We start from the raw sequence: 115343 nt of genomic DNA on the forward strand, positions 1-115343 counted from the left end.
CAGCTGCGGCACATAAATTTCATGGACCAAAAGGTGTGGGATTTGCTTTTATTAGAAAAAACTCTGGATTTTTAAAACCTTTAATCTTTGGAGGCGAACAGGAGCGTGGTTTGCGTGCCGGCACCGAGAGTGTGCATAATATTGTAGGTTTAGAGTGGGCTTTAAATCTCTGCATAGAAAATATTGAAAAGGAATATGACTATATAAAAGGTTTAAAACAGTATTTTATAGATGAAATTCGCTCGGCTATTCCTGGAGTTACATTTAATGGGCTGTCTGCAGATTTTGATAAAAGCACTTATACTATGGTTAATGTGCGTTTACCAATTACCACAAGCGGATTGGATATGTTGCTTTTTCAGCTAGATTTAAAAGGCATTGCCTGTTCTAAAGGGAGTGCTTGCCAGAGTGGAAGTAATAAAAAATCGCATGTGTTATCCGAAATTTTATCCGGGGACGCATTAGAAAAACCATCTTTACGGTTTTCTTTTAGCATTTTTAATACCAAAAAGGAAGTGGATTATGTAATTTCTGTATTGAAAGATTTTACTTGCATTTAAAACTTCTTTATTAAAACATCCTAATCATAGTATTCAATCGTTTAGATTGTTATAAAATGAAAGCGACAACCGAGGTTGCCGCTTTAAATGTTTTCACAACGGAATAATCCTTATTGTGAATTGATTTCAAATTGTATTGCGAATATAATAAAAATATTGCAATAATTTCTTACTTTTATAATTCAAACGCTTTTTTTTATTAAAAATATATTCAGTTGCCTCTTTGCAATTGAAATACACATGTAGTATGAGAAAAATATTAGGATTAGATTTAGGAACCAATTCAATTGGTTGGTCTGTAATTTTACAAGATTTAGAGAAACAAAAAGGAGAAATTATTGGAATTGGGTCTCGGATAATACCGATGAGTCAAGATATATTAGGCAAGTTTGATTCTGGAGTATCAATATCGCAAACGGCCGAAAGAACAAGCTATAGAGGCATTAGACGCCTATATCAAAGAGATAATTTACGAAGAGAGCGTTTACACAGAGTTTTAAATATTTTGGGTTTTCTTCCTCCTCATTATGCAGACAATATTGATTTTGAAAAACGATTAGGGCAATTTAAGGAAGGAACAGAACCTAAATTGGTGTACCGAAAAGATGAAACCGGGAAATATCATTTTATTTTTCAAGATTCTTTTTACGAAATGGTAGACGAGTTTAAGTCTTATGGAAAAGATGTAAAAATTCCATACGATTGGACTTTGTATTACTTACGGAAAAAAGGTCTATCAAAACCTTTAACCAAAGAAGAATTAGCTTGGATAATACTAAATTTTAATCAAAAAAGAGGATATTATCAACTACGAGGAGAAGAAATAGACGAAGAAAAAAATAAGCAATTTGTTCAGTTGAAAGTTAAAGACGTTATCGACTCTGGGGAAAATGTAAAAGGGAAAACACTCTATAATGTAGTTTTTGAAAATGGTTGGGAATATTCTAAGCAAATTGTAAAAACCGAAGATTGGATAGGTAGAACAAAAGAGTTTATCGTAACAACGTCAACCTTAAAAAATGGCGACATTAAAAGAACGTTTAAAGCCGTAGATTCTGAAAAAGATTGGCCTGCCATAAAAGCAAAAACAGAACAAGAAATAGCTAAATCGGGCAAAACAGTTGGCGAGTACATTTATGAGTCTTTGTTGAAAGATCCCACGCAAAAAATTAGAGGGAAGCTAGTAAAAACTATTGAACGAGAGTTTTATAGAAAAGAATTCGAAAAAATACTTTCCAAACAAATAGAATTACAACCAATACTATTTACTAGTACATTATATAAATCTTGTGTTGAAGAGTTGTACTCAAGAAACGAAGCTCATCAAAACAGTATAAAAGATAAAGGTTTTCAATATTTGTTTACAGAAGATATTATCTTTTATCAAAGACCTTTAAAAAGTCAAAAATCTAATATATCGGGGTGTCAATTAGAGTATAGAAGCTATAAAAAAGAAAATAAGGAAACAGGAAAAATTGAAGAAATAAAAGAGGCTGTAAAAGCGATTTCTAAATCACACCCTTTGTTTCAAGAGTTTAGAATTTGGCAATGGTTGCAAAACGTTAAAATTTACAATAAAGAAAAGATTGTTAATGGGAAGTTAGAAGATGTTACTTCTACGCTTTTAAAAACAGAAGAAGATTGGGTGAATTTATTTGATTTTCTACACGGTAAAAAAGAATTAGAGCAAAAGCAGTTTGTAGACTATTTTGTTAAAAAGAAATTAATTGATAAAAAAGAGAAAGACCACTATCGTTGGAACTATGTAGAGGATAAAAAATATCCTTTTGCAGAAACTAGAGCTCAATTTATAAGTCGATTAAGTAAAATAAAAGGAGTAGCAGATGTCGAAAACTTTCTATCTGAAAAAACACAGGTTGGCACTAGAAAAGATAGTCCATTTATGCCTAGAATAGAGCAATTATGGCATATTATTTATTCGGTTTCTGATATTAATGAATACAAATCGGCTATAGAAAAATTTGCAGTAAAACACAACTTAGACCAAGAATCTTTTGTAAGCAATTTTGCTAAATTCCCACCTTTTAAAAGTGATTATGGAAGCTATTCTAAAAAGGCGATTACTAAACTTTTGCCTGTGATGCGAATGGGTAAATATTGGAACGAATCTGATGTTTTAGATGAAATAAAAGAAAGGGCGAACTCCATTATGGAGCGAGTAAAAGTCTTAAGGCTTAAAGGGAATTATACGGATAGAGAATTTTCTGAAGTCCTTACGCAAATAAGTGATGATGATATTCAAAAACAATTGATAAAGAGTTTTGTGTCTTTTAAAGATAAAAATCCATTAAAAGGTTTAAATACATATCAAGCTACCTATTTGGTTTATGGAAGGCATTCGGAAGTAGGAGATATTCAGCATTGGAATAGTCCAGATGATATAGATAATTATTTAGAAAACTTTAAACAGCATTCTTTACGTAATCCTATTGTTGAGCAAGTTATTACCGAAACGCTGCGAGTAGTTAGAGATATTTGGAAATATTATGGGAATAGTGAAAAAGATTTTTTTAATGAAATCCATGTAGAACTTGGAAGAGAAATGAAAAACCCTGCGGGAAAAAGAGAGGAAATATCTAAAAGGAACACCGAAAATGAAAACACCAATCACCGCATAAAAGAAGTTTTAAAAGAGTTAATGAACGATGCCTCTATAGATGGGGATGTCCGTGATTATTCGCCTAGTCAACAAGATTTATTAAAAATTTATGAGGAAGGAGTCTATCAAAACCCAAAAGCTGATTTTTCAAAAGTAAGTGAAGATGAAATTCAAAAAATAAGAAGAAGTAACAACCCTACTTCAAAAGAAATTCAACGTTATCGACTTTGGTTAGAGCAAGGTTATATTTCCCCATATACAGGAAATCCAATAAGGTTAAGTGAGTTATTTACGCATAAATATCAAATAGAACATATAATTCCACAATCTCGTTATTTCGATAATTCTTTGAGTAACAAAGTAATTTGCGAAAGTGAAGTAAACGAAGACAAAAGCAATAAAACGGCATATGAGTATTTGGCAGAGAAAAAAGGTAGTGTTGTTGATGGACATAAACTATTAAGTATAGAGGAATATGAATCCCACGTAAACAAGTATTTTAAAAGCAATAAACAAAAACTCAAAAACCTACTGAGTGAAGATATTCCAGAAGGTTTTATCAATAGACAATTAAACGATAGCCGATACATTAGTAAACTTGTAAAAGGTTTATTGAGTAATATTGTAAGAGAAGATAATGAGCAAGAAGCGACTTCAAAAAACTTAATTCCGGTAACAGGGGTGGTTACATCAAAGCTAAAACGAGATTGGGGCTTAAACGATAAGTGGAATGAAATTATAAAGCCACGCTTTGAACGTTTAAATAAACTAACCAATTCTAATAACTTTGGTTTTTGGGACAACAAAATTAATGCCTTTAGAATTCAAGTACCCGATGAAATTAGCAAAGGGTTTAATAAAAAAAGAATAGACCACCGCCATCATGCTTTAGATGCTTTGGTTGTAGCTTGTACAACTAGAGAACATACCCATTATTTAAATGCCTTAAATAATGAAAAGAAAAACTATGGTTTACGTGATAAATTATTGATTAAAAATAAACAAGGAGATTATACCAAACATTTTTTAATGCCTTGGGATAATTTTGCTACAGAAACTAAAAACCAACTAGAAAAAATCGTTATTAGTTTCAAGCAGAATTTACGTGTTATCAATAAAGCTAACAATAAATTCTGGTCTTATAAAGATGAAAATGGTAACCTAAATCTAGATAAGAGAGGGAAACCTGTTAAAAAACTTCGTAAACAAACCAAAGGCGATAATTGGGCAATACGAAAGGCAATGCACAAAGAAACTGTTTCAGGGATTTATAACATAGACACCCCTAAAGGAAAAATAGCTACTGCTGTTAGAGTAGCTTTAACAGAAATTAAAAATGAAAAACATTTGGCAAAAATTACAGACGAGCGAATTAGAGAGGTGATTTTACCGAATCATTTAAAAAATTATTTAGATAAAGATGGAAAACCAAAATACGATGAAGCCTTTAATCAGGAAGGGATAGAAGATTTAAATAAAAATATAGTTGAACTGAATCTAGGAAAAAATCATCAACCAATTTATAAAATAAAAATATTTGAAGTAGGGAGTAAGTTTTCAATTTCTGAAGACTATAATTCGGCAAAAAACAAAAAATATGTAGAAGCAGCTAAAGGAACCAATCTTTTTTTTGCCGTTTATTGGGATGAGAAAAAACAAAAACGCAATTTTGAAACAGTGCCTTTAAATGAAGTAATTACCCATCAAAAGCAAGTAGCTTATTTACCGAAAACAGAACGCCTGCCTATTCAGCCTAATTTTAAAAAAGGAACATTTTTATTTACACTTTCTCCAAATGATTTAGTCTATGTTCCTACAAATGAAGAGTTGGATAATAAAGATGCTATTGATTTTAATAATTTGAGTAAGGAACAAATTAATCGAATTTATAAAATGGTAAGTTGCACTGGAGTAGAGTGTCATTTTGTTCCAAACAAAACGGCAAAAGAAATAAAGAAAAATGAAAATGGTACGAATAGCAAAAATGAAAGGATACAAGACTTTTACAATGGAGAGTGTATTTATGATATAAAAGAAAAGCCCGTTATGATTAAAGAAAGGTGTATCAAACTAAAAATAGATCGCTTAGGCAATATTTCAAAAGTATAAAAGATGATTAAAAGAACCATTTACATAGGCAATCCAACCCATCTTAAACTAAAACACCAACAAATGGTGGTGCAAGAACCCAAAGGAGAGGTAAAAGGTACGGTGCCTATAGAAGATGTGGCTTTGTTGGTATTAGATCATTATCAAATAACTATTAGCACACAACTCATCAATCAATTACAAGGAAATGGTGTGTGTATTGTTACTTGCGATACACATCATTTGCCTTTTGGAATTACTTTGCCTTTGTATGGACACACCGAACATTCTGAGCGCGTGAAGTACCAATTAGAAGCAAGCGAACCCTTAAAAAAACAATTATGGAAACAAACCATTCAACAAAAAATTAAGAACCAAGAAGCTTTGCTAAAACTCAATAACCGAGTTTATGAACCTATGGAGGAGTACAGAACCGCTACCAAAAGTGGCGACACTACCAATACCGAAGGCAAAGCAGCACAACATTATTGGAAACATTTGTTTCCAGAATTTCAGCGAAATCGTTTTGGAGAAGCTCCCAATGCCTTGTTAAATTTTGGCTATGCCATTTTACGAAGTATTGTGGCCAGAGCTTTGGTAAGTTCTGGATTGTTACCGGTATTAGGTTTATTTCATAAAAACAAGTATAATCCGTATTGTTTAGCCGATGATATTATGGAGCCTTATCGACCTTTTGTAGATAAAATGGTGGTAAATCATGTAAATAATTACGGAGATACAGACGAGTTAACCAAAGAAGTAAAAGCCTATTTATTAGGCATTGCTACCCAAGATGTTTGGATAGATGGACAACAAAGACCTTTGCTAGTAGCAGTTACTACTACAACAGCCTCTTTATACAAATGTTATACAGGAGAATTACGAACCATTAAATATCCTGAATTAGATTAACTATGTCACAAGACAGATTTAACGCTTATAGAATTATGTGGGTATTGGTGTTTTTTGATTTACCAACCGAAACCAAAGTAGAACGAAGATCGGCCAGTGTGTTTCGTAAGAATTTGATTAAAGATGGATTCGATATGTTTCAGTTTTCTATCTATTTACGGTGTTGCCCCAGTAGAGAAAATGCTAACGTACACATTAAACGTGTTAAAAATGCTTTGCCCAAACATGGTAAAATTGGAATTTTATGTGTTACGGATAAACAATTTGGAAACATGGAATTATTTCACGGTAAAAAACAGACCGATTTGCCTGGTACAACGCAACAATTAGAGCTCTTTTAAAGGCCTTCGAGCGGAGTAGAGAAGCAATTCTATATATAGTTAAATTATAAAAATGTAAGGAAGATTATATATTTAGAATACTATAAAAGAACGTAAAAATTATTTAACAATAAAGGTCATCGAGCGGAGTCGAGATGAGAAACATTTAATTATATAGAGTAAAATACAGGCGGAATAAATAAATGGTTCTCGACTCCGCTCGAACACCAAAACAAGATATTCCATTTCTTAAAAAAATAGCAGCTATTTATGTTTTCTGATGACACTCTTTTTTATAAAATAAAAAACACCTAACTATAAAGGTCATCGAGCGGAGTCGAGATGGGAAACACTTAATTATAATAGAGTAAAATACAGGGAGGAATAAATAAACGGTTCTCGACTTCGCTCGAACACCAAAACAAGATATTCCATCTCCTAAAAAAATAACGGCTATTTATGTTTTCTGATAACACACTTTTTTATAAAATACAAAACACTTAACAATAAAGGTCATCGAGCGGAGTCGAGATGGGAAACACTTAATTATATAGAGTAAAATACAGGGGAAAAAATAAATATATGGTTCTCGACTTCGCTCGAACACCAAAACATTAGAATAGGAAAATTCAAGTTTAAAACAGACGAAACCAACAAAAAAAATAATTTTTTAATTTCTAAAAAGGAATCCCCAAACCTTTATTTATCTAAAGTTTTGGGGATTGACCTTGTGAATCCTCACGTAAAAATACAATTTGAAATCAATTCACAACGGACTTATGGGCGCAAATTTATTTACTGGACTTGTGAATCCTCACGTAAAAATACAATTTGAAATCAATTCACAACAATCTAAAAACAAGGTGTAAACCTTAGTGTCTTGTGAATCCTCACGTAAAAATACAATTTGAAATCAATTCACAACTAAACTTGTGTACATCGCCAAAAAGCATTTCTTGTGAATCCTCACGTAAAAATACAATTTGAAATCAATTCACAACAAACCACTAATTGACTTGCCGCAGCAATTTCTTGTGAATCCTCACGTAAAAATACAATTTGAAATCAATTCACAACGCGAAGATGGCCAAAACATTAAACGGTTTGCTTGTGAATCCTCACGTAAAAATACAATTTGAAATCAATTCACAACGACGGAGTCAGTTATGAGGTTCAGTCGGGTACTTGTGAATCCTCACGTAAAAATACAATTTGAAATCAATTCACAACGTAACATCGCAACATAAAGCGTAAGTAATGCTTGTGAATCCTCACGTAAAAATACAATTTGAAATCAATTCACAACTCATTAATCTTCTAAACAATTCATCTGTTTCTTGTGAATCCTCACGTAAAAATACAATTTGAAATCAATTCACAACAGCTTCATACATGCTGTTATACCCAATACTCTTGTGAATCCTCACGTAAAAATACAATTTGAAATCAATTCACAACGAAATTATAGCCAAAATAGAAGACGAAGCTCTTGTGAATCCTCACGTAAAAATACAATTTGAAATCAATTCACAACAAGTTCAGAGGCACAAATGAAGATAGTGACCTTGTGAATCCTCACGTAAAAATACAATTTGAAATCAATTCACAACGTGTCTATCATCATTAGCTACAATTAGATACTTGTGAATCCTCACGTAAAAATACAATTTGAAATCAATTCACAACGGGCTTGTGGTGCAAGTACGCCTCCCTGTACTTGTGAATCCTCACGTAAAAATACAATTTGAAATCAATTCACAACTGTAAACAATGTTTTTCTAAACTCATAGACCTTGTGAATCCTCACGTAAAAATACAATTTGAAATCAATTCACAACTAGTATTTACGGCTTGCAGTTTGTTTCGCCCTTGTGAATCCTCACGTAAAAATACAATTTGAAATCAATTCACAACTGTGGATAGGGAATAGATTGTATGAGGTAACTTGTGAATCCTCACGTAAAAATACAATTTGAAATCAATTCACAACACGCGATAAGTAGCGGAAAAACAAAAACCACTTGTGAATCCTCACGTAAAAATACAATTTGAAATCAATTCACAACTGCTTTGATGAAGCAAATCCATTTCCCGTTCTTGTGAATCCTCACGTAAAAATACAATTTGAAATCAATTCACAACGCATCGTAAACGCGTTTAATAAAGTCGCTTCTTGTGAATCCTCACGTAAAAATACAATTTGAAATCAATTCACAACCAACGTACAGGACGGGCAAAGCCCAAGAAGCTTGTGAATCCTCACGTAAAAATACAATTTGAAATCAATTCACAACCATTAATCACATAGCGCGCGTATAAATAGGCTTGTGAATCCTCACGTAAAAATACAATTTGAAATCAATTCACAACCAGGTGCCACGGTTACTGCAGGCCATCCTGCTTGTGAATCCTCACGTAAAAATACAATTTGAAATCAATTCACAACACGCTTTGCTCGAGAGAAAATTTAATAAGGCTTGTGAATCCTCACGTAAAAATACAATTTGAAATCAATTCACAACAAGAAGTTAGAAATAACAGGAAGAAAGTTGCTTGTGAATCCTCACGTAAAAATACAATTTGAAATCAATTCACAACGTGATGATGGTTCGCCTTTAAAAAATATGACTTGTGAATCCTCACGTAAAAATACAATTTGAAATCAATTCACAACATAATGCCACAGGTTACACCCACCAAGATACTTGTGAATCCTCACGTAAAAATACAATTTGAAATCAATTCACAACAGAAAGTACAAGCGAGTTTTAAGCGTGTGGCTTGTGAATCCTCACGTAAAAATACAATTTGAAATCAATTCACAACGCTTCTGTGATGCTGTTATGCGTTCGTTTGCTTGTGAATCCTCACGTAAAAATACAATTTGAAATCAATTCACAACGCTGCCTAGTGAAGAGAGACAAGAAAGATACTTGTGAATCCTCACGTAAAAATACAATTTGAAATCAATTCACAACTAGTGTTTGCGCTGTTTAAAACGTCATTATCTTGTGAATCCTCACGTAAAAATACAATTTGAAATCAATTCACAACTATTGCGCTCAAACTTGTCTTTTTCTTCATCTTGTGAATCCTCACGTAAAAATACAATTTGAAATCAATTCACAACAAATCGTCCAACTGGCTTCACTAGCTATTTCTTGTGAATCCTCACGTAAAAATACAATTTGAAATCAATTCACAACGAGAATAGCGAGTTGCCTATGAATAGAGAACTTGTGAATCCTCACGTAAAAATACAATTTGAAATCAATTCACAACGGTGTGTAATTAAAATAATTCAGTAACTATCTTGTGAATCCTCACGTAAAAATACAATTTGAAATCAATTCACAACGTGTGTATTTAGCCATTTTGTCTGTAAAATCTTGTGAATCCTCACGTAAAAATACAATTTGAAATCAATTCACAACCAATTCTTTACTGTTTTTAATACGTGCTATCTTGTGAATCCTCACGTAAAAATACAATTTGAAATCAATTCACAACTGCGTTGCTACTCCCTCATTCTCCAAGAACTCTTGTGAATCCTCACGTAAAAATACAATTTGAAATCAATTCACAACGTTTATCTTCATTACTTTTCAAAATCCATTCTTGTGAATCCTCACGTAAAAATACAATTTGAAATCAATTCACAACGCAACACCTATTAATTGAGTTTGTTCAAGACTTGTGAATCCTCACGTAAAAATACAATTTGAAATCAATTCACAACACATAATGAGTTATCCTAAAAAAGTAAACGCTTGTGAATCCTCACGTAAAAATACAATTTGAAATCAATTCACAACAAAAAGCCTACACAATAACTAAAGAAGTTGCTTGTGAATCCTCACGTAAAAATACAATTTGAAATCAATTCACAACGGCGAAAAGGGTTGGGGGTTTTACGTGGATACTTGTGAATCCTCACGTAAAAATACAATTTGAAATCAATTCACAACTGTTAACGGCTTAGTTTCTTTGCAAATAGGCTTGTGAATCCTCACGTAAAAATACAATTTGAAATCAATTCACAACACAGACAATAAGCATGCTAAAATAGATGATCTTGTGAATCCTCACGTAAAAATACAATTTGAAATCAATTCACAACGAGTAACTGTTCCAATAGTTTGTAATTCTACTTGTGAATCCTCACGTAAAAATACAATTTGAAATCAATTCACAACGGTAACTCAGAAGTAACAAATACAGTATTACTTGTGAATCCTCACGTAAAAATACAATTTGAAATCAATTCACAACCTAACACGTTTACAATTCCTGCAAGTGATACTTGTGAATCCTCACGTAAAAATACAATTTGAAATCAATTCACAACAGATAGTTCAGGGAGGTACTAGTGCTGGCACTTGTGAATCCTCACGTAAAAATACAATTTGAAATCAATTCACAACTGCTGTCTAAGTCAATACTATCATTTACGCCTTGTGAATCCTCACGTAAAAATACAATTTGAAATCAATTCACAACTTACAGATAATCTGAGTCTCACTAATAGGACTTGTGAATCCTCACGTAAAAATACAATTTGAAATCAATTCACAACCCATGGACAAGTATTCACCCATTTTAAAGACTTGTGAATCCTCACGTAAAAATACAATTTGAAATCAATTCACAACTAAAAGAAGCAACATCCCTTGGTATTGATACTTGTGAATCCTCACGTAAAAATACAATTTGAAATATTCTTTTTAACATTATATTTCTTTAAACATAAATGGAATCGATTCATTGGGCGATTAAATAGAAAATTATTAAATAAGTTTTTTAAAATATTTTCATGTCTTAGTGTTCCTGAATATGGGGTTTTCTTTATATTTATCAGGTGTTGAATAACTGACACAATGTTTAAAAATAAAGGTTGTTTTTGTGCTTCATGAAATTGACAAGGCTAGTTATTGACATGTTGATCATAAAAATCGACTAATTATTGAAATAAAAATAGCGTTATGAAAATTGTTAAAAAATTGATTCTTGGGGGTGTTTTTATATTCTTTTTAGGATGTGATTATGAGATTGAAAAAGGTGTCATGAAAAGTGATTTATCAAAAGATGTAGAGCTTATTACAGACTTTGGAACAATTGTTTTTAGATTATCGAATGATACCCCTAAACACCGAAACAATTTTATTAAGTTAGTCAATCAAAAATCTTATGATAATGTGTCCTTTCATCGTGTTATAGAAAATTTTCTTATACAAACAGGAAATATGGATACAAAATATCCCGACCCTAAGCAAGAAAAAGATAGTTCTGAACAAGCTTATACCATAGATGCTGAAGTTAGGCCAAACTTATTTCATATGCGAGGTGCTATAAACGCAGCTCGAATGGGAGATGATTATAACCCTAATCGTTCTTCTAGTGGTACTCAGTTTACAATTATCCAAGGTAAACCATACAACGATAGTACTTTAGCTGTTGCCGAAAAACGTATTAATACTAACTTAGCATACCATAGAATTATTAATAAACCAGAGCACAAAACAGAATTTAATAAACTCTTTAAGTTGTCAAATAAAATGGAGGATATTGCTGTAGCAGAAGATGTTTTGGATAGTGAGGTTAAAAAAATAATGCTAGATTCTATTCAGAGATTAAAAAATAAATTTGACTCTCTGGCTAGGGTTGAACTTATTAAAATGAAGCATTATAGTTTTCCTGAAAAGCATCGTGAAATTTACAAAACATTAGGAGGTGCTGCTCATTTAGATCAAAACTATACCGTTTTTGGAATGGTTGTTAAAGGGATGAACATAGTGGATAGTATTGCTGCTGTAAAAACAAATAAACAAGACAAACCAATTAAGGATATTCGTATAATTTCGGCAAAAATGATTGAAAGAAAATGATATAATTAAAACATCTAAAAAAGAAACTTTAGTACTTAAACCATAATAAAATGTATAAATATACTGGGTATAGATATATAATTTTAAACCCCGTTATAATGCTTGTATTTTACTAAATATAGGATATAAAAAAAAAGACTAAAATAGTTATGCTAATTACAGAAAACAATATGCAAAAGGTGCTCTACAACCTTTTTGTTAAATATAAATTTACTAGCGAGAAGGCACATTTACTAGCTAATGTATTTACAGAAAGTACTTTAGCTGGCATAAGCTCGCACGGCATCAATCGCGTACCTCTTTTTATTGGATATATAGAAAAAGGAATTATTAGAATAGATTCTGAAGCAGAGCAAGTTGCTTCTTTTGGCAGCATAGAACGTTGGGATGGAAATCTAGGTCCGGGTATTGTAAATGCCACTAAATGTACCAACCGGGCTATAGAATTAGCAAAACAACACGGAATGGGTATGGTAGCATTGCGAAACACCAACCACTGGATGCGAGGAGGAACCTATGGACTGCAAGCTGCTAATGCTAATTGTATATCAATTCTTTTTACAAATACTAAACCTAATATGCCGCCTTGGGGTGGAAAAGATAGCCGAATAGGCAACAATCCCTTTGTTGTATCCATACCAAGAAAAAAAGGACACGTTGTATTGGATATGGCAATTTCGCAATTTTCGTTTGGTAAAATTAACGATTATAGATTAAAAGGCGAAAAGTTACCTTACCATGGGGGGTGGGACAACAACAATGAGCTCTCAAATGATCCGGATAAAATTTTATCGAAAGAACGTGGATTGCCCATTGGCTATTGGAAAGGTTCGGCGTTATCTATTGTTTTAGATATGCTCGCTACCTTATTGTCGGCTGGAAATTCTACCGCCAAAATAAGTGCTAACGACTTGGAAACAGGTATTTCACAGGTATATATTTGCATATACCCCGAAGTTTTTACCGATGAAGGATTGCAGCAAAAACTTATAGAAGAAATTATTGATTATACACATAATGTAGAATCTATAAATCCAGGAGATCAGGTATATTACCCAGGCGAAAGAAGTTCACAAACTAGAGCAAAACATTTAAAAGAAGGGGTTGCTGTTAATGAAAGTATTTGGAAAAAAATTATATTACTTTCTGAAAAATAAAACTATTGAATTACATTTAAAACAATACTTTACGTAACTGTGCTATCGCTATTGCGTAAGTATTAACCTTGTTTTCCTTGTCATTATTTAAAATGTATTTTTGAATTGTTGGTCATAATAAATCCGCATTATAGGTTAAAACTTTGGGATGCGGATGGTCTAAATTTATCAGTTAAATGTGTTTCTTTTTCTTTCATTTTGTCTAAATTAACAGAAAGGGGTATCTTATAAAATTAGGCGCTACATCTTTTTTCAATAATGATGTAACAATAATTTAAATGGAACTACAAATTATTAAAACACAAATTAAGAATGAAAAACATAACAAAAAGAAAAGCGTTAACCCTACTATCTGTAGGAATATTTATAATAGCTGCTTCTCAAGTGTTTTCTCATTATTTGCAATTAATCGATTTAACGAAAGGAACATTTACAGGAATTGGTATTGGCCTATTACTTACGGCCTTGGGGTTTGGGAGTTTTAAAAACATTCGTGGGTATAAATAATTTGCAATATAGGAAACTAAAAAAAATTATCACGAAAAAGAAGGTGGTTCGTTTTAGGCCTTAAAAGCCAAATTAGCTTTGTAAATAATTAGCATAAAATATAATTGTAAGCAGTGCTACTCATCTAGCTTAAAATGATAACATCTAATTCCAAGACTTAAAAGTTATTTACAGCAGTCTTTTTTATAAAACAACTCCCGTATTATCTCTCTACGACACAAAATATTGAGTACAAAAAAAGCTCCATTTTTATGGAGCTTCTCTTTTTAATATTTTAAAAGACCATTATACCAAGTCCAGAACTTCAAGTCTTTCTTTTGCAAGAATATATCTTGCATGAACATCATCAATTTGCTGTTGCGTTAATTTCTTACCAAAGGTACGAAGTCCTCCTACGGCATCATTATGATGAATTCCAAAAGCATACTTAAGATATTCGAGAAGCAACGGCTTAGCGTCCAGGTATGAAATGGAATTCATTGCCTGAGAAATTTTATTAGCCTTAGCCCATTCTCCTTTTGTTACGTACTCCTGCATAGTAACACTGGCTTTGGGGAAGATACAACCTACACCTGTAATTCCTCCAGATGCACCTGCAAGTCCTGCGTGTATAGTTACAGTATCTACACCTGCTAACACTTTTAAATCTTTGTTGGCTAACATCATTGTTTCAATTATTGAAACATCTATAGTCGATATTTTAAGAGCCGTTACATTTGGGAGTTTAGCAATTCTTAATAAAAGATCGGTAGAGAGTGCATGATATCCAGCTGCATCAGGATTATTATAAGGCATCATTGTTATTCCAGCACCTCTTGCAGTTGCTTCAGCTAGTTCATAATACGCATACATTTCTTCATCAGAAGGAAGCGCCTTAGTTTTTGGTGGCATTATCATGGCTGTATCTACTCCTACAGTCGCTAGTCCTTCAACAATTTTCACAAGCGCTTCTTTATTTTCTGCCGCAGCTCCACTAATCAATGGAACATTGTATTCTTTAGCAACTTCAGAAAGCGCTTTAAGTAAAGAAAGGCGCTGTTCAGAAGTTAGATAGCTATTCTCACCAAGAGTACCAGAACCCACAAGTCCGCCCATTTGGCTTCCCCCTTTTCCTTTAGCTTTTAAAATACCTGCAGCGTATTTTTGCGTGGCATCAAGATCAATTTCAATAGAGCCGGATTTTGACTCTTTCAGCCAGGTAAACACAGCTGGCATAACGGTATATCTCCAATCTAAATTATTTATTTCCATCATATTTTGTTTTATATAAAATTACGTTAATATGTTTTTTGTAAAATTATTGATACTATAAGAATCATATCGATATAATATTACTACAATATAATATTATACTATCCTTTTTACTGAAAACACATGTCCTATTGAGATATTTATTGTGTATCTATCTTTATTAGTTTAATTTTTCGGGTAAGCGCTTTACCTTTTAAAATTAGATTAATTATAATATAATATTAGACAATAAAAGATAGAATAAGCCACATACGAGGTAAATCTATATACAGAAGGTTTAATATAGATAATTTCCTAGATGTAAAAAAAGACTTTAAGAAGCGTATAAGGAAAAGAAAAAGCACAAAATAATTCGTCCTCTTAAAAACAAAAAACCCTTGAAAATCAAACGATTAACAAGGGTTTAAGTGAGCCCTGAAGGATTCGAACCTTCGACCGCCTCCTTAGAAGGGAGGTGCTCTATCCAGCTGAGCTAAGAGCCCGTAGTTTTTTCTACGAAAACATGTGTAAATGTATAAAAAGTATATAAAATAACACTAGTTATATATTATAGCAACCTTTTAAAATATAAGGTAACTTTATAATCTAAATTTACTATTTAAGAACGTATAAGTAATAGGTTTTACTTTATCGGCTGCAAATATATAACTGTTTTGAGTTTTAAACAACAAAAATCTCTTTTAATTTTAAATAAATTGTCTTTTTTTTATTCTCTGTATATCTTATCCTTTTTTTGAAATTCTCAACACTAATGACAACCTGTTGATTTACAGAATATCAAAACATCTGATATACATTTTTTCGAATTCAATTTTAGCATATCAATTGAGCTTAAGCCTTATCCATCTTGTTTATAAATTATATATACGAGTAAAAATTGCATTTAAATTAATTACCATACCCAATTACCGTGCATTAAGGTTGAAAAAATACCATCTTAATACGCTGCACAAAAATTCAAACATTGTGCTAAAGTCTAATTTTTATTTTTTTTGACATTTAATTAAGTACATAGGCTGGTTTTCATCTACTTCTACAATGTCAAAAAGTCCATATTTTTCAAACTCAATACTAACAGATTCTCGATTGTAGTAAAATATTTTTGCGCCATTATGAGTTTCGTAACGATCTTTACTTATCAACTTGCCTTGTCCATATTGAGGTGCACTTTTGGTTATAGCCGTAAAAACCATAAATCCATTTTTAGTTAATTGATTGTAGCAATCCTGTATTAACTTTCTTCTTGCTTCACGGTTTAGCAAATGGATAAGTGCATAGCAAAAAATTCCGTCATATGTTTTGTTATTAAAAGGCATGTTAGTTACAGAACCGTGAAACAACTTTATTTGGGATTTGTAGTGTTTTCTGGCTAATTCAATGGCTGTTTTAGAAACCTCTATTCCACTTACCGATATTCCATGCTCTATAAATGGTTTTGCATTTCGGCCATATCCAATTCCTGGGATTAGTATATGTTTTATTTTTTTTTGTTTGAATAAATTCAATGTGAGTTCGGCAGATTTTGCAGGGCTCATGCCCCACATTTCTTGCTTGTTACTAAATGCGGTTTCCCAAAATTCTGCCATATTATACACAAACTTTATCTTTTAGCAATTCACATGCGACCCCTTTGTTTTTAAGCTGCTTTGCAATAGCATAGATATCAATTAAATCGCCTTCTATTCTTAAAATAGAATGACCACAAGGGTAAGGCTTGTTAAACCCCTCCAAATCAAAATTAAATTTTAATTTTGGATATTCTATTTCCAAAACTTGTAAAACTTCTATTGATTGAACTTCGAATTTTACGTTAGTTATAAATACTTCTACCATATTAAAAATTTTCTTGGGTTAATTCATTATTTATCATTGCTCCTGTAATATTTCCTGCATATATTGCCTTAGCTATAGACCGCAGCCTAGAACTATTATCACCACAAGCATAAATGCCTTCTACTGTAGTTTTTTGCATAACATTTACTTCAATATGTCCGTTTTCTGTAAATTTACAACCCAATTCAATTGGTATCGTAGAGTTTTGTTCAAATGGAATAGCGCCATAGGCACATTCAAAATTTTCTGTACCACCATCTTTAAAAAGCATTTTTTCCATTTGTCCTTTTTTATGCTTAATTGCCACTATTTCTTTTTCAATAATTTGAATATTATGTTGCTTGAGTTTTTTAAGTTGTTCATCTTTAAAATCCTTTACTCCAGATGTGAGTATGGTTATTCTTTTTGTTAAATTACTTACCAAAGATGCTAGATGAAACGCGCTTTCTCCATTGGCTATAATGGCCGTTTTTTTGTTTCTTAATTCGTAACCATGACAGTATGGGCAGTGTACAACAGATATTCCCCAACATACTGAAAAACCTTTTATATTTGGCATTACATCTTTAACTCCAGATGCAAAGACCAATTTTTTTGCTAAAAAAACACGACCTGTTGAAGTTGAAATTTCAAACCCGTTTTTACTTCTCTTTCCTTTAACAGCAAGACCATTATAGAATTTAACACTATTATATTTAGCTATTTCACTTTTGGATTTTTCCGCTATTTCTCGAGGCGTGCTTCCATCTTGCGTAAGATAATTATGCGACTGTGGTGTTTGACGATTACAAGGTTTACCTGCGTCTAAAACCAATGTTTTTCTAAGTGACCGTCCTAAAGCCATTGCAGCCGAAAGTCCTGCATAGCTACCTCCTATTATAATTACTTCAAATTCTTTTGTATCCATTTTGTTTTTGTATCGGGGAAATAGCGATGATAATATTGGAAGCATAAACCCTAAAGCAGATATTCCAAATGGTTTAATTATTTCTTTTCGAGTTATCTCCATATTATTATTGCGATACTATCGCAATAATAATATTGTCAAAAATACAGTTTTTTTGTATTATTGCAACTAATTCGCATTAAAAAAATGAATAGAAGAAATACCCCAACAAAAGAAGCCATATTAGCCGTACTTTCAAATTCAAAAAAAGCATTAAGTCAAGATGCTGTAGAAAAGCAACTGAATATTAAAATAAATAGGGCTACTATTTATCGTGTTTTAAATAGATTTTGCGAAGACAAGTTAACTCATAAAATTGTTGGCGAAGATGGAAAACAATATTTTGCCATATGTAAACCCTGTAACAAATTATCGGAAACTATAACACATCATTTTCATTTTAGATGCTTATCCTGCGATACTATCGAATGTTTGCAAGTGCCGGTGGTATATGCCGTTCCAAATGGCTACGAGGTTAAAAATGCCAATTGTGTGCTAACTGGAATTTGTAAAAATTGTAAATAGTATTTTATCTTAATAGTTTATCTGTATGCTTCCCTTTTTAGAGTATTTTAGAATTTAGATAAATAGTTTTAATCTGGATGTTTTTTTAATGAAGACGTTAACTTTTTTATCCATATGTTATTTTATTTCAACAACTAATTAAGTGCCAATTAGGACGGTTTAATATTTTACTCTTCTAAATTCAGAAGGGCTCATTTTTTTAATTGTTTTAAATTGTCGATTGAAATTAGACATATTATTAAATCCTACTTTTTCAGCAATTTCTGTAATGGAAGTGTCTTTGTCTTCAAGCAGGTGTTTACAAGAATTTTCAATTCGTAATTCATTTAAAAATTGAAAGTATGTTTTATTGGTTCTTTTCTTAAAATACTTGCAGAATGCATTTTTTGTCATATTTGCAACTTCTGCAATGGTTTTCAAGGAGACCTCTTTTGAATAATTATTTATGGTGTATTCAAATATATTGCGCATTCTATTTCCTTCATTATCTGTGTACTTTTTATTAGAAATAAAGGAAGATAAGCCTTTGTGAGTAGATATTGCACATAATTTTAAAACCTCAAGTAGTATCAAAAATCTATCTAGCTTATCGGCATGTTCTAACCGAAAAAAACAATCTTTAATGGGGTTTAAATTGGATGTAACTTTAAAACCGTGTTTAGCCGATTTAAAAAAGGGGTCTAGTTTTTTTAGTTCTTCTAATTCAAAAAAATCTTTACCAAAAGAAGATTTTGTGAAAAATAAAGTAATCATTTTCGAACTATCAGAACGTGTTGTATCACTCTTAAAAAGATGTGGTATATTACTTCCTATAACTACAACATCATTCTTAGTGTAATAGTTTATAGAATCTCCAACAATTAATGCGCCCTCGCCTTCAACAATTAAACTAACTTGTATTTCTTCATGTTGATGTAGTTTGTCATAAAAAGCAACCTCTAAATCAACTTGATAGATTAAAGCATCTTGATTTGGTTTTGGTATTTTAAAAGGTAAAGCTCTCATAGTTTTTAATTATTCTCGTTAAATATACTTAAATAATACCCGATTGCAACACTTAAAACCTTAATATGGATAATATAGTATTGTATGTGGATAATTAGTCATTAATTTTTAGGATATGTTTTAGAGTAATTTTATACCATGAATAGCGTATAACACTGTAAGTGTGCATTGGGAGCGCTAGGTGCTAGTAGTAACAACACTGTTTACAGTACACAATGCGATTGGATTTAGATTTATTTAAATTAAACATTCAAGCTCAATTAGGTGCTGCTGTTCGAGGTATTCTATATGCGAAACTTTAAGAATTTAGTACGCTAAGTGAAGAAGAAGGACGTATTTTAACTAGAGAAATGGTTGCCTTTAATATACCTAATCTAAAGTATAGAGTATTTGTTTACTTATCGCTTAAAAATAAATTTTGGACAATGATTAATTTCGTTTTAGTCAACGTCCAAAATTTTATAAATATAAAACATCAGAAAAAAATGATAACAGGTAAAAATTACATTGGTAATACATTAAAAGCCACAGGAAGTAAACATGTAAAACAATTAACCTAAAGCTTAATACGGAAAATCCAATGCCATTTTATGAAGCCACTGATGATGAAATTGAGCAATTGGTATGGACGGCATTTAAAGGCAACACGGTGAACCATGCCAAGCATTATCGATTCTAGATTTACAGCTGTAGGAACAAATGCTACAAAACGTTGAGGCCGTCCTGTGAGTTACCAATGTTTCGCAATGAACGGTTACTGGAAGCCCTAAAACGATAAATTGTTTAAACAAAAGAAAAGAGTATGAATAAAACACTAAATTTTATAATTCCTGCAAATTATGTAGTGTGCGCAATTTTTATTTGTCTTTTTTTCAATTGCGATATTAAAAAAAATAATGACGACTCTAAAAATCTTCAGAACATTATTGAGAATTACCAGGCCCATACTGGGTACTCTGTTTCAGAATACCCTTTAGGTCTTTTTAATAAAGCATATTACAAAAACGAAGCTGAATTTGCACAAACTAAGTTGGATGAACTTTCTAAAATAGATGCATCAGGTTTAAGTGAAACAGCACTAATTTCGCTAAAACTTTTAAAGTTTGTACTTCAAGATAAAATTGATTTTTACAAGTTTGATTGTTATTTAAATCCTTTGCTTTCAGATTCTGGTTTTCATACTAGTTTAACCTATATGGTAAAACCACTTAACAATTATAAACAAGTAAAACTTTACCTAACAAAACTTAAAGCCATTCCTTATTTTGTCGATCAACATTTTGCCAATTTACGAGAAGGCTTAGAAAAAGGCGTATCACAATCTAGAGTTATTTTTAATGGTTATGAATCTTCTTATAACGATCATATTGTAGAAAATTACCAAGACAGTTTCTACTATGTACCGTTTAAAAATTTACCAAAAAATTTAACAAAAACCCAAAAAGATTCGGTTTTAACCGCGGCTAAAGATGCTATTAAAAATGTGGTTACGCCACAATTTAAAAGAATAAAATATTTTTTCGATACAGAATATCTTCCCAAAACAAGAACCAGTATAGGCGCTTTAAACTTACCTAACGGAAATGATTTCTATCAAAATAGAATTAATTTTTATACAACAAGCACAGCATATACAGCAGATGATATTCATCAAATAGGATTAAGTGAAGTGTCTCGAATAAAATCTGAAATGCAAAACATCATTAAAGATTTAAATTTTGAAGGAAGCTTTTCCGATTTTTTACAGTTTTTAAGAAACGATGAACAGTTTTATGTGAAAACTCCGAAAGCGTTGTTAACTATAGCACGAGATATAGCAAAACGAGCCGATGCTCAACTACCAAAATTTTTTAAAACCTTACCAAGAAAGCCTTATGGTGTTGCTCCAGTGCCAGATGCTATTGCCCCAAAATATACGGGAGGGCGTTACATTGGTACTTCAAAAGAGAGTACAGAGCCAGGTTATTATTGGGTTAACACTTATGATTTGGCAAGTAGGCCTTTATATACTCTACCTTCCTTAACAGTTCACGAAGCTGTTCCAGGGCATCATTTACAAGGAAGTTTAAATAATGAGTTGGGTGATAGTATTCCAACTTTTAGAAAAACACTATACCTGTCTGCATACGGTGAAGGTTGGGGGTTATATTCTGAATTTTTAGCTGATGAAATGGGAATGTATACAACGCCCTATGAACAATTTGGAAAATTAACTTACGAAATGTGGCGTGCTTGCCGTTTGGTAGTCGATACAGGAATACATGCTAAAGGATGGACTAGAGAACAAGCTGTAAATTATTTGCTATTAAATACAGCGCTATCAATACGCGAGGTAAATACTGAAACCGACCGTTATATTTCATGGCCTGGGCAAGCGTTATCTTATAAAATAGGAGAGTTGAAAATTAGAGAACTTCGTAATAAAGCAGAAAAAGAATTAGAACAAAAGTTTGATATAAGAACATTTCATGAAATTATTTTAGAACATGGAACAGTTACTTTATCAATTTTAGAAGATAGAATTAATAATTATATAGCACGTGTAAAGAATGAGTAGAAACACCTTTATTTGTATAGATGCGCATACCTGCGGAAATCCAGTTAGAGTTATAAAAGATGGCGGACCAGAGTTAATAGGGAAAACCATGAGCGAAAAGCGTCAGCACTTTTTAAAAGAATACGATTGGATTCGTAAAGGTTTAATGTTTGAACCTCGCGGACACGACATGATGAGTGGCAGCATTTTATATCCCCCACATAACCCAGACAATGATTTTTCTATATTGTTTATTGAAACCTCTGGTTGTTTACCCATGTGTGGTCATGGAACCATAGGTACAATAACTATAGCTATAGAAGAGGGTTTAATAACCCCAAAGATTCCAGGGAAAATTAAAATGGAAGCGCCAGCGGGCTTGGTAGAAATAGAATATCAACAAACAGGAAATAAGGTCGATTGGGTGCGTTTAACTAATGTAAAAAGTTACCTAGCAGCAGAAGGTTTAACCATTGATTGTCCCGAGTTAGGAGAACTAAGCTTTGATGTGTCATATGGTGGAAATTATTATGCTATTGTAGACCCTCAAAAAAACTTTACTGGTGTTCATGATTTTTCTGCTGGAAAAATTATACAATATTCTCAAATACTTCGTAAAAGAATCAATGATAAATATCCAAATATGTTTATTCATCCAGAAAATGATACAATAAGAGATGTTTCTCACATGCTTTGGACAGGAAAGCCGATTGATCCAACATCAACAGCTAGAAACGCTGTGTTTTATGGAGATAAGGCTATTGATAGAAGTCCTTGTGGAACAGGTACATCTGCCGTTATTGCGCAGCGTCATGCTAAAGGAACACTTAAAATAGGAGACGATTTTATACACGAGAGTTTTATAGGAAGTAAATTTATTGGTCGTATTGTAGAAGAAACAACAATAAATGGAAAACCCGCTATTGTACCTAGTATTCAAGGGTGGGCAAAAATATACGGTTATAACACTATAGTTATAGACGAGCAAGACGATCCTTATGCACACGGTTTTCAAGTTATTTAAAAAGTATATATATGATTTATTTAAGGTATTTAATATTTAGTTTTAGTTTAATTTATTTTTCTAGTTATTCTCAAAATATCACCATAGAAGATTATAATAGAGCGGTTAGTTATACTTCTAGTAATAGGTATAATAAAACGGTTTTTAATCTAAACACCCCAGTAAATTGGTTTGAAAATAATAAAGGGCTTTGGTTTATTGATTATTCAAAAGAAGGGAAAACTTACCAGATAATTAACTTCAAAGATTATAAAGTTACCACACTATTTAATCATAAAAAGTTAGCAGAGGCTTTATCAAAATTGTTAAAAAAAGACGTTGCTTTTAATAATCTTTCACTTTCAAATATAGAATTTGAATCTGAAAACAGGTTGTCTTTTAAAACTTTAGGAAACACATATATTTTTAATTTGATTTCATACGAACTTCAACTCAAGGATAAAGTTACGCAAGAAGCTAAAAACCAATTTGAAAGCCAATCGCCAAATGGTAAATGGATAGCCTATTCAAAAAACTACAATCTTTTTATAAAATCTACAGAAACAAATGAAGAACATCAATTAAGTTTTGATGGTAAAAAGCATTATGAATACGCAAGTTATTATGGGTGGTTTGACAAAATGGAAGGTGAAAATGGCGAACGACCAAAGCATTTTTCGGTAAATTGGTCTAAGGATTCTAAGTATGTAACGGCAAATATTATCGACTCTCAAAATGCAGAAAAAATGTATTTACTAGATTGGAGCAAAGATTCATTATACAAGCCTAAATTATTATCTTATTTTAGAGGCTCCCCAGGCGATACAACTATGGTGCGCGTAAAGCCTGTTTTTTATAATATTGAAACCAAGCAAGAAATAAAAACAAAACTACCAATAACTACTCATATTAATACGGTTTCAATAAGGTGGTCTAAAAAATCAGGACTATGTTATGCTAATTATAAAACCCGTGGTTTTAAAAACGAATTTATAAAAGAGATTAATTTAACCACCAATACAGAGCGAACTTTAGTACACGAAACCAGTAGTACAAGTATAGATAATTTTGAATATTCTATATTAGAAGACAAAGGCAAAATAATTTTCCTTTCTGAAAGAAGTGGATGGAGACAATTATATAGCTTAGATTTAAAAACCAATAAAACTAAGCCTTTAACTAACGGAAATTACCACATAAATAGTATCAGTTATCTCGATAAAGATAATGGGGTTATTTATTTTTTAGCATCCGGTAAATTTCCAGATGTAAACCCATATCATCAACAATTGTATAAAGTAACTTTTAAAGGCAAAGTAACATTACTAACCCCGGAAAAAGAGCATCATCAAGTAGCGTTTTCAAAAGATGGTAAATACTTTATCGATAATTATTCTACAGTTAAGATACCAACAAAAACGGTTTTAAGAGATTCAAAAAACGGAAAAATTTTAAGTAAATTAACACAAGCAGATGTTTCTCAAGTTGTATCAAAAGGATGGAAAGCGCCAGAAGTTTTTCAACTTACCGCTAAAGATGATAAAACTACTATTTATGGAGCCATTTGGAAACCATCAAATTTTGATGCTTCCAAATCTTATCCTATTATAGATGCTACTTACACCGGGCCCCATACCCAAAGGTTTCCAAAATCTTTTGATGTGGCATTTTACAATCAATCATTATCAGAACTTGGTTTTATTGTTATGCAAGTTGATGGATTAGGCACGTCGGGGCGTTCCAAAGCATTTCGAGAGCATTCATATAAAAATATGGGGGCAAACTTAGAAGACCATGTTTTAGCTATTAAGTATTTGGGGAAAAAGTTTAGTTGGATAGATACCGATAAGGTTGGGATTTTTGGACATTCGGCAGGCGGGTATGATACAGGACGCGCTATGGTTGCATTTCCAGATTTTTATAAAGTTGGGGTTGCCAGTTCTGGAGATCATGATTTTAGAATGGAAAAAGTATGGTGGCCAGAAATGTATATGGGGTGGCCCGTAGATAAAAGTTATCAAGAAGCTTCTAATATTACAAATGCCAAAAATTTAAAAGGAAAGTTATTGTTAGTTCATGGTGGTTTAGACGATAATGTAAACCCATCTGCCACCTTCAAATTTGCAGAAGCTTTAGTTAAAGCCGACAAAGAGTTTGATTTATTGATACTTCCTAGTCAACGTCACGGTTATACAGGCAAGCATCGTAATTATTTTATAAAAAAGCGATGGAATTATTTTGTTGAACATCTATTAGGGGCAAAACCTATATGGAATTTTAATTTCAATACTTATGAGTAAGCATACAATAGTTATAGGAGGAGGGATAATAGGATTATGCTCGGCATACTACCTTCATCAGGAGGGATATCAAGTTACTGTTATAGATAAATCTAACTTTTCAAGCGGGGCATCATATGTAAATGCAGGCTATATAACACCAAGTCATTTTATACCTTTGGCCGCTCCAGGAATGATTTCTAAAGGACTTAAATGGATGTTTAACCCAGCAAGCCCATTATATATAAAACCAAGATTCGATATTGACTTTATAAAATGGTCTTTAGCATTTAAAAAATCTGCAACAGCAGCAAAAGTTGAAAAAGCCATAAAGCCAATAAAAGATATAAACATATTAAGCAGAGAATTGTATAAGGATATAAACAATTCGGAAGACTTTAATTTTCATTTTGAAAAAAAAGGACTTTTAATGTGTTATAAGACCGATAAGGTAGGTGAAGAAGAATGGCAGGTGGGACAACGTGGTATAAAAGCGGGTTTAAACGTTGAAAACTTATCGCTAAAAGAAGTTGAAAAAATAGAGCCTAAGGCAAATTTAAATATTAAAGGAGCCATTTATTACCATTCTGATGCGCATATGACGCCTCAAGATTTTATGCAACAAATGCTTTTCTATTTAAAATCAAAGGGGGTAGCCATTTATTCAAATGAAGCCGTTTTGGACCTTTGTATAGCTAAAGATAAAATATCAAAAGTAATTACCGATAAGCAAGAATTAATTTGCGACGAGGTAGTTTTAGCCGCAGGAAGTTGGAGTCCGTTACTTACTAAAAAATTAGGGCTAAAAATACCAATACAAGCCGGTAAAGGGTATAGAATAAATGTAGAGCGCAAAACCAACATAACCATACCTGCAATTTTATGCGAATCTAAAGTAGCCGTAACACCAATGCAAGGGTTTACACGTTTTGCAGGTACTATGGAAATAGCAGGCATTAATCATGACATTAACCCTGTAAGAGTTAATGCCATTGCAAACGCCGCAAAATTATATTACAATAATCTTGAAATTAATACTGAAGAGAAATTAAAAGCAGATTGTGGTTTACGCCCATGTTCTCCAGATGGTATGCCGTATATAGGTAAATCGTCAAAATGTGCTAATTTAACTATAGCATCAGGACATGCTATGATGGGTTGGAGTTTAGGCCCTGCAACCGGAAAACTAGTTTCTGAAATTATTACAGGTAAAAAAACCAGTTTAGAGTTAGCTCCTTTTCATCCAGATCGCAGGTTTTAGTGTAAATAAAAAGAATAGATACCTAGATTTGATAAAAAATAATAATGAAGCCTTGAATTATAAGCTTCTTATAAAAGAGGAAAACCTATACAGGGGGTAGGTTATATTATCTAAAAGAAGTCGTGAACTATAACCTAAGTATTGTTTTTTTACATGGGGTATATACAAAAATATAAAGGTTACACTTTTTAAATTTAAATTAATACAAATAGATACAAATGAAAAAACGTTTTGTTATTGCATTACTTATGGTTGTTTTTGCTGTATATAACTCTGATAGTCAGGTTAAAAAGCAGTTGTTGTTGTTGTCAGATATTTACAACAATAAAGTTTACAGTAAAAAGGGGATTGGTACCGTTAGATGGATGAAGGATAATAATAGCTATTCTACCTTAGAAAAAAATAAAGACTTTGGCGGGAAGGATATTGTTAAATATAGTGCAAAGTCAGGTCAAAGAACAGTAATGGTTTCTGCATCACAATTACTACCTAGTAACATGAATAAACCACTAGAGGTTTCAGATTATCAGTGGTCAAACGATGATACAAAGTTGTTAATTTTTACGAATACTAAAAAAGTATGGAGGTATCATACGCGAGGCGATTATTGGGTACTTAACTTAAAAACGAATAAATTAAAGCAATTAGGAAAATCTTTACAAGAATCGACACTAATGTTTGCCAAATTTTCTCCTGATGGTTCCAAAGTAGGTTTCGTTAGTGAGTTGAATATTTTTGTTGAAGATTTGGAAACAAACAAACTGAAACAATTAACAAAAGATGGGGGCGGACATATAATTAATGGTACTTTTGATTGGGTATACGAGGAAGAGCTGTCTTGTAGAGATGGGTTTAGATGGAGTCCTGATGGTGAAAACATTGCTTATTGGCATTCTAATACCAAGGAAGTTGGTACTTTCTATATGATTAATAATATAGATTCTATATACTCAAAACCTATTCCAATGCCTTACCCAAAAGTAGGAACCGCACTTTCTTCGGTAAAAATTGGGGTGATATCTGTAAATAAAGGAGCGACCAGATGGTTTGACATTCCTGGCGATCCTAAAAACAACTATTTGGCGCGAATGGATTTTATTCCTAACTCAAATGAGGTTATGATTCAACAGTTAAATAGACAACAAAACACAAACAAAGTTTGGATAGGTGATATACACACCATGACTATTAAAAACATTCTTACAGAAAAAGATGATGCGTTTTTAAATATTCATGATAATATTCGTTGGTTAGATAAACAAAAATATTTCACATGGTCTAGCGAGCGCAATGGCTGGTTACATTTATATAAAGTATCGCGTGATGGTAAAGATATACAACCTATTACTAAAGGCGAATTTGATGTTATTAATATTAATAATATAGATGTTAAAGGCGGGTATGTATATTATATAGCTTCACCAGATAACTTTACTCAACGCTATCTTTACAGAAGCAGAATTGATGGAAAAGGAAAGGCAGAAAGAATGACACCACAGGCGTTTTCTGGTCAAAGTTCATATCAAATATCTAAGAATGCAAAATGGGGAATTCAAGTTTTTCAAAATTCAATAACTCCTCCTAAATATTATTTAATAAGCCTTCCAAATCATAAAGAAGTAAGAATGTTAGAAGGTAATGATGAATTAAAAAATAAATACGATTCCTTAGGGCTTAATCCAAAAGTTTTTTTTAAAGTTGATATAGGTGATGCCGTTTTAGATGCATGGATGATTAAACCCGTTGATTTTGATCCTAATAAAAAATACCCATTAATATTTTACGTTTATGGAGAACCTGCTGCAGCTAAAGTTCAAGACAACTGGGGACGCGAAAATTTATGGCATCAATATTTAGCCCAACAAGGGTATATTGTAGCTTGTGTTGATAATAGAGGAACTAAAACGCCTAGAGGTAGAAATTGGCGAAAATCAATATATGGAAAGATTGGTATTCTGGCCTCCGAAGATCAAAGTAAAGCAGCAACTAAAATATTGAAAACCTATAAATTTATTGACTCTGATAGTGTTGGTATTTGGGGTTGGAGTGGCGGAGGCTCTATGACCTTAAATATGATGTTTAGGTATCCTGAAATATACAAATCGGGGATTGCAGTCGCTTTTGTGTCAGACCAAAGATTATACGACGCAACTTATCAAGAACGGTATATGGATCTTTTAGAGAACAATGCAGAAGGATATTATAATGGGTCTCCTATTAATTTTTCGCAAAACTTAGAAGGTAACCTAATGTTAATTCATGGAACGGGAGATGATAATGTACACTACCAAAGTTTTGAAATGTTAGTAGACAAACTTATAAAGGAAAATAAAACTTTTGATATGATGTCCTATCCTATGAGGTCTCATTCCATTAGAGAAAGAGCTAATACCTCTTACCATTTACGAAAAACGATGGAAAATTTTTGGAAAGAACATCTTCCTACAACAAACTAATAAGGATATGTCTATATTAAATAGTTTGGAAAATAAATAGGCTTAACATAACCTTATAATCTAAGAGGTAGTAATATTAAATTGCTACCTCTTTTTTGTATAACATGTTTTTAGCTTGTGTTCCTGTTAAAAGCAAACATATTCCTATCTAGTTATATGTTTTTTTAGTTTAAAAAAATCAGGTTTATGTGGTTCAACATAGAGTATGATTTTTGTATTAAAGTAGGCTTAGCAGTTGCTTTCAAACTCTTTAAAACCTTCGTGAGTTATTATGTAAATTATAGGTTGTTTTTTAATGAAAAATTAACATAAAAAAGCAAAAATAGTTAAAGAAAATATTAAAAATGGAACCGCTTTTTTAATTAAAAAAAAACACAAAAAGTCAAGGGGCGTAAAATATCCATAAAAATACAATAGTTTTCAGGTTAATAGGATAATATAATACAGGATATGATTAATTAATCATTAACTTTTAAATACAAATCCTATTAATTTTATCTTATTCAAATTTAAATAATTGTTAATAAAAGTGAGTGTTTTTATATTAATTCCCTTTTGGTTGGTGAAATTGTTGAAAAAAACACATTAAAAAAGGCGCTCTTGTAAATATACTATATAAGTATAAACTTAAGACTTCATAATTTACTATGCTAAAATTAAAAATATGAGGCAATAATTTTTAAAAATAAATTCTTAAAATAAAAACTAAAACTTTATGAAATTAAAAACGATCCAACTATCAACATTAAATCACATAAGTAAGATTAAATATCTTATTTATTTATGTGTTCTTATTACTCCTATATGGGGGTATAGTTTTTCCTCTAAAAGCATCAATATTGAAGCAAAGTCCTTAAATAGTCAAGACATTGTTATTACAGGTAAAGTTACAGATGTTAATGGCCAGCCAATTCCTGGTGTAAATATTATAGAAAAAAACACATCCAATGGCGTTTATACAGATTTTGACGGTAATTACAGTATATCTGTAAATAAAGAAGGGATTTTAGTTTTTTCGTTTATAGGGTTTGAATCTCAGGAAATAGCATTTACAGATTCAAATAGAATCGATGTTGTATTAGTGGAAGATTCGCAACAATTGGATCAGGTTATTGTAACTGCACTTGGAGAGAAAAGATCGGTAAAATCGCTAGGTTATGCGGCTACTAATATTAAAGGCGAAAGTATTACGGAAACAGCACAGAATAATGTAATAAATTCATTGATAGGTAAAGTTGCAGGTTTAGATATAAGCAATACAAGTGGCGGTGTAGGCTCATCTTCACGAATTATTTTAAGAGGGGTAAAAACGATAGGAGGCGATAGTGATCAGCCTTTATTTGTCGTAGATGGCGTACCTGTAAGCAACAGTATAAGGTCTAACGGTCGTGTTGATTATGGAAATGGAATTAGCGACATTAACCCAGATGATATTGCAGAAATAACCGTACTAAAATCTGCAGCAGCAGCAGCTCTATATGGATCGTCTGGTGCAAATGGAGTTATTGTTATAACCACTAAAAATGGAGGAAATGGTAAAAATTTGGGGGTTCAAGTTAATAGTAGTATTGCTTTAAGTACCCCGTTGCGGTTAATTGATTATCAAAATGAATACGGAACAGGAACTGTTGGAAATGAATATAACTATTTTGATGGCGTTAATAACTCAGCTGGATGGGGAAACGCATTTGGAGTTCAACCTACTGCATTACAATGGAATAGCCCTGTAGATGAGAATGGCGATTTAGTTCCGTTAGACTATAAAGCATACCCGGATAATGGAAGAGATTTTTATGATACAGGGGTTACACGAGATAATAGTATTTCTATTGGCAAAAGTGAAAAAGATAAATATAATTTCAAATTGTCGTTAAGAAATATAGATGAAAAAGGTATGATACCAACCACAAGGCTTAAAAGAAATTTTATAACCTTTAACGCGGGTGCGTATATTACTAAGAAATTTAAAGTAAATGCCAGTTTAAACTATTCTAATATTGATAGCCCTAATAGAGCTACAACTCAAAATTTTTCGGATAACCCAATAAAAATGGCTCTTATAATACCACGCCATGTTGATGTAAATGCGCTTAGAAATTATAAAGAACTTTTAGCTAATGGGGTGCCTTTACCTTTTGAGATTACCGGAGATAATCCTGAGGTTATTGCTCCAGGCTGGGATGCTATTAGTGGCGACTTTTTTCCTAATCCTTTTTTTACTTTGGATAATAACAAAAACATATATAGTAATGATAGAATGTTTTCAGTACTTAATTTAACCTATAATATTACAGATTGGTTGAGTATTGATTCTAGAGTAAGCAAAGAATTTATAGGCGAAAAGAAAGAGAAAAAAACAAACGAAGGGGTGCGTCTTTGGAATGGATCCCAATATAGTTATAAAGGTTCTTATTTTAGAGATCAATATACAAGAAACAATACATTTGCTAATGTACTTTTAAAAGGGCATAATAAAATTGGTAGTTTTGGTATTGGAGGACTTATAGGGGTTGAAACTAAAGAGTTTATTTTAGACGGATCAAATCAACGGGCCGATGAGTTAGAACTTCCTAATCTTTTTCATATCAACAATGCTGTTGGAGAACCTCGACTAAATCAATATCATAATCATACCAAAACAAATAGTGCTTTTGGGCAATTAGACATAGATTATAAAAAACAAATTTATCTTACTTTAACGGGTAGAAATGACTGGAATAGTACACTACCAAAATCTAATAGATCGTTCTTTTACCCTTCAGCTTCTCTAAGTTTAATAGTAAGCGATATGGTTAAACTGCCTACTGCTTTTTCATATTTTAAGTTAAGAGGTAATGTTGGACGTGTGGGTATCGGTACTGGCGCATATCAAGTAGAGCAATCTCTGTTGGCGCTTAAAAGATTAACAGGTGTATTTGAAGCCTCTGTTGCAAACGGAATTAATAATCCAACTTTAAAACCTACAAGAACAACAACTTACGAAATTGGGGCAGACATAAGATTATTTCAAAGTAGGTTAAATTTTGATATTGCGGCCTATATAGGTAAATCTGAAGATCAAATTCAAAGAGTGCAATTACCAGCATCATCAGGGTACTCTTCAAGAATTATAAACGCTGGAGATATTGAAAATAAAGGAATAGAAATCGCTATTAACACAACAAATATTGAAGGTAAAGATTTTAGTTGGGAGTCCTCAATTACATATTCTAAGAATATTAATAAAGTTTTATCCTTAGCCCCAGGTTTAGACGAGCTATTAATTGCTAGTAGATATTCGCAAATTAGAAGTGTTGCTAGAGCGGGAGAACCTTATGGCCAGTTAATGGGTTATGGATATAAAAGAGATTTAGAAGGTAATATTGTTCATAGCAATGGATATGCCGTAAAAACAGATGAACAAATAGTTTTAGGAAATGTTACACCAGACTGGTTAGGCGGTTTTTCTAATACGTTTAAATATAAAGGTTTAACCCTTACAGCTCAAATTAATGCTAGAATTGGTGGAGATATGTTTTCATTAACTAACCAATGGGCAGCAAGACGCGGATTAAGTAAAAGTACATTAAGCCCTAATAGAAGTGGCTCTATAGTTGCAGATGGCGTTATAGATCAAGGAAATGGCGTTTATGTAGCCAATAATGTTTCTGTACCATACCAAAATTATATTGAAAACCTTAATAGCTACGGTTTTCATGAGCCCGTAATATACGACGCTTCTTATGTAAAATTAAGATCGCTTCAACTGTATTACACCTTACCTAAAAAGATTGTTAATCAATTACCTTTTCAAAGTATTAGGTTTGGTGTTATAGGAAGTAATTTAGCAATTTTATATAGTAAAGCACCTAATTTTGATCCAGAAGGCGCTAGTTCAGCAAGAAATTCAGATCTTGGATTTGACGAATTCAATATGCCAACAGCTAAGACCTATACCTTTAAAGTGTCACTTAATTTTTAATACGCATACCATGAAGAACATAATTATAAAAATAACTTCAATATTTTTAATTTTTTCAATTATTATTTTCACAGGATGTGAAGATAATTTTGATGAAATAAACACAAACCCTTCTGAATTTACAGAAGTACCAACTCATTTTTTCTTGCCAGGATCTATCTTAACTATAGCAAATGCTGAAAATCATTATTATGATGGGTATCTTTATCCGTCTACATGGATTCAATATACTACACAAGGACAATCAAGAGATGCCACTTCATATAATTATCAAGATGTTCGATCTCGAATTTGGAGCACCATTTATCAAGGCCCTTTAGTCGATTTAGATCGTATTGTTGTATTGGCAGATCAAGAAAATAATTTACCATTAAAGGCGGTTGCTATGACTTTAAAAGCCTACTCTTATACTTTATTAGTAAATACTTTTGGAGATTTACCTTATGCAGAGTTTAATAAAGTAGATCAAGGAATTAACCAACCTATTTACGATTTGCAATCAGAAATATTTAATAATATTTTAGAAAACTTAAGAGAAGTTGATACGTTATTAGAAGGGGTTTCTGCTATTGATATACCACTAGAATATGACTTAATTTATAATGGCGACGCATTAAAATGGCGAAAGTTTGCAAATAGTTTAAGGTTTAGATTGTTAATCCAATTGTCTGAAATAAGGGATGTATCCTCAGAGTTATCTTCAATTGCTCCAGTATTTGAAAATGCATCTGATAATGCGATGTATCAGTTTTCAGGGGTTAACGTTGGCGATATTTACCCTCCAAGCAGTGCTTTAGGACCAGATGCCACAGAAGGACAAGTACACAGAATGGCAGCTCCTTTAATTAGTAGAATGAATCAAACTAATGACCCAAGAAGATCATTATATGCCGTTGCTAATGATGACGGTCAATACCTAGGAGCATATACCTATGAAACCTTTGGGCTAAATAATAATTACTCTAAAATAAACCCACAATTTTTTGATAGAAACGGTACGGCAACCTTTATGGATTATTCTGAATTGTTATTTTTAAAAGCAGAAGCAGTCGCAAGAAACTTAATCGTTGGAGATGAAGTTGATATTTTAAAAGAAGCCATTATATCGCATATGCAAGAATTAGGAATTTCTCAATCAGAAATAGATCAATACACTAATAATATTGTTAGTAACGGAACAAATTTAGAAGAAATTTATACAGAAAAATGGGTAAGCATGTTTGGGAGAGGATTACAAGCTTGGATAGATTATAAAAGAACTGAAATTCCAACTTTAATACCAAATCCCGATGGGCTAATTAATGAAATTCCTAAAAGATTTACCTATCCCTTGATTGAACAATCCACCAATAGCATAAATAAAAATCAAGCTATTGATAGGCTTGAAAAGGGAGATGTACTAGACTCATCATTAATATGGACAAAATAACAAATAAAACTATGAAAAAAATTGAAAATTATATTTTACTAGCCATAATGATTATTTTTTCATCATGTTCTAATGAAGAAAGATCATTTACACCAAACGAAAAAGCAGGTTTTGAAATTTCTTATTCATCAGATGAAGACCTTTTAACTTTTACAAGAAATCTTGAAGACGAAAGTGTAGATCTAGATGTCAATATTAAAGGCGAATGGTTTGTTGATTCTGGGAACTTTTCTGGACGAGTAATTCTAGTGAAATCCTTGTTAAATAGTAAGTTTGAAAAGATTGAAAGTGTGTTTGAAGACTCTGAACTTATTTTAAATGATACTATAGAATTTAGTATTGAAACGGAAGAAGAATTGTTTAAAGGGCTTTCCGTAAGTATAAATGAAATTGAAATAGGTTCTAAATTTAGATATGAAGCTATTGGAATTACACCCGAATCTGATACTATTGTAGTTAATACATCACATACCTTTGAAGCAAAATATAATGAATTTTGCGACAGACCAGTTTTAGAGTTAGGAACTTGGATTGCCACCAACACTAAAAGCAATTACTCTAAAGAAGTTACTTTATATTGGGATGAAAGCAGAGGTGCATATGCTTTTACTGATTTTGGTCTAGATTGGAGTAAATGGAATGATTATTGGTATGGCGTATTATTCAACTTTGCTTGTCCTCCTGTAGAAGGCGACCCTGTAGAATTTGATTTCTTAGGAGACGGTGTTACAACTCAGGACACCTATGAAATGCTAGATGATAATGGCGTTTTAAAAACAAGAAGATTAAGGTTAATGCCTTATATTTATAAGGAAGGCTCTCCTAAAGGATATTATGATAGTGAAACACAAGAAATTGTATTTAAAGATATTAATGTTACCGATGATTGGTGGAATTCGGATAAACATGATTTGATAAGTATGGTTTTTAAGAAAAAAAACGGTAATGAACCAGAGCCTAAAACACCTCCATTTTCTGGAACGGTTCATTTAAATTCTGATATTATAAAATCGTCAGATCCTACAACATTTCAAAGTATTAGTTATACTGGACGTGGAGAGCGTAGAATGTTTGATAGAAGATCTACTTGGGTTGATTTAAACGCATTTTTATTTAATGTAGCCTATAGTGATGGATTAAACGTTGAAGTACAAGTTAACCCTGAATTTGAAACTCAAGAAGAAGCTAAAATTTTCGCTGAGAAATATGCGGTAGCGATTGGAAGAATACCAAAAGCATTAAGAACAGGCGTACAAACGGTTTGGATTCATAAAGGAGATTATTCGTTTGGGGGTGGAAATAATAATATATTAATTCACGCAGGAAGAGCAGATAGATATGATGGAGAAGGTAAGCTAGAAGAAACTTTGGTACATGAGGGAACACATGCCTCTATAGATTCAGATTATAAGCAAGACCCAGAATGGTTAGCAAGTCAGCAGGCCGATGGTAATTTTATTTCTACTTATGCTAGAGATAATCCCACGACTGAAGATTTGGCAGAGAGCCTTTTAATGTGGATAGCTGTTACCTATAGAGCAGATAGAGTGCCACAAGATTTAATAGACACTATTAATGAGACCATGCCAAATCGTATTAATTTTTTCGATAATTTGAATTTAGATATGGAGTTATTGAAGTAATATTATTACTTAAAATTTTCATTCATTAAAAATATCATGTTTTCAATACGTTAGTACACAAAATTTATAAAATAAATTTTGGTGATAACTTATTAGGAAAGTAATTAATTGTCAATCTATCTTCTTTTAAAGTATATTTAGTGCATTGGTAACTATAGCACACTTTTAGTTAATGATAGATACAGTTTTTTGGAAACGCTTGAGGTAACTTAAAAAAAACATTTAAGTTATCGCCAAGTGTTTTTTTTTATGGTGTAGTCATAGAGAATAGCTTTAACTAACAGTATTTAAATACTTCAAGCGTTTTTCACTAGTATAAGCTTTCCTTTTGTTAAAAAAATACCATCTCACATATAAATTCAATGCCATTTAGAATGTCTAATTTTGATGGAGTTGCAGTGTTAGAAATATTACTGTTTAAAACTAAAAAGAAAAATACTTCCAAGGTATTTAGCTTCTTGTTTAAGAAGTAATACTAAGAGGTTTCGCTCAATTTTTTAAGAGGAAGTTGTAATTGTGTATTAGTATTAGTGCATTAAAATTAAGACACCGCAGTATTAAATTATTAGAACTTTTTAAACTAAAGAAACGACGTTCTTTTAATTTAAGCAACAATTACTTTACTTTAACTTAATAATTGCCATAAACTGAAAATGTAAATTGTGCTCATGAATTCTAATAGGATAAGTGAGCCCACTCCAGAGCTTTGGAGTAGAATAAAAAAATCCGACCAAACGGCCTTTAATCACCTTTACCTCTTGTATTGGAAACAGTTAATAAAAAAGGCCTATAACATTGTTAGAGAGGAAAAAGCTGCTCAAGATGTTGTTCAGGAAGTTTTTATAGATCTTTGGGAACGGCGAGAACATTTGGTTGTTAATAACTTTGCAGCGTTTATTAACACAGCTGTAAAATACAAATCGCTGTCCTATTTAAAAAGTAAAAATTTAAAGGTTGTTCATATAGAAGTACTTAGTAAACTTCCAGAATTGTATTATGAGGTCGATAACCAGGCCAATGAATTGAAAGCAGAGGTAGATCAAGCTGTACGTCAATTACCCGATGGTTGTCGAAATATTTTTGAACTTAGCAGAGAAAAGCAACTTTCAAATCAAGAAATTGCAGACAGATTGAAGATTTCTAAAAGAACGGTTGAAACCCAAATTAGCAAGGCATTAAAATTTTTACGTAAAGAAGTGCTTACCATATTTTAAACTAAACTTTACCATGGTGTAAAGAATATTAATATAAGGTTAAATCCATAGGTTTTAAAAATTTTGCGTACGTGTACTGTATTAAAATAGATACTTACTATTAAAGATAGTGCGTAAAATGACGAAAGCAAAATTTTATATTATTCTAGAAAAATATCTTAAAGGTGTTGCCAATAAAAATGAAGCAAACATTATAGAAACGTTTTATTCTGCATTACAGAATGAAAAATCAGCTAATTTTGAGTGGTTAGATAAAGAAGGAAATACCATAAAGCATACCCTCAAGAAACAAATTGATAAAAGTATAAATCAAGAAAAAAAACGTTTTAATACTAGATTAATATATAAGGTTGCCGCTAGCATTGTTTTGTTATTATCGGTAGCTTTAACTTATGTGGCAGTAAGTACAACAGCTAAGCCCAATGTTATTTATACAGAAATATCAACACACGACGGGATTAGAAAAAAAATTGAACTCCCGGACGGTACTTTAATAGAAATTAACATTAATAGTACACTAAAATATCCTAAAACTTTCGGTACTACAAAAGAGCGTAAAGTCTTTTTAAACGGCGAAGCTTTTTTTAACGTTTCCAAAAATAAAGCCAAACCATTTGTGGTTATGGCAAATGGGTTAACAACCAAAGTTCTTGGCACACAATTTAATGTAAATAGTAACCCGAATAGTGTAAATGTGTATTTAGTTGAAGGCAGTGTAGAGGTAGCCACAAATGAAGAAAAGCAAATTTTAAAGCCAAAACAAAAAGCGGTTTATATCCCTACAGAAAAAGGTATAGGGATAACAACACCCAACCAATATAAGGAGTTAGCATGGCGAGCCAATACTTTTAATTTTAATAATGAAACCTTAGGAGAAGTAACAAAATTATTAGAAAAACGATTTAATGTTACTATTCAATTTTCTAATGGGCATATTAGGGAAAAACGACTATCTGCCCATTTCGAAAATCAAAATTTAAAAACCATTTTAATGTCTCTAACAAAGGGAGGCAACCTTAACTTTAAAATAAATAATAAAACTAAAAAAATATTGATATATGAATAAATAGAATAAAAAAAAGGAAGTGCGCTAACACTTCCTCGGACCGTAATACCCTAAATAATATGTACGCTAATACACATTTTAAAAAGAAAATTTTATCAAATCCAAAGTAAAATTATGAAAAAAAAATCACTTAATTTTAAATTATTAATGAGAATATCTACCCTTCTTATTACCGTAATGCTTAGTATAACCAATTTGTTCGCAGTGAATAAGGTTAATGCTCAAAGATTAGAAGCATACGAGATTAAGCTTACCGAATCGACATATACACTACGAAGTGTAATTGATTTAATAGAACAAACTACCAACTTTAGTTTTATTGTTTATGAGAAAGAAATTGATATGTCTAGTATATATGTACCATATCAGCAAGATCAGTCCTTGTTAAGTCTTTTAGAAAACCTTTCCAAAAAGGAAAATCTTAAATTTTATAGAGTAAATAACTTAATTAGTGTTACTAAATCTAAAGATAATGGAAAAGAAATAGAAGCATCTGTTATAGATTTATTTACCATTACAGGAGTGGTTAAAGATAAGGATGGTATTCCGCTGCCTGGAGCTACCGTACTTAATAAAACAAGTAAAAAAGGAACCGTTACTAATTTTGACGGTGAGTATAAAATAGAAGCAACCCAGGGAGATGTTTTAAATTTTTCATTTATTGGCTATGCCACTCAAGAACTCACGGTGGGAGATGCAGAAGTTATTAATGTTTCCATGGCTTTAGAATCTTCAGAACTTGATGAAGTTGTTATTATTGGTTATGGAGAACAACAAAAAAGAGACCTTACAGGTGCCGTTAGTTTTATTACAGAGCGCGATATACCTAATGATCCTGTTCAATCTCCAGAAAAATTACTAAAAGGACGTGTCCCTGGAGTTTATATTTCGCAAAATTCAGGTCAACCAGGCTCTGCTACCACCATTCGTGTTAGGGGAGGAACTTCAATAAATGCTGGAAATAATCCCTTGTTTATTGTAGATGGAGTTCCTATGGATATATCGACCTCCGGATCTACTTCGGGTATAGCTCAAGGGAGTCCCTTAAACCCTATGGCTAGTATTCGACCAGAGAATATTAGTTCAATGACGGTTTTAAAAGATGCATCAGCAACAGCTATTTATGGATCTAGAGGGGCAAACGGGGTTATTATTATTACCACTAAAACGGGAAAAAAAGGAAAACCTACCGTAGCTTTAAATACACATTTTGGAGTGCAACAGATTCGAAAAAAGCTAGCATTGCTTAATGCGTCTCAATTTGCACGAATTAAGAATGAAGCCTATCTATTAGATGGTGAAGAAGCTCCATATACAGAGACCGAAATAGCAGGTTTAGGTGAAGGTACAGATTGGCAAGATGAAGTTTACCGTAGCGCAATGATAAAAAATTATAATCTTTCATTTTCGGGAGGTGATGATAAAACAAAGTATTACATCTCTGGAGGTTTTGCAGAGCAGGAAGGGATCATTATCAATTCAGATCTTAAAAACATTAATTTTAGAGCAAATATAAATTCAGAAATTAGTGATAAATTTAGAATAGGAAATACACTGTCTTTAAATAGAATTAATACAAATATTATTCGTTCAAGTACAGGAACGTCGGGGTCTGATGCTGGTATTGTAAATGGGGCTATTAAAATGGATCCTATTTTAACTATTTATAATCCAGACGGAAGCTATGTTCGTAGAAGTGATGCCGATACACCAAACCCTGTGGCTACGGCTTTAGAATTAACCAATCAAGTTGAAACCTCTAGAATAATTGATAATTTCTTTGGAGAATATGATCTTACTGAAAGTTTAACTTTTAAATCTACTTTAGGTATAAACTATTTAAATAATCAAGAAAATTACTTTAAACCAAATACCGTTTTTATTGCAGGGAACGAAATTAACCAAGCGGCTATTGGTGTTTTAAAAAGAGAACATTGGGTTAATAGTAACACGCTTACATATGCTAATGAATTTGGTGAAAACTTAAATCATAGCCTTAATTTAGTTGGAGGGTTTTCATTGGAAGGTAACCGTTCGGAATTATTACGAGCTGGGGCTTCTAATTTTCCAAATAATGTATTACGAGAGTTCGATTTGTCTTCAGGAACAGTATTTAGTGCACCTCAAACCCATAAAGAATCTTCAAAGCTTATTTCCTATTTAGCCAGAGCAAATTACGGATATAAAAACACGTATTTGTTTACGGTTTCTGCTCGTTATGATGGTTCTTCTAAATTCGGAAAAGGTAATAAGTATGGTTTTTTTCCATCGGCTGCTTTAGCATGGAGAGTGTCTAATGAAGATTTCATGACCAAGCAAGATGTAATAAGCGATATGAAATTAAGAGCGAGTTTTGGAGTAACAGGAAATCAAGAAATTGGAAACTACCAATCACTAAGTTTACTTTCTACGGTTAATGTGGTTGCTGGAGATCAAGGAAAAACAGGTATTTATCCAGCCAATATTGGTAACCCCGATTTAAAATGGGAAACAACAAATCAATTAGATTTTGGTCTGGAAATGAGCTTATGGGATGGGTTACTAGCGGTTAATGCCGATTATTATAGAAAAACAACCAAAGATTTACTTTTAAGTGTGCCTGTGCCATGGACAACAGGTTTTGCAGATGCATTGGTGAATTTAGGTAAAATGCAAAATGAAGGGTTTGAAATAGCAGTAAATAGCAAGTCCTTTGAATTAGGTAAAACAAAATTAAATTTTGGTATAAACTTATCAAAAAATAAAAATGAGATTTTAGATTTAGGTGGTACTAATCAATTTTTTGTCGAGGGATCTGCAATAATTGTTAAAGAAGGATTGCCACTAGGGTCTTTTTATGGCTATGTGTTTGATGGTATTTTACAAGATGAGGCAGATATAGCTAATTCATCTCAAACAACTTCTTTACCAGGAGACGAGCGTTATGTTGATATAAATAATGACGGCACAATAGATGCTGATGATAGAAAAGTGATTGGCAATGCACAACCAGATTTAATTGGTGGTTTTTCTGCTAATGTAAGTTATAACAACTTATCACTTTCTACAAATTTCAATTATGTTATTGGTAATGATATTTATAATAAAGATAGACAAGATTTAGAGCGTGCTGATGGCGCAAGAAATAATAGTACAAAAGTTCTTGATCGTTGGACACCTACAAACCCTAGTAACTATATTCCCGCAACAGGAGGGGTAAGTAGTTTTTCAAACAAATATTTAGAAGATGGATCGTATTTACGATTACAAGATGTCACATTAGCCTACCAGCTTCCTGTAAATATTTTAGAAAAATTAAATCTAAAAAACTTAACACTTTCGTTAAGCGCTCAAAACTTAATTACTATTACAAATTATAGCGGTTATGATCCTGAGGTTAGTGTAAATGGACAGTCTAGTCTTTCTCAAGGTATAGATCAAGGGGTGTATCCAACAGCAAAAACCTATACATTAGGACTGCAACTTGGATTTTAAATTAAAAAAATATAAAAATAATATCAACGATAATAATTTAATAAAATATTCAAAAGATGAAAATTAATAATTCAATACTATGGATGCTTTCATTGAGTCTCCTGTTGTGTTTTTCCTGTGAGGATTTATTAGAAGAGAACCCAGAAAGTTTTATTGGAGCAGATCAGTTTTTTAAAACTGAAGAAGACGCTTTATCTGCAGTTTATGCCATGTATTCAGATTTAACCGATGACCATAGTCGTAATATGTATATCCTTAATTCATATACTACAGATGAAGGAACAGGATCTCCTGGAAGTATAAATGCTTTAGAACAATATACTTTTGATAGCACCCAAGGAACCGTAGCCGATTTTTGGAAAGATCATTACAAATTAATTAGTAATGCTAATGTAATTCTTGAAGAAATTGGAAGTATTGATATGGACGACACCTTAAAAAATAGTTTTTTAGGTGAAGCGCGATTTATGCGAGCATTAGCCTATTTCCGTTTAGTTCAATTTTTTGGAGATATACCTTTGGTGTTATCTGCCACAAAATCTATTGAAGGTATTAATGTCGAGCGATCTTCAGCAAGTAGCATATATGATCAAATTATAGTAGACTTGAGTTTTGCAGAGCAGAATCTATTATCTCAAGATAAAACAGAAATTGGTAGACCTTCTAATATTGCGGCAACTGGTTTATTGGCTAAAGTTTATCTTACCATGGAAAATTGGGAGTTATCTGCTAAAAAATCTAAAGAAGTTATCGATTCAGGACTATTTGGACTAATGGATAATTTTTCCGAAGTATTTAAGCCAGAAACACAGGTTAATAAAGAGAACATCTTTGTTCTTAATTTTAAGTCTGGTTTGCCAGGCGATCAGCAGTTTGAATTAAAATACTATTTACCAAGAGATTTACCAGGAGCTAGAGGTTTAAGTCGTTATCATCCTACAGAACATATTTATAATAGTTTTGATGACCAGGATTCTAGAAAAGACTGGACATTTTTTACGTCTTATACGTATCAAGGGGAAACCTACACTTTTACTCCGCACTGGCATAAATTTATGGATTATGCGACTTTAAGTAATACCGATGATAATGATACAGATGTACCCTTATTACGTTATGCCGACATATTGTTAATTTATGCAGAAGCTTTAAACGAAAGTAATGGTCCCGTAGATCAGGCTTATGAAGCTGTAAATTTAGTTAGGCGTCGTGCATACCAGGTTACAGATGCTTCTTATGATTTGAAAGGACTTTCTAAAGAAAGTTTTAGAGCCGCTGTTTGGAAGGAAAGAAAATTAGAGTTTGCTGGCGAATGGCATCGGTGGTTCGATTTAAAACGCACTAACCGATTACTTTCTATAAAATCTGAAATGTTAGGTAGAACGGTACCAGAACGGTACCAGTTTTTACCAATTCCTCAACGAGAAAGAGATGCAAATCCTAATTTAGGTCAGAATTTAGATTATTAAAGAGAGGGAGACTATATCAATGGTTTACAAAATTTCGGTTTTGTAAACCATTGATGTTTTTAATTAAAAAAAAGCAAAATGAAACATTTAAATAAGATCTATTTTTTTTTAATAATATCTTTTTTGTTCACTAAAGCGTTTTCACAAACGCCTAAAGTGTATAAAAATCCAATTTATGACGACAATTGGTCTAAACCAACCGTGCACCCAAGTCATATAATGTTAAATCTAGGAGAGAATCCTGCAAATACTATGAGTGTAACTTGGCGAACCGATGGTTCGGTCAAAAATGCATACGCAGAAATAGCAAAAGCTACGGCGGCTCCTAAATTTTGGAGAACCTCTACTAGGTATCATGCTTTAACAGAAGCGCTAGATGCCAGTAAAATAGAACTCATTAATTATAAAATAAATTATCATTCGGTTACTTTTAAAAATTTAGATCCTGATACAACCTATGGTTATAGGGTAGGTGATGGGGCGCATTGGAGTGAATGGATTCAATTCAAAACAGCAAAAACCTCAGCTGGTAAGTTTACTTTTTTGTATATGGGTGATGTGCAAAATAATATTCTTGAATTATGGTCTAGAGTTGTTCGAGAAGGCTTTAAAAAAGCACCTAACGCAAGGTTTATAGTCTATGCTGGTGATATGGTAGAAACTGGTCAGAACGACAAGCAATGGCACGAATGGTTTAAAGCGGGAGACTGGATACATAGTATGGTACCTGCTTTTCCTGTACCTGGTAATCATGAGTATAAAACAGATAAAAAGAAGGAGAGAAAATTAGCCATACAGTGGAAACATCAATTTACTTTACCAGAAAACGGACCTGATGGTGTTAAAGAAAGTGCCTATTATTCCGATTATCAAAATGTTCGTATTATCGGGCTTAATTCTATGGAAAAGCAGAAAGAACAGGCCATTTGGTTAGAAGAGGTTTTAAAATATAACCCTAATAAATGGACGGTTATTACATTTCATTATCCCATATATTCCTCTTCTGCCGGTAGAGATAATAAAAGGTGGAGAGACTTACTAAAGCCAATTTTTGATAAGTATAAAGTGGATTTGGTTTTACAGGGGCATGATCATACATATGCACGAGGTGGTGAAAATAATATGACTACTGGGGTGTCTAAAACAGATAAAAAAACGGGTACCGTTTATGTGGTATCAGTAAGTGGAGGCAAAATGTATAACCATAAACCCAATTGGGATAATTATGAGGCTAACCGGAGTAGATTGGGAGAAAACACTCAATTATTTCAAACCATAACTGTTGATGGTGATAAACTTGCTTTTGAGTCATATACCCCACTTGGTGAACTCTATGATGCCTTTGTTCTTGTAAAAAATGATGATGGCCCTAACAGTATTATCGATATGAGTGATCGTGCTGTTCAAGAAAGGTACCATAGCAATACCATTTCATATTATGATAAGTTACCACGAGATATTGAACATGAGATTTTAAAACAAAATCCAGGATTTTTAATCGATCAAGTACGGTTATATGAGAATAAAGAAAAAGCTGTTTTGTATAATGTAAGATTAAGAAAAAAAGAGGAGGTTATAAATCTTGTATTGGATAAAACAGGAAACGTGTTGGAAAAAAAGTAATGTATCACTTTATAAAAGTAATGCACTAAAATACCTTACTATACATTGAATACGGCGGTCTATGTAGCTTTAGATCGTCGTATTTTTTTTGTTTTTTTTATAACTATTACAAATTAATATTTTGCCATCCTGCTAGCCTCTTACTTAAAATAAAGCAACATTATACTTAGAGTCTAAATTATTAATTTTTAATGAACAATGGATACGCCGTTTTTTTATGTAAAATTTTAGTCCACAAAGTTGGCTTAGAAATAAAAAAAGTAAAATCCAAATAGCAACTCTTTGATAATTTGTTATAAAATTTTTCTCTTGGAACTCCTTCGCTTAAAAGGAAATTATTGAACAACTTTTTTTGTTATATTTTATTCCTTTACATTATTAAACCGCCGAATTTTCTGTATATTTATATTATGTGGTGGGCAATAAGTAAAAGGTATTAAAATAATAAAATTATAACCTTTATGAAACCCATAAAGGTTATAATTTTATTGTAGCTAAGTTTTCAGCTGTTCAATGTTTTAATGCATTTTCAGTTTAAAAAAATATGGGAATTAATACTGCTGTAAGTGCTAGAATAAGGATGATAGAGTTAAAAAATTATGACTCAATATATACGTGAAAAAACACGTAATCGCTCTGCTATTGTTATTTTGTTTTTAGGAACAGCACAGCGTTTAAAAAAAGAAGCCTATTTATATGCCAAAAAGAAAACAAGTAGAATATGCTACCAACATTAAATAAACTATGGGATTATTAAATAAAATATTAGGAAACGCTAGTGAGGTTTCCGTAGAAAAACTAACCGAGAAATACGGTCGATTGTTAACAAGTACGGAGCAAGTTGAACTCGGTTTTAAACTGTTTAGAGATGTGTTTATGTTTACCAATAAACGTTTAATTTTAATAGACGTGCAAGGAATAACAGGAAGTAAAGTAGAGTACAAGTCCATGCCCTATAAAAGCATTTCAAGGTTTTCTTTAGAAACCTCTGGAACTTTCGACTTAGATGCTGAACTTAAAATTTGGATCTCTAGTGAAAACGTACCTTCCGTTAGTAAAAAGTTTAATAAAAGTATTAATGTGTACGAAGTGCAGAAATATTTGGCTGAAAAAGTGATGTAGCCATTTATTGTAATAAACAGATTTTAAACCTACATTTAAAGTTCTAAAATAACATTTATTTAATGGCTAAAAAAGCAACCACAAAAAAAACAAAATCTATAGAAGAAACCCTTTGGGATTCGGCAAATAAACTGCGCGGAACCGTAGAATCTTCAGAATACAAACACGTCGTTTTAGGCTTAATATTCTTAAAATTTGCTAGTGATAAATTCCAGAAACGTCGTCAAGAACTCATAGACGATGGCAAAGAAAAGTTTATCGACATGGTAGAATTCTACGCGCAAAACAACGTGTTCTATTTAACCGAAGAATCCCGTTGGAGCTACATCATCGCCAATGCCAAACAAGACGATATTGCACTAAAAATAGATACGGCTTTATACACCGTAGAAAAAAACAACCCATCGCTTAAAGGTGCTTTACCAGACAACTACTTTTCACGCCTAAATATGGACGTGAGTAAACTAGCCGCTTTACTAGACACCATAAACAACATAGACACGCTAAAAGACCAACAACAAGATATTGTTGGTAGAGTGTACGAGTACTTTTTAAGCAAGTTTGCGATTGCAGAAGGTAAAGGAAAAGGCGAATTCTACACCCCAAAAAGTATCGTCAACCTTATTGCAGAGTTAATAGAACCTTACAAAGGTAAAATTTACGATCCTGCTTGTGGTTCTGGTGGTATGTTTGTGCAGTCTATGAAATTTATAGACAGCCACAATGGTAACAAAAAAGACGTGTCTATTTATGGGCAAGAATACACAGCAACTACGTATAAGTTAGCAAAAATGAATCTTGCCATACGTGGTATATCTGCTAATTTAGGCGATGTGCCAGCAGATACCTTTGGTAAAGACCAACACCCAGATTTAAAGGCAGATTACATTATGGCAAACCCACCATTTAACCAAAAGGATTGGAGAGCCACAGACGAGTTATTAGACGACCCACGTTGGCGAGGTTACGAGGTACCACAAACAGGAAACGCCAATTATGGTTGGATACTTAATATGGTCTCTAAACTCTCAGACAACGGAGTTGCAGGTTTTATACTAGCCAATGGCGCATTATCTGGTGGAGGAACTGAATATGAGATACGTAAAAAACTCATTGAAAATAAATTAGTAGAAGCTATTTTGGTATTGCCTCAAAATATGTTTTATACAACTAATATTTCTGTAACCATTTGGATTTTAAATAATAATAAAAAAGAGAGACAGGTTAACATTAATAATATTGAAAAGAAATATAGAAACAGAGAAGATGAAATTTTGTTTTTTGATTTGAGAGAAACAGGAGTTCCATTTGAAAAGAAATTTATTCAATTTAGTGCTGATAATATTCAAAATATTGCTGAAACGTTGCACACTTGGCAACAAGACTCAGGAACTTACAAAAACATTCCAGAATTCTGCTATGCTGCCACACTTGAAGAAGTACGTAAAAAAGACTACTCTTTAGTACCAAGTAAATATATAGAGTTTGTAAACAGAGACGAAAACATCAATTTTGAGGAGAAGATGAAAACCTTACAAACCGAATTTGCAGCACTTCTAAAAGAAGAAGCACAGTCTAAAACCGAATTACTAAACGTGTTTAAAAACTTAGGCTATGAAATCGAATTATAGAAAAATAGGCGATTTCATACAGTTAGTTGATGAACGAAATAAAGAGTTAAAAGTTACAAAGCTTTTAGGTTTAAGTATTTCTAAACAGTTTATTCCTTCTGTAGCAAATACAATAGGAACGAATATGAAGAACTACAAAATTATTCGTAAAAATCAATTTGCGTGCAGCACAATGCAAGTGCGTAGAGATAAAAAAATGCCAGTTGCTTTATTACAAGATTTTGACGAAGCAATTATTTCACAAGCCTATCCTGTTTTTGAGGTTGTGGATGAAACCATTCTGAATCCAGAGTATTTAATGATGTGGTTTTCACGTTCAGAATTTGATAGACACGCTTGTTTTTTAGCTGTTGGTGGAGTAAGAGGTAGTTTAGAATGGGAAGACTTTTTAGAAATGCCTATTCCTGTGCCATCCATAGAAAAACAACGCGAAATAGTTAAAGAATACAACACCATTGTAAACCGTATTAAACTTAACGAAACGCTAAACCAAAAACTAGAAGACACTGCACAAGCCTTGTATAAACATTGGTTTGTAGATTTCGAGTTTCCAATTACAAAGGAAAGTTGTCCTGAACTTGTTTCAGGATCACCTGAATTGGAAGGTAAACTTTATAAATCTTCTGGTGGTAAAATGGTTTATAATGAGGAGTTGGATGCTGAGATTCCTTTGGGTTGGGAAGCTAAACCTATTAATTATTTTAGCAAAATAGGTTCGAGTAAAAGAGTTTTTCAATCAGAATATAAAGAAAAAGGTATTCCATTCTATAGAGGCAAAGAAATTAGCATAAAAAAATCAGGGAAACCTATTGAAGATATTCTATATATAAGTGAAGAAAGATATTTAGAACTTAAAGAGAAATATGGTAAACCAATTAAAGGTGATATTTTGTTAACAGCGGTAGGAACAATTGGTTCTAGTTATTTAGTTGAAATAGAAGAGTTCTACTTTAAAGATGGAAATGTAATTTGGTTTAAGAATTTTAAAGAAGATTTTTATAACAATTTTATTTATGCATTTATGCAGAGCGAAAATTTTAATGAAGTTATTGATAATATTACTATTGGTTCGACTCAAAGTGCGATAACAATGAATGCTCTAGGTAATCAAGTAATTATAAAGCCATCAGAAAAAGTTATTAAGGATTTTAGTGAGTTATATGGTAAAATTCATAAAAGCATTTCAATAAAAAATAAGTTGAATTTAGAACTATATTCATTAAAAGGGCTACTTCTTTCCAAAATGTCAAAAGTAGAAAGAGATTGCCAATTAGTGAAATAATTGATAGCATCATGAAAAAAAATAAATACATTGTTCCTAAAGGTTATAAAGGAATAAGTAATAATATAGTACTTGAGTTTAATACTCAATTGGCGGTAATTACTGGATTGAATGGTTGTGGTAAATCAACAATGTTAAAATATCTCTATGAAAATTATCCTGATAGGAGTAAATGCTTTATTAAGACTCCGCAAACGTTAGATTTATACAATAACGAAAGAAGAAGAATTACTACTTATCGAGGTGGCGTAAAATATACAGATGACGTTTCTTTTGATAATGTTATGGAAGCTGTCGAGTCTGTAGGTTTAAGAAGAAGAGGACGAATAGAATTTCCTTTTTTAGATAAAACAGATTTCTATTCATCTTTATTCGATAAAAATTCTATTGCTTATAAAGAAGGTTATAATTATTTAGAATCAATTGCAAAATTGTTATCAGATTATCAATTTGATGATTTAGACAATATAAAGCGAGAATTAGGTATTGTAACTGAAATAGAGGTTAACGAACATATTATATGGGAGTTAAATCAAAATAAAAGTGAAAACCAAAATAAGTATGGTATAACTAGAGGGAGAACAGTATTTCAAAAGTATTTAGACTTTAAATTATCAGAAGAACTAAAACGAGAACTTGATGAGAAAAAGAAAAATGCACATGAGCATTTAAAACTTCATTTAAGAAAAAGATCAAAAATTAATAGTGAACATGCGCTTAAACAATATGTTTATGAATTGATAACTCGAGAGTTTCGTTCTATCGAGTCAATAGTTCATAAAATGTCCAATAAAATTTATCAAGACTTTAAATCAAAAAGCTCAAGAATTAGAACTAAAAAATTATGGGAAAAGATAAATGAAGAGCTTAATAAGTATAATACAAACGGTTATTTTAAGTATAAATTAGTAAGACCTCAAATTTATGATTCAAATTATGAAATAGCCTTTAAGCGTTTTGATAATACTTCTAACACGCATATATATTTTGATTCGCTCTCAAGTGGTGAAAAAATAATATTTGAACTAATATGCTACTACTTTGCAGCTAAAGAATCTAAGTTTGAAATGATTATGCTTGATGAGTTTGATGCCAATCTTAATCCACAATTAGCAGAAAGATATATTAACGTAATTAAAGAACAATTTAAAAATATAAAAGTTGTATTAACCACACATTCACCATCAACTGTTGTTGAGGTTGAACCTAATGAACTTTTTGAATTAACCGATTCTCGTGAATTAAAGTGTGCAAATAATGAAGATGGTAAAAAGAACATTCTACAACGTCTTGCACCTAAATTTGTTTACCATGGCGAATTTGGAATATTAGAAGATGTTTTTAATAAAAAGTATGAAAAAGTTATTTTTCTTGAAGGAAAAGGAGATGTTTTAAATTTTGAGAAATGGGTTAAAAATAAAAATTATAAATTCATCAACTCTCATGGTTCTGGTAACATGAATAATCTAATTAGCGTTTTTAAAGCGATTCCTTTCTTTAGGTCTTTAGCAAAAGAAAAAAAAATAATTTTTCTTTATGATTTTGATAAAGAAGGTTTTGATAAGTTATCTGAAACATTGCCAAAATCATCAAATAGTCAAGATGTTTATAACTCAATAGGTGATAAAAAACCATATGTGAATAAGATTGTTCACGATTTAGAAATATATGTTTCTCACTTAATTCCTCCACCGAATCACTCTTGGGACATTAAAGATGAGTATCGCCATCAAGAATTAAAAAGAGAAGGAGAAAAAGGATTGAAAAGACAACTTGAAAAATTAAATCAGATATAAAAAAAACACGCTATAATCAATGTCAAAATACTCCGTACACCAACAACCTGTAGAAACCTTATTAAGTTGGATAAAATCTGGCGAAATAGCCATACCAGAAATACAACGTCCTTTTGTTTGGAAAAGCGCAAAAGTTAGAGATTTAATAGATTCTTTATATCAAGGTTTTCCTGTTGGTTATATTATTACTTGGCGTAACCCAGATGTAAAACTTAAAAACGGAGAATTATCGGCTGGCAAAAAAGTATTAATAGATGGACAACAGCGTATTACAGCTTTAACTGCTGCGGTAGTTGGGCAACGGGTGTTAAATAAAAACTATAAAGAGATTAATAGCTGCTAAAATTAGAACTTATTACGAGCAATTGTAGGTGTCAAGTTTTTTGCGCAAAAAACTTGACAATTATAACAGGTTTTGTAAATTTGTAACATGAGTATTACAGCACAAATAACAGATGAAATTAAAAACATACCCATTGGTAAAACATTTGGGTATAAAGACCTTAATGTATCTTCTAAAAAAATAACCACTGCAGCAAAAGTAATAGAGCGATTAATAAAAAAAGGCGTCATAAAAAAAATAGCTAAAGGCACTTTTTACAAACCAGAAAAAACTGTTTTTGGAGAATTAAAACCAAGTGAAAACGAAATAATTAAACCTTATTTGTTTGAAAAAGGAAAACGTATAGCTTATATAACCGCAGAATTATTATACAACCAACTAGGTTTAACAACGCAAATACCCGCAACTATAAAAATTGCCTCTTTAAAAAGAATATATATTAATAAAGGAGCTATAAAAGCAAAACCAGTTAAAAGTTATGTAGAAGTAACTGATGAAAATTTTTACATACTTGGCTTACTTGATGCCATTAAAGATTTTAAAAAAATCCCAGATTTAGACACGAATAATGCTTTAAAAAGGTTGGGCTATCTCATTGAAAATTTAGAAATAAAACAGTTAGATTTATTAATGAAATTAGCGTTAAAATATCCACCAAGAGCAAGAGCATTATTAGGAGCAATAGCTCAAAACTTAGAGATTAATTTAGATTTAACTATATTAAAAAATAGTTTAAATCCTTTGTCTGAATATAAATTAGGGATTTCAAAAAAAGAATTACCTACAAGCACCAATTGGAATATCGTATGAGGTTACATCAAAATGAAGAATTATTTAGACAAGCCATTATATCTACTTCTCAAAAAATTGGAATAGCAGAAATATATATAGAAAAGGATTATTGGGTATGTTATGCGTTGCATCTTATTTATAATAGCGCAATAAAAGATGCCGTTATTTTTAAAGGTGGTACAGCATTGTCTAAATGCAATCAATTAATAGAACGTTTTTCTGAAGATATAGATTTAGTGGTATTGCGTAAGGACGGAGAATCTGGAAACCAACTTAAAAACAAATTAAAGAAAATAACTAATGCAGTAGGAAAACCGTTTAAAGAGGAATATGTTGAAGGTGTTACTAATAAAATGGGTATGATACGTAAAGTAGCATATAATTACCCCAAAGCATTTAAAGGCGATTTTGGACAAGTAAGAGATCAAATAATAATTGAAGCCACTTGGTTAGGTAATTTTGAACCTTACACTACAAAAAAAACAGCAACATATATACACGATATGATGTTGGCTTCGAACCAAGAAATACTAGTGCAAAAATATAATTTGATGCCTTTTGAATTACTTGTATTAGATGCAAGAAGAACTTTATGCGAAAAAATAATGAGTTTAGTACGTTTTTCGCATACAGAAACTGCAATTGTAGATTTAAACAATAAAATTAGACATCTTTATGATATTCATCAATTATTAAAGAACGACGAGATTAAAACTTTTTTTGAATCTGAAAAATTTTATGAAATGCTTCTTAAAGTTGCACAAGACGATGTACAAAGTTTTAGAAACAATAATACATGGTTAAATCACCATCCAAAAGAGGCTATACTATTTAAAGCACCTAAAGATACTTGGAGTAAATTAGAAAACACGTATGTAAATAGTTTTAGCAATTTAGTATATGGTGAATTGCCTAATGAAAATGAGGTGTTAAAGACAATACAAACCGTATCTGCAAGATTAGAAGGTGTAACATGGAGTATAAAAGTATAAGGTAATGAGCAAATTCACAGAAGCACAACTAGAAAACGTTTTTATAGAGTTATTGGGTAATGAAGGTATACCGCATGTACTTGGTAATACCATTACAAGAAAACCAGAAGAGGTGCTTATTAAAGCAGATATTAAAAACTACCTGCAAAACCAATATAAAAAAGAGCATATTACAGATGCCGAAATTAATTCGGTTATCCGTAAGCTAGAAGTCTTTAGTGCTTCCGATTTGTACGAGTCTAACAAACAAATCATGAAATTGGTATGTAATGGTTTTCAGTTAGAGCGCGAAGACCGTTCTAAAAAAGACTTATATATTCATCTTATAGATTATTCAGAATTAGATAATAACACTTATAAAATAGTAAACCAATTAGAAATTTACGGTTACGAAAAACGTATTCCAGATGGTATTTTATACATCAATGGTTTACCTTTAGTGGTCTTTGAATTTAAAACAGCAATAAGAGAGAATGTTACAATACATAATGCATATACTCAAATAACTACACGTTATAAAAAAGATATACCAGAATTATTTAAATACAATGCCTTTTGCGTGATTAGTGATGGTGTGAACAGTAAAATGGGTTCGTTTTTTTCTAACTATGAGTTTTATTATGCATGGCGTAAAGTTTTAGGTTTAGACAAGGAAGTAGATGGTATAAATAGTATGTACACCATGATACAAGGTTTGTTTAATAAAAACAGACTGCGCGAGGTAATCCACAACTTTATATACTTTCCAGATTCTAACAAACACGAGTTAAAAATTGTGTGTCGTTATCCGCAATATTATGCAGCTACAAAATTATTAGAGAACATAAAACTGCATCAAAAGCCAAAAGGCGATGGTAAAGGTGGAACCTATTTTGGAGCCACAGGTTGTGGTAAAAGTTATACCATGTTATTTTTGTCTAGACTGCTTATGCGTAGTCCGTATTTTAAAAGTCCTACCTTAATCATTATTACAGATCGTACAGATTTAGACGACCAGTTATCAGGGCAATTTACAAATGCTAAAGAATATGTTGGCGATAATAATATTATTAGAGTACAAAGCAGAAGCAAATTAAAAGAATTGCTTCAAAACCGTAAAAGTGGTGGCGTATTTTTAACAACCATACACAAATTTACAGAACACTTAGATGTACTAACAGATAGAACAAATGTTATTTGCATTTCAGACGAAGCACATAGAAGTCAAATAAATTTAGATCAAAAAATAAAGGTTACAGAATATGGTGTAGAAAAAACCTATGGTTTTGCTAAATACCTACATGATTCATTACCAAATGCAACGTATGTTGGTTTTACGGGGACACCAATTGATGCCACGTTAAGTGTATTTGGAGATATTATAGATTCTTACACCATGACAGAGTCTGAGAAAGATGATATTACAGTAAGAATTGTATATGAAGGTCGTGCAGCAAAGGTAGTTTTAGAAAACAAGAAGCTTTACGAAATAGAAGAATATTACAGAATGTGCGCAGAAGAAGGCGCTAATGATTATCAAATAGAAGAAAGTAAAAAGGCTTCGGCTAATATGAATGCTATTATAGGCGATCCAGACCGATTAAAAGCCGTAGCGGAAGATTTTGTAAAACATTATGAAACCAGAATAACAGAAGGCGCAACCCTAAAAGGGAAAGCCTTGTTTGTGTGTAGCTCTAGACCCATAGCATTTCATTTATACAAAGAAATTATTGCTTTACGTCCAGAATGGGCAGAAGTAAAAGCTTTTGAAGAGGGTTCAATTTTAACAGAAAAAGAAAAGAAGGAAATCAAACCTATGGAGCGCATTAAAATGATAATGACGCGTGGTAAAGACGACCCAAAGGAGATGTACGATTTATTGGGAACAAAAGACGATAGAAAAGAATTAGATAGACAATTTAAAAGCGAAAAGTCTAACTTTAAAATTGCTATTGTAGTAGATATGTGGTTAACAGGTTTTGATGTGCCTTTTTTAGATACCATGTATATAGACAAACCCATACAGCAACACAATTTAATACAAACCATTTCTAGAGTAAATAGAAAATATAAAACCAAATCCAAAGGCTTAGTGGTGGATTATATAGGCTTTAAAAAACAAATGAATTTAGCCTTAAAACAGTATTCTGCGGTCGATGGGCAAAACTTTGAAGATATTGAAACCTCTATTATTGTTGTCAAAGATCAATTAGATTTATTGGAAAAACTATTTCATAAATTTGATGCCTCCGATTATTTTTCAAGAGAAGGTAGTAAACAATTAGAGTGCTTAAATCAAGGTGCGGAGTTTGTACAGCGTACTAAGAACATAGAAACGCGTTTTATGAATATTGTAAAACGCTTAAAAGCGGCTTATGATATATGTTGCGGAGCAGAAGCCTTTACAGAAATTCAAAAAGATTATATTCATTTTTATTTAGCGATACGTTCCATAGTATTTAAGCTTACTAAAGGCAACGCTCCAGATACGGCACAAATGAATGCGAGAGTTCGAGAGCTCATTAAAGAAGCTTTGCAGAGTGATGGTGTGGAGGAAATTTTTAAGCTAGGAGAAGATACTCAAAATGAAATAGATATTTTTGATGATGCGTATTTGGCAAAAATTGAAAAAATAAAATTACCAAATACTAAAATAAAACTCTTGCAACAGCTATTGCTAAAAGCGATTGATGAATTAAAGAAAACCAACAAAATGCAAGGGATTGATTTCTCTAAAAAATTTAAAAGTATCGTCGATAAATATAACGAGCGAAGTGAACCAGATATTTTACAAAGTAACGTTTTAGAAGATTTTACAGATGAAATTATTGACTTATATCATGAAATGAGAAAAGAAAAAGATTCTTTTCAAGGTATGGGCATCGATTTTGAGGAAAAGGCATTCTATGATATATTAAAAGCGATTGCGCATAAATATGATTTTGATTATCCAGAGGAAAAATTAATTCATTTAGCTAAAGAAGTTAAGAAAGTAGTTGATGATAAAGCCAAATATACCGATTGGAATCAAAGAGACGATATTAAAGCAGAATTAAAAGTAGATTTGATTATTCTTCTAGCAGAAAACGATTATCCGCCTATTACTAAAGATGAAGTTTTTAAAGAAATTTTTGAGCAAGCAGAAAATTTTAAGAAAAATAATTTATAGTTATTCTACAAAGCAAAAAAAGAATAAACCACCTCCCCAGTATCTATATCAAAATAGGGTAGCGCACCATTATGTCGTTGTTGGAGATTGGTAATTTTATGATAGCGATTGAGAAGCTGGTTTTTTAGGTTTTCCAAAATCCCTTTAGTTGCGGGGCGGTGTTCGGATAAAATAAGACCTAAGTTATAACCAAACAAAAAAGCCAAGAACAAAATTCTTGACTTTCTCTGGTTTTACTTGTAGCGAGAGCGGGGCACGATCCCGCGACCTCCGAGTTATGAATCCGACGCTCTAACCAGCTGAGCTACCTCGCCATGTGCATTTCTGCGGGTGCAAAGATAGAAACATAATTAGATTACACAAATAATAGTTGCGAAAAATATTATTAAATTTTCTGTGGTACTTCTTAATTAATGTATATATTGTGAACATAAAGTTTAAATTATAATATGGACGAGAAAATTAAATATACTATAGAATTTCCTATACAGGCATCACCACAATTGCTATACCAGTATGTATCAACACCTTCAGGGTTGTCAGAGTGGTTTGCCGATAATGTAAATTCAAGAGGCGAGTTGTTTACTTTTATTTGGGATGGTAGCGAAGAACAGGCAAAATTATTAAACAAAAAAAGCGGTGAACGTATTAAATTTAGATGGTTGGAAGATGAAGAAGAAGGCGATCCATACTTTTTTGAAATAAGAATTCAAGTTGATGAGATAACAAAAGATGTTTCTTTAATGGTTACCGATTTTGCAGAAGAAGATGAAGTTGATGAAGCTAAAATGCTATGGAGCAATCAAATTTCAAGTTTAAAGCAAGTATTAGGCTCAGCATAATAAAATAAAGTATAATTTCAATTATATTTGTTCCCGTTTTCACATTAAAAGAAAACGGGATTTTTTATGGTAAATTTTAACGGAAATATTTTAGAAAAAAATGCGCTATTATCTATTAATAATAGGGGGTTTTCATACGGCGATGCTTTATTTGAAACAATAAAAGTATCTTATGGCAAACTACTGTTTTGGGAAGATCATTACTTTAGGCTTATGGCTTCTATGCGAATTATGCGTATGGAAATTCCCATGAACTTTACCATGGAGTTTTTAGAAGCACAAATATTAGAAACTTTAAAATCTAATCATTTAACAGGGACCTCTTCGCGCGTCAAATTAACGGTGTTTAGAAATGAAGGTGGCTTATATTTACCAGAAATCAATACTGTTAGTTTTTTAATAACGACTAAGGCTTTGGATACCGATTTTTATATTGTGAATGATGATTTTTACGAGGTCGATTTGTTTAAAGATTACTATGTGTCGCCAAGTTTATTATCTACCTTAAAAACAAATAATAAAGCCTTAAATGTAGTTGGTAGTATCTATGCCAAAGAAAATAAATTGGATAATTGTTTTGTTTTAAATACCGATAAGCAGGTGGTAGAAGCTTTAAACGGAAATGTTTTTCTTGTAAAAGGACAGGTTATAAAAACACCTCCAATTAGTAATGGTTGTTTAAAAGGCGTGATGAGAAAGCAAATTATAGAACAGGCTAAAAGTTTATCAGATTATGAACTTGTAGAAGCGCCAATTTCTCCTTTTGAATTACAAAAAGCCGATGAGATTTTTATTACAAACGTTATTGTTGGCATGCAATCGGTAACGAAATACAGAAAAAAAGTATTTACTTCCGAAGTGGCTAAACTTTTAATTCAGAAATTAAATATTAAAATAAGACTGGGATCAAACTAATTAATTATAACTGGGGTGTTCGGGAGCATTAGACCAAATGCTGTATTCGCCACCAAACTCTAACATTTTTTCTTTCCAAAAATACTTATAGCTTTTTTCGATAACATCTTTTTTGTAGATATTCTCGGTAACTACCCAGGAATTAGCTTTTAGTTCGCTGGCTAATTGGTTGCTGTCCCAACCAGAATAGCCTAAAAAGAATTTTATATCGTTTTCATTAACGGTATTATTAGCAATTAATTCGGCTACTTTATTAAAATCGCCACCCCAATAAATCCCTAAAGATATTTCTATACTGTTGGGGATTAAATGCGGAATTTTATGTATAAAATAGAGGTTGTCTTGTTCAACAGGACCTCCGTTATAGACTCTAAAGTTAGCTTCAACTTCTGGTATTAAGTCGTTTATGGTATATTCTAAAGGTTTGTTTAGTATAAAACCAATAGAACCTTCAATAGAATGATCTGCTAATAAAACAATGGAACGGTTAAATGAAACATCACCAATAATAGCAGGTTCAGCAATTAATAAATCACCTTTTTTTGGTTGCGTAGTTACCATATATATAGGATTTAGTAATTAAATCTAATATTAATTTATTAAAAAAGCAAGTCTTTAAGGAATATATAAAAAAAATGCCTTCAAAAATTGAAGGCATTTAATATGTGTTATGGAGTAACTAATTAGTTTACTGCATTTGATAAATCTGCTCCAGCTTTAAACTTTACAACATTTTTAGCTTTTATTTTGATAGTTTCACCTGTTTGTGGGTTTCTTCCATCTCTAGCCGCTCTTTTAGAAACTGACCAAGATCCAAAACCTACTAAAGAAACTCTGTTACCTTTTTGTAAAGCACCTTCAATTTCAATAATAGCGCATTCTAAAGCTTTTTTAGCAGCTGCTTTAGTAATTCCTGCGTGTTCTGCCATAGCATCGATTAAATCTGTTTTGTTCATAATATAAATTTTAATTATTAATAAATGGATTAAACGTTTTTGTTAATACCTATACAAATTTATACGGATTATGCAATAAAGCAAGCAATAGCGAGGGAAATCCATAATTTTGTTGATAACTTCCTACATTTGTTAATAAAGCTTAGTGAATTTACCAAATTTTTAATTTCATTAGTAATTGCAGGGCTTTACAGCATTTTTGCATCGCTTTTAAATTGATAGCCATTTAAAAGTGATTTTACATCCATAGTGCGCTTGCCTGGGAGTTTAATATCATCAATTATAATGTAACCTTTATTTACAGCTACTTTTAATTCTTTTTTAGTTGAAATAATACTTCCAATGGTATCTTTATGGTCTGTAATTTCCTTTTTTGCACTATAAATTTTTATATCTAAAGTATCTTCGCCATTAATTAAAGTGCACCAAGCGGCAGGATATGGGCTTAATCCGCGTATTTTATTATGGATAGCATTAATAGGAGCTGTCCAATCTATTTTACAATTATCTTTGTTTAGTTTGTAAGCCGTTTTTATATCGGCTGTTTCTTGTTGTGGTATCGTGGTAACATTTCCGTTTTCAATAAGTTTTACCGTTTTTAAAACTAAAGTGCTTCCTAAGTGCATTAATTTATCATGCAGGCTTCCAACGTTTTCTTCGGGGTCGATCGCTAGCTCTTCTTGAAGAATCATGGCGCCAGTATCTATTTTTTCATCAATAAAGAAGGTTGAAACGCCTGTTTTTGTTTCACCATTTATAATAGCCCAATTAATAGGAGCTGCTCCACGGTAGTTTGGTAGTAGCGAGGCATGTAAATTAAAGGTGCCAAATTCGGGCATTTGCCAAACTACTTTTGGTAGCATTCTAAAGGCAACTACAATTTGAAGATTGGCGTTTAAGGCTTTTAATTCTTCTAAAAAGGCTTCATCTTTTAAATTCGTAGGTTGCAAAATATGTAAACCAACCGATTTAGCGTATTGTTTTACGGCGCTTTCATTTAGTTTTCTGCCGCGTCCCGCTGGTTTATCGGGAGCAGTAATAACGCCAACAATGTCTTGTTTGTTTTCTACTAATGTTTTTAAAATGGTCACGGCAAAATCTGGCGTTCCCATAAATACTATTTTTAAATCTTTCATTTTAATGTTTTTTGTATTTAGCCACGAATTCACGAATAAATTAGTCTCGTTTTGTTTTACTAATGTTTTTAGACTACAGTCTGAAAAATTAAATCTGGACGAGGGTTTATCCTTTAATTATTTATAAATGACTCAATTTATAGGTGTTCTTTGCTGTTATCGTTATTATTTGATGTTCTAAAAGTAATTTTAAAACCTGTTTTATGTTTTCTTCGGAAGTATGTAATACTGTTGAAATTTGTCTGGAAGATTGATCGCCAGTTTCTAAAAGCTCAATCACTTGGTTTTGAGTCGTTTTAATATCTGTTGATGATACTTTTGTTTTTTTAGTATTAGTGCAAACCGAACAAATACCACAAGGGCTAATGTCGGTTTCACCAAAATAGGCAAGGAGCTGCATACTTTTGCAAACCGTATCGTTTTTAACATAATTAAGCATGGCTTTTACTTGCTGTTGCTTTAAATTGTTTTGCTGTTCTATAATGTTAGCAATTCGGTTTATGGTTTTGTCGTCTTCTCGGGGTTGAATAAAAGTAACTTCCGCATCGGTTTCTGCAAGTTTTAAGGTGATAATGCCATCGTGCTCCAGTTGTTTTAAGGCGTTCACTATTTTTGTTTCGTTTATAGCCGATTTTTCGGCAATTTTGGCCAGTGCAATTTTTGTAACCTGCTCGAAAGCGCCACCGTACATACGTAAAATAGATTTTACAATAATGCTATATTCCGTATGCGTGTCTAAATAATTAAACAGCGCTGCATTGGGGATTATAAATTGTACGGTAACTTTGTTTTTAAATTGTTTAGAAAGCGTGATAATACTGTTTCTATCTAAAATTAATAAGGCATTATAGCAAGAACTCGGACTGAATTTATAGGTTTTGCAAAAGGTGTTAAAATCGAATTCAAACGATAAATATTCCCCTTCGCCGTAAGGGACTTGGAAATAATTGCATAATTTTCGGTATACCTGTTTTACAAAATCGACACTGGCTAACGCCCCTAAAAATTGTTTTTTAACGCGGTTTTCGTCATTTTCATTTTTCAAAATTACAGCAAAAGCTTTATCGCCATTTCTACCAACGCGCCCAGCTTCCTGAAAATAGCTCTCAATACTTTCGGGTAAACTAATATGGATTACTGTTTTTACATCGGGTTTATCAATGCCCATTCCAAAGGCATTTGTGGCTACCATTACTTGTTTTTGATTATTTATCCAGGCCTCCATGTTTTTATCCTTTTCATTATTGTGCAAACCGCCATGGTAAAAGGTTGCCGATATGTTTTTAGATTCTAAAAAAGCACTTAACTCTAAAGTGAGTTTTCTATTTCTAACATAAATAATAGAGGACTGTTTATATTTTTTTAGGATAGTTTCAATCCGGTAATATTTATCGGTTTCATTAAAAACTAAATAACCTAAATTGGGTCTTAAAAAGGATTGTTTAAATATTTTAGGATTAATAAAATCCAGTTGTTTTACAATGTCTTGAATAACTTCTGGTTTTGCCGATGCCGTTAAAGCAATAGCGTTTACGGTAGGTTGCAACCGTCTTAAAATGGCTATGTTGTTATAGGCTGGTCTAAAATCGCTTCCCCATTGCGAAATACAGTGGGCTTCATCAATGGCAATTAAATTCACATCCATTAACCGAATGCGATCTTGCACAAGATCTTGCTGTAAACGTTCGGGCGAAAGGTAAAGAAATTTATAATTTCCGTATACACAATTATCCAAAAGCGTATCCAATTCCTTATATGAAATGCCACTGGTAAGTGCCATAGCTTTAATCCCTTTGTTGTTTAAGGATTGTACTTGGTCTTTCATGAGGGCGATAAGCGGAGAAACTACAATGCAAATCCCTTTTTTTGCCAAGGCTGGAATTTGAAAACACAACGATTTTCCGCCGCCAGTTGGTAAAAGAGCAAAGGTATCCTCACCCGCTAAAACCGAGTTGATAATGGCTTCTTGGTTTGGACGAAATTCGGTGAATTTCCAATAGCGCTCCAGTATATTAATTGGGTGTTCCATTAAGGACAATTACATGTTTAAGCTGTTTAAAATAAAATCGGTTCTATGTTCTGCGGAACCAAAAGGAACATCAATTAAATTATAATCGTATTTTTCGTAAGTTTCAACCAAGTGATCGTGAATTTTTAAAGCTTCATCAAAACTTTCGTATCGCTCATTGTCAATGGTGTAAATGGCTTCCCAAGGTTTTAAAATAAAAACGGTATGATATTTAGAGTTGTTGCAGGTTTCAATAAAATCTTTAGGACAATCGTCTCCAATAAAATCCATATAGGCTAAAACATCGGGTAGGCCACGATCGAAAAAAACAGTTTCACCTTTAAATAATTCAGCCTCAATAAATTGTTTTTTTCTTCCTTTTAATAATAACTCGCTAAATAATAATGGATTGGTTAAAAATAACTGATCGATACCTTCTTTTTTGGCATCTAAAATTACTTGTCTCGAAATTTCTTCTAAACAGGTATGACCTCTTTTTATTAATTCGTTAATTATTGTTGATTTTCCAGTTCCTGGACCGCCTGTAATAACAATCTTTTTAGTGTTCAATGCTGCTTTATTTTTTGTAAAAATCGGAATTTATAATCTATAAAAAAAATGGAAACTAAACTGTATATTTGTGAACTAATAAATATATAATGAGTACAACTCCAAATTCAGAAGAATTTTACGCGAAATTAAAAGAGCAACTATATAAAACCGATGTTTGGCCAGCAGAGTATTTGTATAAATTTATAGTGCTTTCAGATTCAAAAAAGATAGCGAAATTAGAAGCTATTTTTAACGGTATGGGCGCTGTAATAGAAACTAAAGAGTCTGCAAAAGGTAAATATACTAGTGTGTCTATTAGTGTTTCTATGAAAAAACCCGAAGCTGTAATTGAAAAATATAAAGAAGTAGCCAATAAAATTGAAGGGGTAATTAGCCTATAAATGAGAGGTTTTTTTAATTTTATTTAAAACCTTATTAGAAAATAGTTAATAATAGTATTTCAATTTTGTGTTATACCATGAAGCTTCTAATATTAATAGTCGTGCTATTCAAAATTTTTTGTATTTTGCGGCATGCATAACAACTACATGCAAAAAAACATTAATTCTACACCATTATTTTGACAAACGATTTAGAATACAACACAGAGCGTGAGCATTTAATCATTCCAGAGTACGGAAGACATATGCAGAAAATGATTAATTACGCTAAAACTAGAGAAACAAAAGAAGAACGAAATAAATTAGCGAACGGTATTATTGCTGTAATGGGGAATATGCAACCGCATTTGCGCGATGTTCCCGATTTTAAACATAAACTTTGGGATCAGCTTTTTATAATGTCTAATTTTGAATTAGATGCCGATTCTCCTTACGAAATTCCTACGAAAGAAATTTACGAAGAGCGTCCAGAACCATTAAAATATCCTCAAAATTTTCCAAAATATCGTTTCTACGGAAACAATATTAAAACCATGATAGATGTAGCAAATACTTGGGAAGAAGGCGACTTAAAAGAAGCTTTGCTCCACACAATCGCTAATCATATGAAAAAGTGTTTTTTAAATTGGAATAAAGACACCGTGGAAGACGCTGTTATTTATGGACATTTGTACGAATTGTCGAAAGGGAAAATAGATCTTAGAAATTCTAAAGAAGATTTAACAGATTCTAGTAGTTTGTTGCGTACTAAATCTAAATTTGCAAACAATAATAAAAAAGGTGGGGCTAAGAAGAATAATTCAAACAACCGCCAAAGAAAACGTTACTAATTTTTACGCATGGGAACATTTAAAATTGAAGGTGGGCATCAATTAAAAGGAAGTATCCAGCCTCAAGGAGCAAAAAACGAAGCTTTACAAATTTTATGTGCCGTTCTACTGACTCCAGAATTGGTAACCATTAATAATATTCCTGATATTATAGATGTTAACAAGCTGATAAATTTGTTGAAAAAACTTGGAGTAAAGGTTGAAAATATTGGCAAAGGAAGTTATACATTTCAAGCTGATGCTCTCGATTTAGAATATTTAGAATCTGATGCTTTTAAAATAGATGGTCGCGGTTTGCGTGGGTCTATCATGATAGTAGGACCTTTATTAGCGCGTTTTGGTAAAGGATATATTCCAAAACCAGGTGGCGATAAAATTGGTCGTCGTCGATTAGATACTCATTTTGAAGGTTTAATTAATTTAGGCGCTAAATTTAGATACAGTAAAGAAGACCAGTTTTATGGTGTTGAAGCCCAATATTTAACGGGAACTTATATGTTGCTCGAAGAAGCTTCGGTTACCGGAACCGCAAACATTGTTATGGCAGCGGTTTTAGCACGAGGCACAACAACTATTTATAACGCCGCTTGCGAACCTTATTTGCAACAGTTGTGTAAAATGCTGAATAGAATGGGCGCTAAAATTAGCGGTGTGGGTTCTAATATGTTAATTATTGAAGGGGTTGAAACTTTAGGTGGAACAGAACATCGTATGCTTCCAGATATGATTGAAATAGGGAGCTGGATTGGTCTTGCCGCGATGACTAAAAGTGAATTAACTATTACTAACGTGAGTTGGAACGATTTGGGGCTAATACCAAATGTGTTTAGAAAATTAGGAATTACTGTAGAAAAACAAGGCGATGATATTCATATCCCGGCACATGTTAATGGTTATGAAATTCAAAGTTATATCGATGGATCTATTTTAACCATTTCCGATGCACCATGGCCTGGTTTTACTCCAGATTTATTAAGCATTATTCTAGTGGTGGCTACACAAGCTAGAGGTAGTGTTTTAGTCCATCAAAAAATGTTCGAAAGTCGTTTGTTTTTCGTCGATAAATTGATTGATATGGGAGCCAAAATTATTCTTTGTGATCCGCACAGAGCAACCGTTATTGGTCACGATTTTAAATCCACCTTAAAAGCAACAACCATGACATCGCCAGATATTCGTGCGGGTGTATCATTGCTTATTGCTGCACTTTCTGCAAAAGGCACATCAACCATTCAGAATATTGAGCAAATAGATAGAGGATACGAAAATATAGACGAACGTTTACGTGCCATTGGTGCTAAAATAGAGCGGGTAGAATAGTTCTATTTAGGGTTTTCAAAATTAATTTTTCCTAATATAGAATCACTTTGTTGGTGGCGTATGAGTTTTTTCAAAAGGCTTTTTAAAAAAGAAATTCCGATACAATCTAATGCCGATTTCTGGAATTGGTTCGTAAAAAACGAGAAGTTATTCTTTAAAGTTATTAAAGAAGGTGGGGATGTTAGTGCTTTATTTTTTAGTGAATTATCAAAAAAGTTAGATGCTTTAAAAACGGAATATTGGTTTTTAGCTGGTATGTATGACGAGGCTACAGCCGAGCTTATTTTAACGGCCGATGGCGATTTGAAAAATATTGTTTTTATTGAAGATTTAGTAAAAGCAGCGCCCCAAATTAAAGGTTGGAGAATTACGGCTTTAAAGCCTGAATCTGGTTTCGAAAATAAGGGAATAGAAATAGCCGACTATAAATTTAGTAAAGATACACTTCGTTTTTATTCTAACAATTTGGTCGATTTCCCTGATGAAATTGATATTACAATAACACATCCAGATTTAAATAAAGATAATGTGGTGGATATCACTAATGGGGTGTATCTTTTTTTAGATAATGCCTTAGGTGAGCTTAATTCGGTTTCTATTATAGATAGTTTAAATGTTATTAATACTAATCAAGCTAAAAAACCTTTAGTTCCAATTGAAAAATTAAAAGATTTTTTAATTTGGCGTGAGAAAGAATTTATTGAAAAATATGACCGTTTGCGTCATTCTACTGAAAATGATAGTTATTCGGCCTTTGAGGCGACTACAGAATCGGGTTTGCCGCTTTTAGCTGTTGTAAATACCGATTTGTTACAGTGGGACAGTAAAGCGTCGCATCCTTGGGTAGTGGTTCTTGAAATGGAATATAAAGGCATAAGTAATAATGGTATGCCGGATGAGGAAACTTATACGTTATTGACGATTATTGAAAATGAAATTTTACAGGAATTAAAAGCCTCTAAAGGCTATTTGAATATTGGCAGACAAACAGCAGAGAACGTTCGGGAAATTTATTTCGCTTGTTCAGATTTTAGAAAGCCGTCCAAAGTGTTGTATTATATTCAAACAAAATATGCCGATAAATTAAAGGTTAGTTTCGATATTTATAAAGATAAGTATTGGCAATCTTTCGATAGATTTTTACCGAGGTAATAGGTTTTCTGTTCTTTTGATACTAAAAAAATATAGCTATGATGAAATTGTTTACTTTACTGTTTTTAATCGTGTTAGTAGGGTGTAAGCAACCTGAAAATAAGCAAGACATAAAGCAGGTTGATACTATGGTTAAAACGGCTGTTTTGCAAATTCCAAAACTCGATTTAGAGCAGGCTAATAAATTAGCGGCATTGCCTCTACATTGTATAAATACGGAGTATCCAAATAAGTTGTCACAGACCTTGGGTGGTGATGAGGATTTGAAAAATCCAGCAACTTTGCATCCTGCGTTTTATGGTTGTTTCGATTGGCATTCGGCTGTACATGGTCATTGGAGTTTAGTGAGTTTGCTTAAAAATAATCCTGAGATTAATAATTATAAAGAATTAAAAAATAGATTGTTGCAAAACTTATCTAAAGTGAATATTGAAGGTGAAGTCGCGTATTTTTTAGGACGGCATAACGCATCTTTCGAGCGGACTTACGGCTGGGCTTGGTTGTTGAAGTTAGCTGAAGAGTTACATACTTGGGATGATGAAACGGCTAAGGTGTTAGAAGAAAACCTGCAACCATTAACCGATTTGATTGTTAAAAAATATATAGAATACCTTCCAAAATTAAACTATCCAACCCGTGTTGGAACACATAGTAATACCGCTTTTGGAATGTCGTTTGCTTACGATTATGCAGTGGCTGTGAATCATGAAACATTTAAATCTGCCATTGAAACACGTGCTAAATATTTCTTTTTAAACGATGAAAATTGCCCGATGTCTTGGGAGCCTGGCGGATCCGATTTCTTATCACCTTGTTTAGAAGAAGCCGCTTTAATGAAACGATTATTGCCTACTGAAACATTTAAACCGTGGTTAGAAGCCTTTTTGCCACAGTTTAAAAACAAAGACTTTAGCTTAGAAACCGGAAAAGTATCTGATAGAACCGATGGGCATTTGGTGCATTTAGATGGTTTAAATTTTTCTAGAGCTTGGAGTTTAAATAAAATTGCAGAAGGTTTGCCAGAATACGCGCATCTTAGGCCGGTTGCTATACAGCATTTAAATTATTCTTTACCTAGTATTTTTAGTGATAGTTACGAGGGAGGGCATTGGTTAGGTTCGTTCGCTATTTATGCTTTAAATTCCTTTTAAGAATTAATTCAAATTCGCTAACTTGCCTTGATGGAAATTAAAACAGTAGACATTAATGTAGATGTGGGCGAGGGGATTGGCAACGAGGCTTTGCTGTTGCCTTACATATCTTCGTGCAATATTGCTTGTGGCGGGCATGCAGGTAATGTTGATACTATGCGAACTGTTGTTCGGTTAGCGAAAATACATCAGGTTAAAATTGGTGCGCATCCATCCTTTCCAGATAAAGAAAATTTCGGTCGCACGGTTTTAGATATCTCTTGTGTGGCTTTGTTTGAGTCTATAAAGCATCAAATTAAAGATTTAATTGGAGTTTTAGAGCAGGAACACGCAGGGCTGCATCATGTAAAATTGCATGGCGCACTTTATAATTTGGCGGCTACGGATAGAAAGACAGCGAACGTGGTTATTGAGGTGTTAAAATGTTTAATGTTACGGGTTAAACTATATGTGCCGTACGGTTCTGTGCTGGCGGATTTGGCGCTTCAAAATCAAATTAAGGTGACTTATGAGGCTTTTGCAGATCGGAATTATAATAACGATTTAACATTGGTTTCACGACAAGAAAAGCAGGCTTTAATCCATGAAAGTGATGCCGTATTTAATCATGTATTTAGAATGATTTCGAAACAAAAAGTAAAGACGATTCAAGGGGCAGAAATTGATATTTTAGCCAGCACGTTTTGTCTTCATGGTGATCATCCAAATGTGGTAAATTTGATTCAGGGTTTAAAAGAAAAATTAGAACTTCATAATATTCAAATCAGTTAGTTTTAATGGGGTTTAAATTACGATATAAATCTATGGGTTTGCATGCTGTTTTAGTGGAATGGCCGGCGAAAATCAGTCAAGATATATTAAAAGATGTCTTGCTTTTAAAGGAGAAATTAGAAAATTTTTATACTAAAGAATTAGTTTATGTAAGTTCTTCATATAATTCATTATTAGTTAATTATGGTTTTTTAGAAATTAATTTTATTGATGAAATTGCTGTTATAGATAAAATCTATGTTTCCCAAAAAACGACTATTCCGAGAAAAGGCAGGATTTGGAAAATTCCTGTGTGTTATGATGATTGTTTTGCCTTGGATTTAGACGCTATTTCTTCTGAAAAAAACATGACTAAAAAGGAGATTATTTCACGGCATTCTCAACAAATATACACGGTTTATTTTATCGGTTTTTTACCAGGGTTTTTATATTTAGGAGGCATGGATAAATTGCTAATTACACCTCGAAAACAAACGCCAAGATTAGAGGTTGAAAAAGGTGCGGTAGCTATTGGAGGACATCAAACCGGCGTGTATCCAAATGCGAGTCCTGGTGGTTGGAATATTATTGGAAATTCGCCCATTAACTTTTTTGATGTTTCAAAAGAAATGCCATGTTTTGCTAAAGCAGGCGATCAAATTCAGTTTTATCCAATTTCGCTAAAAGCACATGGAGATATTAAAATTTTAGCAGATGCAGGTGTTTATCATATAAAAAACGAAGCGATAGATGATTAAGGTTTTAAAAGCGGGATTTTATTCTACTATTCAAGATTTAGGGCGCATTGGGGTGCAGCAGTTTGGAGTGCCGTATTCTGGAGTTATGGATCGTAAAGCGGCTAGTTTTGCAAATGCTTTGGTTGGAAATAATGAAGGTGAAGCGGTTTTAGAAATGACTATGATGGGAGCACAACTTGAGTTTAAAACGCCAACTTGTATTGCTATTTCTGGGGCGCATATGTCACCTATGCTCAATGGTATTCTAATTGAAAACAATCATGTTGTTCGGGTTGAAATGGGTGATGTGCTTCGTTTTGGGAAACTGCTAAGTGGTTTTAGGTGTTATTTGGCCGTTTCAGGTGGTTTTAAGACCGAAACAGTTATGGGGAGTAAAAGTATGTATCCAAACATTACAAAAGCAAACAAGGTGGTTAAAAATGATATTATTAAAATAGAACCGACTAATCGTTTAAATGAAGGGAAGCATGCTAAGATTCGGTTTAATGGTGCGTACATAACCTCAAACGTATTAGAAGTTTTTGAAGGACCGGAATTTGAATACCTTTCTATAAATCAACGGGACGAGTTGTTTTCAGCTTTATTTACTATTTCAAATAACAGTAATAGAATGGGGTATCAGTTGGTTGAAACTATTCAAAATGATTTAAAACCTATAATTACAGGGCCTGTTATTCCGGGAACTGTCCAGTTAACACCTTCTGGTAAGCTTATTGTTTTAATGCGTGATTGTCAAACCACTGGGGGGTATCCAAGGGTGTTGCAACTAAGTGAGGCCTCGATTAATGTGTTGTCTCAAAAATTTACAGGCCAGTCTGTGTTTTTTCAGTTGAAATCTATGATATCGGTGTAATAAAAAAGCAACACAATGCGCTAAAGGCGTTTTGTGTTGCTTTTTTGTTGCTAGATTTTTTTAGGTTTAGAATTTCTCGTTTACAAGTTCTCCTTCATTTCTAAAAACTAATTCGTCATTAAAAGCATCTAGTAAAATAATACTATCTGTTGTTACGGTTCCTGCTAGAATTTCTTTACTCAAAGCATTTAGAACTTCTTTTTGTATCACACGTTTTACAGGTCTTGCGCCGTATTCTGGGTTATAACCTTTGTCTGCCAAATAAGTAACCGCTTCTGGTGTTGCATCAAAGGTAATCCCTTGTTGTGCTATCATTTTAGTGATATTTTTTATTTGTAAACCAACAATAGATACAATATTTTCCTTGCTTAAAGGCGTAAACATTACGGTATCGTCAATACGGTTTAAAAACTCAGGACGCACGGTTTGTTTCAGTAAAGCTAATACGTCTACTTTTGCGGCTTCAATAGCAGAATCGATGTCTTTTGTAGCTTCAAAACGCTCTTGAATAATATGGCTACCCATGTTGGACGTCATAATAATGATCGTGTTTTTAAAGTCGGCTGTTCTTCCTTTGTTATCAGTTAAGTGGCCTTCATCTAAAACTTGTAGCAAAATATTAAAGGTATCTGGGTGTGCTTTTTCAATTTCGTCTAAAAGGACTACAGAATACGGTTTACGTCTTACAGCTTCAGTTAATTGTCCACCTTCATCATAACCAACGTATCCCGGAGGCGCTCCAACCAAACGGCTTACCGCATGACGTTCTTGGTATTCGCTCATGTCTATTCGGGTTAAAGCGTTTTCATCATCAAATAAATACTCGGCTAAAGCTTTAGCTAATTCCGTTTTACCAACACCAGTTGTTCCTAAAAACAAGAAGGTTCCAATGGGTTTTTGCGGGTTTTGTAATCCAGCACGACTACGGCGCACGGCATCACTAACGGCTTCAATAGCTTCTTCTTGGCCAACCACACGTTTATGTAATTCATTTTCGAGACGTAATAGTTTTTCGCGTTCGCTTTGTAGCATTTTAGTTACTGGAATTCCGGTCCATTTTGCAACCACTTCAGCAACATCATCATAAGTTACTTCTTCTTTAATTAGTGAAGTTTCCGATTTTTCGTCCAATTGTTTTTGGAAGGCTTCAAGTTGTTCTTGGGCTTCTTTTATTTTTCCGTAACGTAATTCAGCTACTTTACCATAATCGCCTTCGCGCTCTGCTTTTTCGGCTTCTATTTTGAAGTTTTCAATAGCTTGTTTGGTGTTTTGGACATTATCAACAACTTCTTTTTCACTTTTCCATTTAGCGTTAAGTTCGTTTCTATTTTCTTTAATATTAGCTAAATCGGAACGTAAAGATTTCAATTTTACTTCATCGTTTTCGCGTTTAATAGCTTCAATTTCAATTTCCAGTTGCATGATTTTACGATCTAAAACATCGAGTTCTTCGGGTTTAGAGTTGATTTCCATGCGAAGTTTAGAAGCGGCCTCGTCCATTAAATCGATGGCTTTATCTGGTAGAAAACGATTGGTAATGTATCGTGTTGAAAGTTCTACGGCACCAATAATAGCTTCGTCTTTAATACGTACTTTGTGGTGTGTTTCATACTTTTCTTTAATACCACGAAGTATTGAAATGGTGCTTTCGGTATCGGGTTCGTTAACTTGTACTTTTTGAAAACGACGTTCGAGTGCTTTATCTTTTTCGAAGTATTTTTGATACTCGTCTAAAGTAGTGGCACCAATAGCGCGCAACTCACCACGAGCTAAAGCTGGTTTTAATATGTTTGCAGCATCCATAGCGCCTTGTCCGCCACCAGCACCAACTAAGGTGTGGATTTCATCTATAAACAGTACAATATCGCCATCACTGGTGGTTACTTCTTTAATAACGGCTTTAAGTCGTTCTTCAAATTCGCCTTTATATTTTGCGCCAGCGATAAGTGCACCCATGTCTAGTGCGAAAATTTGTTTGTTTTTTAGGTTTTCCGGAATATCGCCATCTACAATACGGTGTGCTAAACCTTCGGCAATGGCGGTTTTACCAGTTCCGGGTTCACCAATTAAAATGGGGTTGTTTTTGGTACGACGCGATAAAATTTGTAGAATTCTACGAATTTCTTCATCACGACCAATTACAGGATCTAATTTACCGTCTTTGGCTAATTGGTTTAGGTTTTTAGCGTATTTGTTTAAAGAATTATAGGTGTCTTCCTGACTTTGCGAAGTCACGTTTTCGCCTTGACGTAATTCTTCAATAGCGGCTTTTAAGCCTTTTTCACTAACCCCTTGATCTTTTAGCATTTGTGCTATTTTACTGTTCGATTTAAAAACAGCTAGGATAAGGTGCTCGATAGAAACGTAGTCGTCTTTTAGTTTTTTTGCTAATATAGAAGCTTCGTTTAAGGTTTTTCCGGCTTCGCGAGACAACATAAGTTCGCTCCCTGATACTTTTGGAAAGCTTTCAATTTGTTTATCTAAAGCTATTTTTAGTATTGAAATATTGATGTTTAATTTTTTTAGGATAAATGGAAGTACGTTTTCGTCTACTTCAAAAATGCCTTTAAAAATATGTTCGTTTTCTATTTGTTGTTGGCCTAAACCTTGCGCAATTTGCTGCGCTTGTTGAATGGCCTCTTGCGATTTAATAGTATAATTGTTTAGGTTCATCTTATTGTGTTTTTTTAGTTTCCGTTATACTGAAAATTCTATTAATGTTCTATTTTTGAATAGGCTATTTCAAAATCCCTACCATGTTGTTTTATAGGACAAAATGACGGTTTAGCGATGTTTATTCGTGACTTTTTGTCGGTTTGTAAGGTTTTGATGTAGAGGTCGACTTATTTGTGATAAGTTATATTTTTAAGTGTAATAAAAGTACTTAAATTTGAAACCAATACCTGAAAAAGTTTCGGGTTTAACACGAATTTGGCGGATATGTGCGTTAGGGATTGAGCGGCCTGTTTGAGCTCCCCGACGGTAGGAGGGAGCGAGTAGCGAAAGCCCGACCCTTGTGGTAACGCCCAAATAATAGATTGGAAAAAAGAAATGGGATTATTTAATAAAATTTTTGGTGCTTCGGGAGAGGCAAAGGAGGAAAAAGTATTGCCTTGGATTCCTTTGAATGCTGTACAACAATTGGATTTAATTAAGGAAAAGTCGAGTAGTAAAACTCAAATTATATTTAAACATTCTACGCGCTGCGGCATTAGTAGTATGGTGATGAAGCAGTTTGTAAGTGCTTACGATTTTACAGAGAAAGAGGCGGATTTATATTATTTAGATTTGCTTAATTTTCGTGAGGTTTCTAACGAGGTAGGGTATAAATTTCAAGTGATGCACCAATCGCCACAGCTTTTGGTTATTAAAAATGGGGGCGTGGTTGCGCATGCTAGTCATGGGGCTATTAACGATATAGATTTGAGTACATTTGTGCTTTAAAAAGCGGTTTGATTTAGCTTAGCAGTAAAGACCATATAAATGAAAGTAACCATTGATAAATTTGTATTATCTATTATATGCGTTATTATAATAGCTTATTTTTTTCCGGAATGGGGCATTGCAAGCAGCAAAATTCCTATCGATACTATTAGTGCGATAGGGATTTCGCTTATATTCTTTTTTTATGGTCTTAAATTGAATCCTACGCAGTTAAAAGCAGGTTTAAAAAACTGGAAGTTGCATCTTTTGGTTCAGGCTTCTACGTTTTTAATGTTTCCGTTGTTGGTTTTACTGTTGCGTCCGTTTATTCAAAATGAGGCCCAGGAAACCATTTGGTTGGCCTTCTTTTTTTTAGCGGCTTTACCATCTACGGTATCTTCGTCTGTTGTGATGGTGTCTATAGCCAAAGGCAATATTCCTGCGGCTATTTTTAACGCTAGTATTTCTGGTATTATTGGTATTGCTATTACGCCGCTTTGGATGGGTTTATTTGTGAATGATGCCCAAACAGATTTCGATTTTACAGCCATATATTTAAAACTGATTGTTCAAATAATTTTACCCGTTATTTTGGGGCTTTTGCTGCAACGTTTTTTAGGGGCATTTGTACACAAGCACAGTAGCAAGCTGACTTTGTTTGATAAATCTATAATTTTGCTGATTATTTATAAGAGTTTTTCGGAGTCTTTTGATAGTGGTATGTTTAGTTCTGTTTCCTTTTTAGATTTGCTTTTGCTTTTTGCTGGTGTTTTTGTACTTTTTGTTGTGACTTTTTTATTGACGGGTTTTATAGGAGAAAAAATGAAATTTAATAAAGAAGATCAAATTACAGCGCAATTTTGTGGTACAAAAAAGTCGTTAGTTCATGGTACTGTTTTTTCTAAAATATTGTTTGGAAATATGACTTCTATTGGAATTATATTGTTACCGCTTGTGTTGTTTCATGCGTTGCAGTTATTAATTATTAGCAGCGTGGCATCTAAATGGGCGAAGCGAGATGGTATTAATTAAATTTTTATTTGAGTTTATCAAGTGCTATTAATTTGTGCTGAAAGATTTCCATGGGCTAATGAAAAAAATAATTGGTCTGACATTGATTTTTAATAAAAAAATGAGCTATAAACTTGGAGTTTATAGCTCAAAATATTTACCAGAAAGTTAGGTTTTGGTGCAAATTTTTGGGGTTTAAAAATAGATTAATCCAACGCGGAAATCCATGGCGCTTTAACTCCCCATTCTACATTTGGTTTAGCTGCCGTTTCTATTTCTAAAGATCCACCGTTTATAAGTTCTTTGTGAGTGAGCCAATTTCGGTTTATTTTCTTTCCATTTAATATGACAGATTTAACGTAAAAATGATCTTTATGGTAATTTTTCACATTAATATTTAGAATTTTATGGTTTGGAAAATTAATGGAAACCGATTTAAAAATTGGAGCTGTTAAGTAATAAATTGGAGATCCCACATTGGCAGGAGAAATCCCTAAACTACGCATAACGAACCAGGAAGACATGGTACCCGAGTCGTCATCCATAGTGCGTAAATAAGCTCTAGGTTTATTATTGTATATTTTTCCTATAAATGGATCGACACCTTTACTGTTGTTATTAAAATAGTTTTGTACCACGGTATCTAACATGATGTTTCTATATAATTTTTGAGACTTCCATGGTTGTTTAGAAGCATTGTACATACCGGGCACCTGTAAATCTGGTTGATTGGCATGATTATAACTGTTGCTGTTAAAAAAATAATCTAACTGGTTAGTAAAAGCAATTTCGCCTCCAGTTAATTCTTTTAGCCCCTTTACATCAAAAGGAACAAACCAACGATATTGCAATATGGTGCCTTGGTATAACCCTCTGGCTTGCATAACATCGACATCATTTTTAGCAAGATTGGCGAAATCTTTTTTCCAATAGGTTTTGTAGTTTAAAGCTTTGTTTTTGTGTTGTTTACTTAAAACAGAATCGCCAATAGCCTGCATTAACCCGCTTATGGCCCAATGGTCATACGATGATTCGAGGGCTTTATCTGGTGAACGATAAACAAGCTTATCGGCTTCGGCAAGTAAAGCCTCTTTTATAGATTTTAAATTGAATGTATACCCTTTGTTGTAGGCATCTAATAACACTACCGCGGCATGTTCTGTTCTTACCGTTGGAGAAGGCTCGTGCATTGTGCCCCAGTTATTTTTACCATATTTGTATAGGTTTGCAATAGATTTTGTGATATTGGAAAACTCATTTGAATAAAATAAAGATAACATAGGAAGTTGTTCTCGGTAATTATCCCAAATGGCCCAACCATTATATATGTTATGGTTTGATTTTTGGATAGATCCGTCTATTGCGGCGTAAGTGCCGTCCTTTTCAGAAATTAAATATGGTGCTTGTAAACCACGGTACAAAAGCGAATAAAATAAGGCTGTTCTGTCTGCTTCGCCTGTAACTTTTATGGTATTTAAAAGAGAAGACCATTCTGTTTCTGTTTCTGTTTTTAAAGTTTCAATAGAAATAGATTCTAATTTTTCTTTAGCATATTGAGTATTTACTGAAGAAAAACCTAAACGAACTTGTATATCAGCATTTAGGGTTTTTCGTTCTGCCTTAATAATATGGTCTGCCGTTTGTTGTAAAGATTTTATGTTTTCTAGCTTTAAAGCATAGTAAATTCTGTATACACCACTACCGCATGTTGTTTTAGTGTCTATCCAACCGGTAATCAGGTTTTCAAGTATAGTGTGTTCTTCGGCTACAAACTGGTTGTTAAAAGCAAAGGATAAATCTATTTTTAAACCACTTTGTGTTTCAGGGAAACTGTAACTTTGTATTCCGAAATTATGTTTAACACTCATTTGGGCTTTAATTCCGTTTTTAAAAGCTACCGAATAAAAGCCGGGTTTTGCCTGTTCTTTTTCTTTTAAAAGCATTGTTTTGTTTTCATGACTTAAATAGGGTGAAATTAATATATTTCCGCCGCTACCACCACAGCCAACACCTTCAATTCGGGTGGTAGTAAAACCTATAAATTCTTTTGCGTAATATTCGTAACCAGCATGAATATGTGGTGTGGTTTGTGGCCCCATACTCATCATGTTAAAAGGAGAAGATGCCGAGGGCGACATTTGGCCGTGATCTCCAGAGGTTCCTAAAAAAACATTAACAAGTGCTGTAGGATTTTTATCTTGGTTTGCTTGAGCTTTACAAAGTTTAATGCTAATTAAACACATTAAAAATAGAATAAAGTTTTGTTTCATAATAAGTGGTTTATGGATCTAAAGGGTCTAGTGGATTTTGGTGAAGCGATTCTATTCTGGGTTGGTATTCTACAGTAGTAGAATTTGTTCTTTTTAAAATGAATGCAGGAATATAGCCTAGTTCCTTTTTGCAACGATTAATAAAACGATCATCTCCAACATAATCGCTATGTCCGTTGTTTGTTACAACAAGTCCTAATTTATCGAAAGGCATATCGCTATTAACTATAAGTCTTACAGCATTGCGCAGGTTGGTTGTGGTATGTCGAGCATGTGGATCTATCAGTATTCTGTTTTCTGGAATATGGTATCGATTTATTAATTCTTTTTTCATTTCTATAGCTTCAGCAAAAGGAGCTCTAAATGGGTGTGCATGGCCTCCAGAAACAATAATAATAGGCGCGTTCTTTTTTTGAAACTCAATAACTCCTAATTGTAGATTTAATTTACCTAGGGCGGTTAAAACATCTTTATTGTTTTCTGGGCCGTTACCTAAAATTAAAATGTTTGAATAGAGATAATCATCAAAATTAATTTGAGTTATAGCCGCAATGGTTTTTTTATTTTCTCTGGTAATTAGCGGTTCGTATCTTGCAGCTTCATCGCGATGATTCATGTATAATAGGGCTAATGTATAATCTAATGAAGGTTGAAAAAACAGCTGTGTTGGAGCTTCTTTTTTATGCATAAGCATATCGCTCCACATAAATATAGCGCCTTTATAATCTTTTTCGTTTACATTATAGGATACCGAGTCTATAGTATGATAACGGCCTTTTTCGCCGAGGCCATACACCGAGAGAGCTTGATTGATTGCTTTGGCGCAAAGTTCCCATGTGGCGGTAATATATTCTGCGTTTTCTAAAGATTTAAAATTTTCATAATTTCCAGAAGGGCGTAAGTTTTTGCTAATTAATTCTTTTAATGCTTTATTAGAATTCGCAGCTTTACTAAGTATGGACGAAACAGTTTTAATGTCTTTGTCTGAAAATTTATAGGCTTCGATTAACGGTTTTATTTCAAGATTTTTATGTTTTAAATTAGCCGTTATACTTTCTTTTTTATTTTTGAAAATATGTTCAAGTTTTTCATTTTCTTCTAAAAAAGATACCAAGCTAGGAGTATTTTGAATAGCCGTAAAAAGATAAAAATTTTTATCTTGAACTTTAGAACTCGATATAGAAGCTTTAAAGTGCGGGTTAAAGTTTGTTGTGTTTTGAGCGGTAATTGTGTTTATAAAACCGATAGCAAACACAAGTAAATAGAGGTTTTTCATTGTGTATATATATAATCAAGGAAGCTCTTTCGAGCTTCCTTGATTTATTATTAATAATTATTTTGTGTTACGGTGTTTTCGGGTACACCATCAATATAGCGTTGTGGTATAGGCCAATATTCATTTTTGCCTTCAGTGAAAACGGCATTTGTTAAATGACTTCTTTTTGTTTTTTCAATCAACAAATAATTGTCTATCACTTCTTTGGCAATGCCCCAACGCACTAAATTGAAAAATCGATGACCTTCCATGGCCAATTCTAGGCGGGTTTCTAAATATACAGCTGCCCTTGCTGCTTCAGGGTCTGTCCAAGTTTGGTTATAAGTAGAAATTTTATAATTGGCGGCATCCGATGTACCATCTAAACTTTTTACAGGTTTAGAGTTTATAGCACGTTGACGAATTTTATTTACCAAGGTTCTGGCTGCTTCTAGATTGCCTAACTCCATTTCTGCTTCAGCTTTCCATAAAATAACTTCTGCATATCTAATAATATAGTAATTAAGAGCATTTACATAAGGCCAAGTACTAACATAAAAGGAGGAATTAGCCGAAACAATACGTTTTTTAGGGCCATAAGGACCGTAGGTGGCTAAATCTCGTGCCCAATTTTCTTCATATATTATCCCTAAATCTTTGTAAGGAATATTGGGGCGGCCCACAGTAATATCTAGTCTTGGATCTACAAAATCATTAATCTTTACGTCAATGTTTTCATTTAAAGGCAATCCCGCGTCTGATGTTTTAAAGGCATTAATTAAATTTTGTGAGGGTCTGTGAAATCCATATTGAGGATAAAATGGACCACCAGGTGCGGTTAATCGATCTCCAATGCTTCCGTTATAATTATTCGGTTGTCCATCGTTTATGGAATGTTGAACGGCAAATATAATTTCTTTGTTATTGTCGTTTTCAGGAAGAAATATTTGTTCAAAATCGTCCATTAAGTCATAATTACTAGACATAACCTCGGAAGTCGCTTCAATAACATTGTTCCATTGGCCTTGAAATAAATAGCATTTAGCTAAATAAGCTTTTGCAGCTATTTTGGTTGGTCTTCCTAGTTCTTCTTGGGTATTTGGTAGGCCATTATAAGCGTTTTGGAAATTAGCTTCAATTTTATCCCATAATTCATCAGAGGTGAATTCTGTATTCGATCTCGCATAATCTGCAACGGTTTCTGCCGTTTCATCTATATAAGGAATTCTATTATATATTTTTTTTAATTCAAAATAATAATGACCTCTTAAAAAAGAAAGTTCAGCTAACCGTTTCGTTTTTAATGTGGCATCAAAATCTTCCGAAGCGTTTAGTAAACGTATGGCTTCATTGGATCTTTTAACCCCTTCGTATAAGGCAGACCACTTGCGTTCTACATCAATAATAGTTGGATTTGTGGCATAAATTTCCATTTGGTGAATGTTATTTTGGTCACCTGTACCACCGCCACCTTTATAGCAATCATCGGATACGACATCGCCAAAACTCCAGTTAGAATCTGGTGAATTATAAGCATTACTAGCATTGTCAAACTGACCATTAAGCACGCTATAAGCCGAAATAATAGCACGTTCTATATTTTCAGGTTTTAAAATTTCCGAGGGGTCTACTTCGCCATAGGTTGTTTCTTCTAAAAAATCTTTAGAACAAGAGACGCATTGAATAGCTACACAAATTAGTAGTATGTATTTAATTTTATTTATAAGTTTCATAATGTTTTTTTAAAATTTTAGATTAAGACCTAATGTAAATGTGCGGGATGGTGGATAAATTCCACGATCTACGCCGATGTCTAAATTTCTATTATCCGATGAATAATTTTGTAAACCAATTTGAGGGTTCATACCACTATAATTAGTCATGGTGAACACATTGGTAGATTGCGCATAGATTCTAAGTTTTTTATCCTTCATAAAAGAAGGGTTAAGGGTGTAGCCTATTTGTAACATGTTTAATTTTAAATAAGACCCATTTTCAACATAAAAAGAGGAAGGTCTAATGTTGTTGTTGGGGTCATCTAAAGACAATCTAGGAATAGAGGAGTTTGCGTTTTCTGGTGTCCACGCATTTAAAAGATCGGCATTTTTATTATATGCGGCTTGATTGAAAAAATGGGTTTTGTATTTTGTTAAATTATACAAATCATTTCCAAAACTACCGTTGAAAAACAGACCTAAATCGATGTTTTTGTAGTTGAAATTAAAATTCATTCCTAATAATACATCGGGGTGTGGCGAGCCAATAAATGTTCTATCTTCATCGTCTAGGGTGCCGTTTTTATCAACATCAATAAATTTGATGTCGCCGGGCTGAGCGTTTGGTTGTAAACCATAAGCTGCAATTTCTTGGGTGGTTTGGAATAAACCATCGGCTTTATAGCCATAGAAAGAACCTATAGGTTGGCCAATGGCACTTCTAGAAACTTCTTGATCGAAATTAACCGAGTGAAGCGACGAGCTTGGGATGCCCAAAAAAGGCACGTTATCTAAGGTTGTTAGTTCATTTTTATAAGTGGTGAAGTTTAATCCAACAGCGTAGCCAAAATTATTGATTTGATTATTGTAATTGAGGTTAAGCTCAAAACCTTTATTTTCCATTTCTCCATCATTAATCCATTGTCCATCGTTGGTTCCTCCATAGGAAAGCGGTATAATGTTGTAGATTAAAATGTCATCAGTTTTTTTTGTGTAATATTCTGCCGATAGTTCTAATTTATCATTCCAAAAGCCTAAGTCGACACCAATGGTGGTTCCTGTTGTGGTTTCCCATTTTAAGTCGGGATTGGATACACGTGTTTGGGTTAGTCCGGTACTCACGGTGTTTTGGTTGCCTCCAATGGCATAATCGGAGTTAGAGTTATTGTTAGTATAACTATCTACGGTAGAGTAGGATGGTAATTGTTGGTTACCTGTTTGGCCCCAACTTGCTCGTATTAAGAAGGATGAAAAGGTATCCCCTAGGTCTATAAAATCTTCTCTATCTATACGCCAACCAGCAGAAAATGCAGGGAATGTTCCATAATTGTTATTGGCTAAGCGTGACGTTCCATCGCGTCTTACGGTTGCTGTAAACAGGTATTTTTCGTCGAAATTATATCTAATTTGAGTAAAATAAGAGCTTAAAGCCCATTCGCTCGCATCTCCAGAATTTAATTGGTTTTCGGTACCATTATTTAAATATCTAAAATTTTCATCTTCATATAAGAAATTTTGTCTCGATGCTCCAAAGCCTTCAGAATAATAGGTAATAGATTCTTGGCCTAAAAGAAGGTTAATACTATTTAAACCTAATTTTTTAGAATAATTTAAGGTGTTTGTCCAAATTAATTGGTAGTTAAAACTATTACTTGTACTTAGGGAGTTGGTGTTGTTTTGTGCTAAAATCTCATCATAAACAGGAGAGAAATTTCTAGAATTATTACTTTGATAATCTATGCCTAAAGAGGTTTTTGCGCTAAAATCGCCTAATTTAACACTAGAAAATATGTTTCCAATGGCTTGTATACTTTTATTAACATCGTCTTTATTTCTATCCAGTTCCCCTAGTGGGTTTTGAAGATCGTTAATAGGGTTACCTGCAAAATTTCCGTTAATATCTTTTGCAGGAATTATTGATGAAAATTGTAAGGCATTATAAACAATACTTCCTAAAGCAGAATTTGTACCTACGGAAACGCGTTCCTTGTATGATGCTGTAAAGTTTTCTCCAATAGTTAAGAAATCGGTAACCTGATAGCTTGAGTTTAAACGTGCCGTATAACGTTCGTATCCGGTGTTTTTTATAATACCATCTTGGTTAAAGTATCCCATACCAAAAGATTGTTGTGATTTTGTATCGCCTTTAGACATGGTTAAGTTATAGGATTGTACAGGAGCGACTTGCATAATTTCTTTAATCCAATTAACATTGGCGCTAGGAATTGTTTTTTCTGCATTTAGAAATTCTGGAATTACAGCATTATTGGGGTTATTGCCATAAATATCGCTACTTGGTATTTTGCCATCGTTAATTGATGCTTGCCAAAGTAAATCGCCATATTGTTGTGCGTTTAACGTTTTAGGAAGATTAAAAGCGGCTTGTAAACCATTATAGATATCTAATGTGGTTTCAAAGTTACCTGTTGTGCTTCCTTTTTTTGTGGTTATTACAACAACACCATTGGCAGCACGCGAACCATAGATTGAAGACGATGCGGCATCTTTTAAAACTTGTATGGTTTCAATGTTAGTAGGGTTAATACCATCGAGTCCGTTGGAAACAGGAACGCCATCTACTATAACTAAAGGGTCGTTATTATTAATAGTACTAAAGCCTCTTACTCTAATTGATGTGCCTCCTCCAGGGCTGTTATCACTCATAATTTGAATACCGGGAAGGCGTCCTTCAAGCATTTCGGCAACATTGGCCACGGGTTTAGTATTGATTTCCGCGGGAGAAACAGATGCTACAGATGCTGTAACATTTTTACGGTTTTCGGCGGTGTATCCAACAATAAGTACTTCGCTTAGTAAAGAGGTATCAGGTTTTAATTGAATATTGATTTGTTTTTTGTTTCCTATTAGTAGCTCTTGTGTTTCATATCCAACATAAGATATAATTATGGTAGAGTTAGGGCTATTTAAAGATATAGAAAATAAACCATCAAAATCTGTTGTAACCCCGTTGGGCGTTCCTTTTTCTACAATACTAGCGCCAGGTAAAGGCACGTTGTTTTCATCGGATATTTTACCCTGTAGTGTTTGTTTTTGGGTGCTAATGTTTTTCTTGTTTAGGTGTGTTTTGGTGTGTTTTTGCTTTACCAAATACACCAAACGATCTTTAAAATTAAACGTTACATTTGTACCTCTAAAAATCTGTTTTAAAACAGATGATATGTTTTCGTTGTTTACTTTTAGTGATATTAATCTTTTAAGGTCAACATCTTTTAATTTGTAGATAAAACGAAATTCGGAGCTGTTTTCTACTTCGTCTATAAATTCACTTATAGAAACGTTTTCAAGGTTTAAAGAAATTTTTGTGCGTTGTGCATAGGATTCCTTGGCTTGTAGTGTAAATAATGTAAATAAAAATAATAAGGTAGTTAGTTTCATTTTTAAATCGAATTTCCCAAAGCAATGATTGGGTCTTCTTTTTGTTTTAGTAAGTGTTTTTTTCATACTTTTGTAGTCTTAATCTGTGGTTATTTTTTGTGTAATCACTGCTTTATAATCGGGAAATGCTCGTAACATTTTCCGATTTTTTATGGGTTTTAGCAGTAAATTGTTGCTGAAATTTTTAATTAGTTATTGTTTTTCAATTCATAGGCATATTTAATTAGTAATAATTATGTTGTTATTTTCTAAAATGGAATAATTAAGGCCGTAATTTTCTTTTAAACTTTCTAAAATCACATCTATGGGTTCGTTTCCAAAACTGGCGTTTAAAATTGTTTTAGAAAGACTACTATTTTTATTTTCAATATCTATATTGTAATAGCGTTCTAGTTTTTTTAGGATGTTTTCAAAAGACATATTTCTAAAAACGAGTTCTCCGTAAATCCAAGAGGTGTAAATATCTGTTTTTACGGTTTTAGTTTTAATGTTATTATTTAACCTATTGAAGCGAGCTTGATATCCTGGTTTTAAAATTGTTTTTTTGGTAGATTGTTTAGCATCTTCATATAAAGCCACCGAGCCTTCTACTAAAACAATTTCAGAAACGGTATCTTCGGGATAGGCTTGAACATTAAATTCGGTACCTAAAACTTTCACATTAAGTTTGTCTGCATTTACAATAAATGGGTGCATACTATCTTTAGCAACTTTAAAATAAGCTTCTCCGGTAATGAAAACTTGCCTGTCTAAGCCGTTTATAAATTTAACGGGGTATTTTATAGACGTGCCAGCATTTAAAAAAGCTGTGGTTCCGTCTGATAGTTCAATCTCAAATCTTTTACCGTACGGAACCGTAAGGGTGTTATAAATAAGATTGGTAATCGTGTTTTGCTTTTTGTAAACCAACCGTTTTCCTTTTTGGGTGCCAAGTATATGCCCCTGTTGGTTTACAAAGGTGTTTGTTTTTTTATGCTCGTCAATAACTTGTATAGATCCATCTTCCAGCTCAAGTGTTATGGCGTTTTTTGGAGGCGTTATTTTTAGGTCTTTATTCTCTTGTAAATACAAATAGCTTACTACCATAAAACCAATAAAAACAGCTGCAAAAGATTTTATGTTTAAATAATAAGCTTGTTTCTTTTTTTTACTTTCGTGGGTTTTTATTGTATATCGTATTCTTTGTAAAAGGTCTATTTTTATCTGCTCTTCTTCGGTAACCGACCAGGTGTTTATTAAATCTTTAAATTGCGCTTTATCGCAAAAAGAGAAGAGTATGTTTTTTTCCCTTTCAGTGCATTCACCTTCCTCGTGTTTTTTAGCTAATTTTAAAAATTCGTCTTTAGTCATAATATGGTTTTACAACAGAAAGACGCAGAATAGCTCTAGTTCTCACATAGAAAAAAATAAAAAATGAGGTTTTTAACTTATAGATAACATTGCGGAAACAAAGCCGTAAACTATCGAAAAAAATAAAAGGTAACTAGCCAAACCAAAGACCTATTAATAGCTGTTTTTAGGTGCTTTAGAGCCAGGTATAATTGATTTTCTACAGTTCTTTGCGAAATTTTAAAATAATTAGCTATTTCTAAGTTTGTATAGTGCTGGAAACGACTCATATAAAAAATGTCTCTACATCTATTAGGGAGTGCTTTGGTTGCATGTTCTATAATATATTTTAAATCGCTACTATTTGTAGTTTGGTCTATTTCTGGAGCAAAGGTTAGTGAGGTAATTATGGTATCATCTAGTTCTGTAAACTGTACTTTTCTTAATAAGGAGATCGATCTGTTTTTTGCCGAAACAAACAAGTAGTTTTCAAAAGAGGAGATGTTTAAAGTCTCTCTTTTAATCCAAATATTGGTAAATATTTCGTGAACAACATCTTCAGCGAGTCCTTTATCATTCAAAATATTTAAAGTGTACGAAAAAAGTCTTTTCCAATAGATATGATAAAGTTGGTTAAAAGCTAACTCATTTCCGTTTTTAATCAATATTAATAGTTGCGTATCGTCGAGCTCACTTAACTTCACTTTATTAGAATTTTTTCGAAAATTAGCAAAAGCAATTGGGGCAATTTAAGTTTGTTGGTTAAGTAATTATTAATTTTAATTTATGTTGGTTAAATTTTTATTTAATAAGAAAGAATAAGTTGTAAATAGAATACCCAGAAAAGGAAAGTTGTTTCGCGCTTAAGAGGCCATAGATTTAGTTGAAAAGGCCCCATTGATTTTATTGGTACTTTTTAATGAATTTTGATAATTGCAATGAGTATTGTCGTTTTTTGCGTATTTAAAAAAAGCATTTTCACCTTAAAATCATCGTTATTATCATAGCCATAAAAAAACAACATGATTTTTTTGTTATAACAAATTAAGGGTATCGATTTTTATATTATCTATTCTAATAATTCTCTAGGAGTTTTTTAATTTGTAGTTCATTTAATTTTAAAAAAAAACTATGAAACCAACTGAATTTAGTAGAAGAGATTTGTTAAAAAAAGGAGGACTTTCTTTATTTTCACTAGCATTAATGCCAAATGATATTTGGAGTGCTAATGTTAAAAAAGCACAAAAAAGTAACCGTTCTTTTTTGTATAATTCTAGTAGTACTTTTAATGAGTTTACGCCACCTATATTACATGAAATTGAAGATAACCTAATAATTTTAAGGGCTAATGAAAATCCTTATGGACCACCACCAGAAGCAGCTAAAGCTTTTCAGGAAAAAGTGTTCTCAGGAAATAGATACGCTTGGAAAACTTTAAAAGAACTCGAAGCTAAAATTGTGAAGAATGAAGGGGTAACGCCCGACCAAATTTTAATGGGACCAGGCTCTTCAGATTTATTGGAAAAAATTGCTATGGTGTTTTTTAATGAAGGTGGTAATGTTGTTAGTGCCGATCCTAGTTACATGTCTCTTATAATTGTGGCTAAATCTGTAGGAGGTGAATGGAAATCATACAAATTATTGGACGATTCTCAGCACGATTTGGATGCCATGGAAGCTGGAATAGATGAGAATACAAAACTTGTTTATATCTGTAACCCAAATAACCCAACGGGGTCAATTACTGATGCAAAAAAATTAAAAGCATTTTGCCGTAGAGTTTCAAAAAAGGTACCTGTTTTTGTGGATGAAGCCTATATAGAACTTTCAAAAAATGGATTGAAAGATTCTATGAATACTTTGGTTGCAGAAGGAGAAAATGTTATTGTTGCTCGTACATTTTCTAAAATCCATGGTATGGCGGGTTTGCGTATAGGATATGTTATTGGTAAAAAAGAAACTTTAGATCGAATTAATAAAATTACTCGAGGTGGAATGGGTATTACAGGGCCCACTATAGCTGCCGCTTCTGCAAGTATAGATAATGAAGCTTTTTTAGTGGACTGCAAAGCAAAAATTACGGAAGCTAGAAATTATACTTTAAAATATTTAAAATCTAAGAATTTCTCATATTTACCTTCTGAAACCAATTTTATTATTTTTGAAATCCCTATGGATGGAGAACTATTTTTAGAAAAAATGTATGATAAAAAGGTTGCTGTAAGAGCCTTTAAGTTTTGGGATAAAAATTGGTGTAGAGTAAGTATTGGAACTCTAGATGAAATGGCAGTTTTTACTAATGCTATAAGCGAAATCTTTGCCTAAACCATGGAAAATTTTTTAAATAAACCTATTTCTTTTCTTCTTTTTGTGGCAATTGGGCTGCTTTTAAGAAAGAAAATATCGGCAGGTGATGAGACCAATGGATTAAAAAGTTTAATTCTTTCCATAATTTTACCTGCAACCATATTTATAGCACTTTTAAAGATAAAAATAGATAGTAACCTCATTCTTTTTCCTGCTTTAGCTCTTGGTTTAAATTTATTACTTTTAGCTTTGTCACCTTTGTTATTACTTATTATAGGCATAGATGAAAACTCGCCATCTGGAAGAAGCGCGAAACTTTTAATTCCTTCTTTAGCACCAGGTTTGTCTTGTTTTCCATTTATCTTAGAATTTTTAGGAGATACCGCTTTAGCCAATGCGGCAATGGCCGATTTAGGTAATAAATTCTTTGTGCTATTTTTATTGTATTTATTGGCCGTAAAGTGGCATTATAAAAAAGCAAACACCACTAAAATGCCTTTAAAATCTAGGTTAAAATCTCTCTTGCTAACGCTACTTTATGAGCCTGTTAACCTTTTTATTTTTGTAGCGCTTATTTTAGTCTCATTTAATATCTCTTTAGATAGTCTTCCTAGTTTTTTGGGTAGTACCTTGTCTCGTTTAAGCGCAATAATGACGCCATTAGTTTTAATTTTTATTGGGTTAGCGGTAAAACTAAAAAAGAAGCAATTTTTCGAAATATTTTCATTACTCATTCTTAGAGCAGCTTTTACACTTTTACTTGTTTCTATTGTTGTTTTTTCTTTTGATTTAGTGGTTAAAAATGATATTCTTGTTCTCATTGCTTTTTCTTTAAGTGCATGTAGTTTTTGGCCTTACGCTCATATTTCTGGAATAGATTTTAAAGAAAGAAAGCGAGAAGAGCAGGATAAAACGTTTAATGCTAATTTTGCAATATCGATATTGGCCTTATCATTACCTATATCTGTTTTACTAGTTTTAGGAATTCTAACCGCAAATACCGTATTTGTTTCTGTGCCTAACTTATTATCTTTAAGTTTAGTTTTGTTTTCTATTGGTATAATTTATCCTGTTATTTTAAAACTTAGAAAGAGTTCGTTCGTTTTGAAAAAAAAACAGGTTTTAGAGTAAAACATAAATCAATAACAGGTTTTTTTTAAATATTGAAGTCATGAATTATTTATTTTCCAGTTGTTTTAGATTTATACAAAGTGACATGGTATTTTTATAAATGCAGATCAATTTATATGAATATTAATTGTAAATGTAAAAACGTAAAACTTCTATGAATAAAACATGATTATGAAGTGGAATCGAAAATAAACCTAGAGCTATAACTTAATTTTTCCCATATACCGTTGGTAAAGATATTTTGAATATTACAGCTAATAACCTTATAATTATTACTACAACACCTGATATTATGAACACCCAATTATTTGGAATAGGAAATATGTTTAAAACAAAAAAGGTAATGCCTCCTAAAATACAAGCTGTAGCATAAATTTCTTCTCTAAAAATTATGGGAATTTCATTGCATAAAATATCTCGTATAACACCTCCAAAACTTGCTGTTATAGTGCCTAGAGCAATGCAAATAATAGGGTGTAAACCAAGGTTTACACCTTTTTGTATACCGATAAGGGTGTAAAGACTAATACCAATAGTATCGAACAAAAATAAAGAGGAGCGTAAGAAATTTATTTTAGATCGAAAAATAATAGCAGTTACAGCAGTTGCTAAAATAACGTAACTATAGGTAATATCTAGCATCCAGGTTACAGGTGTATTGCCAATGAGTAAATCGCGAAGGGTACCACCACCAACAGCGGTAACAAAAGCAATAATTAAAATGCCAAAGAGATCCATTTTTTTGTCAATGGCAATTAATACGCCAGAAATGGAAAAGGCAATAACCCCCAATATATCGATAATGTATAACATGTTTTCTGTCTTTAATTTAAGCCTAGATTGCGTTAGGGATTGAATGGCTTGTTTGAAATCCTTTTTGTTTTGTTAAAAACATAAAGATTGAGTAATGAAAGCCCGACCCTTGTGGTAACGCCAAAAAAGGTTTGCAAAATTAATCTATTTTATAATTTTAATGCCTTTTGATTGCGATATTTTTACTTTTGAAAGTATAATGGGCTTACATGTTTTGGGTGTAATAATTGTAATCTTTCATAATAACATCAATAAACTCGATGTCGGTTTTTTGAATCACTTCTTTAATACCAACCACTTCAACAAGTTTTTCGCGCAGTTTAATTAAGGTGCGGTAATCTTTCGATTTTTTTGCAGTGGTGAAGGTTTCTTTTATAATGCGGGCATCGTTATCCGATAGTTTTATAACGTTTGGGTAAGTGGGTTTGTAATCGGTATTTAAATTTTCTAAAATGGTATGGCTAATATTGATATTATTTTTTAATGAAATTACCGAAGTTCCCGCGGTAATATCACCCAATCTTTGGTTTTTGTTACTGGTAATTATTGCTATTAATGCCACGGCACCACTAAGCATATTGAGATCGACAATGCGAAAAAACCATCGGATTAAAAAATCGGACAAAGAAGCTTGGTAACCATCAATTTTAACTACTTTTATTTTTAAAATACGCTTGCCTGGCGTTTGTCCGTCAAGTATAGTTTCAAAAATGAGCGTGTATAAAATTACGGGCAAATAGCAGGTTACGTAAATGGCGCCTTTGGACCAATTATCCATATCCTGAATTAAAAATGGAATATCGAATAGGTTGAAAAGCAGTTGATACACCACAATAATGTAAGCGATTTTTATAATCCAATCGATACCATAAGCCAAAATACGTTCACCAACACTTGCTGCGGTGAAATTAATATTGACATTTTGTGTCGTATTTATTTGTAACTCTACCATGAATTGTTTTAATTTGATTGTACATGAGAGAAGTAGCTTTTATTAAACAAAACAAAGAAAAATGGCTGGATTTTGAAAAAGCTATTTTTGGAAAAACTTTAAAAAATCCGGACGAACTGGCTTCTCTTTATATTCATTTGGTAAACGACTTATCTTACGCTCAAACCTATTATCCCAAAAGTAAAACAATTCTTTATTTAAACAACTTAGCGGCCAAAGCTTTTCAGAAAATTTATAAAACAAAACGCGAAGACACCAATAGATTCGTGCAATTCTGGAAGGTGGAAGTGCCTTTAATTGTTTACCAAAATAGGCGTTATGTGCTTTATGCTTTCGCTATTTTTTTAACTTTTGTGGGTATTGGCGCCTTATCGGCTGCTTTCGATGATTCTTTTGTGCGTCTTATTTTAGGCGATCATTACGTGAATATGACCCTTGAAAATATTGAAAAAGGCGATCCCGTAGCTGTGTATAAAAGTGGTAGTAATTGGGGTAGTTTTATCGGTATTACGCTTAATAACCTTTACGTTGGGGTTTTATCTTTTATCTACGGCGTTTTCGGCGGTATTGGTACCGGATACATTTTGCTTAAAAACGGCATTATGCTTGGGGCTTTTCAGTTTATGTTTCAAAAACATGGCGTCCTTTGGGAGAGCGTTCGTGGAATTTGGATTCACGGTGCCATGGAAATTTTTGCTATTGTTATCGAAGGTGCTGCTGGTTTAATTTTAGGGGCAAGTATTTTGTTTCCTAAAACTTATTCACGAGTTTCAAGTTTTAAAATGGGCATGAAGGATGGCGTTAAAATTTTAATTAGCACCTTTCCGTTTACTATTTGTGCTGGGTTTTTAGAAGGTTTTATTACTCGCTATTCTAATATTATGCCCAACTGGTTATCGGTGGGTATTATTTTAATAACTCTAAGTATCATTTCATTTTACTATTTAGTATACCCATTTATTTTGAATAAAAAATTTAAAAAAGCACATGGAATTATATAAGTCACGAGGTTTTAGTGCCTTTTTTCAAGATACTTTCGCCTTTATTAAAGAAAACGGAAAACACTTTTTTAGAGAGTATTTTATTGTTAACGGCATCTTTTTATTGGTTTTGGCGGTTTTAGGATATTTTTTCACCAAATTTTATTCGGAGTTTATTTTTGGTGGTGTTTTAAATAATAAAAGTACCTCGGTTTTCGATGATTATATTAATGATAATTTAGTCTTGTTTTTAGCCATGTTTGTTGTGTTTATGCTTGTGGCTTTGGTTGCGGGTGTGGTATCCTATGCATTTCCTTTTATTTATTTAAAGCTTTACAGTCATAAAGGTGGAACCCATTTTGAAACCCGCGATATTTTAAATAGCTATAAAGAAAATGTGGGTAAATTAGTTACCTATATTTTGTGTTTCATGGCCATTGCCATCCCCATGCTTATTGTATTTTTAATTGGTGCTTTTATATTAGCGATAACTATTGTTGGAATTATGGCGCTTCCGTTGTTAGGTGGTGCGTTTATGCTTTTTTATGGTATGACTTTAATGGAATATCTGGAAGGTAAAAAAAGTGTTTGGGACTGTTTTTCTTATGCTTTCGATCTAATAAAATTAAAGTTTTGGGCTGCAGTAGGTAGTGTGGGGATGTTTTATTTTATCGTTTATATTATTCAGAATATTATTTCAATTATTCCCTATGTTTTCGGGATGGCAAGTGTATTTACTACCGTTCAAGAAGGCAGTTCTAATAGTGATGATCTTGGTTCTACTATGACCATTGTTATGCTTTTTGTGTTCTTTTTAACCTTTTTTACAGGCACCGTTTTGGGGAATGTGGTACAACTGAACCAAGGCATCGTTTTTTATAGCTTGAAAGAAGAAAAGGAAAACATAAAGACTAAAAGTGTAATAGATCAAATAGGTTCGGGTGAATAGAAAACAGTATCTACATATCGTGTTTTTATGCTTCGGATTATTAATGTTTTCCGGAACGGTTTTGGCTAAAAACCTCCCAACTTTGGTAACCGTTTTGGTGGAACAGGATACCTTGCAAATAGATACCACTTCCGTAGAAAAGCGACATTTCGAAAACTTAAAAGGTATCTATACCGGTGAAGAATTTGTGTACGATAGAACCGTAGAAAGCTCTGGATGGTGGACCCGATTTAAACTTTGGTTAAGCGCGTTTTTACAGAAATTTTTCGAAATGAAAGGGGAGGGGCAATCTTCAGAATTAACAGATCTAGTGCTTAAAATTGGTGCTGTTGTTATTTTTCTATTGGTGATATTCTTTGTTTTTAAAGCCGTAATGAATAGCGAAGGAAAATGGGTTTTTGGAAAAGGATCTGATAAAAACATCTTTCCGGTTAATGATATTGAAGCTAATATTCATGTTACAGATTTTAAAGCCCTTATCGCTTCCGCGGAAGCAGAACAGCAATACAGATTAGCCATTAGGTATTATTATTTGTGGCTTTTAAAGGATTTAACTCATGCCGAAATTATTGAATATGATGTTGAAAAAACTAACAGCGATTATCAAAATGAAATTACTTCCAAATCTATAAAAGACCAGTTTTCATACACCTCGTATTTATATAATTATATATGGTATGGCGAGTTTGATGTAAACGAAATCGAGTTTATTAAAGCAAAAGAAGCTTTTATTCAATTTTTAAAATCGATAAAAGCATGAATAGAGCAGTAAAAGTATATTTGGTTCTGCTCGTCTTTATCTTTGTGGGCGCCGCGGTTATCGAGTTTTCGAGAGAAAAACCTATCAACTGGAATCGGACGTTTAATGAAAAAGATAAAATTCCGTACGGTACGTTTATTTTATACAATCAGCTTAAAACCTTATTTCCAAAACGTACAGTAAAGACTATTAAAAACACACCTTACGAGTATTTTAATGCACTTTATAATTTAGAAGATAGCACGTATAATACTACCGGAACGTATATGCTTGTTGATAATTATGCAGGCTTAGATGATGTGTCTGCTCAGGAATTATTAGACTTTGTAGCGCATGGAAACGAGGTGTTTATGTCCTCTCATTTTCCATCAAAAAGCATTCAAGATTCTTTAGGTATTGAAGTCGATAGCGATTATACTTTTAAAGGCAACGCCAGTTTTAGTTTTTCAAATCCGCGTTTTCAAAACGATTCTATTACTATAGAAAAAGGATTGGATAATTATTATTTTAAAACCTTAGACTCTGTATCGACCACGGTTTTAGGCTATCAAAAACTCGATTCGGTGCAACGTATTAATTATGTAAAAGTGAAACATGGTGCGGGTCAATTTTACTTGCATTTACAACCCGTTGTGTTTACCAATTATCATTTGCTTAAAAACGATAATAAAAAATATGCCGAAGCGGCTTTGAGTTATGTTTCAAATGATACTATTCATTTCGATTCGGCAAATAAAATTGGGAGCGATTTAGGGAGTTCGCCATTGCGTTTTATTCTTAAAACACCGGCGTTGCGCTGGGCTTGGTACTTGGCTATTTTTACACTTATTTGTTTTATGATTTTTAATGCCAAACGCCGGCAACGCATTGTAAAATCGATAAAAGCTAACGAGAATACCACGGTAGCTTTTACAAAAACTATTGGTAATTTGTATTACGAAACCAAAGAACACGATACTATTATTGATAAAAAAATCACCTACTTTTTAGAATATTTAAGGCGAGAGTATTTATTAGATACACAGATTTTGGATGATAAATTTATTAAAAATTTAAGTCTGAAATCCAACAAAAAACAAGAGAGTATAAAACGATTAATTAATTTAATTTTACAATTGAAAGCCAAACGCCATTTGGAAGAGGCCGATTTGTTACGATTAAACAAAGCTATTGAAGCTTTTTATAATAAATAATTATGGACGAAAATAGTACGCCAAACCAAAATCATTTAGATTTAGAAAACGAGCAGCAAAACTCTGAAAACATGCTTTCGGAGAATGACGTTGCAGCTGAAACGAATTTAAATTTTAAAAATCGTATCGATTTAAGCGAACTCCAACAAGGGATTATGCTTATTAAAAACGAAATTAGTAAAGTGATTGTGGGGCAAAAAGGGATGATAGATATGCTTATTGCATCCATTCTCGCCAATGGCCACTCACTAATTGAAGGTGTTCCCGGAGTGGCAAAAACCATTTCAGCTAAATTGTTAGCCAAATCTTTAGATATTGGATTTAGCCGTATTCAGTTTACGCCCGATTTAATGCCGAGTGATATTTTAGGAACTTCGGTTTTCGATATGAAATCTTCGGAATTTCAATTTAAAAAAGGCCCCATTTTTTCAAATATGATTTTAATTGATGAAATAAATCGTGCCCCAGCAAAAACACAGGCCGCTTTGTTTGAAGTGATGGAAGAACGCCAAATTACTATTGACGGGCATACTTATAAAATGGATTTACCATTTATTGTTTTAGCCACGCAAAATCCTGTAGAGCAAGAAGGGACGTATCGTTTGCCCGAAGCTCAATTAGATCGTTTTTTGTTTAAAATTGATATTGATTATCCTAATTTAGATGAAGAAATTGAAATTATTAACAGAGAGCAGGCTTTACAAGGCGGAACTAAAACCGATAAAATAACCGCACATTTAAGTCAAACCGATATTTCTAAATATCAAAACCTAGTTACTCAAATTATAATTGAAGGACATTTAGTAAAATACATTGCCAATATTATTGTGAATACACGAAGTAATCCGTTTTTATATTTAGGAGCTTCGCCAAGAGCATCTATAGCTATTTTAAAAGCCAGTAAAGCTTTTGCAGCCATGAACGGACGCGACTTTGTAACCCCAGAAGATATTAAACAAGCCGCTATTCCAGTATTACAACACCGCGTTATTGTAACGCCAGAACGTGAAATGGAAGGGGTAACGTCTAAGCAGATTATTAAGCAAATTATTGAAGCTGTGGAGATACCTCGGTAGGTTTTAGTTTTCAGTCTCAGTCGCAGTTAAAAATACAGTCGCAGTTGCAGTAAAAAGTCTCAGTTTTAAGTAAACAGTTTACTCCGGATCTTAAAAAAATGAATATAAATAAACATAAATTTTACTTGTGTAACTATTAAAATTTTGACAATCTAACCAAGAACCAAGAACAAACAAATGAAACGCCTAAAACCCTTTTACATACAAAATCGTTTTTTTTACGCTTGCATAGCGCTCATGGTTTTGTTTGTCATCAGTTTTGTGTTTCCGTGGCTATTTAATTTGGTGAAGTTGCTCTTACTCGGGCTTTTTGCGCTCTGTATTTTAGATGCGCTTTTGCTGTTCGTCGCTAAAAAAGGAATAAAAGGGACGCGTGATTTACCTGAAAAATTCTCGAATGGCGATCAGAATGCCATTGGTATTTCAATTGAAAATTTTTACACCTTTCCTATATATATTCAAATTATAGATGAAATCCCTGTGCAGTTTCAAGTGCGCGATTTTAAAATTGATAGAAAGCTCGAGGCGTCGAGTGTTACCAAATTAGAATATCAATTACGTCCCACAGAACGTGGTGAGTACCAGTTTGGGAAACTTAATATTTACGTGTCATCGGTGTTCGGACTCATCTCCCGACGTTTTTGGTTCGATGATGATGTCATGATTCCTACTTACCCAAGTTTTATTCAATTACGAAAATATAACCTGCTCGCCATTAGTAATAATTTGTTGCAATATGGGGTTAAAAAAGTACGTAAGCTTGGACATACCATGGAATTCGAGCAAATTAAAGATTATGTTTTAGGCGATGATTTACGCACCATAAACTGGAAAGCGACCGCTAAGAGAAACCAATTAATGGTGAATCAATTTCAAGATGAAAAATCGCAGCCCGTTTATTCTGTAATTGATAAAGGGCGTGTTATGAAAATGCCTTTCGATGGGTTAACGTTGCTAGATTACGCCATAAATGCGTCTTTAGTAATATCCAATGTAGCGTTAAAAAAACAAGATAAAGCGGGGATATTCGCCTTTTCTAAAAAGGTTGAAAATAGAGTCGTCGCAGAGCGTAGAACCTCACAAATGAATTTAATTTTGGAGGCACTTTACAATGTGAATACCGATTTTTTTGAAAGTGATTTTGGACGCCTATATGCCGATGTAAAACGAAATATCAGACAACGAAGTCTAGTTTTACTCTACACTAATTTTGAAACTTTAGATGGTTTACATCGTCAGTTACCGTATTTAAAGGGTATTGCTAAAAGTCATTTGTTAGTGGTTATCTTCTTTAAAAATACAGAATTAGACAGCTTAATTTCAGATAAAGCTACCACAGTTCAGCAAGCTTATGATAAAGTCATTGCTGAAAAATTTGCTTTCGAAAAACGACTCATTGTAAACGAATTAAAGAAATACGGGATTTATTCTATTTTAACCACTCCCGAAAATTTAACCATCGATACGATTAATAAATACCTCGAAATTAAAGCCCGTGGTTTGCTTTAGTTTTTTAAATGTACACTTTTACTTTTATAAATGTTGTAAACAGTTGTTAGTGAATCGACGATTAAAATTTAGTTAGATTTCATACAGAATCCGTACGTTTTAGTCTTATGCGCTGAATATATTTTTATACCTTTAGAAAACATTTAATAGAGGTTGGATTATGAAAATAGGAGGTTTTTCGGTTTTAAACAGAGCGTATCAAATAGAAAAATTACAAACAGAACAATTTGATTTAGCTATTATTGGTGGTGGTGTTACAGGCTCAGGAATTGCTTTGGATGCCGCATCGCGCGGATTAAAAGTCTGCTTAGTTGAAAAAAGTGATTTCGCTTCGGGAACCAGTAATAAATCGACTAAATTAATACACGGCGGATTACGCTATTTGAAACAATTGGAAATTGGATTGGTTCGAGAATCGGGGTCCGAGCGTGCTATTGTGCATAAATTAGCACCGCATTTAGTGATTCCAGAAAAAATGTTACTTCCGCTAGTTGAAGGGGGAACTTATGGTAAAATGATGACATCTATCGGACTTAAAGTCTATGATTTTTTAGCCAATGTTACTGGGGATGACCGCAGAAAAATGCTGGATAAAGAAGAGACTTTAAGTAAAGAATCCCTTTTGGATGACGCTGTGATTTTAGGAAGCGGACTCTACGCAGAATACCGTACCGACGATGCACGACTAACTATCGAAATCCTTAAAAGAGCGGCTGAATTTGGTGCAACTATCATAAATTATTGCGAAATGACATCCTTTGTTTATAATCAGGATTCTAAAATAGAACGTTTAAATTGTATCGATTATAATACAGGGCATACCTTTCAAATTCAGGCTAAAAATTATGTTTCGGCAACCGGGCCTTGGGTGGATTTATTACGTGAAAAAGACCATTCTATGAATAAAAAACATTTGCACCTCACTAAAGGCGTGCATATTGTTTTTCCTTTTGAAAAATTATCGATTAAACAATCCATTTATTTTGATGTTCCAGACGGGCGTATGATTTTTGCAATTCCCAGAGGGCGTATCACTTATGTGGGAACAACTGATACCAATTACAGCGGGAATTTAGAGCGGGTAGTGGCCACCAAAGACGATGCCGAGTATTTATTAGAAGCTGTGAACAATATGTTTCCAACGGTTCATGTGTCAATAGAAGATATCGAATCTAATTGGGCTGGTTTGCGACCGCTTATTCATGAAGAAGATAAAGACCCGTCCGAGCTTTCTAGAAAAGATGAATTGTTTCTATCCAAAAGCGGACTTATTTCCATTGCTGGCGGAAAATTAACAGGATATCGTAAAATGGCACAGCGTGCTTTGGATGCCGTTTTAGATACTATGAACGATGAAAAACAGGAAAAATATAAAAAGTCAAGGACTAAAAAAATTCCCTTAGTTGAACCGGTGTTGGAAACTACGGAAGCGGTTAATGCGTATCAAAAAGAGATGGCTGCAACTTTAGAAAAGTTAGGAGTTACAGATCAGTATCAGGCTTGGTATTTATGTACAACCTATGGTAAACAAGCCGATATAATCATTGAGAAATCAAAAGCATTTGAAGGAGACGATGTTTTGAAACGCTTAATTAGAGCCGAACTTTGGTTTGCCATTCAGAACGAAATGGTAAATAGTTTAACCGATTTTTTTGTCCGTCGCACTGGGCGCTTATATTTTAATATTTCAAGTATAAAAAAATACTATCAGGTGATTTTAAAAGATGCCACTAATTATTTAAATTGGAATGAAAAGCGCAGGACTTCCGAAGCCGAAAAACTAGAGTTACTCTTAAAAGATGCTACCACTTATTATAAAGAGGTGTTCAAATAACAAAAAAGAAAAACATATTGAATAGTAAGCTGTAGGTTTGTTTAGTGAAATTCAATTAGTAAAATTATGGTATACTAATTAATTCGTGAATTCGTGGCTAAAAGTTTTTAGAAGCTATAGTTAGATGCATTAAAGTGCATGGTTTTAACTAAATTTGAAGTATGAAAAAAGATTTACAAACTCGCGAAGATGTAAAATTATTGGTAGCTTCCTTTTACGACAAAGTGAGAGCAGATACTGTTTTAGGTCCGTTTTTTAAAGAGGCTATAAAAGATTGGGATGCGCATATCGAACGCTTAACTACCTTTTGGGAAGCTAGTTTGTTTTTAAAAACGAAATACACAGGAAATCCGTTGGAAACCCATATTAAAGTAGATGCCGATCATCAACATAGTATCACACAGGTACAATTCGGACTTTGGTTAAATCTATGGTTTCAAACGATAGATGAACTTTTTGAAGGCGATTATGCCCAAAACGCCAAATTTAAAGCCCGTAAAATGGGCTCATTTTTATATCTAAAAATATTTGAAGCTCGGGAAATTAAGTGAGTTATTTCCTAAAAAAAAGATCGTTTATTAAAAATCAGTTGAAGCTCATTTGTTTCAGTTTCTAGAATTTTATAATGAATTGCATAGTGTATGGCTGTAATTATACTTTTTAAAATCATAAATTAGGGTTTAAAGCCGAACTTTAGTCCTTTTTTTATAACAGTTTTAACACTTCATAATAAACTTAAATCATTAAATTTGCACGACCTTAAAAAGGCCTTCTATTATGCAAAAAAAACTAGCTAATATTCTTTTCTCAACACGTTTAACCTCTGTTTTATTTATTGTTTTTGCCGCCGCTATGGCCACAGGGACATTTTTAGATGCAGGACAAGACATGTCGCCAACGCCATATTCTAGAAATTTAATTTATAATACCTGGTGGTTTGAGGGCATCATGGTGTTTTTTGTAATAAATTTTGTTGGAAATATTTTTCGATTCCGTTTATATAAAAAAGAAAAATGGGCCACTTTTATTCTTCATTTATCTTTCATTTTTATTTTAATTGGTGCTTTTATTACCAGATATGCTAGTTTTGAAGGGATGATGGCTATTCGTGAAGGCGCAACCGAAAATTCATTTCTATCACAAAAAACATATTTAACTACCTATATTGATGGTGATTTTAAAATTAACGGCGTAGAACAACGTCGTGTTTTAGAAAATGAAGTTGATTTTTCTGGACGATTAGAAAACGATTTTGTTGTACATACAGCATACCATAATACACCAGTAACCTTAGAATTAGAAAAATTTATTGTTGGTGCCGAAGAAGATATTAGGCCCGATGAGAATGGCGAGTCTTATTTAAAAATGGTTGAGGCAGATGGAAGTGGACCGCACAATCATTTTTTAAAAGAAGGTCAAGTGTCTAGTGTACATAATGTATTGTTTGCGCTTAATAAACCAACCGATGGTGCTATAAATATCACCTATAAAAACAATGAGTTGACTATAAACTCACCTTTTGAAGGGGAGTACATGACTATGGCAACCCGCGCAGAAGGGAAATTAGTAAAAGATAGTGTACAGCCTTTAATTTTACGTTCGCGTTATGTTATTGGTAACATGCAATTGGTATTTCCAAAACCTGTAGTAAAAGGTGTTTTCGATGTGGTTAAAAAAGCCACTTTTCTTAAAAATGATCAAGATGGTGTGGTATTAAAAGTAACCGCTAATGGTGAAACTCAAAGTGTGGGATTACTGGGAGGAAAAGGTTCAAACAGCAGTTTTAAGCAAGTTAAAATTGGTGGATTAGATTTCGCTTTTAAATATGGATCTAAAAATTTAGAACTCCCTTTTTCTATAAAATTAAACGATTTCGAAGCGGAACGTTATCCAGGAACAGAAAGAGGTTATTCAGCATATTCTAGTGAAGTTACGGTTATCGATGAGCAAGAAGGCGATTTCGATTATAAAATATTTATGAATAACATTTTAGATCACCGTGGGTATCGTTTTTTTCAATCAAGTTTCGATCCTGATGAAAAAGGAACCATTCTTTCTGTAAATCACGATTACTGGGGCACACTATTAACATATATTGGTTACTTTATGCTTTATTTTGGTTTAATGGCTATATTGTTTTCTAAGCATTCACGCTTTGGAGATCTTAAAAAACAACTTGAAAAAGTTAAGGCTAAAAAAGCAAAACTGCTCGGTGTTTTTGTGTTACTTTTCGGTTTACAAGGTTTTGCCCAAGAACATTCAGCCAACGATGGGCACGACCATTCCGCACCATCCAAAGCCCAAATCGATTCTATTTTAAAAGCCAATATTACACCCAAAGAACACGCGGCAGAATTTGGTAATTTGGTGATTCAAGATTTAAGCGGACGTATGATGCCGGTGAATACTTATGCTTCCGAAATGCTTCGAAAGTTAAGTAAATACGATACTTACGAAGATTTTGATGCCAACCAAGTGTTTTTATCTATTCAGGAAAGTCCGCAACTTTGGTACAATGTGCCTATTATTTATTTGAAAGCTAAAAAAGCCGACTCTATTCGCCACATGATTGGTCTCGATTTAGATGAAACCTATGCCACATTAGCTGATTTTTTCACAGAAAGAGGGGAGTACATTTTAGCACCATATTTGGACGAAGCTTATAAAGCTCAAGTGCCAAACGGATTTCAAAAGGAATTTAAAGAAGCCGATCAACGTGTTAATTTATTATTTAATACGGTTGAAGGACGCTCGTTAAAAATATTTCCTATTCCAGATGATGCTAATCATAAATGGATTTCTAATTATGAATATAAACAGGATCCAACCGTTATTAAGGATTCATTATATAACAACTTTGTAAAAAGCGGATTTTTAGCTTATTTATATACTTTGAATGCGGCTAAAAAATCGGGTGACTTTTCTCAAGCCTCAAAACTTTTAAAAGCCTTTAAAGATACCCAACACCGTTACGGCGGTTCAGTCATGTTAAGCGACCAAAAGATAAAAACGGAAGTACTGTATAATAAATACGATATTTTCAAAAAACTATTTAGCTTCTATATGTACGCTGGAACTTTTATGTTTATCTTATTAATTGTTCAAATATTTAAATCGAAAAATAAAGGATTAAATATGGCTATAAAAGGCTTTAAATTTATCATTATTGGTTTATTTATTTTACACACTACAGGGTTAATAGTACGTTGGTATTTATCGGGGCACGCGCCTTGGAGTGATGCTTATGAGTCTATGATTTACGTGGCTTGGGCTACCATGTTATTCGGGTTGCTTTTCGGAAGAAAAAGTGATTTAACCATGGCGTCTACTGCTTTTGTAACTTCCATGATTTTAATGATTGCACATTGGAACTGGATGGATCCTGCCATTGCAAACCTACAACCCGTATTAAATAGTTATTGGTTAATGATTCACGTGGCGGTTATTGTAGCGAGTTACGGACCATTTACCTTGGGCATGATTTTAGGTTTAGTAGCCTTATTTTTAATGATTTTCACCAACAAAGACAACAAAGACAAAATGCTGCTTAATATTAAGGAGCTTACTATTATAAACGAAATGGCATTAACCGTTGGTTTAGTCATGCTTACTATCGGAAACTTTTTAGGAGGTATGTGGGCCAACGAAAGTTGGGGACGCTACTGGGGCTGGGATCCAAAAGAAACTTGGGCGCTTATTAGTATCATGATTTATGCCTTTGTCGTGCACATGCGTTTGGTACCGGGATTACGTGGGCGTTGGTTATTTAATCTATGTTCTATTGTAGCCTTTGCAAGTATTTTAATGACCTATTTTGGAGTTAATTTCTACTTGGCAGGTCTGCATAGTTATGCCAGTGGCGATCAAATTGTAAGTGTAAAATTCATTGTAATTGCTGCTGTAATTATCGCTATTATCGGAGTTTTTGCTTATCGAGGACATGTTAAATATTATAAAAAACAACAAATTTATATCAAAGGCTTCAACTAAAAATTGAAGCCTTTCTTTTGTTAAAAAGATTCTAAAATTTTTAGAAATTATCTTTTAAAGTATAACTTTACACTATGCAAAAAAGACTATTAGGAATACACGGATTTAAAGTGAGTGAAGTTGGTTTAGGCTGCTGGCAATTAGGAGCAGATTGGGGAGAATCCCTGTCACAAACTACTAGTTTTAATATCTTAAACGAAGCCGTAAAAAACGGTATTACTTTTTTCGATACCGCCGATGTTTATGGTAACGGAAAAAGCGAAACCACCATAGGCGAGTTCCTAAAAACCACCGAAACACCAATAAGAGTGGCTACTAAATTTGGACGAGCAGCTAATGCCTTTCCTGATAAATATACCAAAGCCATACTCCGCGAAAGCGTAGAAGCTTCCATAGAACGTTTAGACGTAGAATCTTTAGATTTATTGCAACTCCATTGCATACCAATCCAGTATTTAAAAGACGGCGCTATTTTCGATTGGTTACGCGAATTAAAAGCCGAAGGCCTCATCAAACATTTTGGAGCTAGCGTAGAAACCGTAGAAGAAGGCTTGATTTGTTTAGAGCAACCCGGTTTACTTTCACTACAAGTGATATTCAATATTTTCAGACAAAAGTTAGTCACCGAACTGTTACCACAAGCCCAAGCCAAAGGCGTTGGTATCATTGTGCGTTTGCCATTAGCCAGCGGATTATTATCGGGAAAATTCACAAAAGACACCACTTTTTCAGAAAACGATCACCGAAATTATAATAAAAATGGCGAAGCTTTTAATGTTGGAGAAACCTTTGCAGGTTTGCCATTCCAAACAGGAATAGACCTTGTAGAAACCATAAAAACCAACATATTACCAAGTTCGTTAACCATGGTGCAATTGGCTCTACGATGGCTCTTGGACCATCCCGCAGTAAGCAGTATTATTCCGGGAGCAAGTGCGCCAAATCAAGTGATTTCCAATGCCGCAGTGTCAAGTTTAGAAAGCCTATCAGCCGAAACCCATCACGCATTAACCCAGTTGTATAACACACAAATTCACAATCAAATTCGAGGCGGATATTAAGTTGCTGTAATTATATTTTGGGCGCAACCCTTTGGGTCGGGCTATCCGCTGCAAGTCCTCGTAGCACCAATTTGCATTGGCACTACTGTGGGCTTTCCACTACTATCCCTTGCGCACGGTTCGCAGCGCTAGTATTTTAAATCAGTGGTCAGGGTTTTAATGCTATCATGCTTTTTCAAGAAGAAATAAACTTTTAAGATTGTTTTTTCAAGGCTTGAATAATAGCCTCTGGTTCAGCACGTGTTCTATAATCCACATCTACAAAACTCCAGGTTACAATGCCGGTACGGTCTATTATAAACGTTGCAGGAATAGGTAAAACAGTCCCATTACCGTTATTAATTGTTTCTAAATCGAGGTTTCTATCCACACGCATATGCTCCAATAAAAACTCGGGTACGTTCCAAGCAACACCGTATTCCGAAGCTACTTTCGCATTTTGATCAGATAATACAGTAAACCCCATGCTGTTAATTTCATTTTCAGTTAACGATCCGTCGGGCACTTGTGGGCTAATAGCCACTAATGTTGCGCCCAATGCATGAATATCGCTTAATCGGGCTTGTAAAGCTCTTAATTGCAAGTTGCAATACGGACACCAATCTCCACGATAAAAAGTTAGAACTATTGGACCTTCTTTTAATAGCATATCTAAAGACAATAATGTCCCTTCAGCATTAGGAAGTTTAAAATTAGGCGCTTTTTTTCCAATTTTTATAGCGTCTTTTCCTTGTTGGAATGCTTTAGCTTGGTTAATAATATCATCAACACCTTTCATAAATTCAGGTTTTGCTTGTCGTCCCGCTGCTATTTTTGCGTCAGTTTGTTCTTTTAAGGTTTTCATTAATTACTTAGGTTAAATTTGTAATGGGCTTATGGTTAAGTTACTATAATTCAATTCTTATTTTATTTTAAATATTACTAAAATGGATAATCAATTATAGTTAGCAAATATTTTAAAAGGCTGTTTTTTTATTAATAGGTTTTAGAATCTTTTATTTTAGAGATATTTCTATAGTTACAGGTGTTCCTTTTTTTATTCCAATAGGGAAATCTATGGTTTTTACAAAGGTTTCCACACCAGATTTACCGGTGCGCGTTATGGTAATTTGCCCAGATTTTAACTTTTGGGTTGGATCGGATACTGTAATACTTAATTGCTTCTGGTTTTCTTTGCACATTAAAATAGCAGGAACACTGGATGTTAGTTCAATTTTATCATTTATGTTGATGCTATCAGACTTGTGAAAAACCATAGCCGTATCATTATTGAAATGAACCGCTTGTATATTTTCTGTATTAGAAAGTATTTGATAAGGTTGGTCTTTATAGGTTTTTCTAAGCTTTGCTTTATCCATGTTTGGAAATACAGCATAGGCATACTTGTCGTTTTTCACGTTTTTACCATGGTCGATACCTAAAGTGAATACGCTTTTTGTAGCTTTTTCTTCTTTTTCAGATGAAGAATTATCGACTTGATTCCAATTGGCCAATTTGTTTTCTAAACTTACTGTAATGTTATGCCCTTCATTTATGATATAGCCTGTGCCTTGATGCCAAAAGCTATGAGCATTAGATTGTTTAGTTTCCGAATCTTCAAACTGTAAAATATCATCATCGTTAGTATAAATAGGCGTAGTACTAAAACATTGTTCTATGGTGGTTTGTAAATGCTGGTTGTTTTGCCCATTAATTCCAGCGCCTAAACATACCGTAAATTCAGGAAACAAAAAGTAGGATTTGTTGGCTGTTACGCCATCTCTATCGTATTGCATGCTAGTAATTGCTTTATTATTATGAGTTAAGCCACCTGTAAAATGGCTAGGAATATGGTAGCTATACCAGTCTAATTGGGGTAACTTTGTGGTATCTTGTACAGCGGTTGTTCCAGGTATTTTACGCCAATTCCAATAAGGAAAAATATTAAGATATTCTTTTCCTGTTTTCATAATATACATGGCGCCATCGGCAAGGTAATAGCCGCTTAGGTTTTCTCCATTTCCCGATTCGGAGCCTTTTACTCTACTAGAAACCATTCGTATCGAAACCATATATTGCGGGGTGTGTTGAATCATTAATTCAGAAAAAGGAAAATGTTTAACACCATTCAATTTGTTTTCATCACATATTGATTGATATAAATCGGCATGGTTTGGATCAATTTTTTTCATTTCAGAAGATGCTTTGCATAACCGCTTATATTTCTTTAGTTGCTCGTTAAGAAATAACTGTCGCCCACTGCTGTTTATATCGTAAACCCCTTTCCAAATTACCCAACGTTGACCTTGAGTAAAGTAATTACGCATTAAATCAATTTGTTCTTGCGTATAATCGTATTCTGAATTTTTTAAAATAAACATCCATTTCACTTGATCTTCAAGGAAGTGCAAGCCATAATTTCCAAATTGTAACTGTCGGCCGTGCTGATGAAACGAATAATCGGGTTGTAAGCCTTCTTCGTTGTTCGCGATTTGCATTTCATTACGGATATTTTTGGTAGCTTGTGCCACTAAGTCCAAATCGTGTTTTAAGATACTGCGCAAAATTATATTTGAGGAGACCCAAACTTTGTTTTGCCCAGTAAGATTTCCAAACACAACACGATTCATAATTGTTATTCCTTTTTGCCACTGTTTTTCGTTAATACTATTTTCCATTAACAACATAATAAGGCCAATATTTTGTGGCACTCCAATTTGTGGATACCACCAGTTAGGGTTTATAATATCATGGTTTACCCACCAATTGTAGGCCAGATGTACATTATTGTAAAGTGTTTGGTTTTTATAGTGTTTGTTTCCTTTTTTTTGATAGGCTATGGCCATGTCAACAGTTCGATATAAATGCTCTCGTAATGGCCAATTCCCCCGTACTTTATTGGTGTAATCGATATCGCTCCAAGTGCCGTCCGGATTGATATTGTAAAAGTAGGGGAGTGTAGCTAAATTTTCTTCTTGCATAAGAAGGTAATTGATCCAATTATTTTTTAGAATGTCTAGTTGTTGGTCTTGTGCTTTTGTTGTTATGGGGAAAAAAATGATTACTATTAGAATATATACCTTTTTCATTAGCATCTTATTTTTTAATCTTTTTTTTTTGTTAAAACAATATAAGGGTTATGTCTATTTATAACAAGGAATTAATAGAACTTTAAGTTGTTGTATTTTTTAAGCAAAGGGTTTTAGTGATATAATTTATAGAGGTAGATTATGGATTTAGTAAAAAAGAGAACTAAATTTTGTGTTTTTTGTTATAAAAAGCGATTTTTTATTATATTTACTAAGGTTAAATAAGAATCTATCATGTAGATCTTTTTTAATTTTGTTAGATTTTGATTGAAATATACGCTACAACAATCTATTGTATTATCTCTAAAAAACGTTAAAATATTTAATTTAAGTAAAACTATAGGTTGGGTTTTAGTATACTTAATGATAAAATTTTGTATATAATATCTTACTGTTGTCTAATTTATTATTAATCTAAATAAAAATGTACAAGCGCTATTAAATAGGTACTATTTAGGTTTTATAAGTTCTCTTTTAATGGAGGTAAAATAAGATTCTTTATATGGTAGTCTATCTAATATATTTTAGAGCAATCAATTATGCCATTGTTTTTAATAGATTATTTTATTTTTTAATATTAATATGTTTCATTGTAACGGATATTTTTAAAACAAAAAAACAGTTTTAAAAATGATTTTTGTGGTTTTTGCTTTTTATTTATTATGGTTAGAATTGAGCGAAATAAAAAGGCCACAGGATAGTGCAGGATACAGATTCTTTACTTTAATCGTAAAATTGTTTTCATAATTTATAATGACTCTACATGTCTTCTAATACTAAAGTCATACAAACTAAATCAAAACTTTAAAATGTTAAAACTAAAACTCAAAATGAAACAAAAATTAAAAAGACAGTTTTCTGTTTCTGGATTTGTATTAATGCTTGCGCTGGTTTTTTCCAGTTTTGCAACAATTAATTTACAAGCCCAGGAAAAAATTTCTGGTGTGGTAAAAGATGTTGGCGGAATGCCATTACCTGGAGTAACTGTACTGCAGAAAGGTACAAATCGAGGCGCGTCAACCGATTTTGACGGAATGTACTCCTTTGACTTAGCCCCAGGAGAAAAAACCTTAGTGTTTTCTTATATCGGTTTTAAGACTCGAGAAATTTCAGTAAATGGTAAAACAACTATTAATGTAAATCTAGAAGAAGATATTGCTAGTTTAGATGAAGTGGTGGTTGTTGGTTACGGTACTCAGAAAAAAGAGAGTGTAGTAGGTGCTATTACACAAATTAAGGGTAAGGATCTACAAGATTTAAATATGGGGGTTTCCAATGTGCAAGAAGCTTTGCAAGGTAATTTACCTGGTGTTGTTGCTATTCAAGGTAGTGGTGTTCCCGGTAGAAACGATATGCAAATTTTTATTCGTGGTCAGGCCTCATGGAATGGTTCTGGGCAGCCCTTAATACTTGTTGATGGTGCACCAAGAGATATTGATAATGTTGATTTTAATGACATTGAAAACCTTTCTGTACTTAAAGATGCCTCTGCAACTGCGGTTTATGGGGTGCAAGGTGCTAATGGTGTGGTTTTAATAACAACAAAGAGAGGGCAAAAAGGTAAGGCTCAATTATCGTTACAAGCAAATACAACACTTAAATATGTATCCAAACTTCCGGAAAAGTTAGATGTTTATGATGCCATTTTGGAGGGCAATTCATCAATAATGCGTGAACTTCCTTATAATGAAGATTCTTGGGATTATATTCGTCCATTAGCTATAGCAGATAGATTTCGTAATCCAGCTAATGAGGCCGAGAGTTTAATATACCCTAATGTAGACTGGAAAGATGTTTTGTTAAAAGACATGGCACAAGATTATCGCGTTAATTTATCCGTACGTGGTGGTGGAGATAACGCTAGGTATTTTGGAAGTTTAGCTTACCAAAAGGTATCTGATATTTTTGATGGAGAAAGTTATGATAACGGTAAAGGGTACAGTAGTGGCTTTAGTTATGATAGGTTTAATTTTCGTAGTAATATTGATTTCGATATTACTAAAACTACAGAGTTTTCTGTAAATCTTGGTGGATTTTACGGTATTCAAAAGACGCCCGGGAACTTAAACTTGGTAACCAATGCGATATACGAATTGGCTCCTAATGCTTATACGCCTATTTTTCCTGATGGTGCATTTGGTAGGGATGATAGAGATATTTTTGCAAATACAAACCCAATTGTTACCTTAACTAATACAGGATACACAACAACTAATACATTTAATATAAATACCGATTTTATTTTAAAACAAAATTTAGATTTTATTACAGAGGGCTTATCTTTTAAAGGTCGTTTTTCTTTAGATAACCAATCTCAAAGTCGCCAACGATTGTTAGACCCAGGAGCCGATGGTCAAGAAAATGTTGTATACCGTATTTATGATCAAGATTTTGTAGAGCGCATTGAATCGCCAAATGGCGTTAATGATTTTGGTTTTGTACCATTCCCATGGACACTTGAGGCTAATAATATTCTCGATGGTGGACCTAATGAATCTAATACCATTATCCGTAATATGTTGTATGATTTTTCTTTTAATTATAGTAAAACGTTTGCTGAAAAGCATTCCGTTACGGCATTGGCCTTGGTAAGACGTCAACAAAAAGGAAAAGGTAATGGTTTTCTTGTATATCGTGAAGACTGGGTGTCTAGGATTACTTATGATTACGATAAGAGATATTTTTTAGATATTAGTGGGGCTTACAACGGATCGGAAAAATATGGCCCAGGTTATCGTTTTGATCTTTTCCCTGCGTTGGCAGCGGGTTGGACCATGTCTAATGAGGCCTTCATGAGTGAGGTTGATTGGGTTAATAAATTGAAGTTCAAAGGATCTTATGGTTTAATTGGTGATGACAGTGGAGGAAGTAGATTTGAGTATCAAAAAACTTGGAATATCGGGGGAGGTGCTTATATAAATCCTAATGGATCAAACACCACATCGCCTTATGTTTTTTATACAGAGGATAATGTTGGTAACCCAGATTTGCGATGGGAAACGGCTGTTAAATATAATGTTGGGGCAGAAATTGGTTTGTTTAATAACAAAATTACGGCAGAATTTGATTATTTTGGAGAAGATCGTAGTGATATTTTAATACCAAGTTCTCAAAGAGCAGTGCCTGAGTGGTTTGGTGCTAGTCCTCCTGCTTTTAATAGAGGTGAAGTTGAGGTTAGAGGTTTTGAAATAGTACTAGGGGCTAATCATACTTTTGCAAGTGGTTTAAATATTTTTGGTAATTTAAATTTTACGCAAGCTAAAGATTTGGTAATAGATAGAGAAGATCCAGAATTGCGCGAGTTTTACCAAAATGCAGCAGGTTATCCAATTGGTCAGCCAAGGTCTGCTATCCCTGCAAATATTATGGGTAGTTTAGATGACTTATATAATTCAACCCCAAGAGTAAATGGTCAAGACTTTATAAGAACAGGATATTATAATTTAGTAGATTACGATGGAGATGGTTATTATAATGGTTCTTTTGATAATGTGCCGTTTGGTTATCCTACGCGTCCACAAAGAACATGGTCTGCTACGGTTGGTGCGAAATATAAAGCGTGGAAATTATCTGTTCAGTTTTATGGTACTCAAAATACAAATAGAAACTATTCAACTAGAACGTTTACTAATCAAACAGATACATTTTTTGAGCATGAGTTAGATTATTGGACTAAAGAAAACCCAAATGGAGTTCGCACACAGCCTACATTTGCTTTTGCACAAGGTGCTAGTGATCCAAGGTCTAGTTTCTTCGATGGCTCTTTAACCAGATTAAGATCTGTAGCTTTAAAATATACGGTTCCTAAGAAAACCTGTGAAAAATTGGGGCTAAAAGCACTAAGTCTGTTTGCTAATGGTAATAATCTATTTTTATGGACCGATTTGCCTGATGATAGAGAGTTTAATAGTAGCCAAACAGCTGATTCTGTACTTAGGGGAGATTACCCTACGATGGCACAATTTAACTTAGGTTTTAATTTAGATTTCTAAAATAAAAAATTATGAAAAAATTAAAAATAACAATAGTTTTACTTGTAGGTTTACTTGTATCGGTATCCTGCGAAGAGTATTTAGATATTGCTCCGGAAGCGGAAATTGACATCACAGATGTTTTTGCCACTTTCGAATCTTCTCAAGGGTTTGTGGAAGAAATGTATAATTTAGTAGTAGAGTATGGCACTTCTGGACATTCATTTCAGGATTATATTTTTGGAGATGATGCCTATAGAAATGCCCAATTCAGTCAAGCTGTAGATCAAGGAAACCTAACTAACTGGATTACCCAAAAATATGCATATCTTGGTAAAGATACACACCAAGGTCAAGATGGAAGTACAAGTAACAGCCAGGCAAGACGTAGACCTAGAATATGGCGTGGAAGTATGTTAGGTATTCGTAAAGCGAATATAGTAATTGCCAACGAAGATTTAATGACTGGTTTAACCCAAGATGAAAAAAATGTTGTTTTGGGGCAAGCTTACTTTTTTAGAGCATTCTTTCATAATGAAATTATGAAGTTTTGGGGACGTTTTCCACATATAACAGAAGTGTATGATGGTGTTATTACCACGCCGCGTCCAGAAACCTATAGAGAGGTTGCTATTTCTATTAATGAAGATTATAAAAAAGCCATAGAGCTATTACCTGTAAATTGGGATTATGAAGACTATGGACAAAGAACATTAGGTAATAATGCGGGTAGAGTTACAAAAGGAGCTGCTTATGCATTTCAAGGAAAAAACTTGCTTTTTGCAGCGAGTCCGTTAATGAAATTTAACAACGAACCTGGAATTGATACATATACTTATGATACCGAATTAGCGGCTATGGCAGCAGAAGCTTTTGCTGAAGTGCTTAAACTGGAACAAGCTGGTGAATATTCATTGGCTAAGAACATGGAAGATTATAAAAAGGTGTTTTGGGAAACACCACGAAATACTTGGCCTGGTTTAGTTCCAGAGGCTCATGAATTAATTTTTGCTGGTTCTGGAGGTTCGCATGTTGGTACTACAATAGCTTTTATGGCAGCGGGTATTCCTAGACCTATCGGTCAGTCTGCTTCAGGAAATGACAATGCAACTCATAATTTTATTTATTATAATTTTGGAATGGCTAATGGACTTTCTATTGAAGATGATTTAAAAAGTGGTTCTCCATTGTATAATCCTAATCGACCATTCGATAACCGCGATCCTAGATTTTATGCTTGGCTTTTTTCTGATAGAGATGTTATTTCTAATAGAGGAAGTGTGCCTGATGCAAATAAAACGGCTCAGTTGTATGATGATGGACAAGGTAATTCTGGCGCTCACCGCGCTACTAATGCTTCACTAACCGGGTATATGTTTAAGAAATTTTATCCAGAAATTGATGGGCAATATCATGTACAAAGTGGAAATAATATTATTAGAAGATTTACAGGAATGCGTATTCACATGAGGTTGACAGATGTTTACCTTATGTATGCAGAAGCACTTCATGTAGCCAAGGGCGCAACAACGCCATCTAGTGCTTTTGGGTTAACAGCAGAGCAAGCGATCAATACCTTAAGAGATAGAGCGGGAGTACCTCATGTTAACGCAGCTATTGTTGCAGATAGTAAGAAATTTATGGATGAATTAAGACGTGAGCGTGCGGTAGAATTATCTTACGAAGGACACCGATGGATGGATATTCGCCGTTGGGGTGTTGCTCATGAGGAAAAATACAGAAAGAAAACAGGATTATATTTTGACAAAGATTGGACGTTCTTTCAAGAGTTCGAGCTTGTTGAAAGAGTTTGTGAGTATCCTAAACATTATTGGTTACCATTTGAGGCAAATCAAACACAGTTTTATGAAGGCTTCCCTCAAAACCCAGGTTGGTAAAGCTGGACAAATTTGTTTTAACTAATACTAAAATATTAAAGATAAAAAAATGAAGATAAATAAAATATATAAGTTGTACGCCTTGGTATGCTTCACCATATTCTCCTTTTGTGGTATGGTAACAGCCCAATCTGAAGGTACACAGGTCTCTGCAACCGTGGTCGACCAACAAGGAAATCCTTTAAGTGGGGTTAATATTTATGCAGCTGGAGGATCTCGGGCATCAACAGATGCCAGTGGGTTTTTTAATATTACTTTGGTAAATGATCAAGCCGTTGTTGTTGAGAAGAAAGGATATGAATCACAGCTTCTTAGCATCTCTAGTGATAGCGATAATATTACTCTCGTAAAGTCAGAATTCTTGGCTTCGGAAGATGATGAAATAAATATGGGGGTTGCAACCAGAGATAGACGAGATGTAGTTGGCTCTGTATCGTCAGTAAATACTAAAGATCGTTTAACCTATGATAACACGCAATATGTAAGAAACTATATTACTGGTTTAACAGTAGGTGCTAGAGGATCATCCAATATTAGAGGTATTGGAGATGCAATATTTGTGATTGATGGTGTTTTTGGACGTGATCCTAATGTTTTAAACATGGAAGAGGTAGAACAAATAACCGTACTTAAAGATGCAAATGCTGTAGCTTTATATGGTAGCCAAGCAAGAAATGGTGTTATTGTAATAAACACAAAGCGCGGTAAAATAAATAAAAAAGAGGTTAAGGTAAATGTGCGCTCTGGTATTAGTTCGTCTATCGCATTGCCGAATTACTTAGACGCAGCTACCTTTATGGAACTTCGTAACGAGGCTTATATTAATGATGGTGCAGATCCAAATATAGTAGGCTTTTCTCAAGAGCAAATTCAAAATACGAGAAGTGGCTTAAATCCTATTGAATATCCAGATGTAGATTTACTAGAGTTTGTGCAACCATTTATAAGCACGCATAATGTGATTTCAGAGTTCTCTGGTGGTAATGATAAATCACGGTATTATGTTAATGCCGGATGGTTCTATGATGAAAGTTGGCTTAATATTAATGACGAAATTAATGCGGGATCTAATCGTTTTAATGTTAGAGGTAATATTGATTTTAAGGTTAACGATTGGATTACGAGTAGTATTGATGGGGTGGCCATTATTAACAATTCTAAAAGTGCTAGAGCCAACTTATTAAGTTCTGTAACTAGCTTTTTACCGTATGATTACTCTCCCTTAATTCCTGTGAGTGCGTTGGATGTTGAAAATAATCCAAATCTAGAAACCTTACTGGCTGGAGCAACTATCTTCGATGGTAATTTAATTGGTACAGTTCAACAACAAGGTGGTAGTACACCAGTAGGAACATCTATTGCTGGGGGATATCAGAATAGGGTATATCGTGTAACACAATTTAATAACGCTATTAATTTTGATTTGTCTAGAATAACAGAAGGACTTTCGGCAAAAACCTATTTAAGTTTCGATTTTTATGATGCTTATACTACATCTATTACAAATCAATATAGAGCCTATGCACCAACGTGGACCGATGGTAAAATTACAGCACTACAAGATTTTGGTCAAGACAGAAGGGATTTATCTGAAAATGTAAGCTCAAATGGATTTATATCAAGAACAGGTATGTATGCATTAGTAAATTATGATAAAACCTTTGCTAAAAACCATTCTGTTAATACAACTTTATTGGGGTATTATAATTCGGAACAAAGTGCGGGTGCTATTCAAACAGATAAAGATTCTCATTTAGGGTTTCAAGTGACATACGATTTTAAGAAAAAATTATTTGTAGATTTTTCTGGAGCTTATGCGCATTCATTGAAATTACCTGACGGTAACAGAGGTGGTTTTTCTCCAACAGTTGGATTAGGTTATATTTTAAGTGAAGAACCATTTTTAAAAGATAATAATGTTGTAAATTATTTAAAACTAAGAGCTACAGGAGGAATTATTAAATCTGATAAAGGTATAGGAGGATATTACTTGTATGATGAAAACTATTCAGATGGTGCAAACTTCACTTGGGGAGACGGTGTTTATAGTAACAGAAAACAAAACATTTCACAAGGGAATAACGCAGATCTAGGATTTGAAAAACGTATAGATTTTAACCTTGGTTTTGAAAGTTATTTAATGAATTCACTTTGGTTGGAGGCCAATTACTTTAGAACAGAATTGGATAAACAATTAACCATATTGGCCGATCAATATCCGTCATATTACAACACTTTTAGACCCTATAATAATTTCAATGCTAATTTATATAGTGGTTTTGAATTAGGAATGAATTTTAATAAAACGTTTAATGATTTTTCAGTGGCTATTGGTGCAAATGTATTATATAGCCAAACAGAAGCTTCTAAACGTTCTGAAACTAACGAATTTGATTACCAAAATAGAGTAGGAAAAGAATTATCTTCCATTTTTGGATTGGTAGATCAAGGGTTCTATGCCGAATCTGATTTTACTAGAGATACAGATGGTAATTATGTTTTAAACAGTGGTTTGCCTGTTCCTAGTTTTGGTAGTGTACAACCAGGTGATTTAAAATATAGAGATCAAAACAATGATAATATTATTGATAATGATGATCAGGTGGCTATTGGACAGAGTTCTAACCCATGGACATATGGTGTTAACCTTAACTTAAAATACAAAAGATTTAATTTATTTGTATTAGGTTATGGGCAAACAGGTGCAGAAGGTAATAAGTTAACAGGCTTTAGTAACTACTATAGTCCAAACGGAACCGATAAATATTCTGTAGAGGTATTAAATCGTTGGACACCAGAAACGGCTAATACGGCTACCTTTCCCAGATTGGCTTCTGGAGAAAACCAAAATAACTTTAGAACATCCTCATTTTGGTTGTATGATAGCAGTTACTTCGAGATAAGTCGTGCACAATTAACTTATGAATTTACAGATTATTTTTGTGAAAAACTTGGTTTAGAGGATTTTAGTTTAAACTTCCAAGGAACTAGGCTTTTAGAGTTTGGTAAAAATAAAGATATTCGACAGTTAAATGTTGGTGGTAATCCTAGGGCTAGAAGTTATACTTTAGGTATAAGAATGTCATTTTAATTAAAATAAAAATATAGATAGATAAAATGAAAAATTTAATAAAATATATAGTCATTATGTCGCTTTTTGCGGGCATAATTAGCTGTGATAATTTAGAGCCTATTGATGAAAACAGATTGGATTTTGACTTTGTTAGTAAGGATCCTGCATCTGCAGAAGGTATATTATTGAATGGTTATTCGCGTTTAATAGATCAGTTTACTTTTATTGATGCGGCAACAGATGATGCAGTAAATAATCAATTGGATAATGGTTTTAAACGTATGGCACTTGGTGAGTTAAATGCCTTGTATAATCCAGCATCACGTTGGAACAACTATGAAAGTGTGTTATGGATAAACAAGTTTTTGGATATTATTGAGACTGGAGAAATTGTTTGGTCGCCAGATGAAGAAATAAATGAAATGTTTGGTTTACGTATGGAAGGCGAGGCATTAGCCTTAAGAGGGTTACATCATTTTTATGCTTTGCAAGCCCACGCTGGTGTTGGAACTTCAGGTGAATTATTAGGGGTACCTTACATTAAGGAGTTTATAGAATCTGATGGAGATTTTAATACCCCACGTTTGTCTTTTCAAGCGACTGTAGAGGCTATTTTGGCCGATTTT

General features: G+C 33.0%; 79 protein-coding genes, 2 tRNA genes and 1 CRISPR repeat array (2 of these 82 cut by a window edge). Of the genes, 58 read left to right on the top strand and 23 right to left on the bottom strand.

Annotation, left to right across the window (positions count from 1 at the left end):
* The 7 genes from FQU21_RS03400 to FQU21_RS03430 form a co-directional block, all read left to right on the top strand.
* Window positions 1–560 carry the 3' portion of a cysteine desulfurase family protein gene (locus tag FQU21_RS03400; protein WP_147676630.1) on the top strand. The gene continues 589 nt to the left of window position 1, outside the view, so 560 of the gene's 1149 nt are visible here — the last part of the coding sequence; its start codon lies off the left edge, out of view; the stop codon is at window positions 558–560.
* A gap of 247 nt (window positions 561–807) precedes the next feature.
* Window positions 808–5289: a type II CRISPR RNA-guided endonuclease Cas9 gene (gene cas9 / locus FQU21_RS03405; RefSeq protein ID WP_147676631.1), complete on the top strand. Its 4482-nt coding sequence runs from the start codon at window positions 808–810 to the stop codon at window positions 5287–5289.
* A gap of 3 nt (window positions 5290–5292) precedes the next feature.
* Window positions 5293–6180: a type II CRISPR-associated endonuclease Cas1 gene (gene cas1, locus FQU21_RS03410; protein ID WP_147676632.1), complete on the top strand. Its 888-nt coding sequence runs from the start codon at window positions 5293–5295 to the stop codon at window positions 6178–6180.
* A gap of 2 nt (window positions 6181–6182) precedes the next feature.
* Complete coding sequence (gene cas2, locus FQU21_RS03415) at window positions 6183–6521, top strand: CRISPR-associated endonuclease Cas2 (RefSeq protein WP_147676633.1); 339 nt, start codon at window positions 6183–6185, stop codon at window positions 6519–6521.
* A 706-nt stretch (window positions 6522–7227) separates the two neighbouring features.
* Window positions 7228–11228: direct repeats of the CRISPR family, unit length 46 nt; unit sequence CTTGTGAATCCTCACGTAAAAATACAATTTGAAATCAATTCACAAC.
* Between the two features lie 254 nt (window positions 11229–11482).
* On the top strand, window positions 11483–12385 hold the full coding sequence (locus FQU21_RS03420) for a peptidylprolyl isomerase (protein ID WP_147676634.1): 903 nt from the start codon (window positions 11483–11485) through the stop codon (window positions 12383–12385).
* A 149-nt stretch (window positions 12386–12534) separates the two neighbouring features.
* On the top strand, window positions 12535–13542 hold the full coding sequence (yiaK, locus tag FQU21_RS03425) for a 3-dehydro-L-gulonate 2-dehydrogenase (protein WP_147676635.1): 1008 nt from the start codon (window positions 12535–12537) through the stop codon (window positions 13540–13542).
* Window positions 13543–13854: 312 nt separating this feature from the next.
* Window positions 13855–14049, top strand: coding sequence for a hypothetical protein (locus FQU21_RS03430; protein WP_147676636.1), 195 nt, complete (start codon window positions 13855–13857; stop codon window positions 14047–14049).
* Window positions 14050–14334: 285 nt separating this feature from the next.
* Here the strand turns inward: FQU21_RS03430 and FQU21_RS03435 are convergent, their stop codons facing one another.
* The 5 genes from FQU21_RS03435 to FQU21_RS03455 form a co-directional block, all read right to left on the bottom strand.
* Window positions 14335–15303 (bottom strand): dihydrodipicolinate synthase family protein, encoded by a 969-nt coding sequence (locus FQU21_RS03435; protein ID WP_246124747.1) that lies wholly within the window; start codon window positions 15301–15303, stop codon window positions 14335–14337.
* A gap of 405 nt (window positions 15304–15708) precedes the next feature.
* Window positions 15709–15782: transfer RNA gene (locus tag FQU21_RS03440), tRNA-Arg, on the bottom strand.
* 501 nt (window positions 15783–16283) lie between these two features.
* The gene (locus FQU21_RS03445) at window positions 16284–16886 is read right to left on the bottom strand and encodes a class I SAM-dependent methyltransferase (protein ID WP_147676637.1); all 603 of its coding nucleotides are present in this window, start codon (window positions 16884–16886) and stop codon (window positions 16284–16286) included.
* 1 nt (window position 16887) lies between these two features.
* Window positions 16888–17133, bottom strand: coding sequence for a hypothetical protein (locus FQU21_RS03450; protein WP_147676638.1), 246 nt, complete (start codon window positions 17131–17133; stop codon window positions 16888–16890).
* 1 nt (window position 17134) lies between these two features.
* Window positions 17135–18040, bottom strand: a complete 906-nt coding sequence (locus FQU21_RS03455) for an NAD(P)/FAD-dependent oxidoreductase (protein ID WP_147676933.1) — start codon at window positions 18038–18040, stop codon at window positions 17135–17137.
* Window positions 18041–18226: 186 nt separating this feature from the next.
* Between FQU21_RS03455 and FQU21_RS03460 the strand changes: the two genes are divergently transcribed.
* Complete coding sequence (locus tag FQU21_RS03460) at window positions 18227–18604, top strand: Fur family transcriptional regulator (protein ID WP_147676639.1); 378 nt, start codon at window positions 18227–18229, stop codon at window positions 18602–18604.
* Window positions 18605–18763: 159 nt separating this feature from the next.
* Here the strand turns inward: FQU21_RS03460 and FQU21_RS03465 are convergent, their stop codons facing one another.
* On the bottom strand, window positions 18764–19609 hold the full coding sequence (locus FQU21_RS03465; protein WP_147676640.1) for an AraC family transcriptional regulator: 846 nt from the start codon (window positions 19607–19609) through the stop codon (window positions 18764–18766).
* 802 nt (window positions 19610–20411) lie between these two features.
* On the opposite strand from FQU21_RS03465, the gene FQU21_RS03470 reads away from it, so the two are divergent.
* The 22 genes from FQU21_RS03470 to FQU21_RS03570 all read left to right on the top strand — a co-directional run bounded on the left by FQU21_RS03470 (window position 20412) and on the right by FQU21_RS03570 (window position 56129).
* Window positions 20412–22166 (top strand): DUF885 domain-containing protein, encoded by a 1755-nt coding sequence (locus FQU21_RS03470; RefSeq protein WP_147676641.1) that lies wholly within the window; start codon window positions 20412–20414, stop codon window positions 22164–22166.
* Entirely contained in the window at window positions 22159–23169 is a 1011-nt protein-coding gene (locus tag FQU21_RS03475; protein ID WP_147676642.1) for a 4-hydroxyproline epimerase, read from the top strand. The genes FQU21_RS03470 and FQU21_RS03475 overlap by 8 nt, the downstream gene beginning before the upstream one ends.
* 11 nt (window positions 23170–23180) lie before the next feature.
* Window positions 23181–25448, top strand: coding sequence for a S9 family peptidase (locus tag FQU21_RS03480; protein WP_147676643.1), 2268 nt, complete (start codon window positions 23181–23183; stop codon window positions 25446–25448).
* Complete coding sequence (locus FQU21_RS03485; RefSeq protein WP_147676644.1) at window positions 25441–26688, top strand: NAD(P)/FAD-dependent oxidoreductase; 1248 nt, start codon at window positions 25441–25443, stop codon at window positions 26686–26688. The genes FQU21_RS03480 and FQU21_RS03485 overlap by 8 nt, the downstream gene beginning before the upstream one ends.
* A gap of 218 nt (window positions 26689–26906) precedes the next feature.
* Window positions 26907–29144, top strand: coding sequence for a S9 family peptidase (locus FQU21_RS03490; RefSeq protein WP_147676645.1), 2238 nt, complete (start codon window positions 26907–26909; stop codon window positions 29142–29144).
* Between the two features lie 715 nt (window positions 29145–29859).
* Window positions 29860–33105, top strand: a complete 3246-nt coding sequence (locus FQU21_RS03495; protein WP_147676646.1) for a SusC/RagA family TonB-linked outer membrane protein — start codon at window positions 29860–29862, stop codon at window positions 33103–33105.
* Window positions 33106–33115: 10 nt separating this feature from the next.
* Window positions 33116–34534, top strand: a complete 1419-nt coding sequence (locus FQU21_RS03500) for a SusD/RagB family nutrient-binding outer membrane lipoprotein (protein ID WP_147676647.1) — start codon at window positions 33116–33118, stop codon at window positions 34532–34534.
* Window positions 34535–34545: 11 nt separating this feature from the next.
* On the top strand, window positions 34546–36177 hold the full coding sequence (locus FQU21_RS03505) for a hypothetical protein (RefSeq protein ID WP_147676648.1): 1632 nt from the start codon (window positions 34546–34548) through the stop codon (window positions 36175–36177).
* Window positions 36178–36845: 668 nt separating this feature from the next.
* Complete coding sequence (locus FQU21_RS03510; RefSeq protein ID WP_147676649.1) at window positions 36846–37391, top strand: RNA polymerase sigma-70 factor; 546 nt, start codon at window positions 36846–36848, stop codon at window positions 37389–37391.
* Between the two features lie 118 nt (window positions 37392–37509).
* Complete coding sequence (locus FQU21_RS03515; protein ID WP_147676650.1) at window positions 37510–38457, top strand: FecR family protein; 948 nt, start codon at window positions 37510–37512, stop codon at window positions 38455–38457.
* A 114-nt stretch (window positions 38458–38571) separates the two neighbouring features.
* The gene (locus tag FQU21_RS03520) at window positions 38572–41931 is read left to right on the top strand and encodes a SusC/RagA family TonB-linked outer membrane protein (protein WP_147676651.1); all 3360 of its coding nucleotides are present in this window, start codon (window positions 38572–38574) and stop codon (window positions 41929–41931) included.
* A 56-nt stretch (window positions 41932–41987) separates the two neighbouring features.
* Complete coding sequence (locus tag FQU21_RS03525) at window positions 41988–43400, top strand: RagB/SusD family nutrient uptake outer membrane protein (RefSeq protein WP_147676652.1); 1413 nt, start codon at window positions 41988–41990, stop codon at window positions 43398–43400.
* Between the two features lie 78 nt (window positions 43401–43478).
* On the top strand, window positions 43479–45023 hold the full coding sequence (locus FQU21_RS03530) for a purple acid phosphatase family protein (RefSeq protein WP_147676653.1): 1545 nt from the start codon (window positions 43479–43481) through the stop codon (window positions 45021–45023).
* A gap of 599 nt (window positions 45024–45622) precedes the next feature.
* Entirely contained in the window at window positions 45623–45760 is a 138-nt protein-coding gene (locus tag FQU21_RS17375) for a hypothetical protein (protein ID WP_187269312.1), read from the top strand.
* Between the two features lie 7 nt (window positions 45761–45767).
* Window positions 45768–46145, top strand: a complete 378-nt coding sequence (locus FQU21_RS03535; protein ID WP_147676654.1) for a PH domain-containing protein — start codon at window positions 45768–45770, stop codon at window positions 46143–46145.
* A 62-nt stretch (window positions 46146–46207) separates the two neighbouring features.
* Entirely contained in the window at window positions 46208–47776 is a 1569-nt protein-coding gene (locus FQU21_RS03540) for a type I restriction-modification system subunit M (RefSeq protein WP_147676655.1), read from the top strand.
* Window positions 47760–49058 (top strand): restriction endonuclease subunit S, encoded by a 1299-nt coding sequence (locus tag FQU21_RS03545; protein ID WP_147676656.1) that lies wholly within the window; start codon window positions 47760–47762, stop codon window positions 49056–49058. Before FQU21_RS03540 ends, FQU21_RS03545 begins: the two co-directional genes overlap by 17 nt.
* Window positions 49059–49069: 11 nt before the next feature.
* Window positions 49070–50854: an AAA family ATPase gene (locus FQU21_RS03550; RefSeq protein WP_147676657.1), complete on the top strand. Its 1785-nt coding sequence runs from the start codon at window positions 49070–49072 to the stop codon at window positions 50852–50854.
* A 19-nt stretch (window positions 50855–50873) separates the two neighbouring features.
* A complete protein-coding gene (locus tag FQU21_RS03555) occupies window positions 50874–51197 on the top strand; it encodes a DUF262 domain-containing protein (protein ID WP_246124748.1) in 324 nt (107 codons plus the stop codon).
* An 87-nt stretch (window positions 51198–51284) separates the two neighbouring features.
* Entirely contained in the window at window positions 51285–52007 is a 723-nt protein-coding gene (locus tag FQU21_RS03560) for a DUF6088 family protein (RefSeq protein WP_147676658.1), read from the top strand.
* A complete protein-coding gene (locus tag FQU21_RS03565) occupies window positions 52004–52981 on the top strand; it encodes a nucleotidyl transferase AbiEii/AbiGii toxin family protein (RefSeq protein ID WP_147676659.1) in 978 nt (325 codons plus the stop codon). Before FQU21_RS03560 ends, FQU21_RS03565 begins: the two co-directional genes overlap by 4 nt.
* Before the next feature lie 4 nt (window positions 52982–52985).
* Entirely contained in the window at window positions 52986–56129 is a 3144-nt protein-coding gene (locus FQU21_RS03570) for a type I restriction endonuclease subunit R (RefSeq protein ID WP_147676660.1), read from the top strand.
* 240 nt (window positions 56130–56369) lie between these two features.
* Here FQU21_RS03570 and FQU21_RS03575 read toward each other — a convergent pair.
* Window positions 56370–56443, bottom strand: a tRNA-Met gene (locus FQU21_RS03575).
* Window positions 56444–56578: 135 nt separating this feature from the next.
* Here FQU21_RS03575 and FQU21_RS03580 point away from each other — a divergent pair.
* Both FQU21_RS03580 and FQU21_RS03585 read left to right on the top strand, forming a co-directional pair.
* Complete coding sequence (locus FQU21_RS03580) at window positions 56579–56971, top strand: START-like domain-containing protein (protein ID WP_147676661.1); 393 nt, start codon at window positions 56579–56581, stop codon at window positions 56969–56971.
* Between the two features lie 66 nt (window positions 56972–57037).
* Window positions 57038–57886, top strand: a complete 849-nt coding sequence (locus FQU21_RS03585; protein ID WP_147676662.1) for an aminotransferase class IV — start codon at window positions 57038–57040, stop codon at window positions 57884–57886.
* Here the strand turns inward: FQU21_RS03585 and FQU21_RS03590 are convergent, their stop codons facing one another.
* From FQU21_RS03590 to FQU21_RS03610, 5 genes are all read right to left on the bottom strand, one after another.
* Complete coding sequence (locus tag FQU21_RS03590) at window positions 57887–58447, bottom strand: YqgE/AlgH family protein (RefSeq protein WP_147676663.1); 561 nt, start codon at window positions 58445–58447, stop codon at window positions 57887–57889. It lies immediately after the preceding gene.
* A 122-nt stretch (window positions 58448–58569) separates the two neighbouring features.
* Window positions 58570–58842: an HU family DNA-binding protein gene (locus FQU21_RS03595; RefSeq protein WP_147676664.1), complete on the bottom strand. Its 273-nt coding sequence runs from the start codon at window positions 58840–58842 to the stop codon at window positions 58570–58572.
* A 188-nt stretch (window positions 58843–59030) separates the two neighbouring features.
* On the bottom strand, window positions 59031–59978 hold the full coding sequence (gene fmt, locus FQU21_RS03600; protein ID WP_147676665.1) for a methionyl-tRNA formyltransferase: 948 nt from the start codon (window positions 59976–59978) through the stop codon (window positions 59031–59033).
* 121 nt (window positions 59979–60099) lie between these two features.
* Entirely contained in the window at window positions 60100–62007 is a 1908-nt protein-coding gene (locus FQU21_RS03605) for a RecQ family ATP-dependent DNA helicase (protein ID WP_147676666.1), read from the bottom strand.
* A 9-nt stretch (window positions 62008–62016) separates the two neighbouring features.
* Window positions 62017–62556 (bottom strand): AAA family ATPase, encoded by a 540-nt coding sequence (locus FQU21_RS03610; protein ID WP_147676667.1) that lies wholly within the window; start codon window positions 62554–62556, stop codon window positions 62017–62019.
* A gap of 89 nt (window positions 62557–62645) precedes the next feature.
* Between FQU21_RS03610 and FQU21_RS03615 the strand changes: the two genes are divergently transcribed.
* From FQU21_RS03615 to FQU21_RS03650, 8 genes are all read left to right on the top strand, one after another.
* Window positions 62646–62939: a DUF493 family protein gene (locus FQU21_RS03615; protein ID WP_147676668.1), complete on the top strand. Its 294-nt coding sequence runs from the start codon at window positions 62646–62648 to the stop codon at window positions 62937–62939.
* A 179-nt stretch (window positions 62940–63118) separates the two neighbouring features.
* The gene (locus FQU21_RS03620) at window positions 63119–63769 is read left to right on the top strand and encodes a DUF4290 domain-containing protein (RefSeq protein ID WP_147676669.1); all 651 of its coding nucleotides are present in this window, start codon (window positions 63119–63121) and stop codon (window positions 63767–63769) included.
* A 9-nt stretch (window positions 63770–63778) separates the two neighbouring features.
* Window positions 63779–65089, top strand: coding sequence for a UDP-N-acetylglucosamine 1-carboxyvinyltransferase (murA, locus tag FQU21_RS03625; RefSeq protein ID WP_147676670.1), 1311 nt, complete (start codon window positions 63779–63781; stop codon window positions 65087–65089).
* A 60-nt stretch (window positions 65090–65149) separates the two neighbouring features.
* The gene (locus tag FQU21_RS03630) at window positions 65150–66241 is read left to right on the top strand and encodes a DUF695 domain-containing protein (protein WP_147676671.1); all 1092 of its coding nucleotides are present in this window, start codon (window positions 65150–65152) and stop codon (window positions 66239–66241) included.
* A 38-nt stretch (window positions 66242–66279) separates the two neighbouring features.
* On the top strand, window positions 66280–67392 hold the full coding sequence (locus tag FQU21_RS03635) for a DUF2891 domain-containing protein (protein ID WP_147676672.1): 1113 nt from the start codon (window positions 66280–66282) through the stop codon (window positions 67390–67392).
* A 30-nt stretch (window positions 67393–67422) separates the two neighbouring features.
* Window positions 67423–68163: a 5-oxoprolinase subunit PxpA gene (gene pxpA / locus FQU21_RS03640; protein ID WP_147676673.1), complete on the top strand. Its 741-nt coding sequence runs from the start codon at window positions 67423–67425 to the stop codon at window positions 68161–68163.
* A gap of 5 nt (window positions 68164–68168) precedes the next feature.
* Complete coding sequence (gene pxpB / locus FQU21_RS03645; RefSeq protein ID WP_147676674.1) at window positions 68169–68900, top strand: 5-oxoprolinase subunit PxpB; 732 nt, start codon at window positions 68169–68171, stop codon at window positions 68898–68900.
* Complete coding sequence (locus tag FQU21_RS03650; RefSeq protein ID WP_147676675.1) at window positions 68893–69753, top strand: 5-oxoprolinase subunit C family protein; 861 nt, start codon at window positions 68893–68895, stop codon at window positions 69751–69753. The genes pxpB and FQU21_RS03650 overlap by 8 nt, the downstream gene beginning before the upstream one ends.
* A gap of 66 nt (window positions 69754–69819) precedes the next feature.
* On the opposite strand, the gene clpB is transcribed toward FQU21_RS03650, so the two are convergent.
* Window positions 69820–72426, bottom strand: a complete 2607-nt coding sequence (gene clpB / locus FQU21_RS03655) for an ATP-dependent chaperone ClpB (RefSeq protein WP_147676676.1) — start codon at window positions 72424–72426, stop codon at window positions 69820–69822.
* 378 nt (window positions 72427–72804) lie between these two features.
* Between clpB and ytxJ the strand changes: the two genes are divergently transcribed.
* Together ytxJ and FQU21_RS03665 are read left to right on the top strand one after the other, a co-directional pair.
* The gene (gene ytxJ / locus FQU21_RS03660) at window positions 72805–73197 is read left to right on the top strand and encodes a bacillithiol system redox-active protein YtxJ (RefSeq protein ID WP_147676677.1); all 393 of its coding nucleotides are present in this window, start codon (window positions 72805–72807) and stop codon (window positions 73195–73197) included.
* Between the two features lie 39 nt (window positions 73198–73236).
* Window positions 73237–74208: a bile acid:sodium symporter family protein gene (locus FQU21_RS03665; protein ID WP_147676678.1), complete on the top strand. Its 972-nt coding sequence runs from the start codon at window positions 73237–73239 to the stop codon at window positions 74206–74208.
* Window positions 74209–74393: 185 nt separating this feature from the next.
* Here FQU21_RS03665 and FQU21_RS03670 read toward each other — a convergent pair whose 3' ends face one another.
* From FQU21_RS03670 to FQU21_RS03695, 6 genes are all read right to left on the bottom strand, one after another.
* The gene (locus tag FQU21_RS03670) at window positions 74394–76457 is read right to left on the bottom strand and encodes a glycoside hydrolase domain-containing protein (RefSeq protein WP_147676679.1); all 2064 of its coding nucleotides are present in this window, start codon (window positions 76455–76457) and stop codon (window positions 74394–74396) included.
* Between the two features lie 10 nt (window positions 76458–76467).
* Window positions 76468–77733, bottom strand: a complete 1266-nt coding sequence (locus tag FQU21_RS03675) for a YdcF family protein (protein ID WP_147676680.1) — start codon at window positions 77731–77733, stop codon at window positions 76468–76470.
* Between the two features lie 50 nt (window positions 77734–77783).
* Window positions 77784–79445, bottom strand: coding sequence for a RagB/SusD family nutrient uptake outer membrane protein (locus FQU21_RS03680; RefSeq protein ID WP_147676681.1), 1662 nt, complete (start codon window positions 79443–79445; stop codon window positions 77784–77786).
* 9 nt (window positions 79446–79454) lie between these two features.
* Window positions 79455–82889 (bottom strand): TonB-dependent receptor, encoded by a 3435-nt coding sequence (locus FQU21_RS03685; protein WP_246124749.1) that lies wholly within the window; start codon window positions 82887–82889, stop codon window positions 79455–79457.
* Window positions 82890–83042: 153 nt separating this feature from the next.
* Window positions 83043–84173: a FecR family protein gene (locus tag FQU21_RS03690; protein WP_147676682.1), complete on the bottom strand. Its 1131-nt coding sequence runs from the start codon at window positions 84171–84173 to the stop codon at window positions 83043–83045.
* Between the two features lie 110 nt (window positions 84174–84283).
* Entirely contained in the window at window positions 84284–84856 is a 573-nt protein-coding gene (locus FQU21_RS03695) for an RNA polymerase sigma factor (RefSeq protein ID WP_187269313.1), read from the bottom strand.
* A 427-nt stretch (window positions 84857–85283) separates the two neighbouring features.
* Between FQU21_RS03695 and FQU21_RS03700 the strand changes: the two genes are divergently transcribed.
* Window positions 85284–86477, top strand: a complete 1194-nt coding sequence (locus FQU21_RS03700; protein WP_147676684.1) for a pyridoxal phosphate-dependent aminotransferase — start codon at window positions 85284–85286, stop codon at window positions 86475–86477.
* 3 nt (window positions 86478–86480) lie between these two features.
* Window positions 86481–87590: an AEC family transporter gene (locus FQU21_RS03705; RefSeq protein WP_147676685.1), complete on the top strand. Its 1110-nt coding sequence runs from the start codon at window positions 86481–86483 to the stop codon at window positions 87588–87590.
* A 207-nt stretch (window positions 87591–87797) separates the two neighbouring features.
* Here FQU21_RS03705 and FQU21_RS03710 read toward each other — a convergent pair whose 3' ends face one another.
* Together FQU21_RS03710 and FQU21_RS03715 are read right to left on the bottom strand one after the other, a co-directional pair.
* A complete protein-coding gene (locus tag FQU21_RS03710; RefSeq protein WP_147676686.1) occupies window positions 87798–88403 on the bottom strand; it encodes a trimeric intracellular cation channel family protein in 606 nt (201 codons plus the stop codon).
* A 205-nt stretch (window positions 88404–88608) separates the two neighbouring features.
* Window positions 88609–89355 (bottom strand): RDD family protein, encoded by a 747-nt coding sequence (locus FQU21_RS03715; protein WP_147676687.1) that lies wholly within the window; start codon window positions 89353–89355, stop codon window positions 88609–88611.
* Window positions 89356–89378: 23 nt separating this feature from the next.
* Between FQU21_RS03715 and FQU21_RS03720 the strand changes: the two genes are divergently transcribed.
* The 10 genes from FQU21_RS03720 (at window position 89379) to FQU21_RS03765 (ending at window position 102707) form a co-directional block, all read left to right on the top strand.
* Window positions 89379–90356, top strand: a complete 978-nt coding sequence (locus tag FQU21_RS03720) for a stage II sporulation protein M (protein WP_147676688.1) — start codon at window positions 89379–89381, stop codon at window positions 90354–90356.
* The gene (locus tag FQU21_RS03725) at window positions 90343–91284 is read left to right on the top strand and encodes a hypothetical protein (protein WP_147676689.1); all 942 of its coding nucleotides are present in this window, start codon (window positions 90343–90345) and stop codon (window positions 91282–91284) included. Before FQU21_RS03720 ends, FQU21_RS03725 begins: the two co-directional genes overlap by 14 nt.
* On the top strand, window positions 91277–92044 hold the full coding sequence (locus tag FQU21_RS03730) for a hypothetical protein (RefSeq protein WP_147676690.1): 768 nt from the start codon (window positions 91277–91279) through the stop codon (window positions 92042–92044). Before FQU21_RS03725 ends, FQU21_RS03730 begins: the two co-directional genes overlap by 8 nt.
* Window positions 92041–93237, top strand: a complete 1197-nt coding sequence (locus tag FQU21_RS03735; RefSeq protein ID WP_147676691.1) for a DUF4350 domain-containing protein — start codon at window positions 92041–92043, stop codon at window positions 93235–93237. Before FQU21_RS03730 ends, FQU21_RS03735 begins: the two co-directional genes overlap by 4 nt.
* A 71-nt stretch (window positions 93238–93308) precedes the next feature.
* Window positions 93309–94313 (top strand): AAA family ATPase, encoded by a 1005-nt coding sequence (locus FQU21_RS03740; protein WP_246124767.1) that lies wholly within the window; start codon window positions 93309–93311, stop codon window positions 94311–94313.
* Between the two features lie 177 nt (window positions 94314–94490).
* Entirely contained in the window at window positions 94491–95822 is a 1332-nt protein-coding gene (locus FQU21_RS03745) for a DUF58 domain-containing protein (RefSeq protein ID WP_147676693.1), read from the top strand.
* Window positions 95823–95982: 160 nt separating this feature from the next.
* On the top strand, window positions 95983–97656 hold the full coding sequence (locus tag FQU21_RS03750) for a glycerol-3-phosphate dehydrogenase/oxidase (RefSeq protein ID WP_147676694.1): 1674 nt from the start codon (window positions 95983–95985) through the stop codon (window positions 97654–97656).
* 161 nt (window positions 97657–97817) lie between these two features.
* Window positions 97818–98207: a group III truncated hemoglobin gene (locus FQU21_RS03755; RefSeq protein ID WP_147676695.1), complete on the top strand. Its 390-nt coding sequence runs from the start codon at window positions 97818–97820 to the stop codon at window positions 98205–98207.
* Window positions 98208–98433: 226 nt separating this feature from the next.
* Window positions 98434–101646, top strand: coding sequence for a cytochrome c biogenesis protein CcsA (gene ccsA, locus FQU21_RS03760; RefSeq protein WP_147676696.1), 3213 nt, complete (start codon window positions 98434–98436; stop codon window positions 101644–101646).
* Between the two features lie 74 nt (window positions 101647–101720).
* A complete protein-coding gene (locus FQU21_RS03765; RefSeq protein ID WP_147676697.1) occupies window positions 101721–102707 on the top strand; it encodes an aldo/keto reductase in 987 nt (328 codons plus the stop codon).
* A 193-nt stretch (window positions 102708–102900) separates the two neighbouring features.
* Here the strand turns inward: FQU21_RS03765 and FQU21_RS03770 are convergent, their stop codons facing one another.
* Both FQU21_RS03770 and FQU21_RS03775 read right to left on the bottom strand, forming a co-directional pair.
* On the bottom strand, window positions 102901–103551 hold the full coding sequence (locus FQU21_RS03770; protein ID WP_147676698.1) for a peroxiredoxin-like family protein: 651 nt from the start codon (window positions 103549–103551) through the stop codon (window positions 102901–102903).
* Between the two features lie 151 nt (window positions 103552–103702).
* Window positions 103703–105775 (bottom strand): polysaccharide lyase family 8 super-sandwich domain-containing protein, encoded by a 2073-nt coding sequence (locus FQU21_RS03775; protein ID WP_187269314.1) that lies wholly within the window; start codon window positions 105773–105775, stop codon window positions 103703–103705.
* 830 nt (window positions 105776–106605) lie between these two features.
* On the opposite strand from FQU21_RS03775, the gene FQU21_RS03780 reads away from it, so the two are divergent.
* The 4 genes in view from FQU21_RS03780 to FQU21_RS03795 are tightly spaced (at most 49 nt apart) and all read left to right on the top strand, a layout consistent with a single transcriptional unit that may run on beyond the window.
* Window positions 106606–109767, top strand: a complete 3162-nt coding sequence (locus FQU21_RS03780; RefSeq protein ID WP_187269315.1) for a SusC/RagA family TonB-linked outer membrane protein — start codon at window positions 106606–106608, stop codon at window positions 109765–109767.
* 11 nt (window positions 109768–109778) lie between these two features.
* Window positions 109779–111644: a RagB/SusD family nutrient uptake outer membrane protein gene (locus FQU21_RS03785; RefSeq protein ID WP_147676701.1), complete on the top strand. Its 1866-nt coding sequence runs from the start codon at window positions 109779–109781 to the stop codon at window positions 111642–111644.
* A gap of 49 nt (window positions 111645–111693) precedes the next feature.
* Complete coding sequence (locus FQU21_RS03790) at window positions 111694–114735, top strand: SusC/RagA family TonB-linked outer membrane protein (protein ID WP_147676702.1); 3042 nt, start codon at window positions 111694–111696, stop codon at window positions 114733–114735.
* Between the two features lie 26 nt (window positions 114736–114761).
* Window positions 114762–115343: the start of a RagB/SusD family nutrient uptake outer membrane protein gene (locus FQU21_RS03795; protein WP_147676703.1), read on the top strand. The gene runs 1137 nt beyond the window's last position; the window shows 582 of its 1719 coding nt (coding positions 1–582); the start codon lies at window positions 114762–114764; its stop codon lies off the right edge, out of view.

It is taken from the genome of Algibacter pacificus (assembly GCF_008033385.1).
Taxonomy (GTDB): Bacteria; Bacteroidota; Bacteroidia; order Flavobacteriales; family Flavobacteriaceae; genus Algibacter; species Algibacter pacificus.

Excerpts from the sequence above, each read along its gene's own strand:
- cas9 (WP_147676631.1), top strand. The coding sequence starts at position 808 with ATGAGAAAAATATTAGGATTAGATTTAGGAACCAATTCAATTGGTTGG.
- cas1 (WP_147676632.1), top strand. The coding sequence starts at position 5,293 with ATGATTAAAAGAACCATTTACATAGGCAATCCAACCCATCTTAAACTA.
- cas2 (WP_147676633.1), top strand. The coding sequence starts at position 6,183 with ATGTCACAAGACAGATTTAACGCTTATAGAATTATGTGGGTATTGGTG.
- FQU21_RS03420 (WP_147676634.1), top strand. The coding sequence starts at position 11,483 with ATGAAAATTGTTAAAAAATTGATTCTTGGGGGTGTTTTTATATTCTTT.
- yiaK (WP_147676635.1), top strand. The coding sequence starts at position 12,535 with ATGCTAATTACAGAAAACAATATGCAAAAGGTGCTCTACAACCTTTTT.
- FQU21_RS03430 (WP_147676636.1), top strand. The coding sequence starts at position 13,855 with ATGAAAAACATAACAAAAAGAAAAGCGTTAACCCTACTATCTGTAGGA.
- FQU21_RS03435 (WP_246124747.1), bottom strand. The coding sequence starts at position 15,303 with ATGATGGAAATAAATAATTTAGATTGGAGATATACCGTTATGCCAGCT.
- FQU21_RS03445 (WP_147676637.1), bottom strand. The coding sequence starts at position 16,886 with ATGGCAGAATTTTGGGAAACCGCATTTAGTAACAAGCAAGAAATGTGG.
- FQU21_RS03450 (WP_147676638.1), bottom strand. The coding sequence starts at position 17,133 with ATGGTAGAAGTATTTATAACTAACGTAAAATTCGAAGTTCAATCAATA.
- FQU21_RS03455 (WP_147676933.1), bottom strand. The coding sequence starts at position 18,040 with ATGGATACAAAAGAATTTGAAGTAATTATAATAGGAGGTAGCTATGCA.
- FQU21_RS03460 (WP_147676639.1), top strand. The coding sequence starts at position 18,227 with ATGAATAGAAGAAATACCCCAACAAAAGAAGCCATATTAGCCGTACTT.
- FQU21_RS03465 (WP_147676640.1), bottom strand. The coding sequence starts at position 19,609 with ATGAGAGCTTTACCTTTTAAAATACCAAAACCAAATCAAGATGCTTTA.
- FQU21_RS03470 (WP_147676641.1), top strand. The coding sequence starts at position 20,412 with ATGAATAAAACACTAAATTTTATAATTCCTGCAAATTATGTAGTGTGC.
- FQU21_RS03475 (WP_147676642.1), top strand. The coding sequence starts at position 22,159 with ATGAGTAGAAACACCTTTATTTGTATAGATGCGCATACCTGCGGAAAT.
- FQU21_RS03480 (WP_147676643.1), top strand. The coding sequence starts at position 23,181 with ATGATTTATTTAAGGTATTTAATATTTAGTTTTAGTTTAATTTATTTT.
- FQU21_RS03485 (WP_147676644.1), top strand. The coding sequence starts at position 25,441 with ATGAGTAAGCATACAATAGTTATAGGAGGAGGGATAATAGGATTATGC.
- FQU21_RS03490 (WP_147676645.1), top strand. The coding sequence starts at position 26,907 with ATGAAAAAACGTTTTGTTATTGCATTACTTATGGTTGTTTTTGCTGTA.
- FQU21_RS03495 (WP_147676646.1), top strand. The coding sequence starts at position 29,860 with ATGAAATTAAAAACGATCCAACTATCAACATTAAATCACATAAGTAAG.
- FQU21_RS03500 (WP_147676647.1), top strand. The coding sequence starts at position 33,116 with ATGAAGAACATAATTATAAAAATAACTTCAATATTTTTAATTTTTTCA.
- FQU21_RS03505 (WP_147676648.1), top strand. The coding sequence starts at position 34,546 with ATGAAAAAAATTGAAAATTATATTTTACTAGCCATAATGATTATTTTT.
- FQU21_RS03510 (WP_147676649.1), top strand. The coding sequence starts at position 36,846 with ATGAATTCTAATAGGATAAGTGAGCCCACTCCAGAGCTTTGGAGTAGA.
- FQU21_RS03515 (WP_147676650.1), top strand. The coding sequence starts at position 37,510 with ATGACGAAAGCAAAATTTTATATTATTCTAGAAAAATATCTTAAAGGT.
- FQU21_RS03520 (WP_147676651.1), top strand. The coding sequence starts at position 38,572 with ATGAAAAAAAAATCACTTAATTTTAAATTATTAATGAGAATATCTACC.
- FQU21_RS03525 (WP_147676652.1), top strand. The coding sequence starts at position 41,988 with ATGAAAATTAATAATTCAATACTATGGATGCTTTCATTGAGTCTCCTG.
- FQU21_RS03530 (WP_147676653.1), top strand. The coding sequence starts at position 43,479 with ATGAAACATTTAAATAAGATCTATTTTTTTTTAATAATATCTTTTTTG.
- FQU21_RS17375 (WP_187269312.1), top strand. The coding sequence starts at position 45,623 with ATGACTCAATATATACGTGAAAAAACACGTAATCGCTCTGCTATTGTT.
- FQU21_RS03535 (WP_147676654.1), top strand. The coding sequence starts at position 45,768 with ATGGGATTATTAAATAAAATATTAGGAAACGCTAGTGAGGTTTCCGTA.
- FQU21_RS03540 (WP_147676655.1), top strand. The coding sequence starts at position 46,208 with ATGGCTAAAAAAGCAACCACAAAAAAAACAAAATCTATAGAAGAAACC.
- FQU21_RS03545 (WP_147676656.1), top strand. The coding sequence starts at position 47,760 with ATGAAATCGAATTATAGAAAAATAGGCGATTTCATACAGTTAGTTGAT.
- FQU21_RS03550 (WP_147676657.1), top strand. The coding sequence starts at position 49,070 with ATGAAAAAAAATAAATACATTGTTCCTAAAGGTTATAAAGGAATAAGT.
- FQU21_RS03555 (WP_246124748.1), top strand. The coding sequence starts at position 50,874 with ATGTCAAAATACTCCGTACACCAACAACCTGTAGAAACCTTATTAAGT.
- FQU21_RS03560 (WP_147676658.1), top strand. The coding sequence starts at position 51,285 with ATGAGTATTACAGCACAAATAACAGATGAAATTAAAAACATACCCATT.
- FQU21_RS03565 (WP_147676659.1), top strand. The coding sequence starts at position 52,004 with ATGAGGTTACATCAAAATGAAGAATTATTTAGACAAGCCATTATATCT.
- FQU21_RS03570 (WP_147676660.1), top strand. The coding sequence starts at position 52,986 with ATGAGCAAATTCACAGAAGCACAACTAGAAAACGTTTTTATAGAGTTA.
- FQU21_RS03580 (WP_147676661.1), top strand. The coding sequence starts at position 56,579 with ATGGACGAGAAAATTAAATATACTATAGAATTTCCTATACAGGCATCA.
- FQU21_RS03585 (WP_147676662.1), top strand. The coding sequence starts at position 57,038 with ATGGTAAATTTTAACGGAAATATTTTAGAAAAAAATGCGCTATTATCT.
- FQU21_RS03590 (WP_147676663.1), bottom strand. The coding sequence starts at position 58,447 with ATGGTAACTACGCAACCAAAAAAAGGTGATTTATTAATTGCTGAACCT.
- FQU21_RS03595 (WP_147676664.1), bottom strand. The coding sequence starts at position 58,842 with ATGAACAAAACAGATTTAATCGATGCTATGGCAGAACACGCAGGAATT.
- fmt (WP_147676665.1), bottom strand. The coding sequence starts at position 59,978 with ATGAAAGATTTAAAAATAGTATTTATGGGAACGCCAGATTTTGCCGTG.
- FQU21_RS03605 (WP_147676666.1), bottom strand. The coding sequence starts at position 62,007 with ATGGAACACCCAATTAATATACTGGAGCGCTATTGGAAATTCACCGAA.
- FQU21_RS03615 (WP_147676668.1), top strand. The coding sequence starts at position 62,646 with ATGAGTACAACTCCAAATTCAGAAGAATTTTACGCGAAATTAAAAGAG.
- murA (WP_147676670.1), top strand. The coding sequence starts at position 63,779 with ATGGGAACATTTAAAATTGAAGGTGGGCATCAATTAAAAGGAAGTATC.
- FQU21_RS03630 (WP_147676671.1), top strand. The coding sequence starts at position 65,150 with ATGAGTTTTTTCAAAAGGCTTTTTAAAAAAGAAATTCCGATACAATCT.
- FQU21_RS03635 (WP_147676672.1), top strand. The coding sequence starts at position 66,280 with ATGATGAAATTGTTTACTTTACTGTTTTTAATCGTGTTAGTAGGGTGT.
- pxpA (WP_147676673.1), top strand. The coding sequence starts at position 67,423 with ATGGAAATTAAAACAGTAGACATTAATGTAGATGTGGGCGAGGGGATT.
- pxpB (WP_147676674.1), top strand. The coding sequence starts at position 68,169 with ATGGGGTTTAAATTACGATATAAATCTATGGGTTTGCATGCTGTTTTA.
- FQU21_RS03650 (WP_147676675.1), top strand. The coding sequence starts at position 68,893 with ATGATTAAGGTTTTAAAAGCGGGATTTTATTCTACTATTCAAGATTTA.
- clpB (WP_147676676.1), bottom strand. The coding sequence starts at position 72,426 with ATGAACCTAAACAATTATACTATTAAATCGCAAGAGGCCATTCAACAA.
- ytxJ (WP_147676677.1), top strand. The coding sequence starts at position 72,805 with ATGGGATTATTTAATAAAATTTTTGGTGCTTCGGGAGAGGCAAAGGAG.
- FQU21_RS03665 (WP_147676678.1), top strand. The coding sequence starts at position 73,237 with ATGAAAGTAACCATTGATAAATTTGTATTATCTATTATATGCGTTATT.
- FQU21_RS03670 (WP_147676679.1), bottom strand. The coding sequence starts at position 76,457 with ATGAAACAAAACTTTATTCTATTTTTAATGTGTTTAATTAGCATTAAA.
- FQU21_RS03675 (WP_147676680.1), bottom strand. The coding sequence starts at position 77,733 with ATGAAAAACCTCTATTTACTTGTGTTTGCTATCGGTTTTATAAACACA.
- FQU21_RS03680 (WP_147676681.1), bottom strand. The coding sequence starts at position 79,445 with ATGAAACTTATAAATAAAATTAAATACATACTACTAATTTGTGTAGCT.
- FQU21_RS03685 (WP_246124749.1), bottom strand. The coding sequence starts at position 82,889 with ATGAAAAAAACACTTACTAAAACAAAAAGAAGACCCAATCATTGCTTT.
- FQU21_RS03690 (WP_147676682.1), bottom strand. The coding sequence starts at position 84,173 with ATGACTAAAGACGAATTTTTAAAATTAGCTAAAAAACACGAGGAAGGT.
- FQU21_RS03700 (WP_147676684.1), top strand. The coding sequence starts at position 85,284 with ATGAAACCAACTGAATTTAGTAGAAGAGATTTGTTAAAAAAAGGAGGA.
- FQU21_RS03705 (WP_147676685.1), top strand. The coding sequence starts at position 86,481 with ATGGAAAATTTTTTAAATAAACCTATTTCTTTTCTTCTTTTTGTGGCA.
- FQU21_RS03710 (WP_147676686.1), bottom strand. The coding sequence starts at position 88,403 with ATGTTATACATTATCGATATATTGGGGGTTATTGCCTTTTCCATTTCT.
- FQU21_RS03715 (WP_147676687.1), bottom strand. The coding sequence starts at position 89,355 with ATGGTAGAGTTACAAATAAATACGACACAAAATGTCAATATTAATTTC.
- FQU21_RS03720 (WP_147676688.1), top strand. The coding sequence starts at position 89,379 with ATGAGAGAAGTAGCTTTTATTAAACAAAACAAAGAAAAATGGCTGGAT.
- FQU21_RS03725 (WP_147676689.1), top strand. The coding sequence starts at position 90,343 with ATGGAATTATATAAGTCACGAGGTTTTAGTGCCTTTTTTCAAGATACT.
- FQU21_RS03735 (WP_147676691.1), top strand. The coding sequence starts at position 92,041 with ATGAATAGAGCAGTAAAAGTATATTTGGTTCTGCTCGTCTTTATCTTT.
- FQU21_RS03740 (WP_246124767.1), top strand. The coding sequence starts at position 93,309 with ATGCTTTCGGAGAATGACGTTGCAGCTGAAACGAATTTAAATTTTAAA.
- FQU21_RS03745 (WP_147676693.1), top strand. The coding sequence starts at position 94,491 with ATGAAACGCCTAAAACCCTTTTACATACAAAATCGTTTTTTTTACGCT.
- FQU21_RS03750 (WP_147676694.1), top strand. The coding sequence starts at position 95,983 with ATGAAAATAGGAGGTTTTTCGGTTTTAAACAGAGCGTATCAAATAGAA.
- FQU21_RS03755 (WP_147676695.1), top strand. The coding sequence starts at position 97,818 with ATGAAAAAAGATTTACAAACTCGCGAAGATGTAAAATTATTGGTAGCT.
- ccsA (WP_147676696.1), top strand. The coding sequence starts at position 98,434 with ATGCAAAAAAAACTAGCTAATATTCTTTTCTCAACACGTTTAACCTCT.
- FQU21_RS03765 (WP_147676697.1), top strand. The coding sequence starts at position 101,721 with ATGCAAAAAAGACTATTAGGAATACACGGATTTAAAGTGAGTGAAGTT.
- FQU21_RS03770 (WP_147676698.1), bottom strand. The coding sequence starts at position 103,551 with ATGAAAACCTTAAAAGAACAAACTGACGCAAAAATAGCAGCGGGACGA.
- FQU21_RS03775 (WP_187269314.1), bottom strand. The coding sequence starts at position 105,775 with ATGAAAAAGGTATATATTCTAATAGTAATCATTTTTTTCCCCATAACA.
- FQU21_RS03780 (WP_187269315.1), top strand. The coding sequence starts at position 106,606 with ATGAAACAAAAATTAAAAAGACAGTTTTCTGTTTCTGGATTTGTATTA.
- FQU21_RS03785 (WP_147676701.1), top strand. The coding sequence starts at position 109,779 with ATGAAAAAATTAAAAATAACAATAGTTTTACTTGTAGGTTTACTTGTA.
- FQU21_RS03790 (WP_147676702.1), top strand. The coding sequence starts at position 111,694 with ATGAAGATAAATAAAATATATAAGTTGTACGCCTTGGTATGCTTCACC.